Origin of the sequence: Sporosarcina sp. NCCP-2716, from assembly GCF_023707985.1 — a bacterium.
Classification (GTDB): domain Bacteria; phylum Bacillota; class Bacilli; order Bacillales_A; family Planococcaceae; genus Sporosarcina.
Map to the genome: position 1 here is coordinate 115,343 of NZ_BRCF01000005.1, position 100,065 is coordinate 215,407.

A 100,065-nucleotide genomic window follows, 5' to 3' on the forward strand; every position below is an offset into this window, starting at 1 on the left:
GGAACAGCTGGCAGATGATCGGCGATCCGTGACTATCAACCTGACGCAAGCAGGTGAGCAGAAGCTCCATGACATCGTCAGCGGCGGCTCGCGGCTCGTCGACAAGCTGTCTGAAATCGAACGGCTGCCGGAAGAAGAACTGGAGGCGCTGTTCAGCCTGCATTCGAAGATTTTGGAGATTCTCACGGCAAACCCACCCACAGGAGGAATGGACGAATGAATATGAAAAAAATGCTGATGCTGAATGTTGTCCTGCTTATTGTACTCGTAGGCGGCGGCTTTGCAGGCTATTACTTTTACAATAAGTCAGTAACCTACCTATCGACGGATAACGCGCAAGTGGCTGGCCAGCAAGTCCGGATCGCTTCACCCGCCGCCGGCAAGCTGACGGAATGGAAAGGCGCGACTGGCGACACATTCAAGAAAGGTGACACGGTCGGAACGATGGAAGCTGTCAGTGAACAAGGGAAGATGGAAATGCCGATCACGGCACCGGCTGACGGGACGATCGTCCAGTCCACTGCTGTCGAGAATACGATGGTCGGGGCAGGAACGCCGCTTGCGGTCAGCTATGACATGACTAATCTGTGGGTCACTGCCAATATCGAAGAAACGAAAATCGATGATGTGAAAGTCGGGCAGGAAGTGGATATCTATGTCGATGCGTATCCGGATTTGAAACTTACGGGCGAAGTGAAGGAGATCGGCCTGGCCACTGCAGGGACGTTCTCACTGCTTCCTTCTACCAACGCATCCGGTAATTACACGAAAGAAACACAAGTGATCCCTGTCCGTATTTCCATCGATGACTATGCTGAAAAACTCATACCGGGCATTAACGTGACTGTCCGAATCCACAAGTAAAGGCGGGACACGAATGACAATGTATCTCATCGGGTATCTCGTGATCGCAGTCATTCTGCTCGTCACCGTCAACTTCATGGTGCGGAATGCAGATAAGCGGAAGGCTGCACGAACAGAGCACCCGAAATCCGACAGCAGTGCTGCGCGCCCGGTCCGCGAAACCGGACCTGTCAATGATGCGGCAGTTACGCCGTCCACTGAAACCGATCCCCAGGCACCGCTCACCGAAGCGATCGCCCACAGCGAACCGCCGAAGTCGGAAGCTGTGCGGGAGGAAGAGCCGCCATCCGCGAAAGTTGGAGCAAAGCCGGCATTCGATCCGGCTGCTCTTGAAAGTATGAGGGGCAAAATCATCGTGACGATGATGCTTGGTGCTTTTGTCGCGATCCTCAACCAGACGCTGCTCAATGTCGCAATCCCTCATATCATGACGGATTTGAACGTGTCGGCGAGCACGGTCCAATGGCTGTCCACAGGGTACATGCTGACGAACGGGATCTTCATCCCGATCACAGCATTCCTGATCGCAAGGCTCGGTACGAGGAAGCTGTTCATATCCGCGGTGTTCGCGTTCACGGTTGGCTCGCTCATCTGTGCGCTGTCTCCGACATTTGCGATGCTCATGATCGGCCGGGTCGTACAGGCCGCGGGGGCGGGTGTCATGATGCCGCTGCTGATGACCGTCTTCCTGACGATCTATCCGCCCGAAAAACGGGGGGCTGCGATGGGAATGTTCGGTGTTGCGGTACTGTTCGCCCCGGCAATCGGGCCAACTCTTTCCGGTTGGCTCATCGGCCATTACAACTGGCACATCCTCTTCGATATCGTCATTCCGTTCGGAGTTGCCGCGCTTGTCATGGCATTCTTCTGGATGATCGATGTCACCGAAATCACGAAACCGAAGTTCGACACGTGGGGATTCATCTTCTCGACGATCGGCCTCGGATTCCTGCTGTACGGCTTCAGCGAAGCGGGCAACAATGGGTGGGGCAGCGCTATCGTCCTCATCACGCTGGCGATCGGACTCGTCGGACTCGCCGCTTTCATCATCCACGAACTGACGACGGATGAACCGATGCTCGAACTGCGCGTCTTCAAGTATGATATCTTCGCGCTGACGACGATCATCGGCTCGATCATCAACATGGCGATGTTCGCGGCGATGCTCCTTCTGCCGATCTATCTGCAGAACATCCGCGGATTCTCGGCGCTCGATTCCGGTCTGCTCATGCTGCCGGGGGCAATTGTCATGGCGATCATGCTGCCGATTTCCGGTAAGCTGTTCGACAAATACGGCGCCCGCTGGCTAGCAGTGTTCGGTCTTGCCATCACTGTGCTGACGACATGGGGCTTCACGACACTCAATATGACGACGTCGTACGGATTCATCCTGCTGCTGTACGTGCTGCGGATGTTCGGTATGTCCTTCTTGTCGATGACCGTTACGACGGAAGGGATGAACCAGCTGCCGACGCATCTCGCGGGACACGGGACCGCTGCTTCCAATACCGCAAGAACGGTCGCGGGCAGTATCGGCACCGCGTTCCTGATCACCGTCATGACGACACGGACGGCGTTCCACTCGGCGACTTATTCCAATGTGCTGACGACGTCGAACGGGTATCTGACATCGAAACTCGGCGAGCTCGGTACAGGGATCTCCTCGATGGCCGGGCTGCCTGCTGAACAGGGGCAAGGACTTGCAACGACGCTGCTGTATGGTGAAGCGATGAAACGCGCGACTGTCAACGGTATCAATGACGCGTTCATCGTGGCGACAGGCATCGCGTTCGCCGCGTTCGTCCTCGCGTTCTTCATCAAACGGGCACGGCTTGAAGACAGCGGGAAAAACAGCTGAATCATGAACAGAAAAAGGGACGCCCACCAATTCAGGTGAGCGTCCTTTTCTTTTTGGCTTTCCGCCTTTGCGGGCGGAGCAGGCTGAAGAGCCGGATGACGAGCAGGAAGACCAACGCGCCGGCCAGGTCGAGTGCCACATCCTGCCACGTCGCGGTCCTGCCGCCTGTGAGCGACTGATGGAATTCATCCGCAGACGCTGCGGCGAACGTCAGCAGCAGGGCGAGGAAGAACCGGAACCGGTTTGCCGGCAGCAGCCAGTACAGGACGGAAGCGAGCGCACCGAACGTAAAGAAGTGCGCCGCCTTGCGGAAGAGGAATTCCAGGAAGTAGTAGTACCCGCGCTCTTCCACGGAGATCGTCTTCCCCCAATACGGGATGTGCAGCTTGGACAGCGGTTCTTCGAGCGGCCGGTCGGGCAGCAGGCGCTCGAGCTGCGGAACGATCGTCTGCTGTTCGTACGTCTGGCTGGAAGAGAGGAACAGTCCTGCTAGAATGCCTATGAGGAGAACAGCTACTAGTTTTTTCATGGTGCGAGTATATCACAATTCCCGTTTTGCTGCAGAAGGAGCTGAATTCGAATTGACCGAGTTAGCGAAGCGTGCAGAAAGGGAAGAGGGACTGTAACTACTTTTACTATTGAAACGGGGAAACAGCATGAAACGGCTACTCTACTTGGACTGGCTCCGCATCCTGGCAGCGATCGCGGTTGTGGTCATCCATGTCTCGGCGGGCATCGTGACGGACAGCTCCCAAACTTACCGCAGCCCGTGGATGGCGGGGAATTTCTATGAATCGCTCTCGAGATGGAGTGTGCCGATGTTTGTCATGATCAGCGGGGCGCTCATGCTCAGCAGCCGGAAGGAACAGCCGACCACCATTTTTCTCAGGAAGAAACTCGCGAAGATCCTCGTGCCGCTGCTCGTCTGGAGCATCATCTATTATGCCAATGAAGTGAGGAAAGGGGCGTACGATTTCTCGATCTCCGATCTTCTGGAACGGCTCGCTTCCGATGATATTATGTATCATCTGTGGTTTCTGTATATGATTGCCGGCCTTTACCTCATCACGCCGCTGCTCAAAATACTAGTCCGCCATGCGAAACGGACGGATATCGAGTATTTCCTGCTGCTGTGGCTGATCGCTTCTGTCGGCCTTCACTGGATGACTTATATGGTCGGCTACCGGATTGAAATCGAACTGTATTTCGTCTCCCATTATGTCGGCTATTACATGCTCGGCTACTATCTGTTCACGTATGACCTGAAACCGGCTGTCCGGAAGTTGATCTATGCGGGCGGGTTCATCGGCTGGCTCCTGACTTTTTTCCTGACGTACAAAGGGTCTGTATCGAGCAGTGAACCTCTCGAGTATTTCTGGTATGACGAACATTCGCCGAACGTGTTTCTGATCACACTCTCCCTGTTCGTCCTCTTCCAATCAACGAAAATCGGGGAGCTGCGCCTGCCGTGGGTCGGGAAAGTCATCAGTGAAGCGAGCTTCGGCATCTATCTCATCCATGTGCTTGTCATGCAGACGCTCCATGAGCAGTTCGACTTCGTCTGGTTCAATCTCCATCCAATCATCGGGATACCGTACAAGGTGATGCTCGTTGTCGCAATCAGCACGGCCATCGTCTTCGTCATCCGGAAGGTGCCGATTGTGCGGGGGATCATCCCGTGACAGCCGGGCAAGTTTACAGGTTGCAACAAGGGGTACAAATGATGTGAGCAGAACAATAGTCTGAGAGGCCTATCTGTCCAGCAGATAGGTTTTCTTCTGGACTCCTTCCAAAATAAAAAGGATGCAATGTGTGAAATTTGCAAGGGTAAGGGACTTAATACACAATTATAATTGACGATAATAGTACTAAAGGTATATTATGAACGATGGATACAGGTGGCTGGCTCATTTGCTGTACCTGGATATTCATCAGGAGAAGGAGAAGACCATGATGGAGTTTCTAGAGTACTTGAAAAGAAGACATGTGCTGGGCCCGGGCAGACGGCCGCTCTCAGACGTATCTGCGGAGCAGTATGACAACCGACTGCACAACTTGAAACGGCGGGGCATCTACCAGGATGAACCGGAAGTGACGGAGGGGATGCTCGAACAGATAGCCCGGACGTACAAGAACGGGCTCGACCATTACCCCCGCGCGCTCGCATACTATATCGAGTACTTGGATTACTTGGAGAAGTCCGGTTCACCGGACGGCGGTACAGGCACCGATTCCTGATCAACGGCATTTCCGTTCCTCACACTTTCCGATCTGATGCATACATTGGCACAGAGAAGTGAAATTGGAGGAGATGGCGTGACAAATCAGCACTGGGCACAACCGGACCGATACTGGGCAGACCATTGGCAGAATCCGAAATATCGGAGGATCTCGATAGACCAGGCAATGACGATCGCCTTACAGCAAGTCCCTGGGCAAGTGGTCAAAGCGGAACTCGAATATGATCACGGTATGGTCATTTACGAGGTGGAAATCCGCACTGCCGACGGTCATAAGTACGAAGTGAAGATCGATGCCGCCACTGGCAGTGTCCTGGACGTAAAACTCGACTGAAACAAAACAGCCGCCGATGAGCAATCATGCTGATCGGCGGCTGTTTCGCGTATTCAAGGGGAGTTTTCATCAATAGTAGAACGTTTCAACACATTACAACCCAATTAAAATTCGGAAATATGAAAAATAAGTGTTGTAATAGGTTGTTGCATGTTGTAAAGTATTAGAAAATATTGAATCTTAGGAGTGTGAGCGTGTGAATGTTGACCGATTAGTGGATGTGGAACGGGGAGGATACATTGAGAGCAGTCATAGCGGACATATAGCGGTAGTCGACCGGGAGGGGAAACTGCTTTACAGTTGCGGAAATCCGGGACGCCATACGTTCGCCCGTTCTTCCATGAAGCCGCTGCAGGCAATTCCGCTCATCGAGACTGGGGCGGCAGCATACTTTACTATGGATGCCGCCGATATTTCCCTCGCCTGCGCTTCCCATAGCGGGGAGCTGCAGCATACGTCCAGAGTGCAGGACATATTGAAGAGGCTCGGCATGGAGACGGACGGCTTGAAATGCGGTATCCACCCGCCGCGTTGGAAAGAAGCCTATGAAGAAGTCGTGAAAACGGAACAGCCGATCACCCCGATCTACAATAACTGTTCCGGGAAACATAGCGCGATGCTCGCCACCGCCAAATACATGGGCGAATCGGCTGAAGATTACTACTTGCTCGATCATCCGGTGCAGCAGCGTATTCTCGAGGTGATCAGTGACCTGGCGGAGATCCCGGCCGATGAGATTGAGATCGGTATCGACGGATGCGGCCTGCCTGTCCACGGCATTCCTCTCGATCGTCTGGCGATGAGTTTCGCCAAGATGGCCCAGCCGGACCGGTTCCCGGAAAAGCGGAGACAGGCGATTGAAACCGTCACCTCCTCCATGATGGCAGCCCCTGAAATGGTGGGAGGCACCGACCGATTCTGTACGGACTTCATGAAAGTAATGGGAGGCCGGATGTTCGGGAAAGCCGGTGCGGAAGGTGTCTATTGCATCGGTGACCTGGAAACCGGGCTTGGAATCGCCATAAAGATCGAAGACGGTAACGGCCGTGCAGCGTATCCGGCAGCTGTTGAAGTGCTGAAACAGCTCGATTTACTGACGGAGCAGCAGGAGCAGCAGCTTGCTTCCTACCATGTGCCGAAACTCCGTAACGCGAGGGAAGAAGTCATCGGCCACTTAAAGCCGGCATTCACGTTGAAAAATGCATCCTGCATTTTATCATAAACGACTTAGACAAAAGGGGAGAAGAAGATGAAAAAGACAGTAGGTTGGCTTTCTGCGCTGGCAATGGTGCTCGTCCTCATGCTGGCAGGATGCAGCGACTCGGGTAAGGAAGGGAGCACTGCAGAAAAAGGCGGGGACGGCAAGAAAGCAGTGAAAGAAGGCAAAGACCTGACCATCGCCGTCGCGGATAACTTCACGACGCTCGACCCGCATGATACGAACGATACACTATCGAACTCAGCGGAGAAAACGATGATGGAAGGCCTTCTTGGCTTTGACGAAAAGATGAACGTTGTCCCGCTGCTGGCGGAGGAGTATGAGGCAAGCGATGACGCGACGGAGTTCACATTCAAACTCCGGGAAGGCGTCAAGTTCCATGACGGGACACCGTTCAATGCGGAGGCCGTGAAAGTGAACTTTGACCGGCTGGCGGATCCGGACAGCGGGCTGAAACGCCACAGTTTGTTCGCGCTCATCCAGTCGACAGAAGTCCTCAGTGATTATGAAGTGAAATTCACGCTGTCGGAACCGTTCGGCGCGATGATCAACACATTCGCCCACCCTGCTGCCTTGATCCACAGTCCGAAAGCGCTTGAAGAGTACGGCAAAGATGTCGGGAAACACCCGGTCGGCACAGGTCCGTTCAAGTTCGTCGAGTGGAAGCCGAGTGAAGGGCTGAAGATCGAGAAGAACCCGGATTACTGGAAGAAAGGGTATCCGAAAGTCGATGCGATCACCTTCAAGCCGGTCTCTGAGAACGGTTCGCGGATTGCAATGCTGCAGACAGGTGAAGCGGACTTCATCTATCCGGTGCCGACTGAGCAAGTCGAAGGCGTCAATGGGAAAAACGGCGTCGAGGTTGACAGCGAGCCGTCGATCGTAGTTCGTTACATGGCCATGAACACGATGAAAGAGCCATACAATGACGTGAAAGTACGCCAGGCGCTCAACTATGCCATCAACAAAGACGCATTCCTGAAAGTCGTCATGAACGGCCAGGGGGAGAAACTCGATTCGGTCATCGCACCGGACGTCCAGTTCTACTCCCAGCAGGAGCTGTATGAGTTTGATCTTGAAAAAGCGAAAGAGCTCTTGAAGGAAGCAGGCGTCAAAGAAGGACTGAAAGCGAAACTGTGGGGAGGGAACAGTTCCAGCACCGTGAAGGCGATGGAATTCCTTCAGCAGCAGCTCGCGGCTGTCGGTATTACGGTTGAAGTCGTGCCGATGGAGTCGGGGACGCTGTCAGACAAAATCTGGTCTGTCCAGAACCCGGAAGATGCGGAACTCGAGCTGTACTACGGCGGCTGGTCTCCGTCCACTGGAGATGCTGACTGGGGGATCCGTCCGCTCGTAGGCGGCAAGGAAGCATTCCCGCCGAACTCGTACAACGTATCCTACTATGATAACGAAGAAGTGAACAAATTGATCAGTGCGGGTCTGCAGACAGCAGATGAAAACGCGAGAGCCGATGCTTATGAGAAGGCGCAAAAACTGATCTGGGATGATGCCCCTTGGGTGTTCCTTTCTGCGGATAATACGCTGGCCGGCAAGAAGAACTATTTGAAAGGTGTCTATTTGCTGCCGGACGGTTCACTGAGTGTTTCTGAAGCGGAAATTGAGTAAGCATGGATACAGGAGCGCTGCAGTTCAGCGCTCCTTCTTTATCTAAAAGGGGGGGTACGGATGTTACGATTTCTCGGAAAACGGCTGTTGCAAGTCATCCCTATACTTATTTTGGTTTCGATCTTCATCTTCCTCTTCGTACATATGATACCGGGAGATCCCGCGAGATTGGTGGCAGGGGAAGATGCCACGATCGAAGACGTGGAACTGGTGCGGAAAGAACTGGGACTCGACAAACCGATCACCGAACAATATGTGACCTACATGAAAAACCTGTTCAGAGGGGATTTCGGGACTTCACTGAAGACCAACCGATCCGTGAGCTATGAAATCGGCGAACGGTTCATGCCGACGTTCTGGCTCACTGTGTGGAGTATGCTGTGGGCGGTCGCTGCGGGGCTGCTGATCGGGGTCATCTCTGCGACGAAGCGGAACAAATGGCAGGATTATCTCGGGATGTTCGGCGCTGTGTCAGGACTGTCGCTGCCTTCCTTCTGGCTCGGCCTCATGCTCATCCAATTATTCGCTGTGACACTCGGATGGCTGCCGAGCGGCGGGATGGATTCCTGGAAAAGTTATATTCTCCCGGCCTTCACATTAGGGACCGGCGTGGCTGCGGTCGTTGCACGTTTCACGCGTTCCTCGCTGATGGACGTCCTGAAGGAAGATTATATCCGAACAGGCCGCTCGAAAGGACTGAACGAACGGCGGATCACGTGGGGGCATGGACTGCGCAATGCGATGATCCCTGTCGTGACGATGACCGGCCTGCAGTTCGGCTTCCTGCTCGGCGGCTCTGTTGTCATCGAATCCGTATTCAGCTGGCCGGGACTCGGGAAACTGCTGATCGACTCGGTAGCGTACCGGGACTACCCGGTCATCCAAGGGGAGATGCTGATTTTTGCACTGGAATTCATCCTCATCAACTTAGTGGTGGACCTGCTCTACGGAATCCTGAATCCGCAAATCCGATATGAATAGGAGGGTGCGTCGTGGTAGATCTCAAGGTATCCAACAAAGAAGCATATTATCAGCAAACACTTGAAAACACCCCTTCCAAAACTCCTTTTGCCGAGTTCTGGAGGAAATTCAAGAAGCAGAAATTAGCGTTCGTCTCATTCTTTTTCGTCGTCTTCCTCATCCTGATGGCCTTCATCGGCCCGTTCATCACCCCTTATGATATTACGGAACCTGACTATGAAAACGTCCTGTCCGGCCCTTCAGCCAAACACTGGGCGGGAACGGATGCCTACGGTCGGGACATATTCAGCCGGGTGCTGGCCGGGACGCAGATTTCGCTATATGTCGGACTGACTTCCGTTCTCCTCGGCGCTATCGGAGGGACGTTCCTCGGGATTGTTGCCGGGTACTATGGCAAACGGATCGATTCGCTCATCATGCGGATGTGTGACGTCCTCCTTGCATTTCCGGGTATCCTGCTTGCAATCGGGATCATCGCGATACTCGGACCGGGGCTCGGGAACGTCATCATAGCTGTTGCCATATTCAGTGTGCCGATGTTCGCCCGGATTGTCCGCAGTTCGACGCTTGCCGTAAAATCCACGCTTTATATAGAAGCGACCAAGTCGATCGGCACGAGGCCGAAGCGGATCATCTGGAAGCACATTTTCCCCGGGACCGTTTCGAGTATCATCGTCTACTTCACGATGCGGATCGGGTCTGCCATCTTGACAGCTGCAAGTTTAAGCTTCCTCGGTCTTGGCGCACAGCCGCCATCCCCTGAGTGGGGGGCCATGCTGAGCGGAGGGCGCGATTATCTGAACATCGCCCCGCATGTCACGATCTTCCCCGGTATCGCCATATTCGTGACGGTGCTGGCGTTCAACCTGCTCGGCGACGGACTGCGCGATGCGCTCGACCCGAAAATCAAAGAGTAAAGACCCGGCAAAAAGGAGGGAAATCAGATGGAGGAAAAGGTACTGCAAGTAAGGAATCTGCAGACACACTTCACGAGTGACTCGGGCACAGTCAAAGCAGTGGATGGAGTGTCATTCGAAGTGGGGAAAGGGGAGACGCTCGGCATCGTCGGCGAATCCGGCAGCGGTAAAAGTGTTACGTCTTTGTCGATCATGCGGCTGCTGAAAGACACGCCGGGCAAGATTGCCGGAGGTGAAATCCTCTACGAAGGCACGGACCTGACCACGCTGAGCGAACGGGAAATGCGCAAGATCCGCGGAAATGACATTGCAATGATCTTCCAGGAACCGATGACTTCCCTGAATCCGGTTTACAAGATCGGACGCCAGCTGGAGGAATCGATCATTCTTCATATGAAAGCTTCGAAGAAGGCAGCACGGGAACGCTCTGTCCAGATGCTCAAGGCTGTCGGGATCTCGAGGCCGGAGAAAATCGTCCATGAGTTCCCCCACCAGCTGTCGGGAGGTATGCGCCAGCGGGTGATGATTGCGATGGCGATGGCGTGCAATCCGAAAGTGCTCATCGCAGACGAACCGACGACAGCGCTCGACGTCACGATCCAGGCGCAAATACTGGAACTCATGAAAAGCCTCACTACGACGACGGATACGGCGATACTGCTCATCACCCATGACCTGGGTGTCGTCGCTGAAATGTGCGACAGGGTCGTCGTCATGTATGGTGGCAGGGCGGTTGAAGAGAGCGACGTCGTTTCTATCTTTACGAATCCGAAGCATCCATACACTCAAGGTCTGCTTGAATCCATCCCGAAAATCGGGGAGCGGGTGGACCGCCTGCAATCGATTCCAGGAAATGTGCCGATTCCGTCCCACATGCCGATGGGCTGCAAGTTCGCCCCAAGATGTCCGCATGCGATGGACATTTGCTGGGAGAAGGAGCCGTCTTTCGACAAAGTGACAACCAACCATTCCGTACGCTGCTGGCTGCATGAGGAGGTGCCGCAAGATGAATCAGACCTTGTTGGAAGTTCAGAACGTTAAAAAGTATTTTCCGATGCCGTCCAGGCTGTTCAGCCGCAAAAAGGAGTTTGTCAAAGCGGTGGACGGGGTCTCCTTCACTGTCAACCGAGGGGAGACGCTCAGTATCGTCGGAGAAAGCGGCTGCGGGAAGTCCACGACCGGCCGGATGATCATGAAACTGCTGGACATTACGGAGGGGAAAGTGATCTTTGAAGGCCAGGACATCACCGACATGACGGATGACCAGATCCGCCCTCTGCGGAAGGAGTTCCAGATGGTCTTCCAAGATCCTTACGCGTCGCTCAACCCGAGGCTGACCATCAAGGAAATACTGGAGGAACCGCTGATCGTCCACAATTTCAATAAAGACAACCGGAGCCAGCGGGTGACGGAACTGCTCGAAACCGTCGGGCTCAGCCGCTACCATGCCGACCGCTATCCGCACGAATTCAGCGGCGGTCAGCGTCAGAGGATCGGTATCGCCCGCGCACTCGCGGTGAACCCGAAACTGATCATTGCCGACGAGCCGGTTTCTGCGCTCGACGTCTCCATCCAGTCCCAGGTCCTCAACCTCATGAAAGATCTGCAGGAGGAATACGGACTCACCTATGTATTCATCGCCCATGACCTGAGCGTGGTCGAGCATATATCCGACCGGGTCGGCGTCATGTATTTGGGAAGGCTTGTGGAACTGGCAAGCCGGGATGCGCTGTTCGGGAAGCCGCTTCACCCATACACGAAGGCATTATTGAGTGCCGTCCCGATTCCGGACCCGACTGTCAAAAGGGAGCGGATCATCCTGAAAGGAGACATACCAAGCCCTGCGAATCCTCCGTCAGGCTGCACGTTCCATACCCGCTGTCCGTTCGCGCAGGAAACGTGTAAACTGAAAGTACCGGAATTCCGGGAAATCGAATCAAATCATTATGTGGCCTGCCACTTTGCCGAGGAGCTTGAGGAAAACTGACATGCAAAAACTTCATATTATCTCCATTCAAAAAGAGTATCTGGACATCGTAGCATATCAACTATTTGATATATTTGGTGATAAGTTGGAGCTGCTGCCGATCACGTTGCAGCAATTGACGATGGAAACGGTGAGCGAAGAGGATTTAGTGCTGTTGTCAAAAGAAGTGCTGAGAGGCATTACGTCTCCATTCATCCCGGAAACATGTGTTGTGATCGTCGCCAATCGGGAAGTCAACATCGCCGCTGCGGAAAAACTGTCCGCACTGCAGGGAAGCCAGCGGATCCTGATCATCAATGACACGGTGGAGCATGGTGAGGAAACCGCAGTTTCGCTGAAGACGATTTTTTACGAGCACAGCTACCGGGTGTATGATCCTGCAGATACGGTTCCGTCAGACATCGACTGGATCGTAACGCCCGGCGAGATTGCACTCGTACCGGCGGGATTTCCGAACGTCATCGATATCGGACCGCGGACGCTGGATTATTTGACGATCGATCAAATTGCGTCACAGTTGGATGCATCCATGTCTGACACGGTACTGATGAACCGCTATTTCAGATCGCAAGTGACGATTGCGGGAAAACGGAAATCGAAAGAGGAGGAGCACCCAAGCGGGGACCGACAGCCTGGGAATCCATCGGTCGGGCTCCGTGCCGCACAAGCAATAACATTGGACCCGGAAGAAATCGAGTCCATCCAGAAGAAGATTGAACGTACCGGTTTTCTGGATGAAAGCCTCGTCATCCTCTCCATATACAAGGAAGGGAAAGACGCATTCGAACAGCTGGGCAGGGCGAAGGTGAAAGACCGGCTGCTCGAGCGAGGCATCCGTCTATCCGATCAGCAGCTGCGGGTGCGCCTGGAAACGATGCAGGACGAACAGCTGATCCATGCGCGCATCGGCAGGGGAGGAACACGGATCGCTGAAAAAGGGGAAGCCTTCCTTGAGCTGTTCCGGAATCTGAACAAGTAGGGGGCATTCATAGGTTGAAACCATTCATCGGAATTACTTGCCATAACGATTTAGACTATCTGCATATGCTGAATAACGCGTATATCCAATCGATCTTGGACGCAGGCGGCACACCGGTCCTGCTGCCGCTCGGCGAGGAAACGGATACTGGCAGTGTGGCGGATCGGCTGGACGGCCTGCTGCTGTCAGGCGGGTTCGACGTGGATCCGCACTTCTACGGAGAAGAGCCTCACAAGGACCTTGGGGAAATCTCGCCGGGACGTGACACGTATGAACTCAGTCTCCTCCAGGCGTTCCTGCAAATGGATAAGCCGGTGCTCGGCATCTGTCGCGGGCATCAGGTGCTGAACGTTGCCCAAGGCGGCACGCTCTACCAAGACATCTATGATCAGATTGACGGGCCGGTCCAACAGCATGCACAGCGGGCAAGACGGGAACATCTATCCCACAAAGTCTCTGTAGCGGAAGGGTCCAGGCTTGCGGACATCTTCGGCACGGATACGATCCAGGTCAATTCGTTCCACCATCAGGGCGTGAAGTCTCCGGGGGATTCACTCGAAGTGACCGGTACGGCGGACGACGGTGTCATTGAAGCGATCGAAAGCAAGGACCACACCTTCGTGATCGGCGTCCAGTGGCATCCGGAAAATACAGCATGTGCAGGAGATATCCATTCCAAGAAATTGTTCAGTGCTTTTGTCGGTGCCTGCGGAAAGTCCTGATGAATTTCCGGCAGTAGAGCGACAAAGTGAAACAGCCGCCAGTCAGCTAGTATGCTGATCGGCGGCTGTTTTTCATTTCCCGGCAGATGCCGGCTTCTTGTTTTTTCGCGTGAGATGCAGGATTCCTTCGATGATCAGGATCAGCAGGACGGACAGGCCGAACAGCGGCATGAGGACGCCGAGGATCACGAGTAATACGGCAAATCCTATCGTGACCGGCCGATCCGCTTTCGGCGGTGCGGAGAGGTGCCCTTTCTGTTTGCGGGCGAACCACATCTGGAAGCCGCGGAAGATCAGCAGCAGGAAGGCCAGGCAGACGACCAGGTTCAGCAGCTTGTTCGGCCAGCCGAACAGATGGCCTTCGTGGAGCGGGATGCCCCATGTGAACCACTTCGCGAGAATCCCGTAGTCGTCATAGCCGACTTTCGAAATCAGGTCGCCGCTGTACTGATCGAAATAGGCCGTCATCTCCTCGGCAGGGCTGACATCGAGTCCGGTTACCCCCGTGTTGCTCGCTGTCGAGACGGTGAACACACCATCAGTGGAAGACGGATAGATGATGGAGTACGGTTTTTCGATATCCGCGTCCCTCGCTTTCCACAGCAGTTTTTCCACGAGGATTCCGTCATTGCCCATGTCCATGCCGGGCATTTTACCTGAACCGCCGTGATTGGCGTGCGGGTCGGGCTTGCTGTCCGCTTTGTCCGTTCCGGACGTCGGCGGCTCTTCTTTCCGGACCGCCCACGGCACTTCACTCATATCCGACGTCGGTGACTGCTGCTGCAGCAGCGGCGTTCCGATCGAAGGGTGTTTCTGTGATGCGGAATAAATGAAATCGCCCATGAACGCCGACCACGGCAGTCCCGTGAAGATGAGGATGATCATCGGGATGGTGATGACAACGCCGATCCACGCATGGTTCCGTTTCAGGCCGATGCGGCGGGTCGGTTTCTTCGGCCGATGGAGAGCCCTGCTCTTCATCGTCATGTAAATCCCCGTGATGAGCAGGAAGATCGCCCAGCAGGCCGCCAGCTCCACCAGGTAATTGACGACAGTCCCGCCGACGAACAGCGAGCTGTGGAGATTCCGTAAGATGTTCGCATACGTGAACTTCGGATTCTGGACGCCGGCGATTTCGTTGTGTTCATCGAGGAAGACGTAGCGTTCTTCACCGTTTTCCGAAATGAGGGAAAGCCTCGTGTTGTACGGCTCGTCCATTATCATGATCTTCGAGACTTCGAAGCCTTTGTTTTCGTGCTTGACGAGGGAGATCCCTTCGTCGATCGTCAGCTGATACGTTTCCGGACTGTTCCCGAAAAAGAGATCTTTGTAGATGACATTCTCGACGTTCGTGTAGAACAGATAGCCGATTCCGCTCAATGTCAGGGTGATGAGCAGCGGCGCCATGAACAGGGCTCCAAAGAAATGCCACCGCCAGAACCGGTTATTGCTTTTTATCTTCAATTTCCCACCTCCGAATAAATCAGTAGTTGCCAGTTTTTCTCTTTGAAAACAAAACAGTATGTAAAGGAAAATAGGGCCTCCCGTTTTATAACACGTAATTGTGAACAACTCATGAACTGCTGTGAGGAATACCCTTTCCATCATACAGCAAGTCGCTGCCCCAATCCCGGAAAGACGGGAAGGTTTCAACGGGATGCGTTCAGGGCACGTGTAAAGGAAAAGGATGTTAGGGTGAGAAGGAATGGACATTTACTCGATCGGTCATTATAACCATACGGAAGAGGAATTCATCCGCCTGCTGAAGGAAGCGGATATCGGCCTGCTCGTGGACGTGCGGAAATTTCCCGGCAGCCGGAAATTCCCCTGGTTCTCTAAAGAAAGGATGGCGGATTGGCTGCCTGCTGCAGGGATCGGTTATGTGCATATGGAACAGCTCGGCGGGAGACGGCAGCCGTCCCAGCTGATTTCGCCTGCGTTGAATGACGGATGGCAGAACGAGTCTTTCCACAATTATGCGGATTATACGCTGTCGCATTGTTTCCGGGAAGGCATCGATGAACTGATGCAGCTCGCAGCGGGAACGAAGACGGCGTATTGCTGCTCGGAACGCCATCCGGCGAGGTGCCACCGGCTGCTGATCAGCAATTGGCTCGCCGTGCACGATTGGACAGTCACCCATATCGTGCCGCGGCGCGACGGATCTGCAGAACTCGTCCCCCACGAGCTCGGAAAGTGGGGCGCGATGCCGATCATCGAGGACGATTCGACAGTCGTTTATCCGCCACTTGAATCATAAGAATCAGACAATACCGTACAACCAGTCTCCGGAGGGGGGCTGGTTTTTATATGCCGAACTGCCTGTACTGACAGGCGGCCGGCTATGCAATTCCGCCTAAAGGAAATCACCAAATATTCCCGGAAAGGCGCATAGCCGCTCTGGTGGCGCAATGGTACGATAACTTTGAAAATAGAATTCTCTCGGCAGGATGGTGAGCCGCAGCGGATTCAGTCCACTAAGGAGTGTGAGGGAATGCACGGTCGAACGGGAAAGAAATGGTTGAATTCTTTGATGGCAGCGTCACTGGTCGCAGGAATGGCAGTACCGGCAATGCCTGCCCACGCAGCAGAAGCGCCTGCTGTGCTGGCGGCAGATCTGCTCATTTCAGAGTACGTCGAAGGATCGAGCAACAATAAGGCGATCGAGCTGTACAACGGCACTGGTGCTGCAATTGAGTTGGAGAACTATTCGATTGAACTGTATGCGAACGGTGCAGTAAAGCCGACGAACACGCTGAAACTCTCCGGCACCCTCGAACACGGCAAAACCTATGTCCTCGTACACAACCAGGCAGGGGCGGAACTGAAGGCGAAAGGCGATATGGAAACAGGAAGTGTCACGAACTTCAATGGGGATGATGCCATCGTCCTAAAGAAAGGCCAGACGCCGATCGATTCGTTCGGCCAGGTGGGAGCACGGGCGGATTGGGGAACAGACGTCACGCTCGTCCGCAACTCCACAGTCCTGAAAGGCAGATCGGCGATCGACAGCCCATTCGACCGGACGAAAGAATGGACGGTCTACCCGAAAGACACATTCTCGCATCTCGGCACACACGAACTGACGGCTTCCGACGAGATAGCCCCGGAAGAACCGGAAGTCCCGGCTGACATCCTATCCATCGCAGATGCTCGCGCAATGCCAGCAGGGCAGGAAGCGACTGTCACGGGAATCGTCACTGCCAAACTGAAGAACACCATTTCAATCCAGGATGAAACCGGCGGCATCGCTGTCCGTCCGACCAGTCTAGCAGCGGAAGTCGGCGATGAAGTGACCGTCACCGGCAAACTCGTCGATTACCGCGGCCTGCTGCAGCTGGACGGTGCGAAACTTGTCGCAAAATCAGCTTCGGCCGTGCCTGAAGCGAAAACCGTCACCGGCGCGGAAATCGGGGAAGATACGGAATCCCGTCTCGTCACGGTCCATAATGTCACATTGTCAGGCAAGGAAGCAGGACCGGGCTGGGCGAACTTCATTGCAACGGACGGGACGGAATTCACTGTGCGCGATGAAACCGACACACTCGGCCTGCAGGCTGGTATGACGTATGACTCGATCAGCGGCATCGTCCAGCAGTTCGACGACATCTACCAAGTCATCCCGCGCGGTAAGACGGACATCGTCGAAGATGCCTCCGTCGTGCAGCCGGTGGCGGCAGACCCGGGCAGCGGCACGTTCATCGACAGTGTGAATGTCACGCTGACGACAGGGACAGTCGGCGCGGAAATCCTGTATACATTGGACGGGACGGATCCTGTGAAGAACGGCGCGACGTACGCGGAGCCGCTAGCAATCACGGACAGCGTCCAGCTGAAAGCCGTTGCGAAAACAGCTGACGGGCGCACAAGCGCTGTGCAGACATTCGATTACTTCATCACCGATGCTCTCCAGATCCATGATATCCAGGGACCGGGACATGAATCGCCGTTCGCCGGACAAGTCGTCGAAGGTGTGAAAGGTGTAGTTACTTACAAGTACGCGATCCAGGGGTCGACGTATTATCACATCCAGGCGAAGGATGACCAGCGGGATGGCGACTTGAATACATCGGAAGCGATCGTCCTGTACAGCGGTAAAGATACGTGGAACCTGAAGGAAGGCGATTACGTTTCGGTCAGCGGGCAAGTGAGCGAGTATGCGATCGACGGCTTTTCCGACCGCCAGGAGACCGATCTGAAGACGACGCAGATCAACGTCCGCAATGACCGCGGCGGCAAGGTCGATGTGCTGGAGCGCGGCGTGGCATTGCCGGAGCCGTTCATCATCAATGAGTCGAACTTGCCGAAAGATGCCATCCTGAGTGAAGGACTGAAGGAATTCGACCCGGCGAAATACGCGGGCGACTTCTGGGAGAGCCGTGAAGCGATGCGCGTCCAGGTCGGCACGGTGAAAGCGGTCGCTCCTCAGCAGAACGGCGACCTCGCGACAGTGCTGGAAAGCCGCAAGACCGATACGAAAAATGGCGGCGTCCTGCTTCGGAAGGACAAGCCGAATGCGGACCTGATCCAATTCCGTCTGGAGCCGAATACGACGGCGCGTGACTTTGAAGTGGCGACAGGCGACCGGTTCGAAGGTCCGATCACCGGGGTGGTCGGGTATTCGTACCAGAACTATAAGATCCTCGTCGGTTTGGAGGAGATGCAGGACAAGTTCGTGAAAGGGCCGGCTGTGCCGGAAACGACGACGATCGTGAAAGATCCGACGAAACTGACGGTTGCGTCATACAACTTGGAGAACTTCTCGAACAACAAAAAGACGACGTCCGACGACAAAGCACGCAAACTGGCGCGTGCGTTCGCTGTGGACATGCAGAGCCCGGACATTGTCGGGGTGACGGAAGTGCAGGACAACAACGGACCGGATGCCGGCGGGCCTGAAGCGAACGAAAGTTACGAGCGCCTCATCCAGGCTATTACGGAAGCAGGCGGCGTGAAGTATGAGTACGTCAACATCGATCCGGTGAACAACGCGGACGGCGGGCAGCCGAACGCCAATATCCGTGTCGGCTTCCTGTACAATCCGGAGCGGGTTTCGCTGAAAAACGGAGCGCCTCACGGGGATGCAGTTTCAGCGGTCGGCTACGAGAATGGCGGCCTGACGCTGAACCCGGGACGGATCGATCCTATGAATGGCGCATTCAAGAGCAGCCGCAAGCCGCTCGCTGCCGAGTTCACGTTCGATGGCGAAGATGTCATCGTCATCGCAAACCACTGGAATTCGAAAGGCGGGGACACGCCGCTGTTCGGTGCGATCCAGCCGCCAGTGTACAAGAGTGAAATCCAGCGCAAGCAGATCGCGCAGATCGTCTATGATTTCATCGACGATGTGAAAACGAAGAACCCGGACGCGAACATTGTATCCGTCGGGGACTATAACGACTTCCAGTTCACGGATTCCCTCCGTATCCTCGAAGGGGAGCGGATGACGAACCTGGTCAATAAAGTCGACGAAGCGGACCGGTATTCGTATGTCTACCAGGGGAATTCCCAAGTGCTTGACCATGTGCTCGTGTCGAACAATCTGGCGGATGACGCGCAGATCGACATGCTGCATGTGAATGCGGACTACACGGACATGGCCGGCCGTGCGAGCGACCATGATCCGGTCCTCGTGCAGCTGGCGCTGAAGACGGCAAGTGTTGAAGAGCCGTTCGAGTGGGGCTATGTGCCAGTCACAAAGTTCCATTTCCTGCTGAACTACAAGAAGCCGAGCCTGACGGTGGACGCGAAAGGTTCCTCAATCACGATGGACTACCGCTCGCGTGTCAAGAACGGCATCACGCTGACAGGCCAGTATGCGATCTTGAGCGGCCTCGGATTTGCGAGCAACCAGGTCATCCTGAAGCCGGGGGACAAAGGGCTCACGATCGATACGAAATGGACGGTGCAGGGTGATGTCGTCGTGGACGGCACGAACCCGGTCCGGATCTTCGGGGCAGAGAATGTACTGAAGCTCCGCTACGTCAACGGAGCCTCGTCTGAAAACGTCGAGCTGTTCGACCGGTATGGCCGGAAGCTGACGAAGCCGGGCATTCAATGGCCATGGGCAGGAAAAGCGAGCTGAATAGGCTGAATGGGGAGCGGTGCCTTGTGCACCGCTCTTTTTTTGTTGGTGGGGGGAGGAATCGGCCAAATCGGGAGAGTTATCGGCCAAATGGCGCCTGGAATCGGCCGAATGCGCGGGGGAATCGGCCAAATCGAGCCGGCAATCGGCCAGATGGGGAAGTTAATCGGAAATCAGACACAATTCAGAATCGTGTCCGAGTTGTGTGGCGCACAGGTACCGTAAAAAAGGTACCGTTAAAACTCAAAAAAAGCAGACTTCCCAGGAAAGGGAAGCCTGCCGAGAGAGATTCAGGGCTGGAGGAAGCCGTGCTGGCCGGCTGTCCACAGGTCGCGGAACGCCCGGTTGACGGGGGACGTTTCAAGAACGGCCTGCATGCCGAGACGGCGGAACAGCTGGACGGCGCAGTCGGTGGAGATGTCCGCACTTTCGATGCACACAGCGGACAGCTGCTCCAATTCGTGTTCGTCGAGCCTTCCGTCGAGATGCATGTCCCACCGCCGGGAAACCGCAGTATGGAAGAGCTGCTCCGCTTCGTTGAAGCGATGCTGCTGCTCTTTCAGCAGACGCATCGTCACGGCGATTTTCTCAGAAGACCAGTATGGTTTCGATTGCTCGGCGAGATGCTCGGCCTCCTCCAGGAAACGGGAAGCGATGCCGAGACAGACGGCAGCGAACGAGACTTGTGAAAACTGGACGAACGGGAACGAATGGACCGGCAGGCCGATTGTATTCTGCTTGGCGATGACCGAGAACGTCCGCTCCTGCGGGACGAAGGCATCCTTCACGCGGATCGTATGGCTTGCCGTGCCGCGCAGTCCGAAGGCGTTCCAGTCAGCGACGATTTCGACTTGATCCGGCAGGAGGATGCAGGCGCGCATCTCGTCCGTTTCCTTCCCGTCCCGCCAGATCATCGTGTTGGCGGTGAACATCGAGGCATACGGGGCGCCGCTGCAGTAATGCCATTCACCGGATACCCGGTAGCCGCCGCCTTCCTCATGCGCTTCACCTGTCGCGTGACCGCTCCCCGCGATGACGGCATCCGCCGGGCTGAACAGTTCCTCTGCCTGCGGTCCGGTCATATTCTCGAGAAACATGTTGCCACCCGAACCGATCGTCACGAGCCAGCCGAACGATCCATCAGCCGCTGCCGCCTCTTCAAATATGCGAGCCGCATCCGGGAGTGACAACCCGCGCCCGCCGAGTGTTTCCGGCAGGAACAGTTTGAACAGTTTTTCATCGTATGCGATCTGCAGTACATCGTCCGGAAGTGTGTGCTGCTGTTCAATGTCCAAAGACGCACTCCGGATAATCTTCTTCACGTTTTCTTCAAGCATTCGAACCATCCTCTCTTTTCTTCACCGTACGGAATTCATAGGGGCGAACGACGCGGAATATGTCCGATTAACCATTTTCAAGCACATCCGTGAAAAGGGTTACATTCCTGCCCTGACGAAGCTTGTCTGTTGTTGGAACCTCTCGCAATCTGTGGTATGTTTAAATAGATTGAAAACTCTAATCCGAAAGGGAGATGAAGCATGTCGTTCATGAAAAAAATTGGATTCAGTCTGCTCGTCGTTTTACTAGCACTAGGCAGTATGATTATACCCCAAAATGCCAGTGCGGCTAAACATGACGAAGCAACACGCGGTGAATTCATCAAACAAGTGGTCACTGCACTGAATCTGCAGACAGGAGACGGTTCGTCCCTCACGTTCAAGGACGTGGACAAGCAGCTCGCCCCATACGTGGAAGCCGCTGTCAAAGCGGGCCTCGTACACGGCCGCTCGGCGACTCTCTTCGATACAAACGGCTCACTGACGCGCGAACAGGCATTTGTCATTTCCGCACGTGCAGCCAAGACAGACAAAACATACCCGATGACTTTGCTTGACCGCTTCAAGGACAAGAAGGACTTCGGTGCTTCGCTGCGTCCGGAAATGGCGAAAAGTATCGGACTCGGCCTCTTGAAAGGCTATTCGGACCGCACAGCGAAACCGAAACAGCCGGTCATGAAAAACGAAACGCGCGCTATCGTCAACCGTCTGGTGAAAGTGAGCCAGCAGCACCCGGGTACTCCGGAAACGGATGACGCGACAGTCGCCCTGCGTGTCATGGGGACGACAGACCTTCATATGAACCTTGTGAACTATGATTACTATCAAGACAAGCTCATCCAGGATTATGGACTCGCGAAAGTCGGCGTCCTGATCGACAAGGCACGATCTGAAGTGAAGAATACCCTGCTGTTCGACAACGGCGACCTGATCCAGGGCACGCCGCTCGGAACGTATGAAGTGAGTGTCAATCCGCTGAAAAAAGGCGAAGTGCACCCTTCATTCGCAGCGATGCAGGCGCTTGACTATGACGTCATGTCGCTCGGTAACCACGAATTCAACTACGGTCTCGACTATTTGGATCAAGTGATCGAGACAGCGGGCATGCCGGTACTCAATTCCAACGTCTATGACGTCAAAACCGGCAAGAACCGCTACAAGCCTTATACGATCCTCAACAAGGAAGTCACCGATTCCAAAGGCGCCAAGCACCAGCTGAAAGTCGGCGTGATCGGTGTTGTCGCACCGGGAATCCTCCGCTGGGACGGTGCGGTCCTCGAAGGGAAAGTGACCGTGGAAGACGCAGCGGAATCCGTACAGAAATTCCTTCCTGAAGTGCAGAAGCAGGGAGCGGACCTCGTGTTCGTCATTGCGCACTCCGGAATCGGCAACGAAAAAGCGGAGAAGAATGCAGATGACGTCACATGGCAGATCTCTGCGATGGACGGCGTGGACGGCGTATTGACCGGTCACAACCATGCACTCTTCCCAGGCGATTTCAAAGACGTGAAGAATGCGGACCAGGAAGCTGGCACGCTGAACGGAACGCCGGTTGTCATGCCGGGCAAATTCGGCAGCCACCTCGGCCTGCTCGACTATGAAATGAAACTGAAAGACGGCAAATGGTCTATTCTTTCCGGAAAAGGCTCCCTGCGCCAAGTCGATGAAAAATCGACAGACGTGCATCAGGGTGTCATGGACGCAGTCAGCAAATCCCACGAAGGCACACTCGACTACATCCGCACGCCGGTCTCCAAGACGACAGCGGATATCACAAGCTACTTTGCCCTCGTAAAAGATGACCCGTCGATCCAGATCGTGACGGATGCACAAAAACGGTATGTCGAAAGCCAGATTCCAGGTACCAAGTACGCAGACTTGCCGGTCCTGTCCGTAGGGGCGCCGTTCAAAGCAGGCGGCCGCTATGGCTCTGACTATTACACAGATATCCCTGCAGGCGACATCGCCATCAAGAATATGGCAGACCTTTACGTGTTCGACAACACAATCACAGGTCTCGTCATGACAGGTGCTGATGTGAAAGAATGGCTCGAAATGTCAGGCGGCCAGTTCAACCAGATCGATCCGTCGAAATCGGGTGAACAGAATGTCCTGAACACGAACTACCGCTCGTACCTGTTCGACGTCATCGATGGTGTCACGTACGAATATGACGTGACCCAGCCGAACAAATATGACGGCGACGGGAAAGTCGTCAACGAAGGCGCTAACCGCGTCAAGAACCTGAAGTTCGACGGCAAGCCGATCGACCCGGCACAGAAGTTCATGGTTGTCACAAACAACTACCGGGCAAGCGGAAACTTCCCGGGTGTCCGGAACGCTTCCGACACGGTTGCCTACCAGTACGAAAACCGCCAGGCGATTGTCGACTATATGGTAGCGAACGATCCGCTTGACCCATCTGCAGATAACAACTGGTCCATCCAGCCTGTCTCAGGTGCCAGCATGATCTTCGAAACATCCGACAAAGGCAAGAAGTACATCGGTGACGACGGCCGCATTAAATACGTCGGCCCGTCACAAGACGGCTATGCGAAGTACGAATTGAAATAAGCGATAGTGCAGGGCTGCAGCGGAATCGGCAAGTGGTTTCCTCTGCAGTCCTTTTTTCTCGAAAACATACGTAAAGGGGACAATGCTTATCATGATGGTACTGAAAAAAGCGACTGCTGGATTCATGGTTCTGCTGTTAATGGCAGGAAGTCTGTTCGTCACACGAGAAGCGGAAGCCGCGCAGGCAGGCAAAGCGGAGCGAGGGGAGTTCGTCCGGCAAGTTGTCACGGCTCTCGGACTGCCGCTCGAAGACGGAGCGTCCATCAAGTTCAAGGACGTTGATAAAAAGCTCGCTCCCTACGTGGAAGCCGCTGTGAAAGCCGGTCTCGTGCACGGGCGCTCCGCGACCCTCTTCGACACAAACGGCTCACTGACGCGCGAACAGGCATTTGTCATTTCCGCTCGTGCAGCCAAGACAGACAAGAAGTACCCGATGACCTTGCTGGACCGTTTCAAGGACAAAAAGGACTTCGGTGCTTCACTGCGTCCGGAAATGGCGAAAAGCATCGGACTCGGCCTCATGAAAGGCTATTCGGACGGAACAGCGAAACCGAAGAAAGCTGTCATGAAAAATGAAATGCATGCAATCATCAGCCGTCTGGTACAGCTGCATGCGCAATATCCGGGCAAGGGTGAAGAAGGAGTCGCAACAGTGGATTTCCGGGTCATGGGAACGACGGATATCCATACGAATCTGATGAACTATGATTACTATCAAGATAAACCGATCCAGGATTACGGCCTCGCGAAAACAGGCGTGCTGATCGACGAAGCGCGTGCAGAAGTGAAAAACACGCTGCTGTTCGATAATGGCGATCTCATTCAGGGCACGCCGCTCGGCTCTTACAAAGTGAAGGAAAAACCTCTCCAAAAAGGTGAAGTGCACCCGTCCGTGGCGGCACTGAACGCTCTGGACTACGACGTCATGTCTCTCGGTAACCACGAATTCAATTTCGGACTGGACTATTTGGACAAGGTCATTGCTGGAGCGGATTTTCCTATATTGAATGCAAACATTTATAACGAATCGACAGGGGAAAACCAATTTACACCGTATGCTGTTCTCGACAAGAAAGTCACGGACACTAAGGGGAACGCTCACTCGCTGAAAGTCGGCGTAATCGGTGTCGTGGCTCCTGGAATCATGAAGTGGGATGGTGTCCACTTGAAAGGGAAAGTCCGTGTGGAAGATGCCGCGGATACTGTGGAGAAGTTCTTACCGAAAGTGAAAGAGGAAGGCGCTGATATCGTCTTCGTCATCGCCCACTCGGGTATCGGCGATGAAAACCATGAAAAGAACAAAGACGACGTGACATGGCAGATCTCTGCGCTGGATGGCGTGGATGGTATTCTGACGGGGCATAACCATGCTTTGTTCCCGGGTGACTTCAAGGACGTCAAAAACGTCAATATCGCTCAAGGGACGATTAACGGAACACCAGTCGTTATGCCGAACCGATTCGGCACGCATCTCGGATTGCTGGACTACCAGCTGCAGCTGAAGAATGGCAAATGGACAGTCGTAACAGGAAAGGGTTCTGTGAGGGAAGTCCACAAAGATTCCGATGCAGTCAACCAAAACGTAGTGAATGCTGTCAAAGAAGCACACGAAGGCACCCTCAGCTACATCCGCACACCTGTATCGAAAACAAGCGCACCGCTGACGAGCTACTTCGGTCTGGTCCGTGACGATTCGTCGATCCAGATCGTCACAGAAGCTCAAAAGCATTATGTGGAAGAACGGCTGAAAGGCACGGAATACGAAAAACTGCCTCTTCTGTCCGCAGGTTCTCCGCTGAAGTTCGGAGGAAGATACGGTTCCGACTACTATACGGACATTCCGGCGGGTGATATCACCATCAAAAACCTGGCAGACTTGTACGTATACGATAACACGGTCGCTGCCGTCATCCTGACCGGCAAAGACATTAAAGAATGGCTGGAGATGGGAGCGGGAGCTTACCGCCAAGTCGATCCTGCTGAATCGGGAGAGCAGAACATCCTCAATGGAGACCACCGCTCGTACAATTTCGACGTCATCGATGGTGTAACATATGAAATAGATATTACAGAGCCGGCGAAGTACGACAGTAAGGAAGGGAAAGTGCTGAACCAAGACGCAAACCGCATCAAAAATCTCCAGTATGACGGAAAGCCTATCGATCCGGAACAGGAGTTTGCTGTCATCACGAATAACTATCGGGGCAGCGGGAATTTCCCGGGCGTGCGCGATGCTAAAGACGTGATCTTCTACCAGGATGAAAACCGCGAAGCGATCATTGATTATCTGGCGGGGCTTGAACAGATCGAGCCATTTGTCGACAATAACTGGTTCATCCAGCCTGTGCCGGGCACGAAAATGATATTCGAGACATCAGTCAAAGGCAAGGGGCACATCGGGGACGATTCCCGGATACTTTATTTAGGAGAGACACAAGACGGCTATGCGAAGTACGAATTGAAATAAGAATTGTTCCAGCGCTTCACTATATGATGATAACAGCTGACGCAGAAAACCCCTTGACCTTTTATAAAGGCAAGGGGTTTTCTGTATGGATAACTGGTCAACACCGCTTTCCCTTCTTGGTGGCATATGTTCTTTCGGCAATTAGTGTATAAAACAAAGCAGACTGCGCTTATCCACTTCACGTTTCAGCAAGTCGATAAAATCAGCACACAGTTCCAGCTCCATGGCTTTAACATACGATTCGAGTAAGAGGGTATCGGGGAGTCTATTCATGACAAGTCACCTTCTTCCAGCAGAGTTTCATCATTTCCCCAGTTGCAGGGAAAGCGGGTTGTGTATAACTTATCAGATAACATGGAAAAGAACAACCGTTCGATTGTCCACACTGAATGGTGGGTAATTTGTGGACAACCTGTGCGCAAATGTTACGGAGACCGCCAGTATGGAGGGGATACCGTGGAGAAACTTATCCACAAATGTGGACGTATCGAATTTTGTCGAAAAGTATTTGACCCACGGGAAATCCGAACATGAAAATTTTTTATTAAAAAAGTTGTTATGCAATATATCGCACTGCATCAACGATGTAAGCGTATACATTTTTATTATCTATTCGAAATAGAGTAACAATTTAAAAAACAAGGTTGACTCTTGATTTCTTTCGCTATATGATTACAACAATCTAATTCAGCGGGGCGGATCGCTGCCGCTGATCGGGTACGACATTTGTCCATCCGCCAGTGCCATTGTGAGGAGTGAACTGTAATGAGAAGTGACATGATCAAGAAAGGTGTGGACCGGGCGCCGCATCGGAGTCTGCTGTATGCGACGGGTGTCCGTTCGAAAGATATGGAGAAGCCGTTCATCGGGGTGTGCAACTCCTATATCGATATCATCCCGGGTCATATGCATCTGAACAAATTCGCGGAAGTCGTGAAAGAGGCTATCCGGGAAGCAGGTGGCATCCCGTTCGAGTTCAATACGATCGGTGTCGATGACGGCATCGCGATGGGGCATATCGGCATGCGGTATTCGCTGCCGAGCCGGGAACTGATCGCCGACGCTGCTGAAACGGTCATCAACGCCCATTGGTTCGACGGTGTCTTCTACATTCCGAACTGCGATAAGATCACGCCGGGCATGCTGATGGCGGCTGTCCGGACGAATGTCCCCTCGGTCTTCGTCTCAGGCGGGCCGATGGAAGGCGGAACTTCCGCAGACGGCAAACCGCTTTCGCTCGTCTCCGTCTTCGAAGGCGTCGGTTCCTACAAGCAGGGGTCGATGACTGCGGAGGAACTGCTCGATATCGAACAGAGTGCCTGTCCGACGTGCGGCAGCTGTTCCGGGATGTTCACCGCGAATTCCATGAACTCGCTGATGGAAATGCTCGGCGTGACGGTCCCGGACAACGGCACGATCGTCGCGACATCGGACGAACGGCACCGGCTCATCAAGGAAGCCGCGCAGCATCTCGTCCGCATGGTGAAGGAAGACGTCAAGCCGCGTGACATCATCACGAAAGAGACGATCGACGACGCGTTCGCGCTCGACATGGCGATGGGCGGCTCAACGAATACAGTGCTCCATACGCTCGCCATCGCACACGAAGCTGAAATCGAATACGATGTCCGGCAGATCAACGAAGTCGCGAAGCGGATCCCGTATTTATCGAAGATCAGCCCGGCGTCCGATTATACGATGCACGACGTCCACCTGGCGGGAGGCGTCAGCGCCATCATCAAGGAATTGTGCGAAATCGAAGGGGCGGTGCATCCGGACCGGATTACCGTCACCGGGAAATCGCTCTATGAAAATGTGGAAGACCGGCCGATCAAAAATGAAGAAGTCATCAGGAAGCCGGACAATGCATACAGTCCGACAGGCGGGTTGTCCGTCCTGTTCGGCAACATCGCTCCTGACGGCGGGGTCATCAAAGTCGGAGCGGTCGACCCGTCCATCAAGCAGTTCACGGGCAAGGCGATCGTCTTCGAATCTCAGGAAGCCGCACAGGAAGGCATCGACAACGGCACCGTTCAAGAAGGCCATGTCGTCGTCATCCGCTACGAAGGCCCGAAAGGAGGGCCGGGCATGCCGGAGATGCTCGCACCGACTGCGGCGATCGCCGGCAGGGGGCTCGGGACGAAAGTGGCGCTCATCACGGACGGCCGGTTCTCCGGTGCGTCCCGCGGCATCTCCATAGGACACATTTCCCCGGAAGCGGCGGAAGGCGGACCGATCGCCCTAGTCGAAGACGGTGATACGATCGCCATCGACCTGACAAACCGGACGATCGAGCTCGAAGTCAGTGAACAAGAGCTGGCTGCGCGGCGTGAAAAGCTGAAACCGTTCGAATTGAAGATCAAAAAAGGATATCTCGCACGCTACGCCAAGCTGGTGACTTCAGCCAGCACAGGCGGTGTCATGAAAGTTTAATAGACAACTCGATGATGAGGAAAAAGTGACTGGAATCCTGCATTCCCAGAGAGCCGGCGGTGGTGTGAGCCGGCAATGCAGCCAGCACGATATCCCCTCGGAGTGGACAGCTGAACGAAGTAGGCCGTCCCGGACAGATCATGTCCGTTATGTAAAAGGACGCGGGCCTCAAGCCCGTGTCCATGAGGCGGTGGACGTTGCCGCGAACAAGGGTGGTACCATGAAAGCTTTTTCATCCCTTGCGCAAGCTTTTTTGCGCGGGGAGGAAAAGCTTTTTTGTTTTCATCAAAAAAGCCGGTTGTTGTCCGGCTTCCGGGCAGTGACAAGGAAAGGGAGAGATGCACATGAGTACGGTAGTGAAGATGAAGACGGCAATGGCTGCAGCGGATGCCGATGCTGCGCCGATGCGGCCGGCGAACGGGTCCGACGTTCTGATCCGTTCGCTGAAAGAACAGGGGGTCGAAATGATCTTCGGCTATCCGGGCGGGGCGGTGCTGCCAATCTATGATGCGCTGTACAAACAGCCGATCCGCCATATCCTCGCAAGACACGAGCAGGGCGCCATCCATGCAGCGGAAGGATACGCGCGCGTCTCCGGCAAACCGGGCGTCGTCGTCGCGACGTCAGGACCCGGCGCTACCAACCTTGTCACTGGCATCACGGACGCCATGATGGATTCCATCCCGCTCGTCGTCTTCACCGGCCAGGTCGCGTCAGGCGTCATCGGCACGGATGCCTTCCAGGAAGCGGACATCATCGGCATCACCCAGCCGATCACGAAACACAATTACCAGGTGGGCTCTGTCGAAGATCTCCCGCGGATCGTCAAGGAAGCCTTCCACATCGCGACGACCGGCCGGCCAGGTCCCGTCGTCGTCGACATTCCGAAAGACATCGCATCTGCTTCCGCGGAGAACGTGCCGGATTCGCCTGACGTCCTCTGCCTTCCCGGGTACCAGCCGACTTTCTATCCGAACTTCCTGCAGATCCGGAAAGCGGCATCGCAGCTGGCGCAGGCGAAGCGTCCGGTCATCCTGGCCGGGGCAGGCGTGCTGCATGCAAAAGCGGCCTCCGAGCTAAGGGAATTCGCGGAAACGAACCGGATCCCGATTACCAACACACTGCTCGGCCTCGGCAGCATCCCGGGGAACCACGAACTGTTCCTCGGCATGGCGGGCATGCACGGCACGTACACCGCCAACATGGCGCTCAGTGAATGTGACGTGCTCCTCAACATCGGCGCCCGTTTCGACGACCGGCTGACAGGCAATCTTGAACGGTTCGCACCGCATGCCGCAGTTATCCATATCGACATTGACCCGGCGGAGATCGGCAAGAACGTCCCGACAGAAATCCCGATTGTAGCGGACGCGAAAGAGGCGCTCAAGTCCCTTATGAAAGAGGGAGGCCAGCCGCCGGATACGGGAGCATGGCTTGAGAAGCTGGGCCAGCTGGAGAAGAATTTCCCGCTCTGGTACGAAGAGGACCCTTCGCACGTCCTGCCCCAGCAGGCGCTGCAGCTCATCCACGACATCACGGAAGGAAATGCGATCGTGACGACGGACGTCGGCCAGCACCAGATGTGGACCGCCCAGTATTACGGCCTCAACCACGCTGACCGCTGGGTGACTTCCGGCGGACTCGGCACGATGGGCTTCGGGTTCCCGGCGGCGATTGGCGCGCAGCTTGCAAAACCGGAGGCACGGGTTGTCGCCGTCGTGGGGGATGGCGGGTTCCAAATGACGGCCCAGGAACTGTCGTTGCTGCAGGAGCACCGGATTCCGGTGAAAGTCGTCATCCTGAACAACGAAGCACTCGGCATGGTGCAGCAGTGGCAGGAAACGTTCTACGAAGAGCGGTATTCCCAGTCACTCATCCCCGTCCAGCCGGATTTCGTAAAGCTGGCGGAAGCGTACGACCTGAAAGCGTACCGGATCCGGACGATGCAGGAAGCAGAAGCGATCTTCAGGGAAGCACTCCTGTCCGACGAGCCCGCCGTCATTGACTGCCGGGTGAAACGCCAGGAGAACGTCTACCCGATGGTCGCTCCCGGCAGAGGGATCCAGGAAATGATTGGAGTGAGTGCCCCATGAAACGAGTCATCACCGTCACGGTCATCAACCAGAGCGGCGTCCTCAACCGGGTGACCGGCCTGCTCATGAAGCGGCAGTTCAATATCGAGAGCATCACCGTCGGCCATACCGAACAGCCGGGCATGTCGAAAATGACGTTCATCGTCAATGTCGAGGACGAACGCAAGATCGAACAGCTCGTCAAACAGCTGCAGAAACAGATCGACGTCCTCAAAGTGACCGACATCACGGACAAATCGATCGTCCTCCGTGAACTGGCATTGATCAAAGTATCGTCACCGCCGCATGCCCGCGGTGAGATGAACAGCCTGGTAGAACCGTTCCGCGCAGCGGTCGTCGATTCCGGAAAGAACATTGTCACGTACCAGGTCACCGGCGATCCGGACAAAATCGATGCGTTCATCGACCTGATGAGACCGTACGGCATCAAGGAACTGACCCGCACCGGCACTGCAGCGTTCGTCCGGGAGATCCAGAAAGCCCCGTCCCCGCTGCTGTCGATCCTGAAGTGAGCGGACTGAAACCATGTGAGATGAAACACCCCATACATTCAAAAACCCATTAGGAGGAATTCATTATGACAAACATGTATTACAACCAGGACATCGACGAAAACGTATTGGCCGGCAAGAAGATCGCAGTGATCGGCTACGGCTCGCAAGGCCATGCACACGCCCAGAACTTGAAGGATTCCGGATTCGACGTCGTCGTCGGCGTACGTCCCGGGAAGTCCTGCGACAAGGCGAAAGAAGACGGCCTGGATGTAACGACTGTTGCCGAAGCGGCAGAACAGGCGGATGTCATCATGCTTCTTCTGCCGGATGAGCGCCAGAAGCAAGTGTATGAAGAAGAGATCGCGCCGGCACTCCGAAAAGGGAAGTCGCTCGCCTTCGCGCATGGCTTCAACATCCATTTCGGCCAGATCCAGCCGCCGGAGGAAGTCGACGTCTTCCTCGTCGCTCCGAAAGGGCCGGGACACCTCGTCCGCCGCACATTCGAAGCGGGAGCCGGCGTACCAGCACTGTTCGGTGTCTACCAGGATCCATCCGGAACGGCGCGCGACACTGCACTCGCCTACGCGAAAGCGATCGGCTCGGCCCGCGGCGGTGTGCTCGAAACGTCGTTCGAAGAAGAGACCGTCACCGATCTGTTCGGCGAGCAGGCGGTCCTGTGCGGCGGCCTCACATCACTCATCAAAGCAGGTTTCGAAACACTAGTGGAAGCGGGCTATCAGCCGGAACTCGCCTATTTCGAGACGCTGCATGAGACGAAGCTCATCGTCGATCTCATGTACGAAGGCGGCATGGCAGGCATGCGCTATTCCGTTTCGGATACAGCGGAATGGGGCGACTTCGTCTCCGGACCGCGCGTCGTAGATGCAGAGACGAAAGGCCGCATGAAGTCGATTCTCGACGATATCCAGTCCGGGAAGTTCGCAAATGAATGGATCGCGGAGAACGAAAACGGACGCCCGAACTTCAATCGCATCGAGAAGGAAGAAGCGGCTCATCAGATCGAGGAAGTCGGTGAAAAGCTCCGTGCGATGATGCCGTTCGTGGAAAAAGGATTGAAAAAAGAGGAAGAGGTGACAGCAGGTGCGGCAAATTGACTTCTTCGACACGACGCTGAGAGACGGTGAACAGTCGGCAGGCATCAACTTGAATACGGCAGAGAAACTGAAAATTGCCCGCCAGCTAGAACGGTTCGGCGCAACGGTGATCGAGGCAGGGTTCCCCGCTTCCTCACCAGGTGATTTCGAAGCAGTCAAACAGATCGCGGACACCGTGAAGGATTCGACGGTGACAGGCCTGGCGCGCGCAGTGCAGAGTGATATCGACACGTGCTGGGAAGCGTTGAAAGGCGGCGCGGAGCCGCACGTCCATATCTTCCTCGCGACGTCCCCGATTCATATGGAATACAAATTGAAGAAGACACCCGATCAGGTCCTCGAGACGGCAGTCCGTGCGGTGAAATATGCAGCGGACAGATTTCCGCTCGTCCAGTGGTCCGCCGAAGACGCATTCCGTTCGGATCCCGCCTTCCTTGTCAGGATTCTGAACGAAGTGATCGCAGCAGGTGCAACGACCGTCAACATCCCCGACACGGTCGGCTATGCATCGCCGCAGGAATACGGGGCGCTGTTCCGGTTCCTGAAAGAGAACGTCCGCGGCATCGACCGCGTGAAACTGTCCGCACACTGCCATAACGACCTCGGCATGGCGGTGGCCAATTCCATCGCAGCGATCGAAAACGGCGCCGACCAGGTCGAAGGGACGATCAACGGGATCGGCGAGCGGGCCGGCAATGCCGCCCTCGAGGAAATCGCCGTCGCTCTCCATATCCGGAAAGAACTGTATCAGCTTGAGAGCGGCATCCGGCTGGAAGAGATCAAACGAACGAGCGAACTCGTCAGCCGGCTGACCGGTGTCGCCATCCAGCCGAACAAAGCGGTCGTCGGCAAGAACGCCTTCGCCCACGAATCGGGCATCCACCAGGACGGCATGCTGAAGAACCCGGAAACGTACGAAATCATTACTCCGGCACTGATCGGTGCGTCGGTAGAGCCGCTCGCTCTTGGCAAACATTCAGGCCGGGCGGCGTTCAAGGACCGGGCGATCACAATGGGCTTTACGCTCGATGATACCCAGATGAACGCAGCGTTCCGGGAATTCAAGGAACTGGCGGACAAAAAGAAGGAAATCACTGAAGACGATCTGTTCGTCCTCTTCACGAAACAGCAGCTCGAAGAGACCGAAACTCCGATCTATCAGCTGGACAATATTCAAGTGCAATACGGGACGAACAACGTGCCGACCGCGACTGTCACTGCTGCAACGCCGGCCGGTGACACGGTGCACGTCGCAACGACAGGCGCCGGCTCCGTGGAAGCGATCTTCAATACGCTCGAACTGCTCGTGAAAGGTGATGTACACATCTTGGATTACCAAGTGTCCTCGATCGGGAAAGGTCGCGACGCACTCGGCCAGGCAATCGTCAATCTCGAATTCAACGGAACGAAGCTGACAGGCAGGGGCATCGCGCAGGATGTGCTCGAAGCATCCGCAAAAGCTTATCTCAATGCCATCAACCGGCAGCTCGTCCGGGAGTCATACGAAAATAGGAAGAAACAGGCGGCGGCAGCTGTCCTGTAACAAAAAAGGAGGAGACGATGATGGAAAAACGTATCGCAGTATTGCCCGGTGACGGAATCGGCCCGGAAGTGACGGCAGGTGCCGTGAAAGTGCTCGAAGTCATTGCCAGAAGGTTCCATCATTCATTCGAATTTGTCCACGGAACAATCGGAGGAGCCGCAGTCGATGAATCCGGTACGCCGCTTCCCGAAGAGACCGTCGCGCTTTGCGAACAGAGTGATGCCATCCTGCTTGGCGCGGTCGGCGGACCGAAATGGGACAGCAATCCAGCGGACCAGCGGCCGGAAAAAGGGCTGCTCGCCATCCGCAAACGGTTCGGGCTGTTCGCCAATATCCGTCCGGTGAAGGCGGTGCCTGCGCTGCTCCATCAGTCTCCGCTGAAAGAAGACCGCGTAAAGGACGTTGACCTCGTCATCATGCGCGAACTGACGGGCGGCCTGTACTTCGGCGAGCCGAGCCGCAGGACAGAAGATGCGGCGGTCGATACACTCGTCTATACGAGGGACGAAATCGAGCGCATCGTCCGTGCGGCGTTCGAATTGTCACGGATGCGGAAAAGCAAAGTGACGTCCGTCGACAAAGCGAATGTCCTCCAGTCGAGCCGGCTGTGGCGTGACGTCGTCGAAGACGTGCGAGCCGATTATCCTGACGTCGAAGTCGAGCATCAGCTCGTCGATTCGGCAGCAATGAAGCTCATCACGAATCCCGGCGCGTTCGACGTCATCGTCACAGAGAACATGTTCGGCGACATCTTGAGCGACGAAGCGTCCGTCATCACAGGATCGCTCGGACTGCTGCCTTCAGCGAGCGTCCGGACAGACGGCTTCGGCCTGTACGAACCGGTCCACGGCTCGGCACCGGAAATCGCCGGCAAAGGCTTTGCCAACCCGGCTGCCACCATCCTGTCCGCGGCGATGATGCTGCGCCAGTCGTTCGGCATGGAAGACGAGGCTGCAGCAATCGAGCTGGCGGTGCAGACCGTCTACGAAGAAGGCCATTGCACGGCTGACGTCGCTGCGAAAGGCGTCCGGCCGCTGTCGACCGAAGAGTGGGCATCGCGGGTAGCCGAGGAAGTCGACGTCCAGTCCGTCTCGAACAGCATCATGTTCTCCTATGTCTGACCAGGTCACGGACCGCAGCCAGCAGGAGCCATCACGGAAAGGGGAAGGGAACATGGCGAAAACCATCATCGAAAAAATCTGGGATCAGCACATCGTCGTGAAGGAGGAAGGGAAGCCGGATCTGCTCTATATCGACCTCCATCTGCTCCACGAAGTGACATCCCCTCAGGCCTTCGAAGGGCTCCGGCTGGCAGGGCGGCGCGTCAGACGTCCGGAACTGTGCTATGCGACGATGGACCATAACGTCCCGACACGCAATGTGACGAAGATAGCGGATCCGACCGCCGAAAAGCAGATGAGCGCGCTTGAGCGCAACTGCCGGGAGTTCGGTATCGAACTTGCCCATATGACCCATCCCGACCAGGGGATCGTCCACATCATCGGACCGGAACTCGGGCTGACACAGCCGGGCCGGACGATCGTCTGCGGCGACAGCCATACGTCGACGCACGGTGCATTCGGCGCCATCGCATTCGGCATCGGAACAAGCGAAGTGGAACACGTCCTGTCGACACAGACGCTCTGGCAGCACCGCCCGAAGACGATGAACATCCAGATCACAGGCACCCTCCAGCCGGGTGTGACGGCCAAAGACATCATCCTGGCTGTCATCGCTGAATTCGGTATCGATGCGGGCACCGGCCATATCGTCGAATTCACCGGGGAGGCGATCCGCAGCCTGTCGATGGAAGAGCGGATGACCGTCTGCAACATGTCCATCGAGGCAGGGGCGAAAGCCGGTCTGATCAGTCCCGACGAAACGACCGTCGCCTATTTGAAGGGACGCCGGAATGCTCCGTCAGACGAAGCATTCGACGAGGCGGCAGCCCGCTGGCTCGCACTCGCCTCGGACGAAGGCGCCGTCTATGATAAAACCCTTTCGATCGACGCATCCTCGATCGAGCCGCACGTCACTTGGGGCACAAATCCCGCCATGGGCACGGGCGTCAGCGGACGGGTGCCGTTTTTATCGGAGATCGTGTCCCCATCCGATCGGGAAGCGGTGAAGAAAGCGATCGACTACATGGGTCTCGAAGAGGGGATGCCGATCCAGGATATCGAAATCCAGCACGTGTTCATCGGATCCTGCACGAACGCCCGGCTGAGCGATCTGCGAGCAGCCGCCGGTGTCATTGCCGGCCGGCATGTCCACCCGTCCGTGACCGCCATTGTCGTCCCCGGCTCGCGTTCCGTCAAACGGCTCGCGGAGGAAGAAGGGCTCGATACCGTATTCAAGGAAGCGGGATTCGAGTGGCGGGAGTCCGGCTGCAGTATGTGCCTCGCCATGAATGACGACGTCGTGCCGGCAGGGGAGCGGTGCGCTTCCACATCGAACCGGAATTTCGAAGGGCGGCAGGGAGCGGGCGCCCGGACGCATCTCGTCAGCCCGGCAATGGCTGCCGCGGCAGCGATCGAAGGACGTTTCACCGACTGCAGGAAAGTGCCTGCACTGCAGGAATAGAAAGGGGGCAGCACCTATGGAATCACTCCGTATGATAACCAGCACCGTGACACCGCTCGACCGGAAAAACGTCGATACCGACCAGATCATCTCTAAGGAATTCCTGAAACGGATTGAACGGACCGGCTTCGGCCGTTATCTGTTCCACCATTGGCGGTTTGACGCGGCAGGAGCCGTGAAAGAATCATTCGTCCTGAACGACCCTCGTTTCGCCGGTTCCGAAATCCTGCTCGCCGATGAAAACTTCGGCTGCGGATCGTCCCGCGAACACGCACCGTGGGCGATCCTCGATTACGGATTCAGGGTCATCCTCGCACCGAGCTACGCGGATATCTTCTATAATAATTGTTTCAAGAACGGCATCCTCCCGATCCGGCTGCCTCAGAACGTCATCGACCGGCTGCTTGCCGACGGTCAGAAGACTCCGCTCAGCCTGACGGTCGACCTCGAACAGCAGACGATCCTCCGGAAGGACAGCGGCGAAACGATTCCATTCGGCATCGATCCGTATTCAAAGGAAATGCTGCTGAACGGGTGGGATGAAATCTCGCTCACCTTCCAATACGAAGACCAGATTGCAGCGTATGAAAACCGGAAAGCCAACTGAAGACGTTCCATCAGGACAGACAGCATCCCGCTGTCTGTTTTTGAATAGCGCAGAAGCAGATAAACCTCCCTGAAAAAGGATTGGGCGGAAGAATGTCGAATACTATCATGTAAACTATCAGACAATTGGAGGAATTCACGTGAAAAACAAGGACAGCCTGCTCATCCCCGGCCCGACACCAGTCGTCGACTCGATCTACGATGCACTGAGTGAAGAGACACGCGCCCATACCGACCCCCGTTTCGTCCGGCGGTTCAAACAGGCGATCGAGCGGACGAAGCGGATTTTGAATACGGACGGGGAAGTGTTCATCGTCGCGGGTTCCGGCACGCTCGTCATGGAAATGGCGCTCGTCAACACGATGGCGCCGGGCGACCGGCTCCTCGTCATCAGCCACGGCTACTTCGGCGACCGGTTCACCAAACTCGCGCATGCATTCGGCTATGAAATCGACGTCCTGCAGGCGGAATGGGGCAGCCAAGTATCGCCGGATGACGTGGAGCAGCAGCTCAGCAAACACACATACAAAGCGGTCACGGTGACGCATGCCGATACGTCGACAGGCGTCAAAGCTGATCTCGACCGCCTTATTCCGCTCATCAAGCAGCACGGAGCACTTGCAATCGTGGACGGTGTCTGTGCGACGACGGCAATGCCGGAAGACATGCAGCACAACTACGACGGGGACAACACCGCGATCGACATCGTGCTGACAGGCTCCCAGAAAGCGATCGGCGTCCCGCCTGGAGTCGGCATCGTCGCGTTCAGCAAGGCGGCGCTCGCCGCACGCCGCGCAATGGACCGCATCCCGGCTTACTATGCCGACATCGAAAACTGGCTGCCGATCATGGAAGACCCATCGAAGTATTTCGCAACCCCGCCCGTCAACATGATCTATGCGCTGGAGGAAGGATTGCGCATCGTGGAAGACGAAGGGCTCAGCAAGCGCTATGCCCGTCATGAGGCTTACGGCCGCGCTGTGCGCACCGCTCTCCGGGTGTACGGTATGGTGCCGCTCGCTGAGGAAGAGGATGCTGCGCCGACGCTCAGCTGCATCCGCTATCCGGAAGGGGTGGATGACCCGGTGTTCCGTGCGACGCTTTCGGAACAGGGGATCATCCTCTCGGGAGCACTAGCACACTTGGCGGGCAAAGCGTTCCGGATCGGCCACATGGGCAACACGACGGCCGAGATGCTCGAAGACGCTGTCCGTAAAATCGGGGAAACGCTGAAAGACGGAGGGAACGAAGCGGATGTCGACCGCGCAGTCGGCGTCTTCCAGGAAACGATAGGGACTCTCTCCCGTAAATGAACACGAAAGATCCGGCTGCCTGTAAGGGCTTCCGGATCTTTTTCAATTTAATCCGCAGAGTCTGGTACGAAGGAGCGCATCATTTTTCAAAGAGTGGTCGAAAAGTATTGGTTTCTTCGCTCGGAACAGATATAATCGAACTAGTTACAAGTATTCAGATGATTACGGTATTCCGAAGTGGCAGAAAAAAGAGAAGAAGTCGGGGTGGAATGGGTGAAACGGACAATTGCGGGGAAATTGCGGAAAGGCTTCGGCCTCATGATACTGCTGCTCGTCCTGATCGGCGCAGCGAGCATCTTGCTGCTGGTCAAACTGAACAGCGATTATGAGCACATGCTGGACGAAGAAGTGCACAAAGTCGATCTGGTGGATGAATTCGTCCTCAAGCAGATCGAAATGCAGAGCCAGATCCGCGGCTATATGCTGTACCAGGACAAGGCGATGCTCGACGCACGGCAGGCGGACTACGAACGGTCCGAACAACTGATCGTCGAACTCGGCAAGATGGCGGATACGAAGCAGAAGAAAAAACTGTACGGAGCACTCGTCGATGCGAACGGGAAGTCGATGAAGCTGCAGAACAACGTCGTCGATAACCTCGAGGCCGGCAAGGACGACATCGCGAAATGGATGTCCGAAGCGTCAAAGGACGTCGGTAATGTCGTCATGATCCGTGCAGATGAAATCAAGGACAGCCAGTACAAAGCGCTCGAGACGAAACGTGAGGAAGTCGGCCAGCGCCTGGCGCAGCTCGTCCTCATCATCGGCGTCGCCATGATCGCCGCCGTGCTGGTCGGAATCCTCATCTCCCGGCGGATCAGCCGCTCGATCTCACGTCCTGTCGGCATCGTGACGGAAGGTCTCCATCATATCGCGGACGGCAACTTCTCGATCGATCCTCTCGTTGTGAAGAGCCGTGACGAAATCGCGGAGATGGCGGATGCCTTCAATAAGATGGGCGCGGATGTCGCCAGTATGATCCGCAAGATCACCGGCTCCGCAGAACAGCTCGCCATGCAGGCGGAAGAGCTGTCCGCGAGCTCAGAGGAGAGTCTGGCGTCATCTGAACTGGTTGCAGCGACAACGGAGAGCCAGCTGCTTGGCAGTGAACAGCAGCAGCGCATCGCCGGCCAGTCCGCCCAGTCGATGACGGAACTGTCTGCCGGCGTCAATGAGATCTCTGTCAGCAACGAAGACATGCTGCGCGCCGCGGAATCTGTTTCCGCACTGGTCGGAAAAGGGTCCGCGTCGATGGATGACGTCGTCGGCGAGATGACAACGATCCGTACGACCATCCAGGACACAAGCGCCATCATGGACGAAATGGCCGAGCATTCATCGCAGATCGAAAAAGTGACCGTCCTCATTACAGGGATTGCGGAACAGACCAACCTGCTCGCCCTCAATGCAGCCATCGAGGCGGCACGGGCCGGGGATGCCGGAAAAGGCTTCGCAGTCGTCGCGGCAGAAGTACGGAAGCTCGCAGAACAGTCCAAGCAGTCGGCAGCCGAGATCGGCAGCATGGTGAGCGTCATCCAGGCCGATGCGGCGAAAGCGACACAGTCGATCGCTGCAGGCGTTGAAAAGATCGAACACGGGATGACAGCGACCGAAACGTCGAGCTCCGTCTTCCGGGACATCCAGCATGCTGTCGGAGATGTCGCAGCCAAAGTGGAAACCGTCTCCGCCGCAATCGAGGAGATCCAGGCGATGGCGGATGAAGTGACGGAAGGCGGCAGGGAAGTGCAGCGTCTCAGCACGCAGGCGTCAGCTGCCGCGACCGAGACGAGCACCGTGACGGAAGAACAGCTGGCGGTCAGCCAGGAAATCAGCGCAAGCGCACAGAGCCTCACACGCCTTGCAGATGAGCTCCAGCAGGAAGTCAGCCGTTTCCAAGTATGAGTAGCTACCGAAAGCGCACGGCCTCGGGAATCATGGGCCGTGCGCTTCTTCATGCAGAAAAAAATAGGGAAGGAACTTGACGGAAACAGGTTTGAAACAACGAAAAACGTGGAAACCTCTAGAGTAAGAGATTTCCACGTAGGCTTTTCTTATTTAAGGTTGTCCAAGAAACGCTGCATGTCCTGGATTTTGACTTTATCGTCAACGCCGAAGTTGCCGTCTGTATAGCCGCTTGTTACGTTGTTCGCATAGAGAGCACCGATCTGGCTGACTGCCCAGTAGTCGGCAGGGACGTCTTTGAATGGTACGTCATTGGACGTCGGCAGGTTGAATGCGCGTGTCAATACGACAGCCATCTGTGAACGTGTCAGCTGATCGTTCGGGTTGAACCGGCCGTCGCTGTTTCCGCTGAAGATTCCAGCTTCCGCTGCAGCCATGATTTCATTATAGTAAGGCGTTTTTGCAGTTACGTCAGGGAAGTTGAGATCGCTTCCTGTACGGTGCAGGCCTAATGTTTTCACAACAATGTTTGCAATTTCACCGCGTGTTGCATAGCGGACAGCCTGTGCTGCCGGCTTTGAAGCCACAACTGTTTCGCCGAATGTCGCTGTGCGCTTAGCGCCGACATAACGGCTTTTCCAATAGTATGGATCGTTAAGGGAAGAAATGGTTACCCCTTTGCTTGTCGAAGCGTGGATGAACTTGCTCGACCCGATGTAGATCCCTACATGCGATACACCGCGGCCGCTCGTATTGAAGAAGACGAGGTCGCCGGTCGTCAAATTGCTTTTCGACACTGCTTTTCCTTGGTTGTACTGCTGGCCAGCCGTCCGCGGAAGTGATTTTCCGCTCTTCTTGAAGACGAGCTGTGTATAGGCTGAACAATCGATACCTGCAGTGGTTGTCCCACCGTAGCGGTATGGTGTTCCAATGTAATTTTTAGCGGTTGAGACGAGGTCGCTTGCTGAACTTGCAGATGCCATTGACGGTACGGACGTAGAAATTAATAAACTGGCGATTCCAAATGCCACGAGACGTTTGAGTTTCATAAGTTTTTCAGTTTCCCCTTTCGCACCGTTTCTTTGACAGTGACTTTATCTGTGAACATCTTAGCATAGGCTAAACCTCATTACCGTTACAGTTATATTACAAGTACATTACAAAAGAAGTAGATTCATAGAGAATGCTGATATAACGCGGTTTGTCGGAACAAGTTTCCGGTGAAAGCGTTTTTATTTTTGCCGATATTTCAGCCGAAACATGAAATATCCGGCCATTTGCTGTATCTTTGTAACCGACAATATCGAATTGCCGACGAGTGTTGGAACTGTTGGCGGAACGGGGCTGGCTATGAAAAAGATTGCAGTATTCAGCAATATGTACCCGACGGAGGCTCATCCGACGTACGGGATCTTCGTGAAAAACCAAGTCGGACTGCTGCGGTCGGCCGGCGTCGAAACGGACGTCATCGCCATTACGGACCCGCAAGGCGGGAAAATCCGATCCTTGGCAAAATACGGCAAGTGGATGGCGCGGGCCGGCTTCTATATGATGAAAAACCGCAAAAAGCTTTCCCTCACCCATGCGCATTACGCATTTCCGACAGGACTCCTTTCGCTCATCGGAAAACGGCGGTTCGGAATTCCGTATGTGGTGACCGTCCATGGCGGGGATATCGATAAAATGGCGAAAAAAAGCGCGCGCATCAGACGGCTCACTGCGGATGTGCTGCGAGGCGCGGACCACGTCATCACGGTCGGTGAACGGCTGAAGCAGGAGCTGATCTCCGATTTCGGTGTAGCGGAAAACCGGATCACCGTCATGAGCATGGGCGTCGACCAGTCCGTGTTCCGCCCGCTTCCGAAAGCGGAAGTGCGGCAGGAGCTCGGTCTGCCTGAAGATGCACCGGTCCTGCTGTTCATCGGCAATATCATACGCGAGAAAGGCGTGCTCGAACTTGTGAAGGCATTCGCAGGCGTCAAGGAACGTTTTCCGCATGCCTCCCTCCATCTGATCGGTTCGACGCGTTCGGCGGGATATGTCGGAGAAGTGGAACAGTGGATCGCTGGGCAGAAAATCGCCGATATTACGTTCGAGGGGACGAAACCGCAGGCGGAACTCGCGAAGTGGCTCGCTGCGGCGGATGTGCTCGCGCTGCCTTCGTACCACGAAGGATTCGGGCTCGTGGCATTGGAAGCGATGGCCTCAGGGACTCAAGTGGTCGCCTCGGACGTCGGCGGCCTGCCGTATTTACTGGGGGACCGGGCAGGAATTCTAGTGCCGCCCCGCGAAGTAGAATCATTGACGGGGGGACTGCTCGAGGCTCTTTCGGGTGACACAACGGATGACAGCGGAAAACGGGAAGCGGTCGTCCGGGAGCATTCCTATGATGAAATCCTCGGCAGGCTCCTCTCCATCTACGGAGAGATCGGACGGACATAACAAAGGGGGAAGGCGCAAATGGCAGTTGCACAGCAGATCAGGAAATGGTTCGATCATTTCCATGCACATCCGGAAGTGAGCTGGAAAGAGCATGAGACGACGAAGGAAATAGCCCGTATTCTGACGGAGATGGACGTCCCGTTCAAGACGTTCGAAGATGTGACAGGCGCTGTCGCGGAGATTGGAGAAGGACGGCCGATCGCTGCCGTCCGTGCGGATATCGATGCGCTCTGGCAGGAAGTCGACGGAACGTACCAGGCAAACCATTCCTGCGGTCACGACGGACACATGGCGATGGTGCTCGGCGCTCTCTCCTATTTGAAGGACGAGCCTCTCGGCGGCAAGATCCGGTTCATCTTCCAGCCGGCTGAAGAGAAAGGGAACGGCTCCAACGCGATGATCGACCGGGGAGCTGTGGATGATTTGACGTATCTGTTCGGCATCCACCTGCGTCCGAAAGAGGAACTGCCGCTCGGCAAGGCGTCAGCCGCCATCCGGCACGGCGCCGCGTATTTCGCGGAAGGCAAGATCAATGGGACGGACGCCCACGGAGCGCGGCCTCACCAGGGACGGAATGCGATCGACCCGCTTCTCGCCATCGGCCAGTTTTTAAAGACCGTCCAGTTTTCTCCGTACGAGCCGTATTCAGCAAAGCTGACCCGTATCGAAGCAGGCGGGGAGAGCCTCAATATCATTCCGGGCACAGCAAAGTTCGGCATGGATGTCCGCGCGCAGACAAACGACGTGCTGCAGCAGCTGAAACAGCGCATCGACAAAGGCATCCAGGACATCGCGGAGCTGTACGGCACACCGATCGATGTGACCTGGACGGACCATACACCGGCGGCGGAAGTATCGGCGGAAGCGGCAGACATCGCACGTGAAGCGATCATCGACGTCCTCGGAGAAGACGGCTATGCGCCCGACGTCATCACATCAGGCAGCGACGACTTCCATTTCTACACGATCCGCAATCCGGATCTGAAAGCGACGATGATCGGACTCGGCGCGGACCTCGGTCCCGGCCTGCATCACCCTGCGATGACGTTCGACCGGGACTCTCTCGTGACCGGCGCTAAGATCCTTGCAGAAACGCTGAAACGCGCGAGCCATTCGGTTGCATCCTCTAACTAATAGGAGTATTATTTAGGTGTTAAAATGAATCAGTAACACGAAAAGGAGCGGTTCAAATGGGCAGACTTCAAGACAAAGTGGCATTTATCACTGGCGGAGCTTCAGGCATGGGTGAAATGATGGTGAAATTGTTCACTGCAGAAGGCGCGAAAGTTGTCGCAGCGGACATTAACACAGAGGCTCTCCAAGCGAAATGGGAAGGCAAAGAGAACGTCGAATACGTGAAATTGAACGTAACTGATGCAGATAACTGGGCAGAAGCTGTGAAAACTGCAGCAGACAAATTCGGCAAACTTGATATCCTTATCAACTGTGCAGGTATCTCCACAGAGAAGTCGATGGACGACATCACTCTCCAAGACTGGCAGCGCCTGCACGACATTAACGGATTCGGTACATTCGCAGGAATGCGCGCCGTTCTTCCTTACATGAAAGAAGCAGGAAAAGGGTCAATCGTCAATATCTCTTCTTATACGGCACTCGTCGGAATGGGCTACAACCCATATTCCGCTTCGAAAGGCTCCGTCCGTGCGATTTCCCGTGCAGCCGCAGCTGAATTCGGTAAAGACGGCATCCGTGTAAATGCGGTATTCCCTGGAGTCATCCAGACACCGATGGTTGCAAACCTCGAATCATCGAAAGCAGCATTGGAAGGTCTGATCCGTATGACGCCGCTTGCACGTCTCGGACAGCCTGAAGACGTAGGTAACGCAGTGCTGTTCCTCGCGTCGGATGAAGCTTCCTATATCTCTGGTGCTGAACTTGTCATTGACGGCGGTTTCTCCGCACGCTGATCACGAATTTCCAATGAATACCAAAAACGCCTCCCATTGCGGGAAGGCGTTTTTCTGTCGTCTTCAATAATTCAAAACCGATACTTTGTCAAAATACTTTCGAGCTTCAGTGCGAGCCCGAGACTGCCTTTCACTTTCAGTTTCCCCATCATGAACGCTGTCGTTGTATTCAGTTTGCCATGCAGCAGTTTGTAGAAGTCCTCGGTCTTCATCGTCAGGATGCAATCCGCTTCCGACGGATCACCGGCCGTGACGGATGCGTGCTGGTCCGAGAGCTTCAGCACGTACTGCCCGTCTTCCGCCCCCGGCAGTTCGAATCCGTATGTGACGCTGCTTCCTTGGTACGGCGTGCTGTACTCGTTCAGCTGCCGCTCGATCTCTTCCCACGTCTTCGCCAGTCCCTCCTGCTGTTCAATCGCCAATACGTCCACCCCTTATAGTGAATTACCGTTCAGTATTAGTGTATCAAAATAGTCTGATAAAAAGAATAGCGAGTTTGCACGAAAACAGGGAGGGGAACACTAAGGGTATGGAGAAAGATTAGGTATGACCGGGGGGGCGAAAAACTGCCCAACATGCACGCAAGCAAAGCACGGGACGCCGGTACGGCAATAGTCTGCCTTTTTAGGAGGTGCATCGATGTGGATAGAAGTCACGAAGAACTGACGGAGTTCGTCAAAAAGATACAACAGCAGCAGCAGCTGTTTTTCGAACAGGCGAAACAGTTGAACTTGAGCAAGGAATCCGTCGAAGGGGTTCTGCTGGAACTGTGCAGGAACGCAGCGCAGATCATGAAAGCCGAGCGGGTCAGCATTTGGCTGTTCAACGAAGATCATACACGCATGACGGAGGAAATCACCTACACCGAAGACTCGATCGGTGTGCCGGCCGTCCGGGAAATAACGAAGGAAGAAGCAGGGGAGTATTTCAAGTCCATCACTGGGCAGCGGGTGCGCTCGGTTTCCGATGTCGCAAGTGACGAAGCGCTCGGCACACTGCCGGACGATTACTTTGCCGACTATCCGATGGCCTCTTTGATAGAAGCTTCGATCATCCTGAGTCGGGGGATCGGCGGTATGCTCTGCTGCGAGACGGTGGCGCGGAGAAACTGGTCCCTGCTCGATGAAGTCATCATGGCGGCCATCGCAGACATGCTGTCATTCGTCTTCGACCGTCTTTTCCGGCTGGAGATGGAAAGCCGGGTGCGGGAACTCGCCTATACGGACGCCGTCACCGGGATCGACAACGAGAACGCGTTCATCGAGAAAGTGAACTTCCGTCTGAGGCACGCCGGCAGGGCGATGCATGGCGGGTTCCTCTATTTGAAGATCGACCAGTTCTCGGCGATCCAGAGCGTCCTTGGACCGGAAGCTTCCCGGGTGATCCTGTCTGAGATCGCAAGACGTTTCAAACAGGCATTCCCGGCAGATTCGGTCATTGCGCGGATCGCCTTCGATCACTTCATCGTTTTCACGGAGCACGAGGGAGACCCGGTGAAAAACCGGCGCGACATGGAGACCATACTGGCGTACATGCGGAAGCCGATCCAGTACGGGGGCCAGGATGTCTACCTGACAGCAAGTTACGGTGTCGCACTGTATCCTGATCATATCAAGACGGCGTATGAAGGCATCCAGGCCGCAAAGACGGCGCTCGATTCGTCCCAGCCGCCCTCTCCGCGGAAGACACGTGCGATCTATGACCCGTCGATGTCCGAGAAATGGCAGGAAGCGATGCAGTCGGAGATGAATCTGGAAAGTGCGATGGAGCGAAACGAATTCTGCTTATATTATCAGCCGCAAGTGGAAAGCGTGTCCCATGTCATGACGGGAGCCGAGGCGCTGATCCGCTGGAACCACCCGGAAAAGGGGATCCTTTCACCAGGCACGTTCATCGGCATCGCCGAGACGACCGGCCTGATCATGCAGATCGGCGAGTGGGCGATCTGCCAGGCGTGCGTGCAACTGAAAGAGTGGGAGCAGATGGGACTTGAACAATTGACGATCTCCGTCAACGTGTCCCCGCGTCATTTCCTCTACCCCAAATTCCCCGACTTCCTGAAAGATTGCAAGGACAAGCATCAGATCGATCCGTCCAGACTGATCATCGAAATCACGGAAAACGTTGCGGTGGAAGATGAAGAGGTGGTCGAGGCACATATCCGTCTGCTCCAGGATATGGGCTTTTCGGTCTCCATCGACGATTTCGGCACAGGGTACTCGGCCTTCATCTACTTGCAGAAATTCTCCTTCCAGGAAGTGAAGATCGACCGGCAGTTCGTCCGCGGTATCGATACAGACGTGCGAAGCCGCGCCATCGTCCGCTCGATCCTGGCTCTGGCGAAAAGCCTGCATATGCATACCGTTGCCGAAGGCGTGGAGACGGAGTCGCAGCTTCGGCGGCTCGAGGCGCTCGGCTGCTTTGAAATCCAAGGGTTCTACTTCAGCAAGCCCGTGCCGATCGAGGAACTGAACGGCTGGCTCCTGAGCTCGCCGCGGTTCCCGAATCTCCAGCTGCCGCTTGAGGCAACGTGAAAAGACGGACAGCCCCCTGCGCTGTCCGTCTTCTTATATATGTTGTCAGCTCCGGCCGATCGGGAACTTGAATGGCACTGAACCCGGAGGAGAGTGCTTGATGATATCGATCATCGGAATCGTATAAGCGAATGCGATGAGCGCAATCGTGATGCCGACCCATAGGTACCAGTTTTCGAGGATTTTCGGCGTCTTCTGCGCGTCCGTATCTTCTTCCGCAATCGGGAACTCCTCGACGCCTTTAGGAGCGAAGAATGCGAGTTTGATGAAGATATACGTCATGAGCAGGATGCCGACGAACAGGATCGTACCGCCGATCGCCTGTGCAAGCTGATAGCCGATCCACGTATCGACTTGTGCACCGCCTGCATAATTCGAGAACGCGGATCTCCGTGGGCCGCCGAGGAGACCTTCGATGTGCATCGATGTCGACATGATCAGCATGCCGACCGTCCAGATGATCGACTGGATGATGCCGAGTTTGTTGAGCTGTGGTGTCAGGCGGCGTCCGGTCAAGTGAGGGACGAGCCAGTACGCAATACCGAAATACGTCAGGATGACCGTCGTTGCGACCGTCAAGTGGAAGTGGCCGGTCACCCAGATCGTATTGTGGATGAGCGCGTTCATCTGGTGGGAAGCGTTGATGATCCCGCCGATACCGCCGGGAATGAACGCCACCATACCGATGAACGGCGCGAGGAACCGGACATCGCCCCATGGCAGTTTCTTGAACCAGCCGAACAGACTGCTGAAACCTTTTCTGCGCCCTGTAATTTCAAACGTCGCGAAGATCGAGAACGCTGTCATAAGCGACGGGATGACGACCATCATTGTCAGCACTACTTGGATGAATTTCCATGTCGGATCGATGCCCGGCTCTGTCAGCTGGTGGTGGAAGCCGACTGGGATGGAAAACATGAGAAGCAGAATGAACGCAAGACGTGCGAGCGAATCACTGAACAGCTTGCCGCCGATGATTTTCGGGATGATCGCATACCAGGCCATGTACGCCGGCAGCAGCCAGAAGTACACGAGCGGGTGACCGAAGTACCAGAACAGTGTCCGGCTGACGAGTACGTTGATCGTATCGGTCATACCGAGTGACCATGGGATGAATTGGACGACCACCGCAATCGCGACACCGAGTGACGCGATGACCCACATGAGCATGTTGATGACGACCATGAACGCGAGCAGAGGGGATTTCTCGCCCTTATGCGCTTTTTTCCATACATACAGCTGGCGGAAATTCGTAAACGCCGAGATCCAGCTGCCGATGATGACGAACGCAAGCCCGAAGTAGAACGCCGGGTGTGCGGCAAGCGGTGCATAGAATGTGTACAGCACGTTCGCCTGGCCGACGAGGATCGTGACCGCAGCCATGACAGTACCGACGAGCATCATCCAGAACGAAATCCAGCCGACCATGCGCTGTTTGTCGGAGATGCCGACCGTCTTGCCCATGAGTGCGAATTGGAATCCGATGATGAAGAACGTCGTCAGGACGAGGCCGAGGATGACGCCGTGCACCGTCAGGATCGTATAATAGTTGATGTTGAACGGGAGCGTGAACCGGCCGGAGCGGACGAATGTCTGCAGGAGGCCCATCAGCCCGCCGACCAAGAGCGACGTGAACGTCACATACATGAACGACATGTACAGCCGCGCGTCTTTTTTCGGGAACAATTGAAGGTTTCTTTCTGTCGCTTCCATGTTAATACACCTCTACCTTTCCGAACATCTGGTGGTGTCCGATGCCGCAGTATTCGTTACAGACAATCGTATACTCACCCTTTTTCTTCATAACGGTTTCATACCGGCTGATGTGGCCAGGCTCGACCATCATGTTGACGTTCGTGCCGGCAACTTGGAAGCCGTGTACGACGTCCTTTGTTGTAATCGTGAACAGCACCGTGGAACCTTGCGGGATGCGGATCGTTTTGACAGGTTTCTCGTCTTTATCGACACCGAAATCGTAGTTGAATGTCGAAGCGACAATATTCACCTTGTACTTGCCGTCCGCCACTTCCTGCAGGCCGAGGTTCTCGGGCTTGAAGTTATCATAGGCTTCAATATTATTTTGATCGATCATGTCCAGGCTGCTTTGCGGGTGGGTGCCTTTCCAAAACGCGGCAAACCCGATAACTAATAAGAAGACAACTAATGAGGCCATCCCGAATGCGAGCCAGATTTTTTCATATTTGTGCAGATGCATAGTTTCTGCTCCTTTCTCCGTCCATTATCTTGAAATGAAAAGCCAATACGCGCCAAACCACGAGCCGACCATCAGGATGCCGAGGATCATGACCATGATGAAAGTCCCTTTCAAGTTGGATCCTTCATTCGCAGCAGGAGCCTGGCTGTTCGGGTGTTTCTTTGCCATTTCGTTCACCGCCTTCGTTTCTTGTCTGAATTTGTTTTTTGAACTACTTTCATCATATTGATTCTGCGAAATTTAAATACTAGGGAATTCCCTAGTGTTTTAGTCACGGGAAAGAAGTTCACACTTTGTTCATACATACACCACAGTTTAGACAATATATTTTTCCCGGCCTTCCCGCTTGTTTAGGGGAAGGCACTGTAGGGGATAGGGGAAAGTGGAGCGTTTGTTGACCGATGGGGCCGCACACTTTAAAATGAGGAAAGTAATTATCCATGAAAGCAGGGGGAGCCATATGAAAAATATCCAGACGATCACAGTGGACAGCAAGGAACAGGGAGCGGAGGAAATCTGCAATATCGTCCGCGGAGAACTCGAAGCAGGACGACTGCACGTCCTCGGACTTGCGACAGGCAGCACAATGGAACCGGTCTATGAAAAGATGGTGTCATCCAACCTCGATTTCTCGGATGTCACAGCGTTCAATCTCGACGAGTACATCGGCATCCCGGCCGATCACGAAAACAGCTATGCCTACTATATGAAGAAGCACCTGTTCTCGAAGAAACCGTTCAAACAGACATACATCGAAAACGGCATGGCGGAAGACCTCGATGCGGAGTGTGTCCGCTACGAAACACTGCTGAAAGAGAACCCGCTCGACATCCAATTCCTCGGCATCGGGGAAAACGGCCACATCGCTTTCAATGAACCGGGAACATCTCCGGAATCGGTGACTCACGTCGTCGAACTGACACAGTCGACGATCGACGTGAACAGCCAGTATTTCAGTGAAGATGAAACGATGCCGACCACCGCACTGACAATGGGGATCTCCTCCATCATGCAGGCGAAGAAACTCATCGTCGCAGCATTCGGCGAAAAGAAACGCGCCGCGCTCGAAAAACTGTACGCAGGCGAAATCTCGACCGAATGGCCCGTGACGTACCTGCTCGACCATCCTGACGTAACCGTCATCACCGACCAGAAGTTCTAATATAATAGAAGGAAGTTGAAAAAGGCTGCCCGCGGGCAGCCTTTTTTGGTTTGGGAGAAGGGGGAGTGATGGGGGAAACGGAGGGGAAACCCGGGGAACCGGTACCTGCGGGAAACCGGTACCTGTGCGTCACACAATTCAGACACTATTCAGACAACAGAGATGCTAGTGAGAAGCCGGGAACGCTTTAGTGACCGGCAAGCGGCGGTTTGGCGTCGTGGGGGAAGAAGGGGAGCTCTTAAATGCCCTTTCGGTGGGAAAATAGGATCGTGCGGGAAGAAGAAGGGCTCTTAAGTGCCCGTTTGTTGGGAAAATAGGGTCGTGCGGGAAGAAGAGGGCCTCTTAAGTGCCCGCCCGGCGGAAAAATGAGGTCGAGCGGGAAGAAGAAGGGCTCTTAAGTGCCCGTCCGATGACAAAATGGCCTCGCTCGGGCAGAAGAAGGGCTCTTAAGTGCCCGTCCGATGACAAAATGGCGTCGCGCGGGCAGAAGAAGAGCTCTTAAGTGCCCGCCCGGCAGGGAAATGGCGTCGCGCGGGCAGAAGAAGGGCTCTTAAGTGCCCGCCCGGCGGTAAAATGGCGTCGTGCGGGAAGAAGAAGGGCTCTTAAGTGCCCGTCCGATGACAAAATGGCCTCGCTCGGGCAGAAGAAGCCATCTTTATTGCCGGAAACACGTTGCTATGGACTCGCCCAGTAATAAGCACCCGTCCCTAACGCCCCGCACCAACACAAAAAAGCCCCCGCGCGCAGCGGGGGCTTCTATCCAACCTATTATTGAGGCACGCGGATCGTCCAGCGTGAGAAGTCCGGGTTTTCATTCGATACCATTTCTTTCGGGTAGATGAACGTCCACGGCTTCGTCGTGTTTGCATTGACCGGCAGCGAGCCGATATCGAAGGAGCCGCTTGCGACCACTTCACCGGACGCATCGATCAGCTCCAGCGGAAGTTTTTCGATGTTGATCTGCTTCGAGTGGCCGTTTCGGATGAAGACCGACGCGGCAATGCTGCCGTCGTCCTGCTTGACCGCCTGGAATCCGGCGATGTTCACTTCGCGCGGTTTCAGTTTCGGCAGGTTGCTGACGACTTCCTCAAGCGCTTTCTTCTGCTCGGCCGGAAGTCCTTGTTCCCAAGACTCTTCCAATTCGAGTTTGTGCGGCACCATCGACTGGACGTTGAATGCCAGTTTCCAGTTTTCCTTCGGCGGCTCTTCGACGAACAGGTTGTCCTTCGTGAAGACGAACACCCATGGACGGGCACTGCGCGGCTGGATTTCTCCGAGTTCATTCAGGTCGAACTGCTGGGAGCCGATCGTTTTGCCCTCTTCATCGAGAAGCATCAGTTCGACTTCGCCGACTGTGATCGCCTGGTCGAGTGACGAACGGAAGAACGCTTTGACGAGGAAATCGCCTGTTGCCGGTTCTACATCGATATCGATGCCGGACAGCGAAATCTGGTTCGGTTTGAGCGGCTCGAGTTCGTTCGCCAGAAAGCGGAATACATATTCCTGTTCCTGCGGGAGCTGCCATGACGGGTGGAGCGACAGCGCCGTTTCGATATCTTCATCGCCGCTTTGTCCGCCTGTACCTGCCATCAGTTCCTCTGAACCGATCGTGCTGTCTTTGCCGGTCTTCTCCGTCTTTTTAAACATTGAAAAGAAATTCATCAGTTAACCTCCTGTGCTTGTTCTTCCTGCTGATCAGTCAGGATCTTCATGAATTGGATCACTTCTGCTGCAATACTTCGGCGCAGCTTCTGGTAATGCTTGCCGAACAGTTCCAGACCTTCCCGCTGATAAATCCGCATCGGATCTTCCTGTCCATATGACCGGAGTCCGATCCCTTCTTTCAGGCGCGTCATCACTTCGAGGTGCTTCACCCACATCGAATCGATATGGCTCAGCATCACTTGCGGAATCAGCTGGTTCACCTGCTCATTATCCTCAAACGAACGGACGTATGCAACCAATTCATCGATTGGTCCTTCATAGAACTTCACAATCTGCGCTGGTTTATCGAACTTGCGCGGCAGTTCGACCGGCTGGTGCAGCAGGCTGTTCATCGTCGTTTCGATCCGCTCGAAGTCCCATTGGTCCGGTGTTTCGCCATCCGGACAGCTGTCGTAGACGACGAACTCCATCGTCTCATGCAGCATCTTTTCCAGCGTGCCGATAATGTCTTTGCGTTCCAGCACATTATCACGCAGCGCGTAGAGGACATTCCGCTGATCGTTGATGACATCGTCCAGCTTCAAGTTGTACTCCCTCATTGAATAATGGGATCCTTCGACGATCCGCTGCGTCCGCTCTGTCAGTTCGTTGACGTCCTTGTTCAGCACGAGTCCGTTTTTGTCCGTCTCGATCTTCTTCGTGAATTTTTCCAGGTCGTCCTTCGCGAACCGTTTGAACATGTCGTCTTCAAGCGACAGGAAGAAACGGGATTCGCCTTTGTCCCCCTGCCGTCCCGAACGGCCCCGCAATTGGTTGTCGACGCGGCGGCTTTCGTGCTTTTCCGTCCCGAGCACGAACAGTCCGCCGAGATCTTCCACCCCTTCACCGAGAACAATGTCGGTTCCGCGGCCTGCCATGTTCGTCGCGACCGTAATGTGGCCTCTTTGACCGGCATTCGAGATCAGTTCGACTTCCTGCTCGACACTTTTCGCATTCAGCAGATTATAGTCCAGTTTGTATCCATCCAAATATTCGACAACTTTTTCCGACTGCAGGATCGACGTCGTTCCGACAAGGACCGGCTGGCCGGCATCATGCCGTTTTACGACTTCTTCCGCCATCGCTTTGTACTTCTGATCCACTGTTTCGAAGACAAGATCCGGCTGATCAATGCGCTGGCGCGGGCGGTTCGTCGGGATCTGGATGACTTGCATGTTATACACTTCGCGGAACTCTTTTTCCTGTGTTTTCGCAGTTCCCGTCATCCCGCACAGCTTCGGATACATCCGGAAGTAGTTCTGGATCGTGATCTGGGCCTGCGCTTTGTTTTCGTCAGTGATCGGCAAGTTCTCTTTCGCTTCGATCGCCTGATGAAGACCGTCCGACAGTGTCCGCCCTTCCATGATACGGCCGGTGAACATGTCGACAAGCTCGATTTTCTCGTCTTTGACGATATAGTCGACATCGCGCTTGAAGATGACATGGGCACGGACCGCCTGGATCATGTAGTGGTACAGCGTCTGGTGCTCAAGGTCGTACAGATTGTCGACGCCGAACGCTCTTTCGACTTTTTCGATGCCGGCTTCCGTGAGCGCTGTCGATTTCGTTTCGTCATCGAAGTCGAAATCGACACCTTGCTTGAACCGTTTGGCGAGCCGTGCGGCGATCATATGCAGGTCGGCATCGGCCTGCATCTTACCCGCGACGATGAGCGGTGTTTTCGCTTCGTCGATCAGGACGCTGTCGACTTCATCGATAATCGCGTAATGATAAGGGCGCTGCACTTTCTGGCTGATATGCTGGGCCATGTTGTCGCGCAGGTAGTCAAAGCCGAATTCCGTCCCGACTCCGTATGTGATGTCGGCGTCGTACGCTTCTTTCTTCTCGAGCCCCTGCATCATCGGCACGTTCAGCCCGACCGTCAGCCCGAGGAAACGGTGGATCTGGCCGATCTGGTCGAAGTCCCGGCGAGCCAGGTAATCGTTGACGGTGATGACGTGGACACCTTTGCCTTCGAGCGCACGTACATAAGAGGGGAGGGAGGCGACGAGCGTCTTCCCTTCGCCTGTCGGCATCTCCGCGATGTTTCCTTCGGCGAGCACCATGCCGCCGATGAGCTGCACGTCGAAGTGGCGCATGCCGAGTACACGTTTCGACGCTTCCCGCACGACTGCGAACGCTTCCGGAATGATGTGCTGGATCGTTTCACCTTTTTCGATGCGCTCTTTGAATTCGACGGTTTTTGCAGCAAGCTGTTCGTCGGTCAGACCGGTATAATCGGATTCGATTTTATTTATATGATCCACGACTTTGCGGTATTTTTTGAGCTGCCGGTCAGTCGTTTGATTTGATCGTCTGAAGATGGATAGCATATAGTTAACGCTCCTTTATATCGTCCATTACTCGGACACGACTCTATTTTATCAAACTAGACGGGAAAAGACTAGAAGCGCGAGGGAAAGGTTGCGAAAAATAGGAGTATCCCGCATGTTTTACGGGTAATGAGAAAGTAACCGCTCTGTGAATCCGTAGAAAAATTGATTCGCAGAGTGCTTTCTGCCTGCCGCCGTGTTATAATACGGATGGCTGAAACTAAAAATGAGAAACACAGGGAGGAAGGACATGTTATTCCTGGCAATGGCAGCTGCATTCATCGGCGCCATCATACTAACTCCGCTTGTTATAAAATTCGCATTCCGGATCGGCGCTGTCGACCGTCCCAACTATCGTAAAGTACACGCTGCTGTCATGCCGCGTATCGGAGGCCTCGCGATCTTCGGTGCGTTCCTTATCGGATATGCCCTGCTGCTACCGAAGGATGAACACGCTGCCGGCATCCTGATCGGCGCGGTCATCATCATTGCAGTCGGCTTCTTCGATGATATGCTTGAAATCACGGCGAAAGCGAAAGCACTCGGCCAGCTTGTGGCGGCGATCGTCGTCATCACAGTCGGCGGACTTCAGATCGAAGTGCTCAACCTGCCATTCATCGGACAAATCGAATTCGGATATTTAAGTATCCCGATCACTATATTATGGATCGTCGGCATCACGAATGCCATCAACCTGATCGACGGGCTGGACGGACTGGCTGCGGGAGTATCGACCATCGCACTCATCTCGATCTCCGTCATGGCACTCATCATGCAGGATCCATTCGTCCTCGCGACGGCAGCCATCCTTGCGGCGAGCTCGCTCGGATTCCTGATCTTCAACTTCCATCCCGCCAAGATCTTCATGGGGGATACGGGATCGCTGTTCCTCGGCTTCATGATCTCCGTGCTGGCGCTGCTCGGCTTCAAGAATGTCGCAGTCGTCTCACTGGTCATCCCGATTATTATGCTTGGTGTTCCGATTTCCGATACATTCTTTGCAATCGTCCGCCGGATCCGCATGAAACAGTCGATCACGGCACCGGACAAATCGCATTTGCACCACTGCCTGCTGCGCGCCGGGTTCTCCCACCGCCAGACAGTGCTTGTCATCTACAGCATCGCAATCCTGTTCGGAATCGCAGCTGTGCTGTTTTCTCAGGCGACCGTCTGGGGAGCGATCCTGCTGCTCGGCGTCATCCTGCTCGCAATTGAACTGTTTGTCGAAATCATCGGTCTGGCCGGTACCAACTACCGCCCGATCCTCAATCTGGTCCGCATGATCGGAAAATAATACGAAGGCTGTCCCGGAGAAACTTTCCGGAACAGCCTTTTTTAAATGCCGTTTTCCTTGATGAATGAAAAAACATGCCCGGGCCGTCTGCCGGCCGGGCATGCTGCATGTTCAATATTCGGTGTCGTCCGTGCTGCCGTCATCCGGCTCGCTGTCCGCCGGCTCTTCAAGTCCAGAGACCGATCGATCGTCATCCGGGACGAGAGGGGAGATGAGGCCGAGATGGGACTGGAGGATGAGGCGCTTCTGCTGCAGGTCCTCTTCGTTCAGTTTCCAATAGTAGACGCCTGTCGACCAGTCATCATCGCCTTCGATTGTGAGCGTATCGACAGCGGGCATGCCGCCTTTCGCGTATTCGAGGAACGACAGCATTTCGTTGTACTGCATGTTGGTCTTGATATTGTTGCCGAGCGCGTCGATCACATCGCCGAATTTCGTGATGGCGGCCGGTGATTTCGCTTTTTCCATCATCGCCTGGATGATCATCTGCTGGCGCTTGCCACGTTCGATGTCGTTGTCCAGTTTGCGGGTTCTTGCCAGTGCCAGGGCATATCGGCCGTCCAGCGTCTGCAGGCCTGGCATCAGATGGATCGTGCCGGCGTCCGTTTCATCTTTTTCGATCCGTTCATACGGCACCTCGACTTCCACGCCGCCGAGCGCATCGACGACATCGATGAATGCGTTGAAGTTTGTCTTCAAGTAGTAATCGATCGGTATATCGAGCATCTCTTCGACGGTCTCGACGGTCGCTTTCGTTCCGCCATAGGCATTCGCATGCGTAATCTTGTCCTTATAGTCGACTTCCGGGATATAGACGTAGGAATCGCGCGGGATGCTGAGCAGCTTGACGGTCTTCAGCTTCGGGTTCAGCGTCGCGACGAGCAGGGCATCGGCCCGGCTGTTGCTGTCACCCTGCTGTCTGTCGTCGCTGTCATCCACCCCGATGAGCAGCACGGAGACATTGTCCTTCGCCGGCTGGATATGCGTCTCATTATCAGTTTTGCGAGGGGTCCGGTCCGGGATGGCCTCGTAGGCGCGGTCGGCGGCGAGCTCAGCCTTCTTGTGGAGGGTGACGCCGTAGATGCCGACTGCAAACAATGCAGCGACGGTCATCGCCAAACCGATCTTCAGCACAAGTCTCGTTTTGGACGATTTGCGCTTCGATTTCCTGTATTCGTTTCGTTTCATGTATGTGATGGCCTCCGTTACTCTGTTTTGCCGATGCATGCCCCGCTGCCGGGGATGCCGGCACAGACATAAGCGATCGTGCTGTCGAATGGACGTGGGATATGCGGAATTCGTTATGAACTTCCATTATACATCCTTTCGGAAAGCCCGTACACCGTTTTCAGACAGAAAACTCCAAGAATTTCTGCACGCCTTCGACAACGTCCGCCTGCCCGTTTGTCAGATCAGCGGCCCAGCGTGTGAATTCGCCGACTTCCGGCACGGGGACGGAAACCGACAACGTGACCTGCTCCCCATACTCGATCCCGTCGAGGGGCCAAGCGGACTGCCGGACTTCGTTTTCCACTTTGCCGAGTGCAGTGTAGTCGACGGTGACGTGCATCGTGCTGTGCAGCCGCCGTTCGACTGTGCCGGCAGCTGCAACCCCTGCGGATGCTGAACGTCCATATGCACGGATCAGTCCGCCGCCGCCGAGTTTGATGCCCCCAAAGTAACGGGTGACGACAACAGTGGTGTCTTTTAGTCCCTGTTTTTTCAGGACTTCGAGCATCGGCACGCCCGCAGTCCCGGAAGGCTCCCCGTCATCGTTCGCTTTCTGGATCTGATCGTGCTCGCCGACGAGATAAGCCGAGCAATTATGCGTAGCAGAAGCATGCACTTGTTTGATCTGCTGGATGAATTCCAGAGCTTCCGCTTCTGTCTCCGTCCGCTTGACCGAGGCGATGAACCGCGATTTATTGATAATGATTTCGTCTTCACCCTGTTGTTTGACTGTCCGATAGTCGGATCTCATTTCCCCATCCTCCTCAATCTGTAATACAATTTTAATATGTAATGGGCATTAAGATGCTATACTAAATAAAGTGTATAGTGAACGCAACTGAATCGCAACAGGCGAGCCGGTTCGGTTTCAGTACAACGCATGGGTGGGAGTGGATACGATGAACAAGCCGGCAATCGATATTCAGAAGCTTGAAGGCATTTTCGGCAGCATGGTGAATGTGATGGATCAGTCAAAAAATGACATTTTCATGATCAGCGAGCAGAGCCGGCGGAGTTACGAATCCATGCAGCGCGAACTGATTCTCGTGAAAGAGGATATTTCCCGGGTAATAACCGAGGGGGATCATCTGGAAGAGATGACACGCCACTCACGCAGGAGACTTGCTGATGTCTCCAAGAATTTTGTAAACTACTCAGAGCAGGAAGTCCGCAAAGCGTACGAAGTAGCAAATGACCTTCTTGTCCGCCTTTCCGTGAACCGTATGGAAGAGAAACAGCTGCGCACAACACGCGATGATCTCGACCGCAGGCTGTCTGAGCTGCTGAATACGATCGAACGTGCCGACCAGCTCGTGAATCAGGTGTCTACGGTTATCAACTACCTGACATCCGATCTGAAGGGCGTCGGTCAGGCACTCGAGACAGCACGCCACAAAGAGGACTTCGCAATCCGCATCATCCAGGCGCAAGAGGAAGAACGGAAACGCGTTTCCCGGGAAATACATGACGGGCCTGCCCAGATGATGGCAAATGTGCTGATCCGCTCAGGGCTGGTCGAGAAAGTGTACGAACAGAAGGGGCCGGAACAGGCACTTGCGGAATTCCGGGACCTGAAAGAGATGGTCCGCAGCTCATTATATGAGGTGCGCCGCATTATATACGATCTGCGGCCCATGGCGATCGACGACCTCGGCGTCGTCCCGACATTGAAAAAGTATTTGTCCACACTGATGGAATATGAACCCGACGTCCGCATCCACTTCCAGAGTATCGGGGAGGCCAGCCGCTTCGAGTCGAGTTTTGAAGTCGCCGTATTCAGGCTGGTCCAGGAATCCGTCACGAACGCCATCAAACACGGTCACAGCCGTGACATCTGGGTGAAGGTCGAGTGGCTCCGTGATTCCATGAACGCACTCGTACGGGATAATGGCAACGGTTTCGACCAAGATGAAGTAAAAGAAAAATCATTCGGGATCATCGGGATGAAGGAACGCATCGACCTTTTGAAAGGCGAATTGAAAATCACTTCGGAAGTCGGAAAAGGGACGAGCGTCTTCTTCAAAATCCCGTTCAGTCCGGAATCTCACTGAAAATAGAGTCTGTGGAGGGAACGAACATGACAAAAATCTTGATAGTAGATGACCATCAATTATTCCGGGAAGGCGTCAAGCGCATTCTCGCGTTCGAAGATTCGTTTGAAATCGTTGCAGAAGGGGATGACGGCAGCGAAGTGTTCGCACTGTATGAAGAGCACCGCCCGGATGTCGTCCTGATGGACATCAACATGCCGCGCATGAACGGCATCGAAGCGACCGAGCAATTGACGTCGAAGTATCCGGACGCGAAAGTCATCGTCCTGTCGATCCACGACGATGAGTCGTACGTTTCCCAGGCACTGAAAACAGGCGCCCTCGGCTATATGCTGAAAGAGATGGATGCCGATGCGATCGTCCAGGCCATCAAAGTGGTGGCGGCTGGCGGATCATACCTGCATCCGAAAGTGACACATAACCTCGTGACAGAATACCGCAGACTGAGCGAACGGGAGCATAAGGGCTCGTTCCATCAGCATGAAATCCGCCGCCCGCTCCACCTGCTGACGAAGCGGGAATGCGAAGTGCTGCAGCTGCTGACGGACGGACAGAGCAACCGGGCAATCGGGGAAACGCTCTTCATCTCCGAGAAGACGGTCAAAAACCACGTCTCGAGCATCCTGCAGAAGATGAACGTGAACGACCGCACGCAAGCAGTCGTGACGGCCATTAAAAACGGCTGGGTGGAAGTGAAGTAACAGTGCATTTTCCAAAAGGGCCTCCGAACGGATGGTCCTTTTGCTATGGAAAGGGATGGAACAGATGAAAAAAACAGCAGGAGTCATCGGTACAGCAGCGCTCGTGCTCATGCTCGGCGCGTGCAGCGGCGGTGACAGCAGCAAAGACGACGGCCAGGGGTCGGTCGACGACGGGGAGCAGACGAACGAATTCGGCTCTGTGGACCACGGTGTGAAAGATGAGGGGAAGGCGGATGATGGTATCGGCTTCAGCCTGACAGATGGGAAGATCGAAGAAGCAGCCGGCGTCCCGGCCGAACATAAAGAAGCGATCAGGAAGGCGTTCAGCGACTATATCGATACGCTGAATGCGGGGGACGTCAAGGCATATCTCGGCACACTCTCTTCCGAAGGATACAATCTGGAGGAGGAGCGCCAGGCGACGGAGGAACTGCTTGCCACGCGCACATTGACCCGCACGCCGGATGACGTGACGATCGTCGCCTATACCGACAAGGAAGCGCAAGTGTTCTCGACGATGGAAACGGCTGTGAAGGACAAGGAGAGCGGTGCAGGGGATGTCAGCACCGGCCGCCAGGTGACCGTCATGGTCCATGAAGACGGCAGTTGGAAAGTGAAGTCGGTCCATTATATCGGCGATCTCGAAAACGCAGAATAACGGCAGCACGCAGGCCAGTGCAGCAGAGCGGACAGGAAACCGCTCTGCTGCACTGGTTTTTTGTTGCATTCACGGATCGGATGACGTACACTGAGGATAACGATAAGAACAAGTGTTCTGTTTGGGGAGGGATGGCAAAATGCCGGCGCTGCAGAAGGAAGAAATCGCTAATTTGGAGAAGATGATTTATCTGCCGATGCTGCTGACCGTTCTCGAACGGGACCGGCTGACGATCGAGCAGGGGAATTTCAAGCTGAAGAAGCCGTATTTGGCGATTGTCGAAGGGGCGGCGCAAAAAGTGCACAGGGATCTCGGAAATACCGCCGCGTATCTGAAGATGCACCGCATGTCGGTCGTCAGGGGGAAGATGGATGACATCTTTACGGAATACACGTTCCTCCACGACAGCACAGAGGACCGGAGGCGTTATTTGAATGTCCGGCTCCGCAACAGGACGGAAGAGCTGCTCACTCGCTATCTTCGGCAACCGGATATTTGAAATTGCCTTCCTGTGCGACGAACAGGCGCGGCCGGTGCAGCATGAACTGCTTCTTCTCGAAGTCCCGTGCAAGCAGGGCGCCGAACGCGAACTGCCGCCACATCGTCGAAGTGGAGACACTGACTTTCAGTTTGCGGCCGTTTTCGAGCAGAACGGAGCAGCCGGTGGATTCGTCTTGGAAGTCGAGGATCGCATGGTAGGAAATCCAGATGTTGTCGTCTGAGGACGGTGACATCGTCGGCAGGAAAATGTACGGGGTGTCGAAAGCGTGGGCGACGACGATCGGTGTTTTGTGGCGGTTGCCGAGCGAACGGCGGGCGATGACAGTACGGGTTTTCAATGAAGAGCCGTACACTTCACACGTTTTCCGGACAATCTGCAGCGGCTTTTTAGGCAGGGAGAACTCTGCATTCCGTTCGATGACTCGGGTCGTCACCTTGAAATCCTCCCGGATCGGCTGTAAAACGAATGTGTCCGAATTGATCAGATAATTCCCGTATGGCTGGTCTGTATGCATCTAACTTCCTCCTGACAATAAGGTTCTTATTACTCATTATATCGGAAGCATATGGGAAAGCAATACAAAGGATGGAATAGTCTGAAAAAACGAGAAAACTGTCCCAATCTGCCGGAATATTCGGCAGATCGGGACAGCGGTGCAGCCATTTTAAAATATGATCTGTATCAGTGAACTGTCGAAAAGGGTGCGGAACTCACTCCTGGCTGCGCAGGGCTGCAGCGCCGAGCGTTTTGGCGGCTGTCAGCATGGCCGACTCATCGAAGTCGAACATCGGATGGTGGTGCGGATACGCTTTTTCCGGCTGTGCGCCTGTGAAGAAGAACGTGCCGGGCACCTTTTCCAAGTAATACGCGAAGTCCTCACCGCCCATTTGCGGTACGGTTTCAATGACGGCTTTCACACCGGGCACTTCTTGTGCAATGTCCCGCAGGAATTCCGTCTCCTTCTCGTGATTGACGACCGCAGGATAGCCGCGCGTGTATGTCACGTCGATTACTGCGTCGTGCATCAGGGCAGTGCCGTCTGCGATGCGCTGGATCTCCATCTCCATCAGATCCCGGATGGCCGGGGAGAAAGTCCGGACCGTTCCGAGCAGTTCCGCTTTATCCGCAATGATATTAAAAGCATTATCCGACATGAACGAACCGATCGTGACGACCGCGGATTCGAGCGGGTCGACACGGCGCGACACGAGCTGCTGGAGATTCGTGACGAATTGGGAAGCGATGACGATGGCATCTTTCGTCTGATGAGGGGATGCCCCGTGTCCGCCAGCTCCCTGCACGGTGATCTCGATCCGGTCTGCCGCCGCCATGATCGGGCCGCTGACATATTGGACCGTATTCGCCTCCATCAGCGACCACAAGTGCGTGCCGAAGATGACATCGACGCCGTCCAGGCAGCCGTCTTCGATCATCGAGATGGCTCCGCCCGGCGCATATTCCTCCGCGTGCTGGTGGATGAAGATATACGTGCCGGCGAGATCATCTTTCATCTCATGGAACGCCTTGGCGAGCTGCAGCAGTGCGGCAGTATGGCCGTCGTGACCGCACGCATGCATCACTCCGGGCACTGTCGACTTGTATGGGACGTCTTTCTGGTCCTGGATCGGCAGGGCGTCGAAATCAGCCCGGAGAGCGACTGTCTTGCCGGGCCGTTTGCCTTCGATGCGGGCGACAACGCCATTTCCGCCGACTCCGCTGCGGAAATCGACGCCGAGTTCTTCATAGAATTTCTGTATGTACTTGGCAGTTTCCGTCTCATGGAATGAAACTTCCGGGTGCTGGTGCAAGTACCGGCGGATCGCCACCATATCGTCGAAAGAGCCGTCGAGCAGCGCATAGAGTTGTTCGTTCATCAGGACATCCCCTTTTCTCAAAAGTGTACGTCCAAGTATAGCAGTCTGTTTTTTAACTCGCAATTATCCGGTAATTTGAAATCCGGCAATTAAAAAAAGAGGCGCGCAGCCTCTTTCCTTCAAAACGGTCATGCTTTCCGACGTGCACCTTTCACGCATCTTTATCCTGGAACGAACTGTAGAGCGATAAGTAGGGCGCACTCGTGAACATATGGATGGCCGGTCCGGCGAGCGCGTCCGCCTGGGATGTGTCGTATGCCTCTTTGAACGCATCCGTATGTTGCGCCGTATCGAATGAGCGGGCGTCTGTCCATTCGGTCAGGATGACGTACGTGTCCGAACCGATCGGCCGGAGCAGACGGTAGGCGACGAACCCTTGCGCATCCGCCATTTTGCTGTAGTTCTTCTTGAACTGGTCTTCGAACACCGGCTTGCCTTCGTCGGACACGGGCACGTTGTTCATTGCGAAAAAGCCCTGGTCCTGCAGCTGTCCGAGTTCTGCGATCACTTCGTAGCGGTGCGGCGTCTGAAACACCGACTTGCCTTCCGTCTCGTGAATCAGTAGCGAAGTGCCGCTGCCATGCATGAGGATCATCCCCTCATCCGGATATTTCTTTTTCACCTGCTCCATGAAATCCGCGGTTCCACGGGTCGTGTAGATGTTTGTCATCGAAATTGCCTCCCTTGGCTGATCTGTTCTAGTTTAGTCGATATACTCTTCTCTCATTAATTCCCGAAATCCTGCCTGCAAAACAAGACGTGTCCAAACAGCGGCGAAATGTAGCACAAATTTATGACATCGAATGTGTATCCCTATACATCCCGACCGAATCAGTCTATATTGAAAACGATATGCTGTGCAAAACAGCGGAACACCGTCCGGTAAATAGAAAATTGGGGGAGACTGTTCATGACAACTTTCAACGATACACTTCTTCGTGCTGCGCGCGGAGAGCAGATTGACCACACGCCTGTCTGGTACATGCGGCAGGCTGGGAGGTCGCAGCCGGAATACCGTGCGATAAAGGAAAAGTACTCATTGGAGGAAATTACGCATCAGCCGGAGTTATGTGCCTATGTCACGAAACTTCCGGTCGATCAGTACGGCGTGGACGCGGCCATCCTGTACAAGGACATCGTGACGCCGCTTCCCGGGATGGGTGTCGACGTGGCCATCAAGGCGGGCGTCGGTCCTGTCATCGCAAATCCGATCCGCTCCGTCGCGGACATCGAAAAACTGACGACGATGCACCCGGAAGATGACATTCCGTTCGTGCTCGAGACGATCAAGATCCTGACGAAGGAACAGCTCAACGTGCCGCTCATCGGCTTCGCCGGCGCACCGTTCACACTCGCAAGCTACATGATCGAAGGCGGTCCTTCGAAAAACTATGCGCGGACGAAGGCGATGATGGTGTCGGAACCGGAAGCCTGGTTCCTGCTCATGGATAAATTGGCGGATACGATGATCGAGTATGTCGGTGCGCAAGTGAAGGCCGGCGCGAGCGCGATCCAGATCTTCGACTCATGGGTCGGGGCGCTGAACGTGCAGGACTACCGGATCTTCATCAAGCCGGTCATGGAACGGATCTTCACGGAGCTGCGTGCATTGAATGTGCCGCTCATCACGTTCGGCGTCGGGGCAAGCCACCTCGCGAACGAATGGCACGACCTGCCTGTCGACGTCGTAGGACTCGACTGGCGGTTGTCGATCGAGGAAGCCGGAAAGCGCGGGCTGACGAAGCCGCTGCAGGGGAACCTCGATCCGACGATGCTGCTCGCCGACTGGCACGTCATCGAGGAACGCGCAAAAGTGATCATCGAACAGGGCGTCGCGCACGGCAGCCATATCTTCAACTTGGGCCACGGGGTCTTCCCGGAGATCGAGCCTGCGAAGCTGAAGAAGCTGACGGAATTCATCCACACATACAGTGCGGAGCTGCGAGGTAAGAAAAACTAATATTGAGGTGAATTCATGATGGGAAAACGTACAATGGGACTGCTTGTCATGGCGTACGGAACGCCATACAAGGAAGAAGACATCGAACCGTATTACACACACATCCGCCGGGGGCGCAAGCCAGCCCCGGAACAGCTGGAAGATCTGAAAAACCGATATGAAGCAATCGGCGGTATTTCGCCCCTTGCCCATATTACCGATGGCCAGGCGCAGGCGCTTTGCGACGCACTGAACAGCGCGCAGGATGACATCGAATTCAAGCTGTATGTCGGCCTGAAGCATATTACGCCGTTCATCGAAGAAGCGGTCGAGCAGATGAACAAGGACGGCATCACGGAAGCGGTCACTGTCGTTCTCGCTCCTCACTATTCCACGTTCTCGGTCAAGTCCTACAACACGCGGGCGGAAGAAGAGGCTGCGAAATACGGCATCACGATCCGCTCGGTCGAGAGCTGGTACAAACAGCCGAAGTTCCTGAAATACTGGGAAGAGAAGATCCGCGAGGCGTTCGACAGCATGGACAGCGGAGAGCGGGAGAAAGCAGTGCTCGTCGTCTCCGCACACTCCCTTCCGCAGAAGATCCGCGAAGCGGGCGACCCGTATCCGGATCAGCTAGAGGAAACGGCAAAACTGATCGCCGAGGCGGCAGACGTTCAAAACTATGCAGTCGGCTGGCAGAGTGAAGGCCAGACGGGCGAGCCGTGGCTCGGACCGGACGTCCAGGACCTGACGCGCGAGTTGTATGAGAATGACGGGTACCGCTCATTCGTCTACACGCCGGTCGGTTTCGTCTCCGATCACCTGGAAGTACTCTATGACAACGATTATGAGTGCAAAGTCGTCTGCGACGAACTCGGGGCTTCCTACCGCCGTCCGCCGATGCCGAATACCGATCCATTGTTCATCGGCGCAGTTGCCGATGCCGTCTTGGACAAAGTGAACGAGTAAGTTTTTGAAAAGGACGTGTGAAAGGAATGGACGAACAGCGTAAAAAAGTCGTTATTGCAGGGGGCGGGATCACCGGCCTGTCCGCTGCGTTCTATTTGCAGCAGCAGATCCGGAAGCAGCAGCTGCCCATCGACATCACCCTCGTGGAGGCGGCGCCCCGTCTCGGCGGCAAGATCCAGACCGTCCGGCGTAACGGCTATATAATCGAGCGCGGTCCAGATTCTTTCTTGATCCGTAAAAAAAGCATGGACCGTCTGGCGGAGGAACTCGGCATCGCCGATCAGCTGGTGAAGAATGCGACCGGGCAGTCGTTCGTCCTCTTGAACGATGAGCTCCACCCGATTCCGGGCGGTTCGATCATGGGCGTGCCGACCGAAATCGGTCCGTTCCTGAAGAGCAATCTGTTTTCGCTGACAGGGAAACTGCGGGCGGCGGGCGATTTCTTTTTGCCGCGTTCCGAAATCCAGGGCGACCAGTCGCTCGGGAAGTTTTTCCGAAGACGGTTCGGCAATGAAGTCGTCAACAACCTGATTGAGCCGCTGCTGTCCGGTGTCTATGCAGGCGATATCGATCAGATGAGCATGGAATCGACGTTTCCTCAGTTTGTCGACGTCGAAGCGAAACACCGCAGCCTGATCCTCGGCATGAAGAAGACACGGCCGAAGCCGGAACAGCTGCCGACCAAAGGGCACGCGGCGAAGAAGGAAGGTGCGTTCCATACGTTCCGCAACGGACTCGAGACGATGGTGGAAGCACTTGAAGTGCAGCTGCCCGACGTGGAATTCATCAAAGGCGTCCGCCTGGAGAGCATCAATGAGCAGGACGGCACGACGTACGTCACGCTGAACGAAGGGACGGTCATCGAGGCGGATGCCGTCATCCTGACGACTGGACACGAAATGGCCCGGCGTTTGTTCGAGCCGCACGGCATCCTTCAGCAGCTTGGGCAGATCCGGACGTCCTCCGTCGCGACGATCACGCTTGCCTTCCCTAAGGAAGCTGTCGTCCAGGACAAGGAAGGAACCGGTTTCCTCGTCTCACGCAGCGGCGATTATTCGATCACGGCGTGTACGTGGGTGAACCGGAAATGGCCGACGACGACACCGGACGGCAAAGTGCTGCTGCGGGCGTTCGTCGGCCGTATCGGTGAAGAAGCGATCGTCGACTTGCCGGATGCGGAGATCGAACAGATTGTACTCGGCGACTTGCGTAAGATCTTCGAGATCCGCGGGGAGCCTGAATTCTCGGTCGTGACCCGCTGGAAAGAGGACCGGCCGCAATACCGGGTCGGCCATAAGAAGCTGATTGCGGAAGCGAAAGAAGAGATGCGCGCCGCATTCCCGAACATCGAGCTGGCGGGCGCCTCCTATGAAGGCGTCGGTCTGCCGGACTGCGTCGACCAGGGAAAAGCCGCCGCTGAGCGGGTGGCTGCCCGACTGACAGGTGCTCCACCAACCGAATAATTTTTTCGGGAACCGCCTCTGCCATATCCGGCAGGGGCGGTTTTCGTCGTGGGGCAGAGGGGGTTGGCGCATGTGGGAGGCATATCGGCCAGATGGGGAGCGGTATCGGCCGAATGGGGAAGTTGATCGGCAAGAAGAAACGATTCTGAATTGTATCTAAGTTGTGTGACGCACAGGTACCTAAAAAGAAAGAGGGTACCTGAAAAGAATGTCAAAAAAAGCTGGCCGGATGGTCCGGTCAGCTTTGGTGTCGTGAAGATAAGTTGTGTTGATCATTCCGAGCAGGTCGGACAGGTTGCCTGGTAGCACTCGTGCTGCTCTTCGAATTGTTCACCGCACGTGGCACATTGCTTCGGAGGAAGGTTCTTAAAAAACTCGACAACGTTTTCGATCATAGAAATCCGCTCCATTCGATTTGTAATAGTACTGCTTCTTCCGTAGGCGTTTGTTATGCAACAGGGCCGGCAAAAAAATAGTCGTCCTTATACCTTTGTACTAGGACTTCGACTTGTTATTCATAGTGTATTATAACAGTAGGAGAATTGCAACTGATATAGCGGAATTATTTAAAAATTTTTTATATTGTCAATAAAAGGCCGTCCTTTCAGCTATGGATGGCGATACGGGAACAGGGTGATCCGCCGCCGGATATGGTAGAATGGCAGTAATCATGACGTACAGAGGAGAGAAGACGATGCAATTTGTAGACAATAAAGGAATAACTGATCCGCGCATCAACCTGGCGATCGAGGAATATATACTGAAGAATATGGATGTCGATGAAGACTCCTACTTGCTGTTCTATATCAACGAGCCGTCGATCATCATCGGCAAGAACCAGAACACGATCGAAGAGATCGATACGGAGTATGTCGATTCGAACGGCATCCATGTCGTCCGGAGGCTGTCGGGCGGCGGGGCTGTGTATCATGACACAGGCAATCTGAATTTCAGTTTCATCACGAAAGATGACGGGCAGTCGTTCCGCAACTTCAAGAAGTTCACGGAACCGGTCGTAGAAGCGCTCGGCAAGATGGGCGTGAAGGCGGAGCTGCTCGGCCGGAACGATCTGCTCGTCGATGGGAAGAAAGTGTCGGGCAATGCGCAGTTCGCGACGAACGGCCGGATGTTCAGCCACGGGACGCTCATGTTCGACACGGAGATCGAGGAAGTCGTCAATGCGCTCCGCGTGAAGAAGGACAAGATCGAGTCGAAGGGCATCAAGTCGATCCGCAGCCGGGTGGCTAACATTTCGGATTATATGGAGCAGGACATGACGATCGAACAGTTCCGCCTGGAGATACTGAAGTCGATCTTCGGCGGGGAAGAGAATATTGAATACAAAGAGCTGACGGATGAGGACTGGGCGAACATCCGCAAGCTGTCCGAGGAGCGCTACGGCAACTGGGACTGGAACTACGGCCGGTCGCCGAAGTGCAACGTGCAGCATTCGCACCGGTTCCCGGTCGGCAGCATCGATGTCCGGCTGCAGGTCGAAAAAGGGACGATCCACGAAGTGCACATCTTCGGCGATTTCTTCGGCATCGGCGACGTGTCTGAACTCGAGGAGCGCCTTGCCGGCTGCCAGTACGACCGCGAGTCGATCACAGCTGCGGTGAGCACGCTCGACATCCCGAAACTGCTCGGCGGCATCACGCAGGAAGAATTCGTCAATCTCATTTATTAATTCCGCAACAGGTGCTGCGCCGGTTAAATCACCGGAACAGCGCCTGTTTTTCCATTGCCGGAAAAGACGCCGGCCTGCCAGTTGCGGTATACTGGAAGTACTTGTGAAGGAGGCACGGATACTTATGGAACAACATCGTATTTTCATTGTGGAGGACGACCGCAAAATCTCCGGACTGCTTGCGGATACGCTGCGGAAGTACCAGTATGACGTCGCCGTAGCGGAGGATTTCGACCGGATTTCGGATGAATGCCTGGCGTTCGATCCGCATCTGATCCTGCTCGACATCAACCTGCCGACATACGACGGCTATTACTGGTGCCGCCAGCTGCGTACGCAGACGACGTGCCCGATCCTGTTCATCTCGGCGCGGTCGGGGGACATGGACCAGGTGTTCGCGCTCGAGAACGGCGGGGATGACTTCATTACGAAACCGTTCCATTACGATGTCGTGCTCGCGAAGATCCGCAGCCATCTGCGCCGCTCGTTCGGTGAGTATGCACCGGCTCAGGGCGAACGCATCGTCAAAGCGGGGACGCTCACGCTGTTCGCCGAGCGGATGGAACTGCAGGCGGGCGAGACGGTCGTGCCGCTGCAGAAGAAGGAATGTATCATCCTCGAACTGCTCATGGAGGCGGCGCCGAAAGTCGTCTCGCGCGAAACGCTGCTCGAGGAATTGTGGGACGACCAGTCGTTTGTCGATGAAAACACACTGAACGTCAACATCGCGCGGGTGCGGAAGAAACTCGCCGATTTCCATATCCTCTCGACGATCGATACAGTGCGGGGCGCCGGCTACCGGTTCATGCTGGCGCCGGAAGAAGCATGAACAAGTACAAACTGTTCGCTCGCGAACACGTCGCATTCCTGCTGTTCCAGCTGGGCCTGCTGCTGTTCCTCGTCCTGCTGTTCTGGCTAGACGGCGCGCGCGACTGGAGCACGGCGGTGTATGCGATCCTCATGGGGCTGCTGCTGACAATCGGCTACCTGATTGCGAAGTTCATCACCCGGCGGTCGTTCTACGACGTGCTCGAAACGGAGCCCGGCCGCATGGAGGATGCACTGATCGGACGGCCGCAGACGCCGGAGCACCGGCTTACGGCCGAATACATGCGGAAACTTTACAGGCTGTACCATAGCGACGTCCAGAAACTGGATACCGCACAGCACCGGCAATTGCACTTCATCAACCAATGGGTGCATCAGATGAAAACCCCGATCTCTGTGCTCGGCCTGCTTTTGCAGGAAGAGGAGCTCGATCGGAAAAGTTTCCGGGAGGAGCTCGACCGGCTGCAGGACGGGCTCGATGCGGTGCTCGTCAATGCGCGTCTCGAGACGTTCGAAGACGACATGCGGATCGAGCGCGTCCAGCTCGCGGAACTCGTGCGCAGCGCCGTGTCGGAGCATAAGCGGCTGTTCATCGCCAACAGTGTGTTCCCGCAGACCGACATCGATGAGCATTTCGTCGTGGCGACGGATCCGAAATGGATGAAGATTATCCTCGGGCAGTTCCTGACGAATGCAGTGAAGTATACGTTCGAGAAGGGCAGGAAAGTGACCATCTCAGCCGTGCAGATCGAACAGGGCATCCGGCTGACGGTGCGCGACGAAGGGATCGGCATCCCGGAGACCGATCTTAAACGGGTGACGCGTGCGTTCTTCACGGGGGAAAACGGGCGCAAGACGGGCGAATCGACCGGCATGGGGCTCTATATCGCCTCGGAAGTGTGCGGCCGGCTCGGCCATCCGCTGACGATCGAGTCGGAAGCGGGCGAAGGGACGGCGGTTTCCGTCCTGTTTTTGAATGGAGAGGCGGTGGAGACCTATGGCGCGTAAAATCGTCGAACTGACTGAAGTGACGAAGATCTATGAAGGCAAAGTGATGCACCGGGCGCTGAACCGGCTCGATTTTGAAGCGGAAGCGGGGGAGTTCGTCGCGATCATGGGGCCTTCCGGCAGCGGCAAGACGACGCTGTTGAACCTGATTTCGACGATCGACCTGCCGACGTACGGCCGGCTCGCCGTGAACGGCATCGAACCGGAGACGCTGAATCAGAACGACCTCGCGCTGTTCAGGCGGCGCAACCTCGGCTTCGTCTTCCAGACCATCAATCTGCTGCAGATGCTCACGGTCGAAGAGAATCTTGTCCTGCCGCTGACGCTCGACCGGGTGCCCGTCGCGGACATGAAGCGGCGCATCGCGGACCTCGCGGACAAGCTGTCGCTCAACGACATTTTGTCGCGCCGGCCGGATGAACTGTCGGGCGGGCAGGCACAGCGGACAGCGATCGGGCGGGCGCTCATCCATCAGCCGGAACTGATACTGGCGGATGAACCGACAGGGAACCTCGATTCGAAGTCGGCGCGCGACGTGCTCGAGCTGCTGTCGAAAGTGAACAGGACAGCCGGCACGACGATCATCATGGTGACGCACGACCCGCTCGCTGCGAGCTACTGCGACCGCGTGCTGTTCATCAAAGACGGGGAGTTCTTCAACGAATTGTACAAAGATGAGCAGCGCCGGACGTTCTTCCAGCAGATTTTGAACGTGCTGTCGCTGCTCGGGGGGAACGTCAATGACCTTTCGTCAGTTCGCCTACCGTAACGTTGTCCGCAACCGGCGCATCTATGCCGCGTTCTTCATGGCCAGTGCGTTCTCGGTCATGGTGTTCTTCCTGTACTCGATGCTGCTGTTCCACCCGGCGATGGAAGAAGGGTTCGTGCAGGAGATCGCGTCGACGGGCATGATGGTCGCGGAATTCATCCTGTTCGTGTTCACGCTGTTCTTCCTGTTCTACTCGATGCGGGCGTTCCTGCAGGCGCGCTCGAAGGAATTCGGCATCCTGCTGCTGCTCGGGATGGCGCGCAGCCAGCTGCAGCGGCTCATCTTCCTTGAGACAATGCTCATCGGCGGCGTCGCGATCGTGGCGGGGACATTCCTCGGCACAGTGTTCTCGAAGTTCTTTCTGATGATCGTCGAAGAGCTCATCCAGCTGCCCGACCTGCCGCTCTATTTCACGTGGAAGCCGTTCGCGCTGACGATCGGCAGTTTCGCAAGTGTGTTCATCATCATTTCGCTCGTCGCCCCGCTGTTCATCCGAGCGGGGGAAGTGTACGACCTGCTGCAGGGCGAAAGCGCCGAGCAGCAAGCGTATTCGACGACGCCGTGGCGGGCGTTCGCAGGCATGGCGCTGCTCGTCCTGACGTATACGATGGCGGTGTACGCGACGAATCCGTATGTCGTCCGCATCATCTTCGTGCTGCCGGCAGCCGCAGTGACGGGCACGTATTTCTTCTTCAGCGATTCGCTGCCGTACGTCATCCAGCTGTTCCGCTCGCGGAAGCGGCTGTACTGGCGCCCGTTCTGGCTATTGTCGCTGTCGGAAGGCGTCGTCCGGCTGAAGGAGAACGCCCGGATGTTCTTCATCGTCACGATGGTGTCGACGCTTGCCTTCATGTCCGTCGGGCTGCTCGCGTCTTTAACGTCGTTCGCGAACCAGTACCGCGAGCTCAACCCGCTCGGCCTCGTCTACAAAAGCTATCCCGGCAACGTGCTCGAACAGATCCACGTCCGCCAGCTGACAGACGAGCTGAACGACAAAGACATCGACTACAACGTCGTGCCGTTCCGCGTGCTGCGGCAGAAATCGTCTTTCACCGACAAGAACGTCTCGATCGTCCGCGTGTCGAGCATGAATGCGCTCGGCTACACGTTCGGCTATCCGCCGATCGAGCTTGCAGACGGAACCGCGATGTTCCTGCCGCCGACCGACTCGTCGTTCCGCCAGCTGAATGACCGGAACGTCCGGACGAAACTCGAGATGAGCGGACTGACCGTCGACATTTCTGGCGCCTATCCGCATCAGCTGTTCCCGCCGAACGCCATCGGCTCGAACGCGATCATCGTCACCGACGCTGACTTCGAGCGGATCCTCAGCGGTCCGGACGGCAATTCTGCGACACAGTTCCGCTATTATGCCTTCAATATAAGGGACTGGCAGGAGACGAAAGACGTCGGCCGTGCGCTCCATGAGGATGAACTGAAATCGATCCTGCTGAGCGGGGAGACCGGCACGCTGTTCTCATTCGGCAACCCGGGCCTCAATTACTCGGTCATCCGGACGACGTTCTCACTGCTGCTGTTCATGGGGCTGCTGCTCGCTGCGGTGCTGTTCCTCGCTGCCGGCAGTTTCGTCTACTTCCGGCTGTACACGACGCTCGACCGCGACCGCCGGCAGTTCGCTGTGCTGCGCCGGATGGGGATCACCCGCAAGGAACTGAAAAAGATCATCAACCGTCAGCTGCTGCCCCAGTTCTTCATCCCGTGGGGGGTGGCGTTCGTCCACAGCGCGTTCGCCTTCCTCGCCCTCCAGGTCATCTGGGACGCACTTGCCGAAATCTCGATCGCAAAAGAGCTCGCCCTCGTCCTCGGCGGGTTTGCGATCCTGCAGATTTCGTACTTCTACCTCATCCGCTGGCGCTATTTGTCGCACATCCGAACACCGGAGTAACTCCCGGTGTTTTTGTTTTGCGGAAAAATGATTCGGCTCTTCCATTACTTTCGGATAAACCCTATTGAATGTTTTAAATTTTTCTTATATACTAATAGTTGGAATTGTGAATGAGTATTCATTCAATCAAGAGAGGGGTGCTCTTATGAATCTAGTAGAACGCGTCCGGGAGACTGCACTGTCACAGCCGGGCAAGACGGCCTATCATTTTGCTGGAAACGACACATCATATGCGGAGTTCGACCAGACTGTGGCACGTTTCGCATCGGCCCTGCAAGGACTCGGCGTTGAACGCGGCGACCACGTGGCACTGCTGCTCGGCAATACGCCGCATTTCCTCATCACGCTGTATGCGACAATGCGCCTCGGCGCGACGGCGATCCCGGTGAATCCGATCTATTCGCCTGATGAAATCTCGTATATCCTGCAGGACAGCGACGCGAAAGCGGTCGTCGCGCTCGAACAGCTGCTGCCGCTTGTCGAAGCAGCGTCCGTCCGGCTTCCGGCTATCGAGAACTACATCATCTGCGAAATGACGGGGGAGACCGCAGATCGCATTTCCGAGCTGTCGGAAGGCGCCAAAGCGAAGACGAAACAGTTCACACATCTCATCGCAGGCAGCACAGGAGCTGCGGAAATCACTGACGTCGATGAAAATGAAACCGCTGTCATCCTGTACACGTCCGGCACGACCGGCCGTCCGAAAGGTGCCATGCTGACGCACAAGAACCTGTACTCGAACGCGTCGGACGTCGGCGAGTACCTCGGGTTTTCATCGGAAGACCGTGTCGTTGCAACATTGCCGGTGTTCCACGTATTCGCTCTGACCGTCGTCGTCAATGCACCGCTCGTCCAGGGCGCGACGATCGTGCTCGTGCCGAGGTTCAGCCCGGCTGACGTGTTCCAGACGATCAAAGAACAGAAAGCGACGATCTTCGCCGGCGTCCCGACGATGTACAACTTCATGTACCAGTATCCGGGTGCATCGCGCGAAGACTTCGAATCGATCCGGCTCGCGATCTCAGGCGGCTCTTCACTGCCGGTCGCGCTGCTCGAGAACTTCGAGGAGAAATTCCATGTCAAGATCTCGGAAGGCTACGGCCTGTCGGAAGCGTCACCGGTGACGACGTTCAACCCGCTCGACCGCGAACGGGTGCCCGGCTCGATCGGCACGTCCATCCTGAACGTCGAAAACAAGATCGTCGACGAACTCGGCGACGAAGTGCCCGTCGGCCAGGTCGGGGAGCTGATCGTCCGCGGCAACAACGTCATGAAAGGCTACTATAAGATGCCCGAAGAGACGGCGGCCGTGCTGCGTGACGGCTGGCTGTACACCGGCGACCTGGCGCGGAAGGACGAAGACGGCTACTTCTACATCGTCGACCGCAAAAAGGACCTGATCATTGTCGGCGGCTACAATGTCTATCCGCGCGAAGTCGAGGAAGTGCTATTCCAGCACCGCGACCTCGTCGAAGCGGCCGTCCTCGGTGTCCCGGATCCCGATTTTGGCGAAGAAGTGCTCGCGTACGTCGTCAAGAAGGAAGGCAGCGATGTCACGGAAGCCGACCTGCTCGACTTCTGTTCAAAGCGCCTCGCGAAGTACAAAGTGCCGAAGCATATCGAGTTCCTGGATGAACTGCCGAAGAACACGACCGGCAAGATCCTCCGCCGTTCTCTGAAGAGTTATGTAAGATCATAAGAGGGGAAGAGACCGCCGAGGCGGTCTCTTTTTGTGCGGGTAAGGCATCCGCTGCCCGGTTATCCGCTCGATTAACATCGCTAACCGATCAATTAAGCCGGCTATCCGCTCGATTACCACCGCCAACCGATCATTTACTCCGGCTATCCGCTCAATTCCGTTCGCTAACCGATCATTTAACCGCGCCCACCGCTCGTTTCCACCGGCTATCCGCTCAATCCATCCAAAAAACCAAGGGAATTCCCTGTAAAAACAAATAATTCTCACAAGTGTCAAAAGTAACGTCGTTTCTGTCGATAAAGATGATATAGACTAAAGCTATGATCTAAAAGTATGGGATGAAAAGGGAGGCACGGCGATGAAACGGTCGGTCAAGGGGAAATTGAATGCGGTGTTCGGGACGATTCTGGTATTGATCCTCATATTGGGGAGCATCGGGGCATTCAGCGCACACCGCCTGAACGCGAACACGAAGGAGATCAACGAGGGGATCCTGCCGAAGATCCAGTACAACAACGATCTTGAACAGACGGTGCAGCAGGTTTTAAGCCTGACCCAGCGGCACATCGTCTCGAAAGACAAGGAATTCGAAGAACGGTACGAGGCACAGATCGCCGAGTATCAGGAACAGATGAAAAATACTGAAATGTCATACGAACAGGCGCTGTCGAAAGACGAGCAGCAGGCATTCGGCATCGTCCGCAGCCAGCTGGACACGTACAGCAGCCAGATCAGCGCACTGCTCGAGTTGAGCATGGTCGATCGCGACGACGAGGCAATCCAGAATTCATACGAAACCGGCAAGACGATCGATGTGCTGCATGACGCATTAAACGACCTGCAGGCGAAGCACCAGCAGGAACTGACGGATATCGAAGAGGAAGGCCAGTCGCTCTACAATAGCGTCCTCATCACGATGATATTCGGCGCGATCCTCGGTGCGCTCATTTCGCTGATCGGCAGCCGCTACTTGCGTTCGAAGATCCAGAAGCCGATCACCGTGCTCACCGCGCGCATGAACGACATGGCGGAAGGCCGGCTGTCGCCTGTGCCGCTGCCGGTCGGCGATCCGGATGAAATCGGACAGCTGACGCGAGACGCCAACGCATTCTCGGACAATTTGTACACGATCGTGTCGGAACTGCAGACGAGCATCGCGACAATCGCTTCGACGTCGGGTGAACTGACGGCGAGCGCAGATGAAACCGCGCATGCCTCCGCGCAGATCACGGACGAAATCGTCAGCGTCTCGGAAGGCGCCTCCGAACAGCTCGAATACGCGCACTCCACGTCGACGATCGTCGCGGAGATCACGCAGGGCATGGACCAGACGGCATCCGCCATCCATACCGTGTCGGACCTTGCCGTCTCGACGACGGAGCAGACACAGTCCGGCACGCAGGCGATGGAGGAGACGGTCGGAAAGATCGGCGAAATCCGTACATCGACAGGCAAAACGGCTGAAATCATCAGCACGCTGTCGAAAAAATCCGACGAAATCGGCAGCATTGTCGCGCTCATCACGACGATCGCGGGCCAGACTAACCTGCTGGCGTTGAATGCGTCCATAGAAGCTGCACGGGCAGGCGAGCACGGCAAAGGCTTCGCGGTCGTCGCCGGCGAAGTCGGCAGCCTGGCCGCGGAATCGGCAAAAGCCGCCAGCAGCATCAACCGTCTCATCGAAGAAATCCAGGCGGAAGTGGGCAGTGTGCAGGAAGCGATGGCCGTCGCCCAGACGAATGTCGAAGAAGGACTGTCGATGGCGAATGATTCCGGCAGCAGGTTCGGTGAAATCGCGCGGATGGTGAGCGAAGTGTCCGCACAGACCGAGGAAGTGTCGGCGATCAGCGAGCAGATCAGCGCGAGCACGCACTCCATGAAGTCGCTCGCCGGCCAGACGGCTGCATTGTCCGAACGGTCGGAAGGCAGTGCGCAGACAATCGTGGCGGCAGCAGAGGAACAGAGCGCGACGATGGAGGAGATTTCAGCCTCCGCGCACGTACTCAGTGACATGGCAGAATCGCTGAAGTCGATGATAGACGTCTTCCAGCTCGGCGCACAAGAACCTCCGAAAGAAAAGTGAAAATAGTGACGGATAAAGAAGGATTAATCTTCCGGATGTCGAAATAGATGGCATCAAGGGGGAATGGACATGACAACGAAACAAACCGTACAGAAAGACGATTTATTCAAACTGAAATCCGTCACGAATCCGGTTTTATCGCCGGACGGCACGGAAGCGGTTTTCATCGTCACACAGATCGACAAGGACGAGAATGCCTACCACGCGCATCTGCATCATCTCGACTTTGAAAGCGGCAAATCCACCCAGTGGACGTTCGGCAAGGAGCGCGTCTCGAAGCCGCAATGGTCGCCTGATGGCAGCCAGATCGCCTTCCTGTCGACACGCAGTGACAAGAACCAGCTGTACGTCATGCAGGCGACCGGCGGGGAAGCGCGCCGGCTGACGGAATACGAAACCGGCGTCTCGGACTTCCTCTGGTCGCCGTGCGGCACGAAAATCTGGCTGTCGGGCACGCTGGAAGACGGCAAGACGTTTACAGATAAAGCCAAAAAGGACGAGGAGAAGGACAAGAAAAATCCCGAAGCGCTCCGCGTCACGACGATGAAATACAAAATGGACGGCGCAGGGTTCGTCAAACAGGACCGCCATTCACAGATCGGCTGCCTGGAGCTTACAACGGGAGACATCACCCAATTCACCGACGGACCGCACCATCATTCGCTCGAAGCGGTATCGCACGACGGCAAAAAGCTCGTCATCGGCGTCAACCGTGCTGAAAACAAAGACTTCGACTTCCGCCAGCCGCTCGTCCTCACCGACATCGAGACGAAGGAAGAAACCGTCCTTGTCGATGAACAAGGGTACTTCGGCGGTGCTGCCTTTTCACTGGACGACCGCTACATCGCATATGGCGGTTCCAACCGGTCTTTCGAAAACGCGACGCACGGCGAACTGTACGTCTATGACTGCGAAGAAAAAACGACGCTGACTTTGACGGAAGGACTCGACGCCCCGCTTGGCGATGCGGTCGTCGCCGATCACCAGCAGGGGCCGAACCCGCCGGAAGCGGTCTGGACGGAAGGGAACTATCTCTACTTCACCGTCTCCGTCATGGGCGACGTCCGTCTCTATTTCGCCGATCTCGACGGCAGCCTGTACCCGGCGTCGCCGGAAGGGGAGCACATCTACGACTATGACGTCGCGAAAAATGGCCAGTTCGCACTCGCTGCGATCACCGATCCGGTGAACCCCGGCGAGCTGTACAAACTCGATATCGCGACGGGTGACAGGACGGCAATGACTTCATTCAATGAAACATACGTCACCGACACCGTGCTCGTCCAGCCGGAAACCGTCCAATTCGACGGTGCGAACGGCTTTACGGTCCACGGCTGGCTCATGAAGCCGGCCACGTTCAAGGAAGGCGAGACATATCCGCTCGTCGTCAACGTCCACGGCGGCCCGCACGCGATGTACGGCAACTCGTTCTTCCATGAGATGCAGGTGCTCGCCGCGCAAGGCTGGGGCGTCCTGTACGTCAACCCGCGCGGCAGCCACGGCTACAGCCAGGGCTTCGTCGACGCGGTGCGCGGCGACTATGGCGGCGGCGACTACAAGGACATCATGGATGCGCTCGACCATGTGCTCGCAGACAACGACTGGATCGACACCGACCGGCTCGGCGTCACAGGCGGAAGCTACGGCGGCTTCATGACGAACTGGATTGTCGGCCATACCGACCGGTTCAAGGCCGCCGTCACACAGCGCTCGATCTCGAACTGGATCAGCTTCTTCGGCGTCTCCGACATCGGCTACTACTTCAGCGACTGGCAGATCAACGCCGACATGACCGACGTCGACACGCTCTGGAAGCACTCGCCGCTGAAATACGCAGAAAACGTCAAGACGCCGCTCCTCATCCTGCATTCGGAAAACGACCTGCGCTGTCCGATCGAACAGGCCGAACAGCTGTACATCACACTGAAAAGCATGGGCAAGACGACCGAATTCGTCCGTTTCCCGGAAGCCGACCACAACCTGTCGCGCACCGGCAAGCCGAACCTGCGCATCACGCGCCTGGACGAAATCACAGGCTGGTTCGATAAATACTTGAAGTGAAACTATAAAGACGCCTGTCCCGGGGAAGGGGGCAGGCGTCTTTTGACATTGAACAGGGGAGGGGCGTTATCGGCGCACTCGGCAGCAGCCACCTGTTTCCGGCTCAACCGGCTCATCCGTTCCGGCAGCGACCCGTTTCAGTTCTGTTGCCGCTTCGATTTTACGGACGAACGCGTTCTCAAGGCAGCATGCACCTTTCAGCATCTCGCCGACAGAACGGTTGAATTCCGCTTTTTCACAAGCAGTCGTTGTCGTATCGTCGTTGAAGTTCTCGAACAACTCATACTCTCGGAAAAGGATTCCGGTGAGTACGACTTCGCCGAGCAATGTGGAGACGATGATGAGATCCGACAAGATTTCATCAGAGATGTCGATGTTCTGTGTCGTATTCAGCAATTCACGCAGCATTTGTGTTTGGTCCATGGTCATTCACCTCCTTCGAAGTTTGCTTTGTCCGGACGCTGTCAGTCTATGTCACTGCCGACTGAGGAGCTGGAAAGCCGTCTGAGATGATGGTGTCTCAAGTAAGCTGTGGGGAAGGCGGCTCTGGTGAAAGGAGGAACCGGCTCTCCGGACATCCTTAGTTTATGCAGCAGTTCCGGCAGCGTCTGGACAAGCATCGGGGGCGGCGGAACGTTTTTTCTTCAGGCGTTTCGTTCCTTGCCGCACCCTACACTACTACTCTATGTCCGGCTGGAAACGTGCGCTGGACAAGTGTCCGCGGACAACTGTCCGTTGGGGCGAAAACCTTGCAGCAACGCGGGTTGCGCGCGCTCCATCCGAACACTGTCATCCTATTCCGAGCGCACCGCACAGAACGGGACAAACCGTAACGGACAAACTTCTCACGGACAAAACGAACAGCTGAAAGCGATTGCACCTCCTTAGAAAATATTGTAAGATATGATTAAGACGCACGAACCCCGCCCTCTTCCCGGCCATCCTGAAGAGCGGAGCAGCCCGCCCGGCTCACGGGAACCGATCGGAGGAGAACGAATTGGGAATCCACAACGTAATGGAAGACGTCGTCCGCGACACCCTGCTCACCTATAAGAACAAGATGAACCTGGCCTGCGATTGCGACCGCTGCCTCAACGACATCATGGCCCTAGCACTCAACGAACTCCCGCCGCGCTACGTCGCCAACCAGAGCCTCAGTCCGTACGTCCGCGCCGCCCATGAAACCGACCGCCAAGGCGCCACCAACATCATCACCGTCATCGCCAAATCCGCCGCCAAAGTCTCCGCCAGCCCGCGATGCGAAACCTACGCCCAAAAACACTAATCCCAATAAAAAAAGACCGAAGCCGGAAATTTGGCTTCGGTCTTTCACTTATTCTTTTCTCTTTTTTCTTTAATCTCTTTTCTCTTTTTCTCTCACCCCCAGAGAAGACGCTGTGATTACCACGATCCGTTGATTGCAGTGCAGGGCGGCGACTCCTGGGCAGCCTAAGTATGCCGCGTCCTGCGGCAACGGCTGCATGACCTCCGTCCTGGAGGCCCGGGATCAGCGAAGATCGAAGACCCCGCAGGAAGCGCAGCGCACCGAGGAGGCTGAGATCGAGCCCTCCGGAAAGCGTCCGCCCGGAACGGAAATCAACACCGTTTCGCGACATCTGCAGCGCAGATCAACACCGTCACAAACCCCTGTAACGGAAATTAACCCGCGTCACCAGCCCTCATCAAATCACTTCATCATCCCTAGCGACTCCTGCAGCGTGCTGTTCACATGCTTGATCAGCAGCTCGTCACCCTTCTTCCGGATATCCTGGCTCACAAAATTCATCATCTCCTGCGCCATATCGGCATCCTCCAGCAGCGACAGCGACTTATTCAGATTCACCTCGAACACACCCGCATTCGACAAATGATGCTGCAGCGCCTCCATCTGCGACCCGACCTTCGTCAAATGCCCCGACACCTTCTGGATCGCACTATCAAGCTTGCTGATCAGCTGCTCCGCATCACTCTGCGTCCCAAGCGTCGCCCCTTCAAGACCAAGCGCCTTCGACGACACATCGAACAGACTCACCTTCAGCTGCTGCGTCGGATTCGCGCCGACATGCAGCGTCAGCTCCATATCCTCACCCAAAATCTTCTTCGTATTGAACTCCAGCTTCCCGGCCGTATCGTCGACCGCCGCCAAAATCTGCGTCAGCTCCTGACCGCTCGCCGCCCGGTCCGCGTCCGTAAACGTCCCGTTCGCCGTCGAAACCGCAAGCTCCCGAGCCCGCTGCAGCAGGCCGTTCACGTTGTTCATCCCTTCGTTCGCCGACTCAAGCACCGACAGCCCGTCCTGCATATTGCGCTGCGCCTGCGAAATTCCCCTGATCTGCGCCCGCATCGTCTCGGAGATCGCCTTGCCCGCCGCATCATCCGCAGCGACAGCGACCTTCAGCCCCGTCCCGAGATGCCGCAGCGACTTCTCGATCTGCTTATCATTCCGGACACCCTGGTTCGCCGCCGACTGGATCAGTTCCTGGCTGTTTATCCGCATATCCTGCTCACCTCATCTGAATTATGGTTCGTTCTTCCCGGGTTATATCGGCCGCCCGCAGTAAAAGTGAACGCCGACTTGCCGATATACCAAACAGAAGGGAGGCAGAACCGATGATCACCATTTACCAGGCATCCCGCGCCTACCGGAAGGCGAACGCGGCATCCCTCCCGCCGCTCACCGCCGTCTGCCGGGCGCTCGCGGAAATCGGTGCACAGCTCGACCTGGCCCAAACCCATCTTGCGGATGAACACCCCGCATGGCGCGACGCCCTGCTCACAGCCCAGGCGCTGCTCTTCGAACTCATGGCGATGACGGACACCTCCACCGAAGAAGGCGGCCGGCTCCTGACCCTTTATATCTATCTGAATCAAACCCTCGTCACCGTCTCGCTCCAGCCGGACACCGTAGCCCTGGCGGAAGTGCAGGGCATCATCGATACGCTGCACGCCGACTGGCTGCATGTCCGGGAAAGTCAGATTGTCAGCAGTCGTGTGTAGGGGAGAGTCTCCGCTCCCGGCACATCCCCAACAGAAAACGCGGAGCGCCAGCGGAGCCGACCATTCAATCCCGGTCTTCTTCGGAATGAAATCTGAATGCCCGTGTGATTATGCCATTCGGTACCGGAGAACCGGCCGCGAAGCCAATGGGGAGCGCGGGAATGGAGCGGTTAGACCGTAGAAATGAGCGGACAACCGGGCGAATGGAGCGGATACCGAGCTGAATGGAGCGGTTCGCCGGCCTAAATGATCGCTCAGTCATCCGAATCGATCGCTCAGCACCTCGAAACGAGCGGTCAGCCGCGCCACCCCTTGCACACCACACAAAAAACCTGCCGCACGCGGCAGGTTTTCGTCATCCATCTCTTCATCATTTCCCTTTGAACACAGGCTTCCGCTTCTCCGCGAACGCCTCCAGCGCCTCGAGCCGGTCCTCCGTCGGAATCGTGATCTCGTACGCCTTCCGCTCGATCGTCAGCCCCGTCGCAAGGTCGGTCTTCATCCCTTGCTTGATCGCGAACTTCGCCTGCTGCAGCGCAATCGGTCCGTTTGCGAGCAGTTTCTCCGCGAACTTCTTCGTCTCGTCCTTCAGCAATGCCGCTTCGACTGTCCGCGTCACAATTCCGCACAATGCAGCATCCGGCGCGCTCAACCGCGCCGCCGTCAGAATCAGCTCAAGCGCTTTCGCCTCACCGACGAGCCGCGGCAGCCGCTGCGTGCCGCCCGCACCCGGTATGATCGCAAGCCTCGTCTCCGTCAGCCCCATCGTCGCCGTGTCCGCCGCGAAACGGAAATCACACGCAAGCGCGAGCTCCATCCCGCCCCCGAACGCGAATCCGTTGATCATGCAGATCGTCGGCTGCGGCATCTGGTCGATCGCCGTGAACACTTCACCGATTTTATTCAGATTCCGCTTCACGTCCTGATCACTCAGCGTCTTCCGCTCCTTCAGGTCCGCCCCGACACTCAGCGCCCGGTCGCCCGCCCCCGTCAGCACGACAACCCGCACTTCGGGATCAATCCGGATTGTTTCGACAATTTCCCCGAGTTCGCGAATCATGTCGTAATTGAACGCATTCATCGATTCGGGACGGTTCAACGAAATCCACCCAATTCCGTCATTCTTCTCATAGTGAATCGTTTCCAACACAAACACCCCCATGTAGTGATTACCTTTGTAACATACCATTCAGCCGGGCAGGATTCCAGAACGAACCAGCCGATTGAAATGACCCTTTGCATTCTAGTTCCAATTTGCTACAATATAGGAAAATAGACTACGTTGGGTGGAATCAAAGTGGAAGCAAGCGTATTTGTCGGGCGACAGCCGATCCTGGATCGCCGCGGAAATCTTTATGGGTACGAATTACTATACAGAAACAGCGAAATAAACCGGTTTCCGAACGTCGATCCGGACAAAGCGACGATCGGCGTGCTCGTCAATACGTTCCTGTCGATCGGTATCGACAAGGTCACGGGCGCCTATCCATCGTTCATCAACTTCACAGGCGAACTGCTCGTGCATGAAATCGTCGACAACCTGAACCCGACCCGCGTCATCATCGAAGTGCTGGAAGATGTCGAAATCACACCCGTCCTCCTCACGCGGCTGCGTAAACTGAAGTCGAAAGGGTTCCGGATCGCACTCGACGACTTCATCCTCGGCAAACAATACGAAGTCGAAAAAGGGCTGTTCGAACTTGTCGATTTCATCAAAGTCGACTTCATCCAATCGGACCGGCACGAACGCGGACGCATCGAGAACTTCGTGCGCGTCTACCCGAACGTCCAGCTGCTTGCGGAGAAGATCGAGACGGAGGAAGAGTTCGAGGAAGCGAAAAAAGCAGGCTACGTGCTGTTCCAAGGGTACTTTTTCGCAACGCCGGAAGTCATCTCAGGGACCGAAGTGCCGGCCATCGAAGAACGGAATTTCCAGATCATGGAGCAGCTGAACGCCGAACTTCCGAGCATCCGGGACGTCGCCACGCTCATCACCCATGATCTGTCGCTCACGTACAAACTGCTTCGGTTCATCAACACGTACGCATTCGGCATCCCGCGCAAGATCACGTCCGTCCAGCAGGCGATCATGCTCATCGGCCTGCAGGAGACGAAGAAGTGGCTGTACGTCATCACCCTCCACCAGCTCGGCGAAGGGGAAGGGCAGGGCCGTACGAAAGCGCTCGTCGACTACTCGCTCGTCCGGGCAAAGCTGTGCGAACTGCTCGCGAAACGGACCGACCACCAAAATTCCGACGAGTTCTTCCTCGCAGGCATGTTCTCCCTTCTTGACATCATCCTGTGCCGCGACTGGCAGGAAATCGGCGAGGACATGCCGCTGTCGGATCCTGTCATGCAGACGCTGATGGGACAGGACACGTCGCTGAAGCCGTTTGTCGAACTGGCGGAGGCTGTCGAACGGCTTGATCTGGTCCGGATGAAAACACTGAGCGCCCAAGTCGGTATTCCGATGGACGACCTGTGCGTCTACTCCCAGGAAGCGAATCGGTGGGGCCGCCAGCTCGGCTGAATTCTTTTTACGGGAATCCGAGATAGCGTTTCCTTATTCCCCGGCAATTCGGTAGAATAGGGGCAGGAGTTGATGAGAATGAAAACTGCAGTCGTCACAGACAGCACAGCCTACTTACCGAAAGACTTGCGCGAGCGGCTCGGCATCCACATCGTCCCGCTCGCGGTGACTATAGACGGACAGGATTACGACGAAGAGATCGATATCACAACCGAACAATTTTACGATAAAGTCCGGGGCAACGGACCGCTGCCGAAAACGTCCCAGCCGTCCGTCGGCCAGTTTGCAGCGAAATTCAAGGAACTGCACGACGCCGGGGCGGATGCGATCATCTCGATCCACCTGTCGAGCGGCATCAGCGGCACGTACATGGGCGCCGTCCAGGCCGGCGAACTCGCGTCGGACGTCGACGTCCGGGCGTTCGACTCGGAGATCTCCTGCTACCTGCAGGGGTTCTATGCCATCCGCGCGGCGGAAATGGCGAAAGAAGGCGCCGGTCCGGATGAAATCATGGAAGAACTCGCGGAGATGAAAAAGACGATGCGCGCATATTTCATGGTCGACGACCTGTCGCACCTGCAGCGCGGCGGCCGGCTCTCAGGGGCACAGGCACTTATCGGCGGACTGCTGCAAGTGAAGCCGATCCTGCACTTCGTCGACAAAGTGATCGTGCCGTTCGAAAAGATCCGGACGCGCAAGAAAGCGATGAAACGGATTGCCGACCTGCTCGGCGAGGACGCGGCGAAAATGCCGCTCGAGGCATCGATCATCCACGGCAACTGCCCGGAGGAAGCCGACAGATGGCTCGAGGAACTGAGCGGCCTGTATCCGGACGTCCAGTTCACGATCAGCTACTTCGGTCCTGTCATCGGCACGCACCTCGGCGAAAACGCCATGGGCCTCGGCTGGGTGAAACGCCGCGTGAACAACTAAATAAACGACAAGGGGTGTTGCGGATGAACAAAGCATTCGATCCGGCCGTCAGGGATTTCCTCGACGGCCGTGTCTGGCTGCGTCGGCACACCTCTTTTACGTCTGAACAGATCGATGAACATATTGACGAGGGGTTCATCTCCGTTATGGCAGGCGTCGTGAAAATAAAAAACTTCCTCGGTCAGCCTCACTATAGATGTGGGCGCTGTGAAAACGACAATCAGCAGCTGTTCACGACGTTCCAGTGTCTCGCCTGCAAAGGGCCGTGCGCGTACTGCCGCAACTGCCTGCAGATGGGGCGCGTCTCGGTGTGCACCGACCTCATCGTCTGGACCGGACCGCGGACGGAGTATCCGACTGACCATACACTCGCCTGGGAAGGGACGCTGACGAAGCACCAGCAGCGGGCGTCCGAGGAACTGCATGAAAGCACGGTGATGAAACAGCCGCATCTGATCCATGCGGTCTGTGGCTCCGGCAAAACGGAGATCTTATTTGAGCCCATCCACCAGGCATTGCTCGAAGGAAAGCGAGTCTGCATCGCCGCCCCGCGTGTTGACGTCATATTGGAACTCGAGCCGCGGCTGAAAGCGGCATTCCCGAAGACGGTCATCGAAGCGCTGTATGGCGGAGCGGACGTCGAACGGTTCGACGCGCAGCTGATCCTCGCGACAACGCACCAGCTGTACCGGTTCCGCGAAGCGTTCGATGTCATCTTCGTCGACGAAGCCGACGCGTTCCCGTACACCGCTGAACAGACGCTGCAGCAGGCAGTGAGGAAAGCTGCGAAGCCAGATGCACCCGTCCATTTCGTCACGGCGACCCCGTCCGATGCCTTGATCAGGCAGATACGCAAGACAGGCGCCGTCTCGACAATTTACCGCCGCTACCACGGCCATCCATTGCCCGGACCTCGTTACGCACCTCTATGGAATTACTCCAAGCAGCTCAGCAAAGGCAAGATCCCGAAACCGCTTGCGGAATGGATCCAAGTCCGGCTTGACGCGGATGAACCATTCCTCGTCTTCTTCCACGAGATCGAACTCATGATGAAAGCCGAGACCATCATCCGCACACTCGACGACCGGATCCGCGCCGTCCATTCGGCGCATCCTGACCGGAAAGAGCACGTCCGCGCATTGCGCGACGGCACAATGCCGGGCCTGCTGACGACGACAATCTTGGAGCGTGGCATTACAATCAAAAACGTCCAAGTCGCAGTCGTCGGTGCTGAACAGGCCATCTTCGACCGCGGCGCCCTCGTCCAGATCGGCGGGCGGGTCGGCCGGAATCAAGATTATCCGGCAGGCGACTTTGTTCTATTTCATGACGGCATCAGGTACGCCATGGACGCTGCAAAACGCGAGATCGACCGGCTGAATCGGGGTGAGGACTGATGACAGACCCATGCTTGATCTGCATGAAGCCAATCAATGACGGCCTGACATGGCAAGGGCTCCTGAATCTCGAAAAGAAGAAGACACTTTGCGCAGACTGTTCAAAACGGTTTGTCCGCGCCGACATAATAGAGGAAGGCCCGGTGCTCGACCGCGTCCATTCGCTGTACGCGTACGACGACGCAATGCGCGACTGGCTCCACCAGTACAAGTTCCTGCAGGACGTCGCATTGGCGGACGTCTTCGCGGATGAACTGAAGAAAGCGCTTGGCGGCAAAGACATCATCGTGCCGATCCCGATGCATCCGGAACGCGCGGTCGAGCGGACATTCTCCCACGTGGAGACGCTGCTCGACCGCGCGAAGCGGCCGTACAGGCAACTACTAGAAAAAACGACGGTGAGCGTCATGGGCGAGAAGTCGAGACAGGAGCGGCTGCAGATGGAGCCGCTGTTCCGGCTAGCGGACACTGCAACCATTGAGCCGGTGACATACCTGCTCGTCGACGACATCTACACGACCGGTACGACGCTGCGCCAGGCAGCCGAGCTGCTGAAAGAGGCGGGCGCCGAACGCGTCGAAGCGGTGACGCTCATCCGGTCGATCCAGAATTAGGCAAGGAGGAAATTGCATGGCAGATTTGAGAACATGCCCGTCATGCGGCGAGTTTTTCAACTACACCGGCGTGCGGGAAGTCTGTCCGCGCTGCGGGATGAACGAAGAGAAGACTTACGAAGAGGTGTACCGGTTCCTGCGCAAGCGTGAAAACCGCGCCGCAACAATCGAGCGGATCGTCGAAGCGACGGAAGCGACCGAAGAGATGCTCCACAAGTGGGTCCGGAAAGGCCGGCTTCAGCCCGCCATGTTCCCGAACCTCGGCTACCCGTGCGACAACTGCGGCAAGCTGACGTCAAAAGGCAAGCTGTGCGACACCTGCATCGCCGACCTGAAGCAGGACCTCAAGACATTCGACGCCGCCACCGAATTCCGCGAGGCGGTTCGGAAAAACGACCAGGCCACGTATCTTTCCGACCGCAAGCGGTAACCTAACTGAAAACTGTCCACGAGAGCCCATAACGGACTTTCGCGGACGGTTTTTTTATAATGAAGGGTAGAGAGAGGGTCCGTTGGCCTGCGCTTCAGGCGTACGCTTTCCGGGGGGCTTGCCCTCAGCCAAGCGAACCGCGAAGTGTTCGCTTTGCCGTATTTCTGATGTTCTGCAGAAATTAAGGCATCAGGCTGCTCACAACGCTTCGCTTGTGTTCGCAAAAGCCTTTCTTCGTCACGGCTTTTCCTGCGGGGTCTTCGCGCTGCGCTGATCCCCCAGGAGTCGACGCCTTACGCTACGGCCAACTAACGTCATTGAAGAGAATGTATTAATATGCTGCGTTTATTGAAAAGTGGGTGTTTCTTTACTATTCCAAGTTGAACGGAGTGCAGGGCGGCGACTCCGAGGGGATCAGCACGAGCTGAAGACCCTGGACTGAGCGAAGCGAAGGAAGCGGCTGAAGCCGTGCCCCCCGGAAAGCGTCCGCCCAGAACGCAGATCAACGGCTTGCACAACGTTTTCTTCATCCACAAGAAAAATCTTTATGACAAAATGTAAAGCGCTCTCAATGCGATAGGTATCCCGCATTATGTAATTTCATACCCACTTTTCGTACGAAAGACCCTTCAAAAACTCGGGATTCGTCCGAAATAGTAAGTAACAGCCACAAATACAGGAAAGGGGCGAGACCCTATGAAAATCAACAATCACAACGTTCAGTCGGTTAACCCGTACCGGGCGAACCAGACCAAAACGGACCAAGTGAAAAAACAGGAGGCGGCCCTTCAAGACCGGCTCGAAATCTCCAAAGAAGCAAAGAAACTGTCCGAGCCAAGCCCGATCACGACACAGCGCAGCGACAAAGTCAGCGCCCTGAAAGCACAAATCCAAGCCGGCACGTACAACGTCGATCCGGAAAAACTCGCGAAAGATATGATCGGCTACTTCAACCCGAAAGCGTAAACTGCTCAGCCATCCCGAAAACAGAAAGCAGGGGACTCCATGACAACCGAAGCGATCCTGGCCTCAATGGACCAGCTCGAAAAACTGCATAGAAGCCTGCTGCGCATCGCCAACGAAAAAACCGCGCGTATCAAACAGAATGACATCAGCGGACTCGACCAGCTGCTCAAAGACGAGCAGGCACACCTGGCCGCCATCCTGCAGACCGACAAAGCCCGCGAACAGGCCGTCGTCGCATTCTTTACGGAGCAAGGACGCCCCGTACCGCTCCATCCGTCCGTCACCGACGTACTCGACATCACCGAAGAGCCCGACCACACCCGGCTCAAGGAGGCGAAGGACCGTCTCCTGCAAGCGATTCATGAATTGAAATGGCAGAACGACCTGAACCAGAAGCTGACCTACCAATCGCTTCAATTTGTGAATCTTTCGCTGGACATGGTCCGCCCGCGGACGGACTCCGTCAACTACTCGAAAAAAGAAGTACTCGGCACACCGCCAACCAAAAAACTAGCATCATTCGATTCACAAGCTTGAGGAGGAAATCGAAATGGGTTCAACATTTATGGGGCTGGAAACAAGCAAACGCGGCCTGAACACACAGCAGTCCGCACTCTATACGACTGGACATAATATTAGTAATGCCAATACGCTTGGCTACTCAAGACAGCGGGTTAACATGGAAGCAACGTCAGGTTTTCCAGGTGTAGGGCTAAATGCAGGGACAATGCCTGGTTTTCTCGGAACCGGTGTAACAGCAGGCTCTATTCAGCGGATTCGTGATGGTTTCGTAGATCAGCAATTCCGGGATGAAACGAATAAACTCGGCTACTGGGAGACCCGCTCGAATGCGATTTCACAGATGGAGGACGTGCTTGCGGAGCCATCTGAATACGGCCTCCAGCAGTCAATGACTGATTTCTGGAAAGCTCTCCAGGGCCTCACGACAGACCCGGAAAACGGCGGCGCGCGGGCAGTGGTTGTGGAACGTGGCGTTGCAGTAGCTGATTCGTTCAACTACATCAGCAAATCGCTGGATAAAATCAAGACCAACTTGGGGCAAGAAATAGGAACTTCCACTTTGAAAATCAACTCTATCTTACATGACATCGGTGAATTAAACCGGCAGATTGCGAGTGTGGAACCGAACGGCTATATGCCAAATGATTTATACGATGCAAGAGATAACTTACTGGATGAACTCGCAACCTATGTACCGATTGAAGTCAGTTATACCAAAAGCGGCGGTAATTCTTTAGCGATTGCTGAAGGTATTGCCACTGTGAAAATTAAAACAAATGATCCCTCAGTATCAATTACAGTTGTAAAAGGAAGTAGTTATTCTCAGATCAAAGCTGTGGGTGTAGGTGGCACCGATGAAGAAGGAAATCCTAAGGGCGCTCTAGAAAACTTTACGGTTACTGGTGAACCAAGCGGGACCGTAGATTTGGCGGCTACGAATATGCAGCAAAAAGGGTCACTCAAATCATTAGTAGATTCATATGGGTATCAAGATGGTAACACAGAAAAAGGTCTCTATCCGGACATGCTAGCGAAATTAGATAAGATGGCAAAAGCTTTTGCTAATGCATTCAATAATGTCCACAAAGATGGAGAACCACTTTCTCCTCCTACTGGACAAACTGCAAAACCTAAAGTAGAAGAATTCTTCCAATTTGATGCCGAAGGTAAACTTATGGTCAATAAGGACATCGAAAGTGATCCGAATCGGGTTAATATATCTTCAAAAGCAGGCGAAGCCGGCAATGGAGAAAATGCGAAAAAGTTGGCGGACGTATTGTTCACTCCTTTAACTGACCTTGGTGGTTCGACTGTTCAAACTTTCTATTCCGGAACAATCGGTGAACTTGGCGTCAAAGGCCAGCAAGCCATCAATATGGCAAAGAACGCAGGAACCCTGCTTGGCGCGGTATCCAACCGACGCGACTCGATTAGCTCCGTCTCGCTCGACGAAGAGATGACCGACATGATCCGCTTCCAGCAGGCCTACAACGCATCTGCCCGTATGATCACCGTTGTCGACGAAACACTCGACAAGATCATCAATGGCATGGGCGTCGTCGGCCGATAACTAAGGAGGAATCACCGCAATGCGTGTAACACAATCAATGCTTTCCAACAATATGCTGCGAAATCTCACGAGCAGCTACAATAAAATGGGCAAACTGCAGGAACAGATCAACACCGGCAAAAAAGTCACACGTCCGTCCGATGACCCGATCGTTGTCATGCGCGGCCTCGGCTACGGCATGGACGTCAACAAGGTCGATCAGTTCCAGAAGAACCTTACTCAGGTGAACAACTGGCTCGATAGCTCAGACGACGCGCTGGACGGAGTTGGCTCTGCCATTCACCGTGCGACTGACTTGGTGCGCAATGCCTCCAACTCCGGCGCAATGACGAGTGAGGATCGGAATAAGATCAAGATCGAGATTGAACAGATCCGGGAACAGATTCAAGACTTGGCTAACACAAAAGTCGGGGATAAATATATATTTAATGGGACACTCACAGATAAGCCTTTGCACGATAAAGACTCTGGTTACCCTGACCTGAGTACAGATGTAGATGAGAACGGCGTATCACTTGGAAATCCTAAGTCCGCGAGCGAAAAAGACATAGAGATTGAAGTGTTCGACGGTGTATCCCTGCGAGTGAATACTAATGCAGCTAAAACTTTTAAAGAACTGGATACAATACTAAAAGACTTAAGTAAAAAAGTTGGATCTGGAGAATACGACGACTCTACTGATTTCGACGGCGCAATTTCGAAATTGGATAAAGCGTTTGACTCTGTCCTGACACTTCGTGCAGATGCAGGTGCCCGCTCAAACAGATCAGAACTCATGCACAACCGCCTAGAAATGCAGGAAGGCGCTGCGAAGAAGCAGCGGTCACTGAATGAGGATGTCGACTACGAAAAGACGATCACCGAAATGATCACACAAGAATCGATCCACCGTGCCGCCCTATCCGTCGGTGCACGCATTATCCAGCCGTCCCTGGTCGACTTCCTGCGATGAAGGACAGTGAGTGGCAGACACCCGGCAGGCGTGTCTGCCACTTATTTTTATGACAATTACCCGAGAGGGGGACACCGATGAACATCCCACAGCTGCAAATCCAGACCACTCCCGGCCGGCTCGGACTCCAGACCGACAAGCCAGTCCAGCAGATCGAACAGCCGCGCGCAACACAGGACATCGAACAGCCTGCAGCCATCCTGGAAATGTCAACAACCCGCCCGCAACTGTCTCTCGATACGACTGAGAACCGGGCGGACCTCGACTTGAAAAGTGCATTGAGACGGAGTTCCGAAAATGCCCGGTACGGCCTCCAGCAAGTAACAGAAGGAACCGGACGCCGCGCCCAGGAAGGTCACCAGCTCATGCAGATCGAGAATGGTGGCAATGCCATCGCCAATATTGCGAAACAGGTCGGTGACCGCTCGAACAGCCAGATCGGCATCCGCTTCGTCGGCGACCGCAGTAAAATCCATACTGATATCATATCGGGCTCACTGACCATCAACGCAACACCACAGAAACCGATCATCAACGCCCAAGTCAACAAACCGATTTATACCTATACACCCGGCAAAGTGACCGGCACCATGGAGCAGTACCCATCCATCCAGATCGACTGGAAAGGATAATCCGTACACCAAAGGAGACACCTACATGACCATCCAAACGAAATTTCACGGTGAACTCGAACTCGACACACTCACACAATGGGCATTCCCGAAAGGCCTCCCGGGTCTTGAAGACGAAACCAGCTTCGTCCTTCTGCCGATCGAAGGTAATGATAGTTTCCAAGTGATGCAGTCAGTCAGCACGCCCACCGTTGCGCTCATCGTCGCAAATCCGTACACGATCGTCAGCGACTACTCTTTCGCCATCGACGACCCGACACTCGAACTGCTCGGCATCGAGTCGCAAGAAGACCTGATGATTCTGTCCGTCATGTCGATGAAAGATCCGTTTGAATCGTCAACAGTTAACCTGCAGGCGCCGCTCATCTTTAATATCGAAAATAACACCGCCAAGCAGATGATCCTGAACGACACGACCTACAGCTTGCGCACGCCAATTAGTGCGCCTGCACAAAAGGGGGCACGCTGACATGCTCGTCCTTTCACGCAGACCGAACGAATCAATCAAAATTGGCGACGATATTGAACTCAAAATCATTGAAGTCAAAGGCGACACGGTCCGAATAGGGATTGAAGCCCCCAAGTCCGTCGAGATCCTGCGCGGCGAACTGGTCGAGTCCATCTCGGAGAGCAACACGGAAGCAATAGAAGTTGACCTAACAATGTTCAACCAGCTAAAAAAGTAAGAAGGAAGAGCCAAAAGCGGCTCTTTTTTATTGCAAAGAAATCCAAAATAACAAGAAGAAACACTAAACATCGAACAACAAGTTCCGATACTAATACTGTAAGCAAGAGAAGGATGTTTCGGCCGGCAGACAACTCTTGCAAACAAAAAACAATCGGGTCACAAGGACGTGAACCCAACACAACTCAAGGAGGAAACAACAATGATTATCAATCACAACATCGCAGCACTCAACACGCACCGCCAACTCGGGGCTAACAACACGAACGCTTCTAAAAACTTGGAGAAATTATCTTCCGGTTTGAAAATCAACAAAGCTGGAGACGACGCTGCAGGTTTGGCAATCTCTGAAAAAATGCGCGGACAAATCCGTGGTTTGGATATGGCTGCTAAAAACTCGCAAGATGGTATCTCACTAATCCAAACAGCGGAAGGCGCATTAAATGAGACACATGCAATCCTCCAACGTATGCGTGAACTTGCAGTCCAGTCTGCTAACGATACTAATGATGATGGTACTGATCGTGCTGCTATCCAAGATGAAGTTAATCAATTGGCTAAAGAAATCACTCGTATTTCTGAGACAACTGAGTTTAATGGCAAGACATTAATGGATGGAACTTTCACATCCGCTTCTGGAGGAAGTGCTTTAACCTTCCAAATTGGTGCTAATACAGATCAAAATGTTACGCTTAACATTTCTAAAATGGATGCTGCAACTTTACTGGTTGGTAGTGGTGATAGTAAAACTGGGGCTGGAATTGATGTTTCCAATCAAGGGGCTGCCAATTCCGCTATTGAAACTATTAATGATGCCATTAAAACTGTAGCAACAGAACGGTCGAATCTTGGAGCAATGCAAAATCGTCTTGAACATACTATTAATAATTTGGGCACTTCATCAGAAAATCTTACAGCCGCCGAATCTCGCATCCGAGACGTTGATATGGCAAAAGAGATGATGTCATTTACAAAAAATAATATTTTGACACAAGCTGCTCAAGCCATGCTCGCTCAGGCGAACCAACAACCACAGGGAGTTCTACAACTTCTGCGATAATTTATCGAAAATAAGAGTAGTCCTAGTATAACTAGGCTATTCTTATTTTTATAAGGAGAGCAAATTAATATGACAACTGTGGTCATGCTTACTGGTATTAATTACAAAAGTATGAAACAACGCCCTCAGCATTTTGCGAATTATTTTGGAAAAATAAATTTAAAAGTACTTTATATTAACATTTATGATTATAATAAATTACTTAAGCGAGAGATAAATAATGTTACTAAAGAAAGTGATCTTTATGGAAAAATATTTAAAAAAAACAAGGAAGATATTTGGGTATTAGATGAAGTTAAAGAAAATAGAAATGATAGAAACGTTTTAAGTTTGTTAATAGAAAAGATAAATGAATTTACTAATGATGAATTGTTATTTTTAATATCCTTTCCTGAGTGGCTTCTTTACATTTCGGAAACTAAAAAAGGATCTTTATTAATTTATGATTGCTTAGACGATTGGGAAGAATTCATTGAAGATGGAGTAATAACAATAAATAAAGAAATGGTTAATATGGAGAGAAGACTTGCTAGTGTCGCTGATTATGTACTTGCATCATCAAATAGATTGTATACAAAAATGGCACACTTTAATAAAAACATAGTTTACTTACCAAATGGAGTTTGGTTAGATGATTATAGTGTCCCGCAAGATGATAAGTATAAAAATGATGCTTATCAGGCAGATAAGCCTATTATATTTTTCATGGGAGCCATTTCAGAATGGGTCGATATAGATTTAATCGACTATATATCCAAAAATAGAAGTGACTATTCATATGTGTTTGTTGGACATCAACAAATTAAATTACCACCTAATGATAATATATTTTACTTGGGATATAAAGAGTACCATGAGCTTTCTAGATATCTTAACAGTTCTCGTGTAGCTATTATTCCTTTTAAAATAAATAAATTAACTTCAGCAGTTACGCCCCTTAAATTATATGAATACTTAGCTTCAAGTACGCCCGTCGTTTCGACACTTATGCCAGATATAATAGGACTTGAAGGTGTAGAGGTTTGTGGAACAAAAGAACAATTTTTATTGAAAATAGATGAAATTATAAAATTACCTGATATCGATTATAAGATATACTCAGAAAAATCAAGATTAACTTCGCTTGATTATAGATGGGAGTGCTTACTTAATATTATTATAGATATTTTAGAGAATAATTTATCAAAAGATATAAATACAAAAAAATATTTACACAGAATTTCTAAAAAATATGAAAGTCACGAAGAAAATATCATTATGCTTTCCGAGTTAATAAATATAAAAATATTTTTAGAAGAATATGAAGATGTAAACGAGCTGTATTCTAAGTATAAAAACAGCGTAGAAATGAATTTTATAAATGTATGCCTTTCTCTTTTCGAAACAGGTAAGGAAGATTTAGCGAAGGACTTGTTGCTGCAAATTATGTTAAAAAATAATCATGACGATTTAATCTTTATTAAAAATTTGTTGATGAATAAATTTTGGGAATGCAATTTAAGAATTTATTTACTCAAAGCTTCTGGTTCCCATTATAAAGCTTTACAATACATAAACAGTATGGAGGGAAAAAATCTAATTACAATAGGATTGGAGATAGGCATATATATCGAACTGTTTGAATACTCTATTGCATATAATATGTTGCTCGAAAACGATATTCTGGGGATCTCTGATTTGTACAATTTTATGGAATTTAATATAATTAATTTTATCATTACTATACTTATAAAAGAAGGGTCATATTACACAGCTGAAAAAATTGCCTTATCTCTTTGCGAAATTGAAAAGTGGAGTGATCAAGCAATTGAGCTTTTATCTGACATATACCTTTCAAAAGCGCTAGATGAATCGAAATAATCTAAAATGCTTATGTTAGCTACTCAAAATACTCAGTGTATTCTTTTCGAGGGGATGCTATCTCCCTCTTAACAAGAAGTATGAACTTTGATTCTGTCTCTGAAATTCGCTTCCAGTTGTGTTACTTTTTCTTCGGACGAAACGGAAAGATGTTGGTGGGCATGATTTTTCTAGGCAACTGATAGAATGCCTGGTAAATGCATTTAATGGCATCCGGCGAGTAATCAGATATCGTTTATCCTTACGGAATCTATCGTTCCAAAAGAACAATGTTTCGATCATTTATCCATCTTCCGTAAGGCGGAAAATATTGGCAGAAGTAAACGTCAGTGACTCTTTGTAGCCCGTTGCAAAGCCCCAATAATTCACTTTCACTATTCGACTTGATAGTCTGAAAGACTTTAGAGAATGAGTCACCGAAAAGCAATCAAAATTGAATTAATTTTTAAATAATGGAGACGTACTCCTGATTGTATAACAAGATTGTGTAGGAGTATCTTGTCTTCAGTTCTACAAACATCGCCAAGGCATTGTCTCTGGATTTCAGGCCTTCAATTGTGTGAATCTGCCAATGCCCGATTTCATATCGACCATTCTCTTTAACAGGGCGTTCCTCAATCCCTTTGTCTAGGAAGTGACGATTTTTCGGGACATGCATGAACTGTATCTTCCACGAAGCTGACGACGGCATCAGGCGGCTAGCTTTGATGGGCGGTTGGATTGCAGGCGAGCTCAACAAAGTTACCGGCCGTGAGCGGCTTGCTTTTCACCACACAGTTGAATTGATTCCACTCGGATTCCGGATTTCCTCTCTTCGCCAAATAGGTAGCATAGGGCGCGCCACCGGTCTTTAGCTGGGTGTTAGTAACGCGCTTCATTTTATTTACAATTGTTTTGTGAAAGCGACCTAAGTGACGTTTAATGCGAATTGAAATATATGGAGTAGAGGAGGGAGGCAATTTGGTCGAATTCAATTTGGAACGAGTGTTTTATCTTTTTGCTTGAACATGAGTGACTAATTCTCTTCTGCGATGAGTCACTATTAAGTTCAGTCCGATACTTGCTATTTATTTATGAGAACTAAACATTTGAGGTGTTGAGTAAGTTATGAATATAGGTGTTTTTATGCAGACTTCTTTTCATTATTTCGTATATGAGCCGGTTATTGATGAATTGCTGAAAAATGAAGAGGTAGAAGATGTGATATTAGTAATTAATGATCTTCTTAACTCAGACTCTGAATGGTATAAAATGTTTGAAAACCTAGTGGTATTTATAAGAAAATTAAAAAGAAATGATATGCAAGCTGTGTTCCTGTCTGACATTCTGAATAATAATTATAAATTTGATTGTATGTTGAGTTTGTATTTCAATGAGTATATTCAGAAGATATCAAATTTTAATATCCGTTTGATGTATAGTTTGGCAAAAGAAGACTGGACATTTGCAGATTGGAATAAGCAATATAATTTAATTTTATGCTATGGAGACTACGACTATGCTAAACTAAATACTTTGACTCAATGTTTGGTTGTAGGAAATCCTAAGTTTGATAAATGGGTAAATGAAAGTGGAGAAAATGGAAAAAAAGAAAAGAAATATAAATTAAATATTAATGATGATAAAGAGACTATTCTGTATGCACCGACATACGGTGACTTAAGTTCAATCGACAAGTGGTTAGATATAATTTATGATTTAAGTGACAATTATAACGTCATTATAAAATTACATCATGGAACAAATAATTTAGTTAGTGAAGAAAGGAGAAGAAACGATTTAGAAAATTTGTTTACTAATATTTATGGAGATGACATAAATTTATTGGATCTTATAGAAGCTAGTGATTTTATATTATCAGATAACAGTGGAATTATTTACGAAGCTGCAATTGCTTTGAAAAAGATAATATTACTAGATAACTCGAATTTAGCTAATCAACTTAACTTACCTTCGGTTAATAACTTTGAAGATCTATTAAGGGCACTAAAGAATGTTAATTATCCAACAAAAACTCTTGAACATATAAGAGAGGAATATTTTTATGAAGTTGATGGGAAAGCAGGAAAAAGAGCTGCGAGAGGTATAATCGAGCAATTTAATTCTTTATTATTGACGAATAAGGAGAACTAGTGAATGGAAGAAGATTATATATTAAATAATAAAGAGCATTGGGAAGTATTTTATAAGGAGAGAAAAATAGAGAGGCCTTCAAGCTTTTTTAACTTTGTGAATGGAAAAATACCAACAAACAGTCTTATAGTTGATCTAGGATGTGGAGTGGGGAATGATTCGTTTGCTTTTTCTAGAGAGGGTTATGATGTTATTGGATTAGATAGGTCAAAAGTGGGGATAATGGTCAATAAAAGGTATTTGGAGGAACACGATGTAAATACCAATATAACCTTCACCGAATTGGATTTCAGTGATCCAATAAGTACAAAAAAAGAATTTGATTCAATAAGAAAAAGAGCAATCATTAATAACAAACCTATAGTACTCTACCTTAGATTCTTGATTCATGCTATCGATGAAAAAACAGAGAGCACTTTACTTAACGAAATCTCAAGAGATTTCGATGAAGGAACATTGTTTTTTGCCGAATTCAGAACTTCACAAGATAAAAGTCAAGAAAAAATCTATAATGATCATTCTCGGAGATATATAAATGCTGAAACCTTTGTAGATAAACTAAAGCAAAAAAAATTCGAAGTTTTGGAATTAAATATCGGCAAAGGGATGTCGATTTTTAAAAGTGAAGATCCTTATTTAGCGAGAATAATGGCTATCAAAGGTTAATTTAAGCCCTGTTGTCATGCACTTTTGCTGAAAAAGCTCTTCGTTGTGTGGTGATCTGCGCGCTATCCAAATTGGACGCTATTATTAATGTCCAGCGATGGACAATTAAGTCAGCCAATAAGTCTTCATGCAATATAATTTAAATAATTTACTAGCTGGTTAATCAACTTATTTTCCGTAAGCCCCCAATCATATAACGCATATTCTCACCAAGCATCTCCTAGTATGATCAAGATATCAACTTGAAGGAGGTGCTTTTCCTATGCCACAAAAACCATTGACCATCATCCCCGTTACATTGCATCCAGAGTCAAACGACGGCCTGACGGCCGTTTCTTCCAACTTCCCCGGTTCCTGTTGTATCATCAGACTCGGTCATGCCGAAGTCACCTTCCAGAACGGCATGGAAGAGCGCATCATCCAGAGCGTCATAAGGGAGCTGATCCACCGATGAGGCAGGACTACACCCAGGTTCAGAACATCTATATCGTTTGCGGGAAGACGGATATGCGAAAAGGGATCGATGGGTTGGCGGCGCTGATCCAAGATTCTTTCGAGCTGGACCCCTATAGCGCTTCCATCTTCCTGTTCGCCGGCTGGAAAAAGACCGATACAAATGTCTATATTTCGACGGTAACGGCTTCGCCATGCTGCATAAGCGGCTGGATAGTGGAAAGCTGCAATGGCCAAGAAATGAACAGGAAGTGAAGAACCTGACCCAGCAGGAGCCCCGCTTGTTTATGGCACACTAGAAATGTAGGAAACGGCAGCTAATTTATGTATAAAAAAAGGCCACTTGCCAACAT

88 protein-coding genes and 1 pseudogene (1 of these 89 running past the window's edge) are annotated in these 100,065 nt (G+C 54.0%); 69 read left to right on the forward strand and 20 right to left on the reverse strand.

Features of this window, described 5'->3' with window-relative positions; all coding sequences use genetic code 11:
* The 3 genes in view from NFU03_RS09110 to NFU03_RS09120 are tightly spaced (at most 13 nt apart) and all read left to right on the forward strand, a layout consistent with a single transcriptional unit that may run on beyond the window.
* Window positions 1-220 carry the 3' portion of a MarR family winged helix-turn-helix transcriptional regulator gene (locus NFU03_RS09110; RefSeq protein WP_251638042.1) on the forward strand. 242 nt of this gene lie to the left of the window's left edge, so the window shows 220 of its 462 coding nt (coding positions 243-462); its start codon lies off the left edge, out of view; the stop codon is at window positions 218-220.
* Window positions 217-864 (forward strand): biotin/lipoyl-containing protein, encoded by a 648-nt coding sequence (locus NFU03_RS09115; protein ID WP_251638044.1) that lies wholly within the window; start codon window positions 217-219, stop codon window positions 862-864. Before NFU03_RS09110 ends, NFU03_RS09115 begins: the two co-directional genes overlap by 4 nt.
* Window positions 865-877: 13 nt before the next feature.
* A complete protein-coding gene (locus tag NFU03_RS09120; protein ID WP_251638046.1) occupies window positions 878-2,722 on the forward strand; it encodes a DHA2 family efflux MFS transporter permease subunit in 1,845 nt (614 codons plus the stop codon).
* Window positions 2,723-2,753: 31 nt separating this feature from the next.
* Here NFU03_RS09120 and NFU03_RS09125 read toward each other — a convergent pair whose 3' ends face one another.
* The gene (locus NFU03_RS09125; RefSeq protein ID WP_251638048.1) at window positions 2,754-3,251 is read right to left on the reverse strand and encodes a VanZ family protein; all 498 of its coding nucleotides are present in this window, start codon (window positions 3,249-3,251) and stop codon (window positions 2,754-2,756) included.
* 127 nt (window positions 3,252-3,378) lie between these two features.
* Here NFU03_RS09125 and NFU03_RS09130 point away from each other — a divergent pair, with 127 nt between their 5' ends.
* The 11 genes from NFU03_RS09130 (at window position 3,379) to NFU03_RS09180 (ending at window position 13,727) form a co-directional block, all read left to right on the forward strand.
* Window positions 3,379-4,404 carry an acyltransferase gene (locus tag NFU03_RS09130; RefSeq protein WP_251638050.1) on the forward strand — a complete coding sequence of 342 codons (1,026 nt, stop codon included), beginning with the start codon at window positions 3,379-3,381 and terminating at the stop codon, window positions 4,402-4,404.
* Between the two features lie 271 nt (window positions 4,405-4,675).
* Window positions 4,676-4,960 (forward strand): hypothetical protein, encoded by a 285-nt coding sequence (locus tag NFU03_RS09135; protein ID WP_251638052.1) that lies wholly within the window; start codon window positions 4,676-4,678, stop codon window positions 4,958-4,960.
* 78 nt (window positions 4,961-5,038) lie between these two features.
* Window positions 5,039-5,296 (forward strand): PepSY domain-containing protein, encoded by a 258-nt coding sequence (locus tag NFU03_RS09140; RefSeq protein ID WP_251638053.1) that lies wholly within the window; start codon window positions 5,039-5,041, stop codon window positions 5,294-5,296.
* A 196-nt stretch (window positions 5,297-5,492) separates the two neighbouring features.
* A complete protein-coding gene (locus NFU03_RS09145) occupies window positions 5,493-6,518 on the forward strand; it encodes an asparaginase (RefSeq protein WP_251638054.1) in 1,026 nt (341 codons plus the stop codon).
* 27 nt (window positions 6,519-6,545) lie between these two features.
* Window positions 6,546-8,141: a glutathione ABC transporter substrate-binding protein gene (locus tag NFU03_RS09150; RefSeq protein WP_251638055.1), complete on the forward strand. Its 1,596-nt coding sequence runs from the start codon at window positions 6,546-6,548 to the stop codon at window positions 8,139-8,141.
* A gap of 60 nt (window positions 8,142-8,201) precedes the next feature.
* Window positions 8,202-9,122 carry a glutathione ABC transporter permease GsiC gene (gene gsiC / locus NFU03_RS09155; RefSeq protein WP_251638056.1) on the forward strand — a complete coding sequence of 307 codons (921 nt, stop codon included), beginning with the start codon at window positions 8,202-8,204 and terminating at the stop codon, window positions 9,120-9,122.
* Between the two features lie 11 nt (window positions 9,123-9,133).
* On the forward strand, window positions 9,134-10,039 hold the full coding sequence (locus tag NFU03_RS09160; RefSeq protein WP_251638057.1) for an ABC transporter permease subunit: 906 nt from the start codon (window positions 9,134-9,136) through the stop codon (window positions 10,037-10,039).
* A 27-nt stretch (window positions 10,040-10,066) separates the two neighbouring features.
* The gene (locus tag NFU03_RS09165) at window positions 10,067-11,080 is read left to right on the forward strand and encodes an ABC transporter ATP-binding protein (RefSeq protein ID WP_251638059.1); all 1,014 of its coding nucleotides are present in this window, start codon (window positions 10,067-10,069) and stop codon (window positions 11,078-11,080) included.
* Window positions 11,046-12,026 carry an ABC transporter ATP-binding protein gene (locus NFU03_RS09170; RefSeq protein ID WP_251638061.1) on the forward strand — a complete coding sequence of 327 codons (981 nt, stop codon included), beginning with the start codon at window positions 11,046-11,048 and terminating at the stop codon, window positions 12,024-12,026. The genes NFU03_RS09165 and NFU03_RS09170 overlap by 35 nt, the downstream gene beginning before the upstream one ends.
* Window position 12,027: 1 nt before the next feature.
* The gene (locus tag NFU03_RS09175; protein WP_251638063.1) at window positions 12,028-13,005 is read left to right on the forward strand and encodes a winged-helix domain-containing protein; all 978 of its coding nucleotides are present in this window, start codon (window positions 12,028-12,030) and stop codon (window positions 13,003-13,005) included.
* A gap of 14 nt (window positions 13,006-13,019) precedes the next feature.
* Window positions 13,020-13,727: a gamma-glutamyl-gamma-aminobutyrate hydrolase family protein gene (locus NFU03_RS09180; RefSeq protein ID WP_251638065.1), complete on the forward strand. Its 708-nt coding sequence runs from the start codon at window positions 13,020-13,022 to the stop codon at window positions 13,725-13,727.
* Window positions 13,728-13,799: 72 nt separating this feature from the next.
* On the opposite strand, the gene NFU03_RS09185 is transcribed toward NFU03_RS09180, so the two are convergent.
* Window positions 13,800-15,191 (reverse strand): PepSY-associated TM helix domain-containing protein, encoded by a 1,392-nt coding sequence (locus NFU03_RS09185; protein WP_251638067.1) that lies wholly within the window; start codon window positions 15,189-15,191, stop codon window positions 13,800-13,802.
* A gap of 241 nt (window positions 15,192-15,432) precedes the next feature.
* Between NFU03_RS09185 and NFU03_RS09190 the strand changes: the two genes are divergently transcribed.
* Entirely contained in the window at window positions 15,433-15,987 is a 555-nt protein-coding gene (locus NFU03_RS09190; RefSeq protein ID WP_251638069.1) for a DUF488 domain-containing protein, read from the forward strand.
* Between the two features lie 234 nt (window positions 15,988-16,221).
* On the forward strand, window positions 16,222-19,812 hold the full coding sequence (locus tag NFU03_RS09195) for a lamin tail domain-containing protein (protein WP_251638071.1): 3,591 nt from the start codon (window positions 16,222-16,224) through the stop codon (window positions 19,810-19,812).
* 290 nt (window positions 19,813-20,102) lie between these two features.
* On the opposite strand, the gene NFU03_RS09200 is transcribed toward NFU03_RS09195, so the two are convergent.
* Complete coding sequence (locus tag NFU03_RS09200) at window positions 20,103-21,149, reverse strand: acyl-CoA dehydrogenase family protein (protein ID WP_251638073.1); 1,047 nt, start codon at window positions 21,147-21,149, stop codon at window positions 20,103-20,105.
* A gap of 210 nt (window positions 21,150-21,359) precedes the next feature.
* Between NFU03_RS09200 and NFU03_RS09205 the strand changes: the two genes are divergently transcribed.
* The gene (locus NFU03_RS09205; RefSeq protein ID WP_251638085.1) at window positions 21,360-23,723 is read left to right on the forward strand and encodes a bifunctional 2',3'-cyclic-nucleotide 2'-phosphodiesterase/3'-nucleotidase; all 2,364 of its coding nucleotides are present in this window, start codon (window positions 21,360-21,362) and stop codon (window positions 23,721-23,723) included.
* 91 nt (window positions 23,724-23,814) lie between these two features.
* A complete protein-coding gene (locus NFU03_RS09210) occupies window positions 23,815-26,190 on the forward strand; it encodes a bifunctional 2',3'-cyclic-nucleotide 2'-phosphodiesterase/3'-nucleotidase (RefSeq protein ID WP_251638088.1) in 2,376 nt (791 codons plus the stop codon).
* 141 nt (window positions 26,191-26,331) lie between these two features.
* Here the strand turns inward: NFU03_RS09210 and sda are convergent, their stop codons facing one another.
* Window positions 26,332-26,463, reverse strand: a complete 132-nt coding sequence (gene sda / locus NFU03_RS09215) for a sporulation histidine kinase inhibitor Sda (RefSeq protein ID WP_251638090.1) — start codon at window positions 26,461-26,463, stop codon at window positions 26,332-26,334.
* 492 nt (window positions 26,464-26,955) lie between these two features.
* Here sda and ilvD point away from each other — a divergent pair, with 492 nt between their 5' ends.
* The 10 genes from ilvD (at window position 26,956) to NFU03_RS09265 (ending at window position 40,272) form a co-directional block, all read left to right on the forward strand.
* Window positions 26,956-28,623, forward strand: coding sequence for a dihydroxy-acid dehydratase (gene ilvD, locus NFU03_RS09220; RefSeq protein WP_251638092.1), 1,668 nt, complete (start codon window positions 26,956-26,958; stop codon window positions 28,621-28,623).
* A 374-nt stretch (window positions 28,624-28,997) separates the two neighbouring features.
* Window positions 28,998-30,716, forward strand: a complete 1,719-nt coding sequence (ilvB, locus tag NFU03_RS09225; RefSeq protein WP_251638218.1) for a biosynthetic-type acetolactate synthase large subunit — start codon at window positions 28,998-29,000, stop codon at window positions 30,714-30,716.
* Entirely contained in the window at window positions 30,713-31,228 is a 516-nt protein-coding gene (ilvN, locus tag NFU03_RS09230; protein WP_251638095.1) for an acetolactate synthase small subunit, read from the forward strand. The genes ilvB and ilvN overlap by 4 nt, the downstream gene beginning before the upstream one ends.
* Window positions 31,229-31,293: 65 nt before the next feature.
* Window positions 31,294-32,325, forward strand: a complete 1,032-nt coding sequence (gene ilvC, locus NFU03_RS09235; RefSeq protein WP_251638097.1) for a ketol-acid reductoisomerase — start codon at window positions 31,294-31,296, stop codon at window positions 32,323-32,325.
* Entirely contained in the window at window positions 32,312-33,868 is a 1,557-nt protein-coding gene (locus tag NFU03_RS09240) for a 2-isopropylmalate synthase (protein WP_251638099.1), read from the forward strand. Before ilvC ends, NFU03_RS09240 begins: the two co-directional genes overlap by 14 nt.
* 20 nt (window positions 33,869-33,888) lie before the next feature.
* Window positions 33,889-34,989 carry a 3-isopropylmalate dehydrogenase gene (gene leuB / locus NFU03_RS09245; RefSeq protein WP_251638100.1) on the forward strand — a complete coding sequence of 367 codons (1,101 nt, stop codon included), beginning with the start codon at window positions 33,889-33,891 and terminating at the stop codon, window positions 34,987-34,989.
* Between the two features lie 52 nt (window positions 34,990-35,041).
* The gene (gene leuC / locus NFU03_RS09250) at window positions 35,042-36,451 is read left to right on the forward strand and encodes a 3-isopropylmalate dehydratase large subunit (RefSeq protein WP_251638102.1); all 1,410 of its coding nucleotides are present in this window, start codon (window positions 35,042-35,044) and stop codon (window positions 36,449-36,451) included.
* A gap of 16 nt (window positions 36,452-36,467) precedes the next feature.
* Window positions 36,468-37,058 carry a 3-isopropylmalate dehydratase small subunit gene (gene leuD / locus NFU03_RS09255; protein WP_251638104.1) on the forward strand — a complete coding sequence of 197 codons (591 nt, stop codon included), beginning with the start codon at window positions 36,468-36,470 and terminating at the stop codon, window positions 37,056-37,058.
* Window positions 37,059-37,197: 139 nt separating this feature from the next.
* Window positions 37,198-38,370: a pyridoxal-phosphate-dependent aminotransferase family protein gene (locus tag NFU03_RS09260; RefSeq protein ID WP_251638106.1), complete on the forward strand. Its 1,173-nt coding sequence runs from the start codon at window positions 37,198-37,200 to the stop codon at window positions 38,368-38,370.
* Window positions 38,371-38,547: 177 nt separating this feature from the next.
* Complete coding sequence (locus tag NFU03_RS09265; protein ID WP_251638108.1) at window positions 38,548-40,272, forward strand: methyl-accepting chemotaxis protein; 1,725 nt, start codon at window positions 38,548-38,550, stop codon at window positions 40,270-40,272.
* 149 nt (window positions 40,273-40,421) lie between these two features.
* Here the strand turns inward: NFU03_RS09265 and NFU03_RS09270 are convergent, their stop codons facing one another.
* Entirely contained in the window at window positions 40,422-41,321 is a 900-nt protein-coding gene (locus tag NFU03_RS09270) for a C40 family peptidase (protein WP_251638111.1), read from the reverse strand.
* Window positions 41,322-41,622: 301 nt separating this feature from the next.
* Between NFU03_RS09270 and NFU03_RS09275 the strand changes: the two genes are divergently transcribed.
* Genes NFU03_RS09275 through NFU03_RS09285 form a run of 3 tightly spaced genes read left to right on the forward strand, consistent with a single transcriptional unit; the run spans window position 41,623 to window position 44,642 of the window.
* Window positions 41,623-42,714 carry a glycosyltransferase gene (locus tag NFU03_RS09275; RefSeq protein WP_251638113.1) on the forward strand — a complete coding sequence of 364 codons (1,092 nt, stop codon included), beginning with the start codon at window positions 41,623-41,625 and terminating at the stop codon, window positions 42,712-42,714.
* An 18-nt stretch (window positions 42,715-42,732) separates the two neighbouring features.
* A complete protein-coding gene (locus NFU03_RS09280) occupies window positions 42,733-43,848 on the forward strand; it encodes an amidohydrolase (protein WP_251638114.1) in 1,116 nt (371 codons plus the stop codon).
* A 56-nt stretch (window positions 43,849-43,904) separates the two neighbouring features.
* Window positions 43,905-44,642, forward strand: coding sequence for an SDR family NAD(P)-dependent oxidoreductase (locus tag NFU03_RS09285; protein WP_251638116.1), 738 nt, complete (start codon window positions 43,905-43,907; stop codon window positions 44,640-44,642).
* 71 nt (window positions 44,643-44,713) lie between these two features.
* Here the strand turns inward: NFU03_RS09285 and NFU03_RS09290 are convergent, their stop codons facing one another.
* Window positions 44,714-45,064, reverse strand: a complete 351-nt coding sequence (locus NFU03_RS09290; RefSeq protein WP_251638118.1) for an SCP2 sterol-binding domain-containing protein — start codon at window positions 45,062-45,064, stop codon at window positions 44,714-44,716.
* A gap of 219 nt (window positions 45,065-45,283) precedes the next feature.
* On the opposite strand from NFU03_RS09290, the gene NFU03_RS09295 reads away from it, so the two are divergent.
* Window positions 45,284-47,176, forward strand: a complete 1,893-nt coding sequence (locus tag NFU03_RS09295) for a putative bifunctional diguanylate cyclase/phosphodiesterase (protein ID WP_251638120.1) — start codon at window positions 45,284-45,286, stop codon at window positions 47,174-47,176.
* Between the two features lie 45 nt (window positions 47,177-47,221).
* On the opposite strand, the gene NFU03_RS09300 is transcribed toward NFU03_RS09295, so the two are convergent.
* From NFU03_RS09300 to NFU03_RS09310, 3 genes are read right to left on the reverse strand one after another with little or no spacing between them, the layout of a single operon-like run.
* Window positions 47,222-48,889 carry a b(o/a)3-type cytochrome-c oxidase subunit 1 gene (locus NFU03_RS09300; protein WP_251638122.1) on the reverse strand — a complete coding sequence of 556 codons (1,668 nt, stop codon included), beginning with the start codon at window positions 48,887-48,889 and terminating at the stop codon, window positions 47,222-47,224.
* Between the two features lies 1 nt (window position 48,890).
* Entirely contained in the window at window positions 48,891-49,391 is a 501-nt protein-coding gene (locus NFU03_RS09305; RefSeq protein WP_251638124.1) for a cytochrome c oxidase subunit II, read from the reverse strand.
* A gap of 24 nt (window positions 49,392-49,415) precedes the next feature.
* Window positions 49,416-49,559 carry a cytochrome c oxidase subunit 2A gene (locus NFU03_RS09310; protein ID WP_251638125.1) on the reverse strand — a complete coding sequence of 48 codons (144 nt, stop codon included), beginning with the start codon at window positions 49,557-49,559 and terminating at the stop codon, window positions 49,416-49,418.
* 301 nt (window positions 49,560-49,860) lie between these two features.
* Here NFU03_RS09310 and NFU03_RS09315 point away from each other — a divergent pair, with 301 nt between their 5' ends.
* Window positions 49,861-50,553 carry a glucosamine-6-phosphate deaminase gene (locus tag NFU03_RS09315; protein ID WP_309296266.1) on the forward strand — a complete coding sequence of 231 codons (693 nt, stop codon included), beginning with the start codon at window positions 49,861-49,863 and terminating at the stop codon, window positions 50,551-50,553.
* 768 nt (window positions 50,554-51,321) lie between these two features.
* Here the strand turns inward: NFU03_RS09315 and NFU03_RS09320 are convergent.
* Both NFU03_RS09320 and secA2 read right to left on the reverse strand, forming a co-directional pair.
* Window positions 51,322-52,215: an accessory Sec system S-layer assembly protein gene (locus NFU03_RS09320; RefSeq protein WP_251638130.1), complete on the reverse strand. Its 894-nt coding sequence runs from the start codon at window positions 52,213-52,215 to the stop codon at window positions 51,322-51,324.
* On the reverse strand, window positions 52,215-54,590 hold the full coding sequence (secA2, locus tag NFU03_RS09325) for an accessory Sec system translocase SecA2 (protein ID WP_251638132.1): 2,376 nt from the start codon (window positions 54,588-54,590) through the stop codon (window positions 52,215-52,217). The genes NFU03_RS09320 and secA2 overlap by 1 nt, the downstream gene beginning before the upstream one ends.
* 250 nt (window positions 54,591-54,840) lie before the next feature.
* Here secA2 and NFU03_RS09330 point away from each other — a divergent pair, with 250 nt between their 5' ends.
* Window positions 54,841-55,884, forward strand: coding sequence for a glycosyltransferase family 4 protein (locus tag NFU03_RS09330; protein WP_251638134.1), 1,044 nt, complete (start codon window positions 54,841-54,843; stop codon window positions 55,882-55,884).
* 111 nt (window positions 55,885-55,995) lie between these two features.
* On the opposite strand, the gene NFU03_RS09335 is transcribed toward NFU03_RS09330, so the two are convergent.
* Together NFU03_RS09335 and NFU03_RS09340 are read right to left on the reverse strand one after the other, a co-directional pair.
* A complete protein-coding gene (locus NFU03_RS09335; protein ID WP_251638136.1) occupies window positions 55,996-57,072 on the reverse strand; it encodes an LCP family protein in 1,077 nt (358 codons plus the stop codon).
* A gap of 160 nt (window positions 57,073-57,232) precedes the next feature.
* A complete protein-coding gene (locus NFU03_RS09340) occupies window positions 57,233-57,865 on the reverse strand; it encodes a YigZ family protein (RefSeq protein WP_251638138.1) in 633 nt (210 codons plus the stop codon).
* 148 nt (window positions 57,866-58,013) lie between these two features.
* On the opposite strand from NFU03_RS09340, the gene NFU03_RS09345 reads away from it, so the two are divergent.
* The 4 genes from NFU03_RS09345 to NFU03_RS09360 all read left to right on the forward strand — a co-directional run bounded on the left by NFU03_RS09345 (window position 58,014) and on the right by NFU03_RS09360 (window position 61,023).
* The gene (locus tag NFU03_RS09345) at window positions 58,014-59,165 is read left to right on the forward strand and encodes a sensor histidine kinase (RefSeq protein ID WP_251638139.1); all 1,152 of its coding nucleotides are present in this window, start codon (window positions 58,014-58,016) and stop codon (window positions 59,163-59,165) included.
* A gap of 26 nt (window positions 59,166-59,191) precedes the next feature.
* The gene (locus NFU03_RS09350; protein ID WP_251638141.1) at window positions 59,192-59,866 is read left to right on the forward strand and encodes a response regulator; all 675 of its coding nucleotides are present in this window, start codon (window positions 59,192-59,194) and stop codon (window positions 59,864-59,866) included.
* A gap of 64 nt (window positions 59,867-59,930) precedes the next feature.
* Window positions 59,931-60,524: a nuclear transport factor 2 family protein gene (locus tag NFU03_RS09355; protein ID WP_251638143.1), complete on the forward strand. Its 594-nt coding sequence runs from the start codon at window positions 59,931-59,933 to the stop codon at window positions 60,522-60,524.
* Between the two features lie 139 nt (window positions 60,525-60,663).
* Window positions 60,664-61,023, forward strand: coding sequence for a YhjD family protein (locus NFU03_RS09360; protein ID WP_251638145.1), 360 nt, complete (start codon window positions 60,664-60,666; stop codon window positions 61,021-61,023).
* Here the strand turns inward: NFU03_RS09360 and NFU03_RS09365 are convergent.
* The 3 genes from NFU03_RS09365 to NFU03_RS09375 all read right to left on the reverse strand — a co-directional run bounded on the left by NFU03_RS09365 (window position 60,992) and on the right by NFU03_RS09375 (window position 63,570).
* Window positions 60,992-61,540, reverse strand: a complete 549-nt coding sequence (locus NFU03_RS09365) for a competence protein ComK (RefSeq protein WP_251638147.1) — start codon at window positions 61,538-61,540, stop codon at window positions 60,992-60,994. The genes NFU03_RS09360 and NFU03_RS09365 overlap by 32 nt on opposite strands.
* A gap of 196 nt (window positions 61,541-61,736) precedes the next feature.
* Window positions 61,737-62,900: a M20 metallopeptidase family protein gene (locus tag NFU03_RS09370; protein ID WP_251638149.1), complete on the reverse strand. Its 1,164-nt coding sequence runs from the start codon at window positions 62,898-62,900 to the stop codon at window positions 61,737-61,739.
* 151 nt (window positions 62,901-63,051) lie between these two features.
* Window positions 63,052-63,570: an antibiotic biosynthesis monooxygenase family protein gene (locus tag NFU03_RS09375; protein ID WP_251638150.1), complete on the reverse strand. Its 519-nt coding sequence runs from the start codon at window positions 63,568-63,570 to the stop codon at window positions 63,052-63,054.
* Window positions 63,571-63,810: 240 nt separating this feature from the next.
* Here NFU03_RS09375 and hemE point away from each other — a divergent pair, with 240 nt between their 5' ends.
* From hemE to hemY, 3 genes are read left to right on the forward strand one after another with little or no spacing between them, the layout of a single operon-like run.
* The gene (gene hemE, locus NFU03_RS09380) at window positions 63,811-64,860 is read left to right on the forward strand and encodes a uroporphyrinogen decarboxylase (RefSeq protein WP_251638151.1); all 1,050 of its coding nucleotides are present in this window, start codon (window positions 63,811-63,813) and stop codon (window positions 64,858-64,860) included.
* 18 nt (window positions 64,861-64,878) lie between these two features.
* Complete coding sequence (gene hemH / locus NFU03_RS09385) at window positions 64,879-65,808, forward strand: ferrochelatase (protein WP_251638152.1); 930 nt, start codon at window positions 64,879-64,881, stop codon at window positions 65,806-65,808.
* A gap of 26 nt (window positions 65,809-65,834) precedes the next feature.
* On the forward strand, window positions 65,835-67,271 hold the full coding sequence (gene hemY, locus NFU03_RS09390) for a protoporphyrinogen oxidase (RefSeq protein ID WP_251638153.1): 1,437 nt from the start codon (window positions 65,835-65,837) through the stop codon (window positions 67,269-67,271).
* Between the two features lie 272 nt (window positions 67,272-67,543).
* Here the strand turns inward: hemY and yhfH are convergent, their stop codons facing one another.
* A complete protein-coding gene (yhfH, locus tag NFU03_RS09395; RefSeq protein WP_251638154.1) occupies window positions 67,544-67,666 on the reverse strand; it encodes a protein YhfH in 123 nt (40 codons plus the stop codon).
* A 299-nt stretch (window positions 67,667-67,965) separates the two neighbouring features.
* Between yhfH and lplA the strand changes: the two genes are divergently transcribed.
* The 8 genes from lplA (at window position 67,966) to NFU03_RS09435 (ending at window position 79,312) form a co-directional block, all read left to right on the forward strand.
* On the forward strand, window positions 67,966-68,958 hold the full coding sequence (gene lplA / locus NFU03_RS09400) for a lipoate--protein ligase (RefSeq protein ID WP_251638155.1): 993 nt from the start codon (window positions 67,966-67,968) through the stop codon (window positions 68,956-68,958).
* A 124-nt stretch (window positions 68,959-69,082) separates the two neighbouring features.
* Window positions 69,083-69,787 carry a response regulator transcription factor gene (locus NFU03_RS09405; RefSeq protein ID WP_251638156.1) on the forward strand — a complete coding sequence of 235 codons (705 nt, stop codon included), beginning with the start codon at window positions 69,083-69,085 and terminating at the stop codon, window positions 69,785-69,787.
* The gene (locus NFU03_RS09410) at window positions 69,784-70,794 is read left to right on the forward strand and encodes a sensor histidine kinase (RefSeq protein ID WP_251638157.1); all 1,011 of its coding nucleotides are present in this window, start codon (window positions 69,784-69,786) and stop codon (window positions 70,792-70,794) included. Before NFU03_RS09405 ends, NFU03_RS09410 begins: the two co-directional genes overlap by 4 nt.
* Entirely contained in the window at window positions 70,784-71,563 is a 780-nt protein-coding gene (locus NFU03_RS09415) for an ABC transporter ATP-binding protein (RefSeq protein ID WP_251638159.1), read from the forward strand. The genes NFU03_RS09410 and NFU03_RS09415 overlap by 11 nt, the downstream gene beginning before the upstream one ends.
* Window positions 71,535-73,469, forward strand: coding sequence for an FtsX-like permease family protein (locus NFU03_RS09420; protein WP_251638161.1), 1,935 nt, complete (start codon window positions 71,535-71,537; stop codon window positions 73,467-73,469). The genes NFU03_RS09415 and NFU03_RS09420 overlap by 29 nt, the downstream gene beginning before the upstream one ends.
* 145 nt (window positions 73,470-73,614) lie before the next feature.
* Window positions 73,615-75,168 carry a fatty acid--CoA ligase family protein gene (locus NFU03_RS09425; RefSeq protein WP_251638163.1) on the forward strand — a complete coding sequence of 518 codons (1,554 nt, stop codon included), beginning with the start codon at window positions 73,615-73,617 and terminating at the stop codon, window positions 75,166-75,168.
* Window positions 75,169-75,526: 358 nt separating this feature from the next.
* Window positions 75,527-77,251: a methyl-accepting chemotaxis protein gene (locus NFU03_RS09430; protein WP_251638166.1), complete on the forward strand. Its 1,725-nt coding sequence runs from the start codon at window positions 75,527-75,529 to the stop codon at window positions 77,249-77,251.
* 69 nt (window positions 77,252-77,320) lie between these two features.
* Entirely contained in the window at window positions 77,321-79,312 is a 1,992-nt protein-coding gene (locus NFU03_RS09435; RefSeq protein ID WP_251638168.1) for a S9 family peptidase, read from the forward strand.
* A 66-nt stretch (window positions 79,313-79,378) separates the two neighbouring features.
* On the opposite strand, the gene NFU03_RS09440 is transcribed toward NFU03_RS09435, so the two are convergent.
* On the reverse strand, window positions 79,379-79,735 hold the full coding sequence (locus tag NFU03_RS09440; protein ID WP_251638170.1) for a hypothetical protein: 357 nt from the start codon (window positions 79,733-79,735) through the stop codon (window positions 79,379-79,381).
* Window positions 79,736-80,309: 574 nt separating this feature from the next.
* Here NFU03_RS09440 and NFU03_RS09445 point away from each other — a divergent pair.
* Window positions 80,310-80,597 carry a late competence development ComFB family protein gene (locus tag NFU03_RS09445; protein WP_251638171.1) on the forward strand — a complete coding sequence of 96 codons (288 nt, stop codon included), beginning with the start codon at window positions 80,310-80,312 and terminating at the stop codon, window positions 80,595-80,597.
* A 402-nt stretch (window positions 80,598-80,999) separates the two neighbouring features.
* Here NFU03_RS09445 and NFU03_RS09450 read toward each other — a convergent pair whose 3' ends face one another.
* A complete protein-coding gene (locus NFU03_RS09450) occupies window positions 81,000-81,809 on the reverse strand; it encodes a flagellin (RefSeq protein ID WP_251638173.1) in 810 nt (269 codons plus the stop codon).
* A 113-nt stretch (window positions 81,810-81,922) separates the two neighbouring features.
* On the opposite strand from NFU03_RS09450, the gene NFU03_RS09455 reads away from it, so the two are divergent.
* The gene (locus NFU03_RS09455) at window positions 81,923-82,309 is read left to right on the forward strand and encodes a flagellar protein FliS (RefSeq protein ID WP_251638174.1); all 387 of its coding nucleotides are present in this window, start codon (window positions 81,923-81,925) and stop codon (window positions 82,307-82,309) included.
* 370 nt (window positions 82,310-82,679) lie between these two features.
* Here the strand turns inward: NFU03_RS09455 and NFU03_RS09460 are convergent, their stop codons facing one another.
* The gene (locus NFU03_RS09460; protein WP_251638175.1) at window positions 82,680-83,456 is read right to left on the reverse strand and encodes an enoyl-CoA hydratase-related protein; all 777 of its coding nucleotides are present in this window, start codon (window positions 83,454-83,456) and stop codon (window positions 82,680-82,682) included.
* Between the two features lie 135 nt (window positions 83,457-83,591).
* Here NFU03_RS09460 and NFU03_RS09465 point away from each other — a divergent pair, with 135 nt between their 5' ends.
* The 18 genes and pseudogenes from NFU03_RS09465 to tnpB all read left to right on the forward strand — a co-directional run bounded on the left by NFU03_RS09465 (window position 83,592) and on the right by tnpB (window position 100,011).
* Window positions 83,592-84,839: an EAL and HDOD domain-containing protein gene (locus NFU03_RS09465; protein WP_251638176.1), complete on the forward strand. Its 1,248-nt coding sequence runs from the start codon at window positions 83,592-83,594 to the stop codon at window positions 84,837-84,839.
* Between the two features lie 78 nt (window positions 84,840-84,917).
* Window positions 84,918-85,772: a DegV family protein gene (locus NFU03_RS09470; protein ID WP_251638177.1), complete on the forward strand. Its 855-nt coding sequence runs from the start codon at window positions 84,918-84,920 to the stop codon at window positions 85,770-85,772.
* Window positions 85,773-85,795: 23 nt separating this feature from the next.
* Window positions 85,796-87,169, forward strand: coding sequence for an ATP-dependent helicase ComFA (locus NFU03_RS09475; RefSeq protein WP_251638178.1), 1,374 nt, complete (start codon window positions 85,796-85,798; stop codon window positions 87,167-87,169).
* Window positions 87,169-87,783: a ComF family protein gene (locus tag NFU03_RS09480; RefSeq protein ID WP_251638179.1), complete on the forward strand. Its 615-nt coding sequence runs from the start codon at window positions 87,169-87,171 to the stop codon at window positions 87,781-87,783. Before NFU03_RS09475 ends, NFU03_RS09480 begins: the two co-directional genes overlap by 1 nt.
* A gap of 16 nt (window positions 87,784-87,799) precedes the next feature.
* Complete coding sequence (locus NFU03_RS09485) at window positions 87,800-88,213, forward strand: TIGR03826 family flagellar region protein (protein WP_251638181.1); 414 nt, start codon at window positions 87,800-87,802, stop codon at window positions 88,211-88,213.
* A gap of 696 nt (window positions 88,214-88,909) precedes the next feature.
* Window positions 88,910-89,179, forward strand: a complete 270-nt coding sequence (flgM, locus tag NFU03_RS09490; protein ID WP_251638184.1) for a flagellar biosynthesis anti-sigma factor FlgM — start codon at window positions 88,910-88,912, stop codon at window positions 89,177-89,179.
* 39 nt (window positions 89,180-89,218) lie between these two features.
* Entirely contained in the window at window positions 89,219-89,716 is a 498-nt protein-coding gene (locus NFU03_RS09495; RefSeq protein WP_251638186.1) for a flagellar protein FlgN, read from the forward strand.
* Window positions 89,717-89,729: 13 nt separating this feature from the next.
* The gene (flgK, locus tag NFU03_RS09500) at window positions 89,730-91,271 is read left to right on the forward strand and encodes a flagellar hook-associated protein FlgK (protein WP_251638188.1); all 1,542 of its coding nucleotides are present in this window, start codon (window positions 89,730-89,732) and stop codon (window positions 91,269-91,271) included.
* Window positions 91,272-91,290: 19 nt separating this feature from the next.
* A complete protein-coding gene (flgL, locus tag NFU03_RS09505; RefSeq protein ID WP_251638190.1) occupies window positions 91,291-92,223 on the forward strand; it encodes a flagellar hook-associated protein FlgL in 933 nt (310 codons plus the stop codon).
* A gap of 77 nt (window positions 92,224-92,300) precedes the next feature.
* Entirely contained in the window at window positions 92,301-92,855 is a 555-nt protein-coding gene (locus NFU03_RS09510; RefSeq protein WP_251638192.1) for a DUF6470 family protein, read from the forward strand.
* 25 nt (window positions 92,856-92,880) lie between these two features.
* On the forward strand, window positions 92,881-93,324 hold the full coding sequence (gene fliW / locus NFU03_RS09515) for a flagellar assembly protein FliW (protein ID WP_251638194.1): 444 nt from the start codon (window positions 92,881-92,883) through the stop codon (window positions 93,322-93,324).
* A gap of 1 nt (window position 93,325) precedes the next feature.
* Window positions 93,326-93,541 carry a carbon storage regulator CsrA gene (csrA, locus tag NFU03_RS09520; RefSeq protein ID WP_251638196.1) on the forward strand — a complete coding sequence of 72 codons (216 nt, stop codon included), beginning with the start codon at window positions 93,326-93,328 and terminating at the stop codon, window positions 93,539-93,541.
* Between the two features lie 201 nt (window positions 93,542-93,742).
* The gene (gene hag, locus NFU03_RS09525; RefSeq protein ID WP_251638198.1) at window positions 93,743-94,600 is read left to right on the forward strand and encodes a flagellin Hag; all 858 of its coding nucleotides are present in this window, start codon (window positions 93,743-93,745) and stop codon (window positions 94,598-94,600) included.
* 69 nt (window positions 94,601-94,669) lie between these two features.
* Entirely contained in the window at window positions 94,670-96,460 is a 1,791-nt protein-coding gene (locus NFU03_RS09530; RefSeq protein WP_251638201.1) for a glycosyltransferase, read from the forward strand.
* Between the two features lie 1,107 nt (window positions 96,461-97,567).
* Entirely contained in the window at window positions 97,568-98,593 is a 1,026-nt protein-coding gene (locus NFU03_RS09535; protein WP_251638202.1) for a CDP-glycerol glycerophosphotransferase family protein, read from the forward strand.
* A 3-nt stretch (window positions 98,594-98,596) separates the two neighbouring features.
* A complete protein-coding gene (locus NFU03_RS09540; protein ID WP_251638205.1) occupies window positions 98,597-99,259 on the forward strand; it encodes a class I SAM-dependent methyltransferase in 663 nt (220 codons plus the stop codon).
* Window positions 99,260-99,521: 262 nt separating this feature from the next.
* On the forward strand, window positions 99,522-99,713 hold the full coding sequence (locus NFU03_RS09545; RefSeq protein WP_251638207.1) for a hypothetical protein: 192 nt from the start codon (window positions 99,522-99,524) through the stop codon (window positions 99,711-99,713).
* Window positions 99,714-99,766: 53 nt separating this feature from the next.
* Window positions 99,767-100,011 (forward strand): annotated as a pseudogene (gene tnpB / locus NFU03_RS09550) (IS66 family insertion sequence element accessory protein TnpB).
* Window positions 100,012-100,065: the final 54 nt, after the last annotated feature.

What these genes read in the sequence shown, in the direction of transcription:
- NFU03_RS09115 (WP_251638044.1), top strand. Translation starts at nt 217, where the DNA reads ATGAATATGAAAAAAATGCTGATGCTGAATGTTGTCCTGCTTATTGTA.
- NFU03_RS09120 (WP_251638046.1), top strand. Translation starts at nt 878, where the DNA reads ATGACAATGTATCTCATCGGGTATCTCGTGATCGCAGTCATTCTGCTC.
- NFU03_RS09125 (WP_251638048.1), bottom strand. Translation starts at nt 3,251, where the DNA reads ATGAAAAAACTAGTAGCTGTTCTCCTCATAGGCATTCTAGCAGGACTG.
- NFU03_RS09130 (WP_251638050.1), top strand. Translation starts at nt 3,379, where the DNA reads ATGAAACGGCTACTCTACTTGGACTGGCTCCGCATCCTGGCAGCGATC.
- NFU03_RS09135 (WP_251638052.1), top strand. Translation starts at nt 4,676, where the DNA reads ATGGAGTTTCTAGAGTACTTGAAAAGAAGACATGTGCTGGGCCCGGGC.
- NFU03_RS09150 (WP_251638055.1), top strand. Translation starts at nt 6,546, where the DNA reads ATGAAAAAGACAGTAGGTTGGCTTTCTGCGCTGGCAATGGTGCTCGTC.
- gsiC (WP_251638056.1), top strand. Translation starts at nt 8,202, where the DNA reads ATGTTACGATTTCTCGGAAAACGGCTGTTGCAAGTCATCCCTATACTT.
- NFU03_RS09165 (WP_251638059.1), top strand. Translation starts at nt 10,067, where the DNA reads ATGGAGGAAAAGGTACTGCAAGTAAGGAATCTGCAGACACACTTCACG.
- NFU03_RS09170 (WP_251638061.1), top strand. Translation starts at nt 11,046, where the DNA reads ATGAATCAGACCTTGTTGGAAGTTCAGAACGTTAAAAAGTATTTTCCG.
- NFU03_RS09175 (WP_251638063.1), top strand. Translation starts at nt 12,028, where the DNA reads ATGCAAAAACTTCATATTATCTCCATTCAAAAAGAGTATCTGGACATC.
- NFU03_RS09190 (WP_251638069.1), top strand. Translation starts at nt 15,433, where the DNA reads ATGGACATTTACTCGATCGGTCATTATAACCATACGGAAGAGGAATTC.
- NFU03_RS09195 (WP_251638071.1), top strand. Translation starts at nt 16,222, where the DNA reads ATGCACGGTCGAACGGGAAAGAAATGGTTGAATTCTTTGATGGCAGCG.
- NFU03_RS09200 (WP_251638073.1), bottom strand. Translation starts at nt 21,149, where the DNA reads ATGCTTGAAGAAAACGTGAAGAAGATTATCCGGAGTGCGTCTTTGGAC.
- NFU03_RS09205 (WP_251638085.1), top strand. Translation starts at nt 21,360, where the DNA reads ATGAAAAAAATTGGATTCAGTCTGCTCGTCGTTTTACTAGCACTAGGC.
- NFU03_RS09210 (WP_251638088.1), top strand. Translation starts at nt 23,815, where the DNA reads ATGATGGTACTGAAAAAAGCGACTGCTGGATTCATGGTTCTGCTGTTA.
- sda (WP_251638090.1), bottom strand. Translation starts at nt 26,463, where the DNA reads ATGAATAGACTCCCCGATACCCTCTTACTCGAATCGTATGTTAAAGCC.
- ilvD (WP_251638092.1), top strand. Translation starts at nt 26,956, where the DNA reads ATGAGAAGTGACATGATCAAGAAAGGTGTGGACCGGGCGCCGCATCGG.
- ilvB (WP_251638218.1), top strand. Translation starts at nt 28,998, where the DNA reads ATGGCTGCAGCGGATGCCGATGCTGCGCCGATGCGGCCGGCGAACGGG.
- ilvN (WP_251638095.1), top strand. Translation starts at nt 30,713, where the DNA reads ATGAAACGAGTCATCACCGTCACGGTCATCAACCAGAGCGGCGTCCTC.
- ilvC (WP_251638097.1), top strand. Translation starts at nt 31,294, where the DNA reads ATGACAAACATGTATTACAACCAGGACATCGACGAAAACGTATTGGCC.
- leuB (WP_251638100.1), top strand. Translation starts at nt 33,889, where the DNA reads ATGGAAAAACGTATCGCAGTATTGCCCGGTGACGGAATCGGCCCGGAA.
- leuC (WP_251638102.1), top strand. Translation starts at nt 35,042, where the DNA reads ATGGCGAAAACCATCATCGAAAAAATCTGGGATCAGCACATCGTCGTG.
- leuD (WP_251638104.1), top strand. Translation starts at nt 36,468, where the DNA reads ATGGAATCACTCCGTATGATAACCAGCACCGTGACACCGCTCGACCGG.
- NFU03_RS09270 (WP_251638111.1), bottom strand. Translation starts at nt 41,321, where the DNA reads ATGAAACTCAAACGTCTCGTGGCATTTGGAATCGCCAGTTTATTAATT.
- NFU03_RS09275 (WP_251638113.1), top strand. Translation starts at nt 41,623, where the DNA reads ATGAAAAAGATTGCAGTATTCAGCAATATGTACCCGACGGAGGCTCAT.
- NFU03_RS09280 (WP_251638114.1), top strand. Translation starts at nt 42,733, where the DNA reads ATGGCAGTTGCACAGCAGATCAGGAAATGGTTCGATCATTTCCATGCA.
- NFU03_RS09285 (WP_251638116.1), top strand. Translation starts at nt 43,905, where the DNA reads ATGGGCAGACTTCAAGACAAAGTGGCATTTATCACTGGCGGAGCTTCA.
- NFU03_RS09300 (WP_251638122.1), bottom strand. Translation starts at nt 48,889, where the DNA reads ATGGAAGCGACAGAAAGAAACCTTCAATTGTTCCCGAAAAAAGACGCG.
- NFU03_RS09305 (WP_251638124.1), bottom strand. Translation starts at nt 49,391, where the DNA reads ATGCATCTGCACAAATATGAAAAAATCTGGCTCGCATTCGGGATGGCC.
- NFU03_RS09310 (WP_251638125.1), bottom strand. Translation starts at nt 49,559, where the DNA reads ATGGCAAAGAAACACCCGAACAGCCAGGCTCCTGCTGCGAATGAAGGA.
- NFU03_RS09320 (WP_251638130.1), bottom strand. Translation starts at nt 52,215, where the DNA reads ATGAATTTCTTTTCAATGTTTAAAAAGACGGAGAAGACCGGCAAAGAC.
- secA2 (WP_251638132.1), bottom strand. Translation starts at nt 54,590, where the DNA reads ATGCTATCCATCTTCAGACGATCAAATCAAACGACTGACCGGCAGCTC.
- NFU03_RS09330 (WP_251638134.1), top strand. Translation starts at nt 54,841, where the DNA reads ATGTTATTCCTGGCAATGGCAGCTGCATTCATCGGCGCCATCATACTA.
- NFU03_RS09335 (WP_251638136.1), bottom strand. Translation starts at nt 57,072, where the DNA reads ATGAAACGAAACGAATACAGGAAATCGAAGCGCAAATCGTCCAAAACG.
- NFU03_RS09340 (WP_251638138.1), bottom strand. Translation starts at nt 57,865, where the DNA reads ATGAGATCCGACTATCGGACAGTCAAACAACAGGGTGAAGACGAAATC.
- NFU03_RS09345 (WP_251638139.1), top strand. Translation starts at nt 58,014, where the DNA reads ATGAACAAGCCGGCAATCGATATTCAGAAGCTTGAAGGCATTTTCGGC.
- NFU03_RS09350 (WP_251638141.1), top strand. Translation starts at nt 59,192, where the DNA reads ATGACAAAAATCTTGATAGTAGATGACCATCAATTATTCCGGGAAGGC.
- NFU03_RS09355 (WP_251638143.1), top strand. Translation starts at nt 59,931, where the DNA reads ATGAAAAAAACAGCAGGAGTCATCGGTACAGCAGCGCTCGTGCTCATG.
- NFU03_RS09360 (WP_251638145.1), top strand. Translation starts at nt 60,664, where the DNA reads ATGCCGGCGCTGCAGAAGGAAGAAATCGCTAATTTGGAGAAGATGATT.
- NFU03_RS09365 (WP_251638147.1), bottom strand. Translation starts at nt 61,540, where the DNA reads ATGCATACAGACCAGCCATACGGGAATTATCTGATCAATTCGGACACA.
- NFU03_RS09370 (WP_251638149.1), bottom strand. Translation starts at nt 62,900, where the DNA reads ATGAACGAACAACTCTATGCGCTGCTCGACGGCTCTTTCGACGATATG.
- NFU03_RS09375 (WP_251638150.1), bottom strand. Translation starts at nt 63,570, where the DNA reads ATGACAAACATCTACACGACCCGTGGAACCGCGGATTTCATGGAGCAG.
- hemE (WP_251638151.1), top strand. Translation starts at nt 63,811, where the DNA reads ATGACAACTTTCAACGATACACTTCTTCGTGCTGCGCGCGGAGAGCAG.
- hemH (WP_251638152.1), top strand. Translation starts at nt 64,879, where the DNA reads ATGGGAAAACGTACAATGGGACTGCTTGTCATGGCGTACGGAACGCCA.
- hemY (WP_251638153.1), top strand. Translation starts at nt 65,835, where the DNA reads ATGGACGAACAGCGTAAAAAAGTCGTTATTGCAGGGGGCGGGATCACC.
- yhfH (WP_251638154.1), bottom strand. Translation starts at nt 67,666, where the DNA reads ATGATCGAAAACGTTGTCGAGTTTTTTAAGAACCTTCCTCCGAAGCAA.
- lplA (WP_251638155.1), top strand. Translation starts at nt 67,966, where the DNA reads ATGCAATTTGTAGACAATAAAGGAATAACTGATCCGCGCATCAACCTG.
- NFU03_RS09405 (WP_251638156.1), top strand. Translation starts at nt 69,083, where the DNA reads ATGGAACAACATCGTATTTTCATTGTGGAGGACGACCGCAAAATCTCC.
- NFU03_RS09410 (WP_251638157.1), top strand. Translation starts at nt 69,784, where the DNA reads ATGAACAAGTACAAACTGTTCGCTCGCGAACACGTCGCATTCCTGCTG.
- NFU03_RS09415 (WP_251638159.1), top strand. Translation starts at nt 70,784, where the DNA reads ATGGCGCGTAAAATCGTCGAACTGACTGAAGTGACGAAGATCTATGAA.
- NFU03_RS09420 (WP_251638161.1), top strand. Translation starts at nt 71,535, where the DNA reads ATGACCTTTCGTCAGTTCGCCTACCGTAACGTTGTCCGCAACCGGCGC.
- NFU03_RS09425 (WP_251638163.1), top strand. Translation starts at nt 73,615, where the DNA reads ATGAATCTAGTAGAACGCGTCCGGGAGACTGCACTGTCACAGCCGGGC.
- NFU03_RS09430 (WP_251638166.1), top strand. Translation starts at nt 75,527, where the DNA reads ATGAAACGGTCGGTCAAGGGGAAATTGAATGCGGTGTTCGGGACGATT.
- NFU03_RS09435 (WP_251638168.1), top strand. Translation starts at nt 77,321, where the DNA reads ATGACAACGAAACAAACCGTACAGAAAGACGATTTATTCAAACTGAAA.
- NFU03_RS09440 (WP_251638170.1), bottom strand. Translation starts at nt 79,735, where the DNA reads ATGGACCAAACACAAATGCTGCGTGAATTGCTGAATACGACACAGAAC.
- NFU03_RS09450 (WP_251638173.1), bottom strand. Translation starts at nt 81,809, where the DNA reads ATGCGGATAAACAGCCAGGAACTGATCCAGTCGGCGGCGAACCAGGGT.
- NFU03_RS09455 (WP_251638174.1), top strand. Translation starts at nt 81,923, where the DNA reads ATGATCACCATTTACCAGGCATCCCGCGCCTACCGGAAGGCGAACGCG.
- NFU03_RS09470 (WP_251638177.1), top strand. Translation starts at nt 84,918, where the DNA reads ATGAAAACTGCAGTCGTCACAGACAGCACAGCCTACTTACCGAAAGAC.
- NFU03_RS09475 (WP_251638178.1), top strand. Translation starts at nt 85,796, where the DNA reads ATGAACAAAGCATTCGATCCGGCCGTCAGGGATTTCCTCGACGGCCGT.
- NFU03_RS09480 (WP_251638179.1), top strand. Translation starts at nt 87,169, where the DNA reads ATGACAGACCCATGCTTGATCTGCATGAAGCCAATCAATGACGGCCTG.
- NFU03_RS09485 (WP_251638181.1), top strand. Translation starts at nt 87,800, where the DNA reads ATGGCAGATTTGAGAACATGCCCGTCATGCGGCGAGTTTTTCAACTAC.
- flgM (WP_251638184.1), top strand. Translation starts at nt 88,910, where the DNA reads ATGAAAATCAACAATCACAACGTTCAGTCGGTTAACCCGTACCGGGCG.
- NFU03_RS09495 (WP_251638186.1), top strand. Translation starts at nt 89,219, where the DNA reads ATGACAACCGAAGCGATCCTGGCCTCAATGGACCAGCTCGAAAAACTG.
- flgK (WP_251638188.1), top strand. Translation starts at nt 89,730, where the DNA reads ATGGGTTCAACATTTATGGGGCTGGAAACAAGCAAACGCGGCCTGAAC.
- flgL (WP_251638190.1), top strand. Translation starts at nt 91,291, where the DNA reads ATGCGTGTAACACAATCAATGCTTTCCAACAATATGCTGCGAAATCTC.
- NFU03_RS09510 (WP_251638192.1), top strand. Translation starts at nt 92,301, where the DNA reads ATGAACATCCCACAGCTGCAAATCCAGACCACTCCCGGCCGGCTCGGA.
- fliW (WP_251638194.1), top strand. Translation starts at nt 92,881, where the DNA reads ATGACCATCCAAACGAAATTTCACGGTGAACTCGAACTCGACACACTC.
- csrA (WP_251638196.1), top strand. Translation starts at nt 93,326, where the DNA reads ATGCTCGTCCTTTCACGCAGACCGAACGAATCAATCAAAATTGGCGAC.
- hag (WP_251638198.1), top strand. Translation starts at nt 93,743, where the DNA reads ATGATTATCAATCACAACATCGCAGCACTCAACACGCACCGCCAACTC.
- NFU03_RS09530 (WP_251638201.1), top strand. Translation starts at nt 94,670, where the DNA reads ATGACAACTGTGGTCATGCTTACTGGTATTAATTACAAAAGTATGAAA.
- NFU03_RS09535 (WP_251638202.1), top strand. Translation starts at nt 97,568, where the DNA reads ATGAATATAGGTGTTTTTATGCAGACTTCTTTTCATTATTTCGTATAT.
- NFU03_RS09540 (WP_251638205.1), top strand. Translation starts at nt 98,597, where the DNA reads ATGGAAGAAGATTATATATTAAATAATAAAGAGCATTGGGAAGTATTT.
- NFU03_RS09545 (WP_251638207.1), top strand. Translation starts at nt 99,522, where the DNA reads ATGCCACAAAAACCATTGACCATCATCCCCGTTACATTGCATCCAGAG.